This is a genomic window from Paenibacillus pedocola, from assembly GCF_031599675.1.
In the GTDB taxonomy this organism is placed as follows: Bacteria; Bacillota; Bacilli; order Paenibacillales; family Paenibacillaceae; genus Paenibacillus_AQ; species Paenibacillus_AQ pedocola.
Map to the genome: position 1 here is coordinate 2,190,578 of NZ_CP134223.1, position 115,343 is coordinate 2,305,920.

Annotated in this window: 95 protein-coding genes (2 of these 95 running past the window's edge); 62 read left to right on the plus strand and 33 right to left on the minus strand. The window is 50.4% G+C overall.

Going from position 1 to position 115,343, the window contains the following annotated elements; genetic code table 11:
- Positions 1-510, minus strand: the 5' portion of a protein-coding gene (locus QU597_RS09310; RefSeq protein WP_236333646.1) for a LacI family DNA-binding transcriptional regulator. It extends 528 nt beyond the left edge of the window; the window shows 510 of its 1,038 coding nt (coding positions 1-510); it begins with the start codon at positions 508-510; the stop codon falls past the left edge of the window.
- Positions 511-1,182: 672 nt separating this feature from the next.
- Here QU597_RS09310 and QU597_RS09315 point away from each other — a divergent pair.
- Positions 1,183-8,868, plus strand: a complete 7,686-nt coding sequence (locus QU597_RS09315; protein WP_310832385.1) for a pullulanase — start codon at positions 1,183-1,185, stop codon at positions 8,866-8,868.
- 77 nt (positions 8,869-8,945) lie between these two features.
- Here the strand turns inward: QU597_RS09315 and QU597_RS09320 are convergent, their stop codons facing one another.
- The gene (locus QU597_RS09320) at positions 8,946-10,691 is read right to left on the minus strand and encodes an alpha-glycosidase (RefSeq protein ID WP_310832386.1); all 1,746 of its coding nucleotides are present in this window, start codon (positions 10,689-10,691) and stop codon (positions 8,946-8,948) included.
- 866 nt (positions 10,692-11,557) lie between these two features.
- Between QU597_RS09320 and QU597_RS09325 the strand changes: the two genes are divergently transcribed.
- From QU597_RS09325 to QU597_RS09350, 6 genes are all read left to right on the plus strand, one after another.
- A complete protein-coding gene (locus QU597_RS09325) occupies positions 11,558-12,892 on the plus strand; it encodes a sugar ABC transporter substrate-binding protein (protein ID WP_310832387.1) in 1,335 nt (444 codons plus the stop codon).
- Between the two features lie 106 nt (positions 12,893-12,998).
- Positions 12,999-14,315, plus strand: coding sequence for a carbohydrate ABC transporter permease (locus QU597_RS09330; RefSeq protein ID WP_310832388.1), 1,317 nt, complete (start codon positions 12,999-13,001; stop codon positions 14,313-14,315).
- Positions 14,312-15,157 carry a sugar ABC transporter permease gene (locus tag QU597_RS09335; protein WP_310832389.1) on the plus strand — a complete coding sequence of 282 codons (846 nt, stop codon included), beginning with the start codon at positions 14,312-14,314 and terminating at the stop codon, positions 15,155-15,157. The genes QU597_RS09330 and QU597_RS09335 overlap by 4 nt, the downstream gene beginning before the upstream one ends.
- Before the next feature lie 178 nt (positions 15,158-15,335).
- Complete coding sequence (locus QU597_RS09340; RefSeq protein ID WP_310832390.1) at positions 15,336-17,390, plus strand: methyl-accepting chemotaxis protein; 2,055 nt, start codon at positions 15,336-15,338, stop codon at positions 17,388-17,390.
- Between the two features lie 198 nt (positions 17,391-17,588).
- A complete protein-coding gene (locus QU597_RS09345; protein ID WP_310832391.1) occupies positions 17,589-18,515 on the plus strand; it encodes an AraC family transcriptional regulator in 927 nt (308 codons plus the stop codon).
- A gap of 110 nt (positions 18,516-18,625) precedes the next feature.
- Positions 18,626-20,131 carry an alpha-glucosidase/alpha-galactosidase gene (locus QU597_RS09350; protein ID WP_310832392.1) on the plus strand — a complete coding sequence of 502 codons (1,506 nt, stop codon included), beginning with the start codon at positions 18,626-18,628 and terminating at the stop codon, positions 20,129-20,131.
- Between the two features lie 79 nt (positions 20,132-20,210).
- Here QU597_RS09350 and QU597_RS09355 read toward each other — a convergent pair whose 3' ends face one another.
- A complete protein-coding gene (locus tag QU597_RS09355) occupies positions 20,211-20,777 on the minus strand; it encodes a DUF2812 domain-containing protein (protein ID WP_310832394.1) in 567 nt (188 codons plus the stop codon).
- Complete coding sequence (locus tag QU597_RS09360; protein WP_310832395.1) at positions 20,774-21,103, minus strand: PadR family transcriptional regulator; 330 nt, start codon at positions 21,101-21,103, stop codon at positions 20,774-20,776. The genes QU597_RS09355 and QU597_RS09360 overlap by 4 nt, the downstream gene beginning before the upstream one ends.
- 182 nt (positions 21,104-21,285) lie before the next feature.
- On the opposite strand from QU597_RS09360, the gene QU597_RS09365 reads away from it, so the two are divergent.
- The gene (locus QU597_RS09365) at positions 21,286-22,434 is read left to right on the plus strand and encodes a stalk domain-containing protein (protein ID WP_310832396.1); all 1,149 of its coding nucleotides are present in this window, start codon (positions 21,286-21,288) and stop codon (positions 22,432-22,434) included.
- Positions 22,435-22,524: 90 nt separating this feature from the next.
- On the opposite strand, the gene yhbH is transcribed toward QU597_RS09365, so the two are convergent.
- The 4 genes from yhbH to QU597_RS09385 form a co-directional block, all read right to left on the minus strand.
- On the minus strand, positions 22,525-23,685 hold the full coding sequence (gene yhbH, locus QU597_RS09370) for a sporulation protein YhbH (protein WP_310833267.1): 1,161 nt from the start codon (positions 23,683-23,685) through the stop codon (positions 22,525-22,527).
- A gap of 111 nt (positions 23,686-23,796) precedes the next feature.
- Positions 23,797-25,482, minus strand: a complete 1,686-nt coding sequence (locus QU597_RS09375; RefSeq protein ID WP_310832397.1) for a DUF11 domain-containing protein — start codon at positions 25,480-25,482, stop codon at positions 23,797-23,799.
- On the minus strand, positions 25,479-32,057 hold the full coding sequence (locus tag QU597_RS09380; protein ID WP_310832398.1) for a CLIPPER-2 domain-containing protein: 6,579 nt from the start codon (positions 32,055-32,057) through the stop codon (positions 25,479-25,481). The genes QU597_RS09375 and QU597_RS09380 overlap by 4 nt, the downstream gene beginning before the upstream one ends.
- 314 nt (positions 32,058-32,371) lie before the next feature.
- Positions 32,372-33,016: a methyltransferase domain-containing protein gene (locus QU597_RS09385; protein ID WP_310832399.1), complete on the minus strand. Its 645-nt coding sequence runs from the start codon at positions 33,014-33,016 to the stop codon at positions 32,372-32,374.
- Positions 33,017-33,188: 172 nt separating this feature from the next.
- Here QU597_RS09385 and QU597_RS09390 point away from each other — a divergent pair, with 172 nt between their 5' ends.
- Positions 33,189-34,781, plus strand: coding sequence for an amidohydrolase (locus tag QU597_RS09390; protein WP_310832400.1), 1,593 nt, complete (start codon positions 33,189-33,191; stop codon positions 34,779-34,781).
- 127 nt (positions 34,782-34,908) lie between these two features.
- Positions 34,909-35,802, plus strand: a complete 894-nt coding sequence (locus QU597_RS09395; protein ID WP_310832402.1) for a DUF8580 domain-containing lipoprotein — start codon at positions 34,909-34,911, stop codon at positions 35,800-35,802.
- An 81-nt stretch (positions 35,803-35,883) separates the two neighbouring features.
- Here QU597_RS09395 and QU597_RS09400 read toward each other — a convergent pair whose 3' ends face one another.
- The gene (locus QU597_RS09400) at positions 35,884-36,345 is read right to left on the minus strand and encodes a hypothetical protein (protein ID WP_310832403.1); all 462 of its coding nucleotides are present in this window, start codon (positions 36,343-36,345) and stop codon (positions 35,884-35,886) included.
- Between the two features lie 169 nt (positions 36,346-36,514).
- On the opposite strand from QU597_RS09400, the gene QU597_RS09405 reads away from it, so the two are divergent.
- Entirely contained in the window at positions 36,515-36,892 is a 378-nt protein-coding gene (locus QU597_RS09405; protein WP_310832404.1) for a DUF423 domain-containing protein, read from the plus strand.
- An 85-nt stretch (positions 36,893-36,977) separates the two neighbouring features.
- On the opposite strand, the gene QU597_RS09410 is transcribed toward QU597_RS09405, so the two are convergent.
- Positions 36,978-37,484 carry a hypothetical protein gene (locus QU597_RS09410; protein ID WP_310832405.1) on the minus strand — a complete coding sequence of 169 codons (507 nt, stop codon included), beginning with the start codon at positions 37,482-37,484 and terminating at the stop codon, positions 36,978-36,980.
- 202 nt (positions 37,485-37,686) lie between these two features.
- Here QU597_RS09410 and QU597_RS09415 point away from each other — a divergent pair, with 202 nt between their 5' ends.
- From QU597_RS09415 to QU597_RS09465, 11 genes are all read left to right on the plus strand, one after another.
- Entirely contained in the window at positions 37,687-37,989 is a 303-nt protein-coding gene (locus tag QU597_RS09415) for a YunC family protein (RefSeq protein ID WP_236333614.1), read from the plus strand.
- A gap of 262 nt (positions 37,990-38,251) precedes the next feature.
- On the plus strand, positions 38,252-38,713 hold the full coding sequence (locus tag QU597_RS09420; protein ID WP_310832406.1) for a Dps family protein: 462 nt from the start codon (positions 38,252-38,254) through the stop codon (positions 38,711-38,713).
- Between the two features lie 201 nt (positions 38,714-38,914).
- Positions 38,915-39,487 carry a DUF1802 family protein gene (locus QU597_RS09425; protein ID WP_310832407.1) on the plus strand — a complete coding sequence of 191 codons (573 nt, stop codon included), beginning with the start codon at positions 38,915-38,917 and terminating at the stop codon, positions 39,485-39,487.
- A gap of 232 nt (positions 39,488-39,719) precedes the next feature.
- Positions 39,720-40,502, plus strand: a complete 783-nt coding sequence (sufC, locus tag QU597_RS09430; RefSeq protein ID WP_054939760.1) for a Fe-S cluster assembly ATPase SufC — start codon at positions 39,720-39,722, stop codon at positions 40,500-40,502.
- 29 nt (positions 40,503-40,531) lie between these two features.
- A complete protein-coding gene (gene sufD / locus QU597_RS09435; protein ID WP_310832408.1) occupies positions 40,532-41,833 on the plus strand; it encodes a Fe-S cluster assembly protein SufD in 1,302 nt (433 codons plus the stop codon).
- Positions 41,830-43,056, plus strand: coding sequence for a cysteine desulfurase (locus tag QU597_RS09440; RefSeq protein WP_310832409.1), 1,227 nt, complete (start codon positions 41,830-41,832; stop codon positions 43,054-43,056). The genes sufD and QU597_RS09440 overlap by 4 nt, the downstream gene beginning before the upstream one ends.
- Positions 43,043-43,480, plus strand: coding sequence for a Fe-S cluster assembly sulfur transfer protein SufU (sufU, locus tag QU597_RS09445; RefSeq protein WP_310832410.1), 438 nt, complete (start codon positions 43,043-43,045; stop codon positions 43,478-43,480). Before QU597_RS09440 ends, sufU begins: the two co-directional genes overlap by 14 nt.
- 19 nt (positions 43,481-43,499) lie before the next feature.
- Positions 43,500-44,897 carry a Fe-S cluster assembly protein SufB gene (gene sufB, locus QU597_RS09450; protein WP_236333605.1) on the plus strand — a complete coding sequence of 466 codons (1,398 nt, stop codon included), beginning with the start codon at positions 43,500-43,502 and terminating at the stop codon, positions 44,895-44,897.
- A gap of 240 nt (positions 44,898-45,137) precedes the next feature.
- Positions 45,138-45,953 (plus strand): DUF2935 domain-containing protein, encoded by an 816-nt coding sequence (locus QU597_RS09455; protein WP_310832411.1) that lies wholly within the window; start codon positions 45,138-45,140, stop codon positions 45,951-45,953.
- Positions 45,954-46,674: 721 nt separating this feature from the next.
- Positions 46,675-48,450, plus strand: a complete 1,776-nt coding sequence (locus tag QU597_RS09460) for an ABC transporter ATP-binding protein (protein WP_310832412.1) — start codon at positions 46,675-46,677, stop codon at positions 48,448-48,450.
- Complete coding sequence (locus QU597_RS09465; RefSeq protein ID WP_310832413.1) at positions 48,440-50,308, plus strand: ABC transporter ATP-binding protein; 1,869 nt, start codon at positions 48,440-48,442, stop codon at positions 50,306-50,308. The genes QU597_RS09460 and QU597_RS09465 overlap by 11 nt, the downstream gene beginning before the upstream one ends.
- 75 nt (positions 50,309-50,383) lie before the next feature.
- On the opposite strand, the gene QU597_RS09470 is transcribed toward QU597_RS09465, so the two are convergent.
- The 3 genes from QU597_RS09470 to QU597_RS09480 all read right to left on the minus strand — a co-directional run bounded on the left by QU597_RS09470 (position 50,384) and on the right by QU597_RS09480 (position 52,650).
- Positions 50,384-50,632, minus strand: a complete 249-nt coding sequence (locus QU597_RS09470) for a DUF7667 family protein (protein ID WP_310832414.1) — start codon at positions 50,630-50,632, stop codon at positions 50,384-50,386.
- Between the two features lie 175 nt (positions 50,633-50,807).
- Positions 50,808-51,851 carry an HD-GYP domain-containing protein gene (locus tag QU597_RS09475; RefSeq protein ID WP_310832415.1) on the minus strand — a complete coding sequence of 348 codons (1,044 nt, stop codon included), beginning with the start codon at positions 51,849-51,851 and terminating at the stop codon, positions 50,808-50,810.
- An 85-nt stretch (positions 51,852-51,936) separates the two neighbouring features.
- Positions 51,937-52,650 carry a molybdenum cofactor biosynthesis protein gene (locus QU597_RS09480; RefSeq protein ID WP_310832416.1) on the minus strand — a complete coding sequence of 238 codons (714 nt, stop codon included), beginning with the start codon at positions 52,648-52,650 and terminating at the stop codon, positions 51,937-51,939.
- A 138-nt stretch (positions 52,651-52,788) separates the two neighbouring features.
- Between QU597_RS09480 and QU597_RS09485 the strand changes: the two genes are divergently transcribed.
- From QU597_RS09485 to QU597_RS09525, 9 genes are all read left to right on the plus strand, one after another.
- The gene (locus QU597_RS09485; RefSeq protein ID WP_310832417.1) at positions 52,789-54,228 is read left to right on the plus strand and encodes a bifunctional metallophosphatase/5'-nucleotidase; all 1,440 of its coding nucleotides are present in this window, start codon (positions 52,789-52,791) and stop codon (positions 54,226-54,228) included.
- 76 nt (positions 54,229-54,304) lie between these two features.
- A complete protein-coding gene (locus QU597_RS09490; RefSeq protein WP_310832418.1) occupies positions 54,305-55,132 on the plus strand; it encodes an undecaprenyl-diphosphate phosphatase in 828 nt (275 codons plus the stop codon).
- A gap of 155 nt (positions 55,133-55,287) precedes the next feature.
- Positions 55,288-56,388 carry an HD-GYP domain-containing protein gene (locus QU597_RS09495; RefSeq protein WP_310832419.1) on the plus strand — a complete coding sequence of 367 codons (1,101 nt, stop codon included), beginning with the start codon at positions 55,288-55,290 and terminating at the stop codon, positions 56,386-56,388.
- Between the two features lie 263 nt (positions 56,389-56,651).
- The gene (gene yfkAB, locus QU597_RS09500) at positions 56,652-57,788 is read left to right on the plus strand and encodes a radical SAM/CxCxxxxC motif protein YfkAB (protein ID WP_310832420.1); all 1,137 of its coding nucleotides are present in this window, start codon (positions 56,652-56,654) and stop codon (positions 57,786-57,788) included.
- Between the two features lie 18 nt (positions 57,789-57,806).
- Entirely contained in the window at positions 57,807-59,165 is a 1,359-nt protein-coding gene (locus QU597_RS09505) for a hemolysin family protein (protein ID WP_310832421.1), read from the plus strand.
- Between the two features lie 184 nt (positions 59,166-59,349).
- Positions 59,350-59,568: a spore coat associated protein CotJA gene (locus QU597_RS09510; protein WP_054939773.1), complete on the plus strand. Its 219-nt coding sequence runs from the start codon at positions 59,350-59,352 to the stop codon at positions 59,566-59,568.
- 3 nt (positions 59,569-59,571) lie between these two features.
- Positions 59,572-59,841 carry a spore coat protein CotJB gene (locus tag QU597_RS09515; RefSeq protein WP_310832422.1) on the plus strand — a complete coding sequence of 90 codons (270 nt, stop codon included), beginning with the start codon at positions 59,572-59,574 and terminating at the stop codon, positions 59,839-59,841.
- A gap of 27 nt (positions 59,842-59,868) precedes the next feature.
- Positions 59,869-60,438, plus strand: a complete 570-nt coding sequence (locus QU597_RS09520) for a manganese catalase family protein (RefSeq protein WP_310832423.1) — start codon at positions 59,869-59,871, stop codon at positions 60,436-60,438.
- Between the two features lie 213 nt (positions 60,439-60,651).
- The gene (locus QU597_RS09525; protein WP_310832424.1) at positions 60,652-61,467 is read left to right on the plus strand and encodes a serine/threonine protein kinase; all 816 of its coding nucleotides are present in this window, start codon (positions 60,652-60,654) and stop codon (positions 61,465-61,467) included.
- Positions 61,468-61,548: 81 nt separating this feature from the next.
- Here QU597_RS09525 and QU597_RS09530 read toward each other — a convergent pair whose 3' ends face one another.
- Positions 61,549-61,764: a hypothetical protein gene (locus QU597_RS09530; RefSeq protein WP_232381078.1), complete on the minus strand. Its 216-nt coding sequence runs from the start codon at positions 61,762-61,764 to the stop codon at positions 61,549-61,551.
- A gap of 188 nt (positions 61,765-61,952) precedes the next feature.
- Here QU597_RS09530 and QU597_RS09535 point away from each other — a divergent pair, with 188 nt between their 5' ends.
- Entirely contained in the window at positions 61,953-62,534 is a 582-nt protein-coding gene (locus QU597_RS09535; protein WP_310832425.1) for a TetR/AcrR family transcriptional regulator, read from the plus strand.
- Between the two features lie 20 nt (positions 62,535-62,554).
- Positions 62,555-62,980: a GNAT family N-acetyltransferase gene (locus tag QU597_RS09540; protein WP_310832426.1), complete on the plus strand. Its 426-nt coding sequence runs from the start codon at positions 62,555-62,557 to the stop codon at positions 62,978-62,980.
- Positions 62,981-63,045: 65 nt separating this feature from the next.
- Here the strand turns inward: QU597_RS09540 and QU597_RS09545 are convergent, their stop codons facing one another.
- Positions 63,046-63,588 carry an NADPH-dependent FMN reductase gene (locus tag QU597_RS09545; RefSeq protein WP_310832427.1) on the minus strand — a complete coding sequence of 181 codons (543 nt, stop codon included), beginning with the start codon at positions 63,586-63,588 and terminating at the stop codon, positions 63,046-63,048.
- 307 nt (positions 63,589-63,895) lie between these two features.
- Here QU597_RS09545 and QU597_RS09550 point away from each other — a divergent pair, with 307 nt between their 5' ends.
- The 4 genes from QU597_RS09550 to QU597_RS09565 all read left to right on the plus strand — a co-directional run bounded on the left by QU597_RS09550 (position 63,896) and on the right by QU597_RS09565 (position 67,872).
- Positions 63,896-64,834: an aldo/keto reductase family protein gene (locus QU597_RS09550; protein WP_310832428.1), complete on the plus strand. Its 939-nt coding sequence runs from the start codon at positions 63,896-63,898 to the stop codon at positions 64,832-64,834.
- Between the two features lie 31 nt (positions 64,835-64,865).
- Positions 64,866-65,888 carry an SDR family oxidoreductase gene (locus QU597_RS09555; protein WP_310832429.1) on the plus strand — a complete coding sequence of 341 codons (1,023 nt, stop codon included), beginning with the start codon at positions 64,866-64,868 and terminating at the stop codon, positions 65,886-65,888.
- 212 nt (positions 65,889-66,100) lie between these two features.
- A complete protein-coding gene (locus tag QU597_RS09560; protein WP_310832430.1) occupies positions 66,101-66,760 on the plus strand; it encodes a class I SAM-dependent methyltransferase in 660 nt (219 codons plus the stop codon).
- Positions 66,761-66,837: 77 nt separating this feature from the next.
- Positions 66,838-67,872 carry a CapA family protein gene (locus QU597_RS09565; RefSeq protein WP_310832431.1) on the plus strand — a complete coding sequence of 345 codons (1,035 nt, stop codon included), beginning with the start codon at positions 66,838-66,840 and terminating at the stop codon, positions 67,870-67,872.
- Positions 67,873-68,020: 148 nt separating this feature from the next.
- Here QU597_RS09565 and QU597_RS09570 read toward each other — a convergent pair whose 3' ends face one another.
- Positions 68,021-68,854, minus strand: coding sequence for a carbohydrate ABC transporter permease (locus tag QU597_RS09570; RefSeq protein ID WP_054939787.1), 834 nt, complete (start codon positions 68,852-68,854; stop codon positions 68,021-68,023).
- Positions 68,854-69,744 carry a carbohydrate ABC transporter permease gene (locus QU597_RS09575; RefSeq protein ID WP_054939788.1) on the minus strand — a complete coding sequence of 297 codons (891 nt, stop codon included), beginning with the start codon at positions 69,742-69,744 and terminating at the stop codon, positions 68,854-68,856. Before QU597_RS09575 ends, QU597_RS09570 begins: the two co-directional genes overlap by 1 nt.
- Before the next feature lie 165 nt (positions 69,745-69,909).
- Between QU597_RS09575 and QU597_RS09580 the strand changes: the two genes are divergently transcribed.
- From QU597_RS09580 to QU597_RS09615, 8 genes are all read left to right on the plus strand, one after another.
- Positions 69,910-71,790, plus strand: coding sequence for a cache domain-containing sensor histidine kinase (locus tag QU597_RS09580; protein ID WP_310832432.1), 1,881 nt, complete (start codon positions 69,910-69,912; stop codon positions 71,788-71,790).
- The gene (locus QU597_RS09585) at positions 71,783-73,432 is read left to right on the plus strand and encodes a response regulator transcription factor (RefSeq protein ID WP_310832433.1); all 1,650 of its coding nucleotides are present in this window, start codon (positions 71,783-71,785) and stop codon (positions 73,430-73,432) included. Before QU597_RS09580 ends, QU597_RS09585 begins: the two co-directional genes overlap by 8 nt.
- A gap of 122 nt (positions 73,433-73,554) precedes the next feature.
- Positions 73,555-74,880 carry an ABC transporter substrate-binding protein gene (locus tag QU597_RS09590; RefSeq protein ID WP_236333562.1) on the plus strand — a complete coding sequence of 442 codons (1,326 nt, stop codon included), beginning with the start codon at positions 73,555-73,557 and terminating at the stop codon, positions 74,878-74,880.
- 716 nt (positions 74,881-75,596) lie between these two features.
- Positions 75,597-77,693, plus strand: a complete 2,097-nt coding sequence (locus QU597_RS09595) for a glycoside hydrolase family 36 protein (RefSeq protein ID WP_310832434.1) — start codon at positions 75,597-75,599, stop codon at positions 77,691-77,693.
- A 375-nt stretch (positions 77,694-78,068) separates the two neighbouring features.
- Entirely contained in the window at positions 78,069-78,326 is a 258-nt protein-coding gene (locus QU597_RS09600) for an AbrB/MazE/SpoVT family DNA-binding domain-containing protein (RefSeq protein ID WP_054939792.1), read from the plus strand.
- Positions 78,327-78,655: 329 nt separating this feature from the next.
- The gene (locus QU597_RS09605) at positions 78,656-79,351 is read left to right on the plus strand and encodes an HAD family hydrolase (protein ID WP_310832435.1); all 696 of its coding nucleotides are present in this window, start codon (positions 78,656-78,658) and stop codon (positions 79,349-79,351) included.
- 240 nt (positions 79,352-79,591) lie between these two features.
- Positions 79,592-80,311: a glycosyltransferase family 2 protein gene (locus QU597_RS09610; protein ID WP_310832436.1), complete on the plus strand. Its 720-nt coding sequence runs from the start codon at positions 79,592-79,594 to the stop codon at positions 80,309-80,311.
- A gap of 154 nt (positions 80,312-80,465) precedes the next feature.
- Complete coding sequence (locus tag QU597_RS09615) at positions 80,466-82,340, plus strand: LTA synthase family protein (RefSeq protein ID WP_310832437.1); 1,875 nt, start codon at positions 80,466-80,468, stop codon at positions 82,338-82,340.
- 68 nt (positions 82,341-82,408) lie between these two features.
- On the opposite strand, the gene QU597_RS09620 is transcribed toward QU597_RS09615, so the two are convergent.
- Entirely contained in the window at positions 82,409-82,876 is a 468-nt protein-coding gene (locus tag QU597_RS09620) for a MarR family winged helix-turn-helix transcriptional regulator (RefSeq protein WP_310832438.1), read from the minus strand.
- A 140-nt stretch (positions 82,877-83,016) separates the two neighbouring features.
- Here QU597_RS09620 and QU597_RS09625 point away from each other — a divergent pair, with 140 nt between their 5' ends.
- The 4 genes from QU597_RS09625 to QU597_RS09640 all read left to right on the plus strand — a co-directional run bounded on the left by QU597_RS09625 (position 83,017) and on the right by QU597_RS09640 (position 86,849).
- Complete coding sequence (locus QU597_RS09625) at positions 83,017-84,207, plus strand: cell wall-binding repeat-containing protein (protein ID WP_310832439.1); 1,191 nt, start codon at positions 83,017-83,019, stop codon at positions 84,205-84,207.
- Positions 84,208-84,245: 38 nt separating this feature from the next.
- Complete coding sequence (locus QU597_RS09630) at positions 84,246-84,959, plus strand: response regulator transcription factor (protein ID WP_310832440.1); 714 nt, start codon at positions 84,246-84,248, stop codon at positions 84,957-84,959.
- Positions 84,949-86,358: a sensor histidine kinase gene (locus QU597_RS09635; protein ID WP_310832441.1), complete on the plus strand. Its 1,410-nt coding sequence runs from the start codon at positions 84,949-84,951 to the stop codon at positions 86,356-86,358. Before QU597_RS09630 ends, QU597_RS09635 begins: the two co-directional genes overlap by 11 nt.
- Positions 86,359-86,648: 290 nt before the next feature.
- Positions 86,649-86,849: a DUF2933 domain-containing protein gene (locus tag QU597_RS09640; RefSeq protein ID WP_310832442.1), complete on the plus strand. Its 201-nt coding sequence runs from the start codon at positions 86,649-86,651 to the stop codon at positions 86,847-86,849.
- 73 nt (positions 86,850-86,922) lie between these two features.
- Here the strand turns inward: QU597_RS09640 and QU597_RS09645 are convergent, their stop codons facing one another.
- The 10 genes from QU597_RS09645 to QU597_RS09690 form a co-directional block, all read right to left on the minus strand.
- Positions 86,923-87,417 (minus strand): DUF6803 family protein, encoded by a 495-nt coding sequence (locus QU597_RS09645; RefSeq protein ID WP_310832443.1) that lies wholly within the window; start codon positions 87,415-87,417, stop codon positions 86,923-86,925.
- 95 nt (positions 87,418-87,512) lie between these two features.
- On the minus strand, positions 87,513-88,604 hold the full coding sequence (locus QU597_RS09650) for a GerAB/ArcD/ProY family transporter (RefSeq protein WP_310832444.1): 1,092 nt from the start codon (positions 88,602-88,604) through the stop codon (positions 87,513-87,515).
- Positions 88,605-88,640: 36 nt separating this feature from the next.
- Positions 88,641-89,852 (minus strand): Ger(x)C family spore germination protein, encoded by a 1,212-nt coding sequence (locus QU597_RS09655; RefSeq protein WP_310832445.1) that lies wholly within the window; start codon positions 89,850-89,852, stop codon positions 88,641-88,643.
- A gap of 12 nt (positions 89,853-89,864) precedes the next feature.
- Positions 89,865-91,481: a spore germination protein gene (locus QU597_RS09660; RefSeq protein ID WP_310832446.1), complete on the minus strand. Its 1,617-nt coding sequence runs from the start codon at positions 91,479-91,481 to the stop codon at positions 89,865-89,867.
- A 154-nt stretch (positions 91,482-91,635) separates the two neighbouring features.
- Positions 91,636-92,766, minus strand: a complete 1,131-nt coding sequence (locus QU597_RS09665) for a YheC/YheD family endospore coat-associated protein (RefSeq protein ID WP_310832447.1) — start codon at positions 92,764-92,766, stop codon at positions 91,636-91,638.
- Entirely contained in the window at positions 92,748-93,266 is a 519-nt protein-coding gene (locus QU597_RS09670; protein WP_310832448.1) for a GNAT family N-acetyltransferase, read from the minus strand. Before QU597_RS09670 ends, QU597_RS09665 begins: the two co-directional genes overlap by 19 nt.
- A 24-nt stretch (positions 93,267-93,290) precedes the next feature.
- The gene (locus QU597_RS09675; protein ID WP_310832449.1) at positions 93,291-94,403 is read right to left on the minus strand and encodes a YheC/YheD family endospore coat-associated protein; all 1,113 of its coding nucleotides are present in this window, start codon (positions 94,401-94,403) and stop codon (positions 93,291-93,293) included.
- Positions 94,400-95,773: a YheC/YheD family endospore coat-associated protein gene (locus tag QU597_RS09680; protein WP_310832450.1), complete on the minus strand. Its 1,374-nt coding sequence runs from the start codon at positions 95,771-95,773 to the stop codon at positions 94,400-94,402. Before QU597_RS09680 ends, QU597_RS09675 begins: the two co-directional genes overlap by 4 nt.
- A gap of 29 nt (positions 95,774-95,802) precedes the next feature.
- On the minus strand, positions 95,803-96,954 hold the full coding sequence (locus QU597_RS09685) for a YheC/YheD family endospore coat-associated protein (RefSeq protein ID WP_310832451.1): 1,152 nt from the start codon (positions 96,952-96,954) through the stop codon (positions 95,803-95,805).
- Between the two features lie 10 nt (positions 96,955-96,964).
- On the minus strand, positions 96,965-98,329 hold the full coding sequence (locus QU597_RS09690; protein ID WP_310832452.1) for a YheC/YheD family endospore coat-associated protein: 1,365 nt from the start codon (positions 98,327-98,329) through the stop codon (positions 96,965-96,967).
- A gap of 310 nt (positions 98,330-98,639) precedes the next feature.
- On the opposite strand from QU597_RS09690, the gene QU597_RS09695 reads away from it, so the two are divergent.
- Together QU597_RS09695 and QU597_RS09700 are read left to right on the plus strand one after the other, a co-directional pair.
- Positions 98,640-98,981 carry a YlbF/YmcA family competence regulator gene (locus tag QU597_RS09695; protein ID WP_054939854.1) on the plus strand — a complete coding sequence of 114 codons (342 nt, stop codon included), beginning with the start codon at positions 98,640-98,642 and terminating at the stop codon, positions 98,979-98,981.
- A gap of 206 nt (positions 98,982-99,187) precedes the next feature.
- Positions 99,188-99,781, plus strand: a complete 594-nt coding sequence (locus QU597_RS09700) for a DUF2441 domain-containing protein (protein WP_310832453.1) — start codon at positions 99,188-99,190, stop codon at positions 99,779-99,781.
- A 125-nt stretch (positions 99,782-99,906) separates the two neighbouring features.
- On the opposite strand, the gene QU597_RS09705 is transcribed toward QU597_RS09700, so the two are convergent.
- Positions 99,907-100,482, minus strand: coding sequence for an LURP-one-related family protein (locus QU597_RS09705; RefSeq protein WP_310832454.1), 576 nt, complete (start codon positions 100,480-100,482; stop codon positions 99,907-99,909).
- A gap of 181 nt (positions 100,483-100,663) precedes the next feature.
- Here QU597_RS09705 and QU597_RS09710 point away from each other — a divergent pair, with 181 nt between their 5' ends.
- Together QU597_RS09710 and QU597_RS09715 are read left to right on the plus strand one after the other, a co-directional pair.
- The gene (locus QU597_RS09710) at positions 100,664-100,948 is read left to right on the plus strand and encodes a hypothetical protein (protein WP_310832455.1); all 285 of its coding nucleotides are present in this window, start codon (positions 100,664-100,666) and stop codon (positions 100,946-100,948) included.
- A 202-nt stretch (positions 100,949-101,150) separates the two neighbouring features.
- Positions 101,151-102,485 (plus strand): DRTGG domain-containing protein, encoded by a 1,335-nt coding sequence (locus QU597_RS09715; RefSeq protein WP_310832456.1) that lies wholly within the window; start codon positions 101,151-101,153, stop codon positions 102,483-102,485.
- Between the two features lie 123 nt (positions 102,486-102,608).
- On the opposite strand, the gene QU597_RS09720 is transcribed toward QU597_RS09715, so the two are convergent.
- The 3 genes from QU597_RS09720 to QU597_RS09730 form a co-directional block, all read right to left on the minus strand.
- Complete coding sequence (locus QU597_RS09720) at positions 102,609-102,917, minus strand: YtpI family protein (RefSeq protein ID WP_310832457.1); 309 nt, start codon at positions 102,915-102,917, stop codon at positions 102,609-102,611.
- A gap of 120 nt (positions 102,918-103,037) precedes the next feature.
- Positions 103,038-103,541 (minus strand): sporulation membrane protein YtrI, encoded by a 504-nt coding sequence (locus QU597_RS09725; protein WP_310832458.1) that lies wholly within the window; start codon positions 103,539-103,541, stop codon positions 103,038-103,040.
- Positions 103,542-103,548: 7 nt separating this feature from the next.
- Positions 103,549-103,872, minus strand: coding sequence for a YtrH family sporulation protein (locus QU597_RS09730; protein WP_054939859.1), 324 nt, complete (start codon positions 103,870-103,872; stop codon positions 103,549-103,551).
- A 145-nt stretch (positions 103,873-104,017) separates the two neighbouring features.
- On the opposite strand from QU597_RS09730, the gene QU597_RS09735 reads away from it, so the two are divergent.
- From QU597_RS09735 to pyk, 6 genes are all read left to right on the plus strand, one after another.
- On the plus strand, positions 104,018-107,680 hold the full coding sequence (locus QU597_RS09735; RefSeq protein ID WP_310833268.1) for a DNA polymerase III subunit alpha: 3,663 nt from the start codon (positions 104,018-104,020) through the stop codon (positions 107,678-107,680).
- Positions 107,681-107,754: 74 nt separating this feature from the next.
- The gene (locus QU597_RS09740; RefSeq protein WP_236333507.1) at positions 107,755-108,255 is read left to right on the plus strand and encodes a phosphatidylglycerophosphatase A family protein; all 501 of its coding nucleotides are present in this window, start codon (positions 107,755-107,757) and stop codon (positions 108,253-108,255) included.
- A 148-nt stretch (positions 108,256-108,403) separates the two neighbouring features.
- Positions 108,404-108,592 (plus strand): hypothetical protein, encoded by a 189-nt coding sequence (locus QU597_RS09745; protein WP_054939860.1) that lies wholly within the window; start codon positions 108,404-108,406, stop codon positions 108,590-108,592.
- Between the two features lie 76 nt (positions 108,593-108,668).
- Positions 108,669-109,562: an acetyl-CoA carboxylase, carboxyltransferase subunit beta gene (accD, locus tag QU597_RS09750; protein ID WP_236333505.1), complete on the plus strand. Its 894-nt coding sequence runs from the start codon at positions 108,669-108,671 to the stop codon at positions 109,560-109,562.
- A 1-nt stretch (position 109,563) separates the two neighbouring features.
- Positions 109,564-110,565, plus strand: a complete 1,002-nt coding sequence (locus QU597_RS09755; RefSeq protein ID WP_310832459.1) for an acetyl-CoA carboxylase carboxyltransferase subunit alpha — start codon at positions 109,564-109,566, stop codon at positions 110,563-110,565.
- Positions 110,566-110,895: 330 nt separating this feature from the next.
- Positions 110,896-112,320, plus strand: coding sequence for a pyruvate kinase (pyk, locus tag QU597_RS09760; RefSeq protein WP_236333501.1), 1,425 nt, complete (start codon positions 110,896-110,898; stop codon positions 112,318-112,320).
- A 104-nt stretch (positions 112,321-112,424) separates the two neighbouring features.
- Here pyk and QU597_RS09765 read toward each other — a convergent pair whose 3' ends face one another.
- A complete protein-coding gene (locus QU597_RS09765) occupies positions 112,425-113,168 on the minus strand; it encodes a G1 family glutamic endopeptidase (RefSeq protein ID WP_310832460.1) in 744 nt (247 codons plus the stop codon).
- Between the two features lie 102 nt (positions 113,169-113,270).
- Here QU597_RS09765 and QU597_RS09770 point away from each other — a divergent pair, with 102 nt between their 5' ends.
- The 3 genes in view from QU597_RS09770 to QU597_RS09780 are tightly spaced (at most 44 nt apart) and all read left to right on the plus strand, a layout consistent with a single transcriptional unit that may run on beyond the window.
- Positions 113,271-114,452, plus strand: coding sequence for an MFS transporter (locus QU597_RS09770; RefSeq protein ID WP_310832461.1), 1,182 nt, complete (start codon positions 113,271-113,273; stop codon positions 114,450-114,452).
- A gap of 44 nt (positions 114,453-114,496) precedes the next feature.
- Entirely contained in the window at positions 114,497-115,030 is a 534-nt protein-coding gene (locus tag QU597_RS09775; RefSeq protein WP_310832462.1) for an acyl-CoA thioesterase, read from the plus strand.
- On the plus strand, positions 115,027-115,343 hold the 5' portion of the coding sequence (locus QU597_RS09780; RefSeq protein WP_054939866.1) for an FxsA family protein. Its footprint extends 82 nt past the window's final position; 317 of the gene's 399 nt are visible here — the first part of the coding sequence; its start codon is at positions 115,027-115,029; its stop codon lies off the right edge, out of view. The genes QU597_RS09775 and QU597_RS09780 overlap by 4 nt, the downstream gene beginning before the upstream one ends.

The window sequence follows — 115,343 nt, forward strand, 5'->3', positions numbered from 1 at the left end:
GGCTGCCATGACATTATCGTTATCCACGGATAATATATCCTCATAGCGGTCGCTTCGTCCAACAAGGACAAAGGGATAACCGCCGGATTCGAGAAAATCAATAACCGCATCATCTTTACGTGAGTACAGCAGAATAACGCCGTCTACCCGGCGCCCTTTGAGCAGGCGGGAGACCGCCTCCAGCTCTTCCTTCTCGTTTGCTCCGGAACTAATCAGCACATCATAGCCGGATCGGCTGGACTGGGTAACAATCCCGCGGATCAATTCCATGAAGAACAGATTGGAGAAAAGCTCTTCAGCAGGCTTCGGCAAGATAATACAAATGCTGTTGGTTGTTTTCGAAACCAGGCTCTTAGCCATCATATTCGGAGTGTAGCCCATTTCCTCCATGATTACTTTAACTTTACGGGAAGTTTCTAGGCTGATTCTGGGATGGCCTGACAACACCCGGGATACAGTGGAGGGAGAAACTCCCGCTTTCTTAGCCACATCCTTAATGGTAACTGTCATAGAAACCTCCTTCATGGAACCGTTTGCTTTACAAAGTAATATTAATCGAAGTGCTGTTAATTGTAAATAGAGAAAGTCCCGCTTCAGGCTGTTTACAGGCGATTTTGGAGGAATTGCAAGGAAAAGCGGCCTATTATTGCATGTTTCTACAGAGAATTCGGCGGAACCGGAGAAAAGCGGTCAAATAGGGGCAAAACCATGGCCAGAGAAGGAAAATCAGCCGAAAAGAAGTGTGCAAACGGTTTTTGTTGAAAAATCATTTCAATAACTGGTGTATGGGCCTTATGCTCTGTGCAATTATGTGCAACGTAATGAAATTATTTTCAACCATAACTATGCCTTTTTGCCATACAATTAATAAAAATGCCTGTTGACAACGCTTTAATTTCCGGAATAATATGGTTAACAGAACTTAGAAGCGCTTACATGTGTTTATTTCGGGCAATTTTTGCTGTGCGCACAAAGGTTTGTCTGCTTTAGGCCATTGACCCTTTTTTTGCAAACGTTTGCGCTAATGTTCACTGGTTTCAATGAGCCATTCAGCGATTTTGAGAAGGAGGGTGTGGGCTTGTTCAGGCTTAAGCAGCCGGACGACCGGAAGAGACGGTCAATTTAACATGAACGCAGTACCCGCGCAACTGAAGGAAAACATCATTAGGGGGGCTTAAAGGAATGAAATTAGCTTTATGGAGCAAAAAGGCTTTTGCCGTCAGTATGATTGTTGTTCTAGTGTGCTCCTATTTTTCTTTTCCGGCATCACAGGTACAGGCTGCTGCAACCAAGGCATTTCTGGTCGGCACACTTCAGTCGGAATTGTCTACAGAGGCGAATCCTACGAATGACTGGAATCCAGCAGCCACAGTAACGGAAATGACGTATACAGACAACGGCACTTATAAGTTTACTGGCTTATTGCCTGCCGGAACCTATGAGTACAAGGTTGCGCTTAACGGCACATGGGATGAGAGCTATGGCTTCAGCAGCTATACCAATCCCGGCGGGAAAGATAATGGCGGCAATATTGTGCTTACACTTGCTGCCGAGACAACCGTAACCTTTTATTACAACGACATCACTAAGAAAATCGCAGATTCCACGTATTACACACCGCTTGCGCAGGATAAGCTGCCAAGGCTGGTTGGCTCTCTGCAGACAGAGCTGGGGGATGCCAATGATAATTCTGCGGCTGATGCCGGGACCCTGTTGACAGATACCAACTATGATGACAGATACGAGAATTCAGTGAATCTGCCGAAGGGCGATTATTCATTCAGAGTGCTGGTTCCGGGAACTGCTCCAGCCGAAGATCGGTTCTACCCTGATGGGGATGTACCTTTGAGCCTGCCCGTGGATTTGACGGTAAAGTTTATGTACAATGAGCCGGATCACGGGGTCAGTACAGCATTGTTGGCTCCGGTAGATCCGGGGACAGCGGAGACGCCTGTGCCGGAAGGCAGTATCCGGATTCACTACAACCGTACCGCAGGTGATTACACCGACCAGGGCCTGTGGCTGTGGGATGATGTAGCTGCTGGTTCTGCGGGCTGGCCATCCGGTGCGACTGCATTTCCCGAAGGACAGACCGATTCCTATGGTGCCTATGTGGATATCCCGCTCAAAACCGGTGCCAAAAAAATCTCCTTCCTCGTCGTTAACCGCTCGAATGAAGCTAAAGACGGAGGAGATAAAACTTTTCTGATCAATACCCCGCAAACCAATGAAATCTGGATCAAACAAGGTTCGGATACGGTAACGCCTTATGAGCCGGTATCCCTGCCTGCGAATACTGTCCGGATTCACTATATCAGAGCAGATAATAAGCAGAGCGACTACGGCTTATGGCTGTGGGATGATGTAGCATCGGCGCCAAGCACCTGGCCGTCTGACGCAGTTCCTTTTCTGGCGGAGCATGCGGATCACTTTGGTGCATATGCCGATATCACGCTGAAAGACAATGCGAAGAAGCTTGGTTTCCTCGTGGTGAAGCCTTCAAACGGAGATAAAGACGGCGGCGACAAAGCTTTTAGCCTGCTGGACCGCTACAATCAGCTGTGGATCAAAGAAGGCGATAATAATGTTTATGTCTCTCCGTTCGGCGAACAGCCGGTGGGACTGGTATCGGCAGAAGTGCTGTCTGCCAGTAAAATCCTGCTCGGGTTTACTTTAACCGACGGTCTGGATGCTGCGGCACTCAAGAGTGCAATCACGGTGAAGGACAAAGAGGGTGCAACTGTCCCTGTGTCTGCCGTGAAGATTACAAGTACTACATCCATTGAACTCGATACCGCAGTCTTTAATCTGGATAAAACACCGCTTAGCATTACTTATTCCGGCAAAACCGTATCCGCTTCCAGCGGCTGGAGAATGCTGGATGAGATGTACAATTACACAGGTGATGACCTTGGAGCGACCTATCATGCGGCTGACAAATCGGCCACGCTGAAGCTATGGGCACCTATGGCCAGCACGGTTGTTGCGAATGTGTACAATAAGTCCAACGCAGCCGAAGTTGTCGGCCGGGTAAGCCTGACCAAGGGTGAGCAAGGAGTCTGGTCGGCAGAGCTGACGCCATCCGACATCACAGGAGTAAGTGGTGAACAGGATGTCCGCGGCTACTACTACCAGTATGAGGTAACGAATAACGGGGTCATGAAGCAGGTGCTAGATCCTTATGCCAAATCAATGGCCGTATTCACCGTTGATACTACAGGCGCAGCAGGTGCGGACGGAGATACAGTCGGCAAAGCGGCGATCGTTGATCTGAGCCGGACCAATCCGGCGACTTCCCATGCAGCGGATATTGAGGGCTATGAGAACCGGGAAGATGCCGTTATCTACGAAGTCCATCTCCGGGACTTTACCTCGGATGTCTCCATTGAGAGCAGTCTGGACGGCGAACGCTGGGGATCCTATGCCGCTTTTGCCAAGAAACTTGATTATATCAAATCTCTGGGTGTTACCCACATTCAGCTGCTCCCGGTAATGGCTTGGTATTACGGGGATGAGACGGCAATGAATGAAAGAGAAACGGCCTATTCGGCCCAAAACAATGAGTACAACTGGGGATATGATCCGCAGAGCTATTTCTCCCCGGATGGTGCCTATTCACAGAATCCTGCAGATCCCGAAGAGCGGATCAAGGAGCTGAAAGGTCTCATTGATGCTGTACACGAAGCCGGAATGGGTGTCATTCTGGACGTTGTGTATACCCATATGGCCAAAAAGGAATTCCTGAACGATATCGTGCCGAATTATTATGCGTTCCAGGATGCAAACGGCAACTTTATCGGCGGGTTCGGCAATAACCTGGCTACCAATCATAAAATGGCGGAAAAGCTGATGGTCGATTCCGTCAAATACTGGTTCAGTGAATACAAGATAGACGGTATGCGCTGGGATATGATGGGTGATGCGTCACAGGATGCGGTGCAGGCGGCTTATGATGCTGCTGCGGCGATCAATCCTAAGGCACTCTTTATCGGAGAAGGCTGGGTAACCTTTGGTGGTGCGGCTTCCGATCCGTCGCTTGCAGGCAAGGGTGCCGATCAGCAGTGGATGGACCAAACGGATAGCGTCGGCGTGTTCTCCGATGAATTCCGCAATGAATTGAAATCTGGCTTTGGTTCGGAAGGGGAGCCGAGATTCATCACAGGCGGTGCGCGTTCCATTACCACCATCCTGAATAATATCAAGGCACAGCCGTCCAACATCCCTGCCGATGATCCGGGTGATGTAGTGCCCTATATCGAAGCCCATGATAATCTGACGCTGCATGATGTTATTGCGCAGTCGATTAAGAAGGACCCGGCGATTCCCGCGAATGAGCTGGAAATCCAGCAGCGGATCAGGCTCGGCAACACGCTGGAGCTGACGTCGCAGGGAACGGCTTTCCTGCAGGCGGGGCAAGAATATGGCCGTACTAAGCAATGGCTGGGTACTGGCGTACCTGAGCAGAAATATACCGAGATGAAGGATGCAGCCGGCAAGTCTTTTGGCTATTTTATCCACGATTCTTATGATTCCTCAGATGCTATCAACAAGTTTGACTGGGCGAAAGTAACGGATGAAGTGAACTTCCCGGTACAAAACACGACCAAAGATTATACTGCTGGGCTTATCAAGCTCAGAAAGTCTACGGATGCTTTCCGTCTGGGCGACAAGAGCATGGTGAATTCCAATGTCACCCTGATCCAGGCGCCGGAAATGAAGGCAAACGATCTGGTGATCGGTTACAAGAACAAAGCGACAGATGGAACAGGCATTTATTACGTCTTTGTTAACGGAGACGATGAAGCAAGAACCCTTTCGCTGTCTGAGGATTTGACCGGGGGTACAGTGCTTGCCGATAACGATGAAGCGGGAATTACTGCTATCCCGGCCGCGGATCAGAGCGGGTTTACGCTGACCTCTACTTCTATTCAGCTGCAGCCCTTGACGGCCGTAATTATCCGGATAGATGCAGCGGCAGCAGCCTTTACTTCTGTGGAAGCAGACAGCACGGATTACATGCTTCAGCTCGGTACCACGCACCAGTCGGCTGTCTATGCCAAATATGATGACGGCAGCAAACGTAATATTACAAACACCGCAGTCTATACATCCGATAAACCGGATGTGGCTGCCGTAAGCAGCAAAGGTGTAGTAACAGGATTAAAAGCCGGAACGGCAACGATCACGATTTCTTACGGCGGGCTTTCCACTGCTGTAACAGTTAAAGTTGTCAAAGAAGCTGTAGACAACAAGCGTTATATTGAATTCACTTATGTCCGTGACGACAAGGATTATAAGGACTGGAACATCTGGGTCTGGAACACAGGTGCCAAGAACGACCAGATTGATTTCACCACCTTCAAGGACGGCAAGGCCAGTGTACTGATTGAAGTTGCACAGAACGCTACAAGTGTAGGTTTCGTGCTCCGCAAAGGCACAGACTGGAATACAGGGAAACAGGATTACCCGGATGACCGCGTCATTCCGCTTACTGCTGGCGAGCCATTCACCAAGGTTATTGTAACTAGCCAGGTGAAGGAGCTGGATATCAAGCCATTTATCAGCGGTCCTGTGATGAAGGACGGAACGATTACCTTCAAGTACCGTGATGATGCGCTGTTCCGCAGCGGAAGCCAGGAGGGTATTGAGAAAGCCGCCGTCAAGGTAAACGGCACCGAATATCCGATGCTTTATGATGCTCAAAACGAATGGTTTACTTATGTAATGACAGGTGTGGAAGAAGGGACCTACAAGTATACCTTCCTGATTACCAAGGAGGGGGTTACCGAAGAGCTGACGGATCCGAAAAATACGGTGAACGGCGAATCAGCTGTGGTCTACCATAACCCTGATGTCACCATAACAGCAACCGTACAGCCGCAAGCAGTGACCTCCAATGAAAATGCTGTAGTGACGGTCAAGGCGGCTTCTGCGGAAGAAGTGGCATATCAGGCAGGCTACATGGATTTGACCGCCCTGGGAGGACCGGCGAAGGTTCAGCTTGATATGGGGCTGATGAAGCACACCATTGCCGTAAAAGATACGGTAGCGGCAGGAACCAAAACGGTTCCAATTACACTTATTGATGAGTACGGCAACAGCCATACCGGTGCAGTAACGGTTGAAGTTAAGGCCAGAACGTATACCGGTGCTAAGCTCGACTTCGACTGGGATGAGGCGCGGATTTATTTTGCGCTGACGGACCGGTTTGCAGACGGCGATACGGCCAACAACGAGAATGTAGACAAAACCCATCTGGAAGCCTATCACGGCGGAGATTTCCAGGGGATGATCGACCATTTGGATTATCTTCAGGAGCTTGGTATCAATACGCTCTGGATTACGCCGGTTGTCGACAACATAGACTTCAACAAAGGCATTGATTTCGGCGGAACACAGTACGCTTACCATGGCTACTGGGCCAAGGATTTCACCCAGCTGGATGAGCATCTTGGCGATATGGCAACCTTCAAGGAACTGATTGAGAAGGCGCATGACAAGGGGATCAAAATTATGGTTGACGTTGTGCTGAATCATGCAGGCTACGGCCTTGAAGCAGGCGACAGCTATGAAGGTGTTACTGCAGAGGATAAAGCACGCTTTGACGGAATGCTCCGCACAGACAACGTTTCGGCGGATACCGATCCGGTCAAGGGCGAACTGGCGGGCTTGCCGGATTTCAAGACAGAAGATCCTGCGGTGCGCCAGAAGATTATCGACTGGCAGACAGGCTGGCTGGACAATGCGCGGACTGACCGCGGAGATACGATTGACTATTTCCGGGTAGACACCGTTAAGCATGTGGAGAGCACGACCTGGAAAGCTTTCAAAAATGCACTGACTGCTATTGACCCAAGCTTCAAGCTTGTCGGTGAATACTATGGCGGTACGATTGACGGTGACGGTGGCAATCTGCAGTCCGGCCAAATGGACGGCTTGCTTGATTTTGGATTCAAGAATGCGGCCAAAAATTTCACGGACGGCAAAATCACAGATGTAGATGCATACCTGCAAGACCGTGAATCTAAGCTGGACAATACTAAGACTATGGCTCAATTCCTGAGCAGCCATGATGAGAACGGCTTCCTCTCTGATTACGTCGACGGAGATCAAGGCAAGCTGATGATTGCGGCAGCACTGCAGATTACAGCTAAAGGCCAGCCGGTCATTTATTACGGGGAAGAGCTGGGCCGTTCCGGCAGCAATGCCGGGGATATGTCCAAGGGAGAGTTCAGCGAGAACCGCGGAGATATGCCATGGGAACAGTTTACAGCGGAGCAGGGGCTTCATGACCATTATCAGAAGCTGCTGAACATCCGGGCGCAGTATTCCAAAGTGTTCTCCAAAGGCACACGCACGAAGCTGGCCGGTTCGGATGACCTGGGATACCTTGCCTTCAACAAGCAGTACGGAACCGAAAATGTGGTTACGGTCATTAATACGAAGACAGAGGCTGTTACTGCCAGTATCCCTGTACCATTTACAGCAGCTACAGTTGTAAAAGATGAATACAGCGGCAAAACGTATACGGTATCTGGTGATCAGAAGGTGACTATCGAGCTTCCGGGCAGAGATGAAGGCGGAACGGTTATTCTGGCTGTAGTGCCTAATGTGCATCCGACGCCAACACCGACGCCAACACCGACACCGACAGCAACAGCAACAGCAACACCAACTGCAACGCCAACGCCAACACCGACGCCAGCACCAGTAACGCTTCCGGGATCTATCCCCGGTTCTGTACCTGCGGCAACACCTGCTGCCGGCACGCAAACTATTAGTGCAGACAGTCTAAAAGGCGGTAAGGACGGCAAGGTTACCATTGATGTTGCTGCATCCGCATCGTCGGTATTGCTGCCGATTCAGGCTGCAGCAGCACTCGGTACGAATGATCTCGTTCTGCACCAGGGTGAGCTCTCCGTGACCCTGCCTAAAGAAGTGTTGCACGGGCTTCAGTCATCACTGACCGGATCGGATGCGGAAGGTGCGCAGATTCTATTCGGCATAGCCCCTCTTCAGGACGTAGCAGTGAATAGCCTGCTGAGCGGGCTGAACGGGAACAATACCCGTGTAACAGCGGCCTCAAAAGTTTATGAGTTTTCACTGTTCGTCGTTAAAAAGGACGGCACACGTATTCCGGTTACTACATTTACAGCTCCGGTAGAGCTTACTCTTAAGTTCAGCGGCAATATAAACAAAGAGCTGCTTGGAGTCTACTTTGTAGGCGAAAACAACAGCCTGCAGTATGTAGGCGGAACTGTGAACGGGGATCAAATTACAGCTGAGGTAACGCATTTCAGCAAATACGCGGCACTTGAGCTGAATAAATCCTTTAAGGACGTTCCTGCTCTGCATTGGGCAGCTCAAGCGGTTAAATCGCTCAGTGCGAAACAGATTGTAACAGGTGTGACAGCATCGGAATTCAAACCGGATGCAAGTGTCACCCGTGCGGAATTTACCGCCCTGCTGATTCGTGCACTGGGAATCAAAGCAGAAGGGCAAGCTTCATTCAGCGATGTCAGTGGAGATGCCTGGTATGCTTCTTATGTGGCGGCAGCTGTCAGCCAAGGCATTGTTTCCGGACGCAGTGCTGATATCTTTGCTCCGAATGCTGCGATCAGCCGCGAGGAGATGGCGGTTATGCTGATCCGTGCGCTGGAAGTGAAGCAGGGTAAGAAAACAAGCCCGGGCTCCTCATCTGCAGCGTTCACGGATGCCGGCACCATCAGTTCATGGGCAGCAGACTATGTAAACACTGCGGCTGAGCTTGGGCTGGTACAGGGCAGAGAGAACAAGCAATTTGCGCCTAAGGCAATGATGACCCGCGCGGAAAGCGCACAGGTTATTTACAAATTGCTGGCTGAATAAGTTCCCGGTTAACGTCAAACGGCACTCTTCATATGGATGAAGAGTGCCGTTTTTGTGTTTGTATTTGCGAAGAAAGATTACAGAACTGCTTTAACGGCAGTATAACCATACGCCGGAAGCTTGAGGGTGAGTTTGCCCCGCTCAGCCCGCAAGGAATCGCCAGTGAACAGATCCGTCCAATTCCGCTCTTCTACATCGAGCCGGAAGGTCTGGGCGGCTTCTTCTGTATTCATAAGAACGATAATTACTTCATCGCCAAGGCTGCGTTCAAAGGCGAGCTTGCTGCCATCCCGGCCGGCTTCAAGGAATGTGAAGGAGCCGCTGCGCAGCGCTGGATGTTTGCCGCGGATTTCGATCAGCTTGCGGTAGAAGCTGAACAGGTCGTGGTCCTGCTTCTCGGGATCCCATTCCATACATTTGCGGCAGCCCGGATCATTCTCCCCGTCCATACCGATTTCGTCTCCGTAGTAGATGCAAGGCGTGCCCATAAAGGTGAACTGGAACAGTACAGCCAGCTTGAATTTCTTTTTGTCGCCGCCGGCAAGGGTTAAGAGGCGTGCCGTATCGTGGCTGTCCAGCAGGTTGAAGGCCACCTCGCTGGCTTGCAGCGGATAGCGTGACAGCTGTTTACCAATTGCATTGGCGAAGCCTTCCGCATCAAGCGAGCTGTTGATGAAGAAATCCAGGACGGCATCCGTGAACGGGTAGTTCATCACGGCGTCGAATTTGTCGCCTTCCAGCCAAGGAGCAGATTCATGCCAGATTTCGCCGAGAATATAGGCTTCCGGATTGGCATTCTTCACGACCTTGCGGAATTCGCGCCAGAAGCCGTGATCTACTTCGTTGGCTACATCCAGGCGCCAGCCGTCGATACCGACCTCTTTGATCCAATATTCTGCCACCTTCAGGAGGTATTCTTTTACTTCAGGGTTCTCTGTGTTGAGTTTCGGCATATGCGGCTCGAACGAAAAAGCATCATAATTCGGGATGTTGTCCACTACCTGAAGCGGGAACTCGCGGACATGGAACCAGTCTTTGTAACGGGAGTTCTCCCCATGTTCCAGCACATCCAGGAACGGGGCGAAGGTTCTGCCGGAATGGTTGAATACGGCGTCCAGCAGCACGCGGATACCGCGTTCATGGCAGGCGTCGACGAGTTTTTTGAGGGTCTCCACATCACCGAAATGAGGGTCAACCTTCATATAGTCCTCGGTATCGTATTTATGATTAGTGGTGCCGGCAAAAATAGGCGTGAAATAGATTCCGGTAATCCCGAGCTCTGTCAGATGGTCCAAGTGATCCATAACACCCTGCAGGTCTCCGCCGAAGAAATTCTCAGGTGTGGGGGTTCCTCCCCACGGCTGTACATTGTCCGGGTTCAGGCTGGCGTCCCCGTTGGCAAACCGCTCGGGAAAGATTTGATAAAAGACTGCATCCTTGACCCAAGCCGGAGGGGTGAAGACATCCCCGCGGTTGATGTAAGGGAATTCGAAGAGGCGGTTTGGATTTATTGGGCGTTCAGTTTGGAAGTCGCTTTCGGTCATCCAGATCCGCTCGTGGCCCTTTTGCAGCAGGAAGCCGTATTTAAGCCGGCGGTAGAGGGGAACGGATTCACACTCCCAGTAATCGAACATCGCATCGCTGGTAAATAGCTTCATCGGGATCAGTTCTTTAGTAGTGTCCCATGCATATTTGTCCCCGGCCCAGGCAAATACTTCTGTTAAATCACCCTTTTTGGCGCGCAGACGAAGATGGATGGTTTCGTGATCGTAGGCATAAGACCAATTTAAGCGCGGGCGGTGATATACTGCTTCTAGTAACATGATAATTCCTCCTAAAAGTTTTGTTAGCACATGCTTCCTCGACTAGTCATCAGGCAAAACTCGCATCGGAAGCAAGGGCTAAAAGTTTTGTTAGCGTTTACTTCCTTGCCGGACATCGGACAAAACTGCTACGGAAGCATACACTTAAGTTTTGTGAGCATTTTCATCAAATAGAGATATAAGGATGAAATGGCGCTGAAATGGATGCCTTGCCAGACAAGGCACTGGCTTTGTGCCACATTTGCACACATTGAACCTGGAATCCGCCCATAGCAAAAAGGCACAACCCTAGCGAAAAGCGTGTCCGAGGTTGTCCCTGATCAGTAACATTGCCTTTTAATTGTAGAAGAACAAGGGGCTATGCTTGGATTGTTTGCTGCCGGCAGGACTTGCTGCTCATAATGGTTTGGATTATAGCACGGAATATTAGGTCATTCAATACTATTGTACAAACCATTGCACAAATCTTCACAAGCGATAAGTTCGTTTGAAAAAAGGGAAACCGGTACCTTTACCCTCAGTTTTAAGGAAAAGAACAAGGTTAGGGGCAAATGAGTGTTCATTTTTACACGGATTTCTGAGTAAATAAGAGTAATTATGTGAAAAATGAAGTGATGCATTGATTATATTCATATTTTAGCGGAATATAGTCAAATACACTATGTGCAAACGTTTTAACAATTAACCTGACTGTTGTATTATGAATTTAGGAATGAAGCGCTTTCTAGAACTTGTTGAAGCGTATTCAGAAGGATGGTTAGTAGATGGGCACATTTTTTTTGGATCCTCTGAAATCGTTTGCGCATGTTCTGCAGCATCATCTTAAGCACAATAGTGATATACAAAATCGGGAGGGGTTATCTGTAATGAAAATGAGAAAATGGATGATGGTCACGGCTGTTGCCGCAATGGCTACATCGCTGGCAGCATGCGGGGGTAACAACAACAACACAAATGGCGGTAACGCTGCAGCGACGAATGCTCCGTCAGAAAGCACAGCACCGGCTGAAAACAACGGTGGAGAAAACACTGGCGCTGATACCGCACAAATCACCCCAGAGGATGGCGCATCTCTGGTTGTTTGGGAGAGTAAAGAAGAAAGAGCTTTTGCTGATGCAATCGCGAAAGAGTTCACTGAAAAATACAATGTACCGGTAAAAATTGAAGAGCTGTCTCCGACCGATCAGGTTACAAAGCTCTCCCAGGACGGTCCTTCCGGTTTGGCTGCCGACGTTATTCTGATTCCTCATGATAACCTGGGCAGAGCCGCAAGTGCACAACTCTTGCTTCCAAACGACGTGTTTGAACAAGAAACCGTAAAGAACAATACGGAAGCTTCGATTACAGGTGCTAGTTATGACGGTATGTTGTATGGCTACCCGCGTGCAGCAGAAACTTATGCTCTGTATTACAATAAATCAATTGTTACTGATGTGCCAAAAACCTTTGACGATGTTCTGGCCTTCAGCAAAACTTTCACCGACAAATCAAAAAATAGATACGGAATCATGTGGGAAGTCGGCAACATGTATTTCAACTATCCTTTCATCGCTTCAAACGGCGGATATATCTTCGGGGATAACGGTACAAATAAAGATGATATCGGGATCAACTCCGATGGTGCAATTCAAGGCTTGAAAGAGTATGTTAAGCTGAAAGAAATTCTGCCAATCAACAGCGGCGATATTAACGCCGACATTAAGCGCAGCCTGTTCAACTCCGGCGATGTGGCTATGGATATCAACGGACCTTGGGAACTGGCTGGTTACAAAACAGCACTGGGTGACAACCTGGGACTGGCGCCACTGCCGACTATCGGCGGAAAGACTGCAATCTCCTTTGCAGGCTTCAAGATCTTCGGGGTTAATGCATATACACAATATCCAAATGCCGCTAAGCTGTATGCTGAGTTTGCATCCGGCAAGGATGCCCAGCTTAAGCTGAACGAACTGGTAGGATCGATTCCAACCAACCTGGAAGCTCTGGAAGATCCACAAATCAAGGATGATGCTTATATCTCCGCATTTGCTGAACAGGCTAAGAACTCCCAGCCAATGCCATCGATTCCTGAAATGGGCAACGTGTGGTCTCCTGTCAACGCAGCCCTGCCGGAAATCTGGGATAAAGGCGCAGACCCTAAGACAGCAATGGACAAAGCAGCCCAACAGATCAAAGATCTGAATAACGGCGCTTCGCAATAAGCATCTGTAGGTCTGATCCAACAGTATATTTATGAAATCAAATCGCCCGCCGCCTGGTAGCGGCGGGCGATTCTCTGATTTCCCAGGAGAGGAGAACGGAAGGGAAATGCAGCGACACCATACTAGAGCAGCAACGATACTGTCTACATTGTTTATGGGATTGGGACAAATATATAACCGCCAATTTATCAAGGGTTTTATTTTTTTGATTGTAGAGGCATTAAGCTTAACTTATTTTATTGAGAAGCTGGGACGGGCGTTCTGGGGTATCGTTACCTTGGGTACAACCTCCCAACATTTTGAGAAGGTTAAAGGAATTGCCAAGCTGGTCAAAGGTGATCATTCTATATTTATTCTAATTCAGAGTTTGATTACAATCATATTCTTCGTTCTTTTTCTGATTGCATGGTATATGAACATTAGAGATGCTTACAAGAATGGGGCTGCCAGAGATGCAGGCCAAACCCCAGGCACTTTTAAACAGAGCATCCGTTATATTCTCGATTATAAGTTTGCGCAGACCTTTCTTATCCTGCCGTCTGTAGGCATTCTGTTATTTACAGTGATGCCGATCATCTTCATGGTCATGCTGGCGTTTACGAACTATTCTGCGCCTAACCATATGCCTCCGGCCAAGCTGGTTGACTGGGTTGGCTTTGAAACATTCCATAATCTGGTAGCTCTTAAATCCTGGAGTCATACCTTCTACGGGGTGCTTACTTGGACTATTATTTGGGCAATCCTGTCGACGGTTACCACCTATTTCGGCGGCATGCTGGTCGCGATGCTGATCAGCCAGCAAGGTGTTCGTTTCAAGGGCATCTGGAGAGCTATTCTGATTGTTCCCTATGCTATTCCGCAAATGATCTCACTTCTGCTCATGCGCAACTTGTTCAACGGCCAGTTTGGTCCGATTAACCAATATCTAAAGTTTTTCGGGCTTGGCGGCCTTCCTTGGCTAACGGATCCATTCTGGGCCAAAGTAACGGTTATCGTGGTTAACATGTGGGTCGGTATTCCTGTATCTATGCTGCTGATTATGGGGGTTCTGACAACCATTCCGCGCGATATGTATGAAGCGGCCGAAGTGGATGGGGCGACCAACTACCAGAAATTCCGCATCATAACATTGCCTATGGTGCTGTTCTCGACGGCACCTACACTGATTGCCCAGTTTGCAGGCAACATCAATAACTTTAATGCGATCTTCTTGTTAACAGGCGGTAGTCCTGTCAACGGGGATTATCAGTATGCCGGTTCCACCGACTTGCTTGTGACGTGGCTTTACAAGCTCACGCTTGACCAAAATAAATATAACATGGCATCTGCGATCGGTATCATTATCTTCTTAATTGTGGCTACATTCTCAATTTACAATTACCGGCGTACGAAATCATTCCAGGAGGAGGATATGATCCAATGAGCGGAGTTAAATTTAAAACAAGAATACGGCTTACTTTCAGCTATTTGATGCTGGTAATTCTGTCTGTTGCAGCATTGTATCCGGCCATATGGATTCTGTTTTCATCGCTGCGGCCGGGCAAATCCCTATATAGTAAAACATTTATTCCCGAAACGTTTACAATGGAACATTACCGGGCACTTTTCTATGATAACACCCTGCTGTTCCCTACCTGGTGGCTTAATACGTTCAAGATTGCCTTATTCTCAATGATCCTGGGCGTTTTCCTGACATTGCTTACAAGCTATGCAGTTTCCCGGTTCAGATTCAAGGCGCGCAAGACCACCATGTCCGGACTGCTGGTCCTTGGAATGTTTCCAGGCTTCATGAGTATGATTGCCATTTATTTGCTGCTCAAAGAGTTTGATTTGCTGGATACACATATGGCACTGATTATGGTTTATGCAGCCGGAGCTCCGCTAGGTGGAACACTGATCGCGAAAGGGTTCCTCGATACGATACCGCGCTCGCTGGACGAAGCTGCCCGCATTGACGGAGCCAGCAATTTCGGAATCTTTTGGAGAATCATCCTGCCTTTGTCGAGACCGATGATTACCTACATGGCACTAACACAATTTGTCGGACCATGGGTTGACTTTATCTTTGCCAGACTCATTCTCCGAACCAAGGAGAAATGGACCGTTGCAGTGGGTATGTGGGACATGGTGAATTCGAATCAGAACACCAATTTCACGACTTTTGCTGCAGGCGCTGTACTGATCTCTATTCCGATCATGATTCTCTTCTTCTTCCTGCAAAAGTTGCTGGTCGAAGGCTTGACCGCAGGCGCTAGCAAAGGCTAAAGCAGCTTATCTCATATTGCATATTTATGGTTTAAGAAAAACAAGGTACAGCCTTTATGTCGACTACGATAGGCTGTACCTTGTGTATTTTCAGATACTCATGCTAAGGTGCCTGTTTAGGCTTTAAGGATATAACCCACCATATGTGGGGTTATTTTATTTTGTGGGGAGAGAAATTATGAAACGGCAGCGAAGCTTGCACTTGCAATCGGTTGGCGTCAAATTGTTCATTATCCTGTTCAGCACCATTCTGTTGTTGTCGTCCGTGCTTGGATTGACCTCCTATTACGCTGCAAAAGGCATCATCACTGATGAGGTTGCGGCCGCCTCATCCCAAGCGATCGTCCAGGCTGCCGATAAGTTAGACTTCCTCTTCGATGAATATGAGGCGCTCTCAAGACAATTCGCCGTAGATGCTGTATTGAAGGCCGACCTGGAGGCTGTAAATAATCCCGCTACCGGAACAGTGGCCAAGGTTGGGGCAGAAGACCGGATCCGCCGCAAGCTTGATGGAGTCAAAGGCTCCGATGAGCGACTGATGGCCATCCGGCTCGTATCCCGCAGTCTTGTTGATGTCGAATCTTACAAATCATCGGGCATTTCGGCGATCCGCAGCGATGAGGGGGTAGTTGCAAGACTCAAGGAGCTGGACGATGCCAAAGGAAATCCCGTATGGTTCCCGGTTCGGGCCAAAGGGTTCTTCGATTCTTACAGCGAGTCTTCGATGACGATGGGCCGGCTGCTGCGCAATATCCAGAACCCTGATGCAGAATATTATATGCTGATTGAGATTAAGGGCAGCGCCTTAACAGATGTTTTGTCCAACCTGCATATCGGGGAGAAGGGAGAAATCCGTATTCTTGACCCGGCGGGGAACATTGTCTACGGTACGGATAATGAATTGCTTGGGAAATCATCATACATAAAAGTCGGTGCCGGACAGGCAGCGGGTGAGGAGCATTCCTTCACAGCAGGTAATGAGCAGGGCGCATCCCAACTGGTTGTATACCAGCCGCTGGCAACGGCGGACTGGACGATTCTTGGTTATGCGCCGGTCAGTGATTTCACCAAATCAGCAGACAGGCTGCTCTACATTACATTATCCGTTGTGCTGGCGGCAGCCTTAATTGCACTGCTGATTGGTTATATACTGGTTCGCCTGATCGGCCGTCCGCTTGGCAAACTTGCCAGTCTGATGGAAGAAGGCGAACGGGGCAATCTGCAGGTGCGGACGAATTTTAAAGGCCAGGATGAAATCGGCCGGGTCGGGCACAGCTTCAATAGAATGATGGAGCAGATTTCTCTGCTCGCTGGTCAAAGCGGATTGTCGGCGACGGAAGTGCTGGCAACTTCGGAGCAGCTGGTCAAAGCTTCCGGTGCTACCTCAACCCATGCCAGAGAGGTGGCCGCAGCAACGGGTGAGATTGCTGATGGGGCAGCGAGTCTGGCGGCTGAAGCGGAGAGCAGCAACCGCAATGTGGAGCTGATGGGCGGCAAAATGAACGAGGTGGCTAAGATTAACTCGATCATGGATAACTCGGCGGAGCGGGTGATAGCGGTAAGTGACCAGGGTACGGAACTGATGAAAAAACTTGTCACGCAAAGTGAATCTACAATGCGGATGATGGAGCTGATTCAGGAGAACTCTGCGATGCTCCAGGAGAGCACGCATTTGATCCGCAGCATTCTCAGCCCGATGATAGCAGTCAACAAGCAGACCAATATTCTTGCGCTGAATGCTTCTATTGAAGCCGTCCGTGCCGGGGCGGCCGGGAGAGGGTTCATCGTTATTGCCGATGAGATCAGGGGACTGGCTAACCAGTCCAACGAGTCTATTCAATCCGTTTCCAGGATTACAGAAGAAATCAGCCGCCATATCGATAATACAGTCAAGGTTGTGAGTGAGGCAGGCCCGCTGTTCCGCGAGCAGATTACGTCCGTACGGGAATCTTCAGTAATTTTTGAAAGTGTACGTGGTGAGATGGAAGAGTTCCTTGGGCTGATCAGCCAATCCTCCGTTTCTGTCTCTGAGCTGAACGAGTTCCAGCGCCAGCTTGGTGAATCCATGGCCAGTGTGATTTCGGTGGTGCAGCAGACAAGCGCGTCCACACAGGAGGTGGCTTCGATGTCTTCGCAGCAGTTCATTGTCAGCGAGGAGCTCGTGGCCCTCTCGGCAAAGCTGGAAGAGCTGTCTGAGAATTTGCAGCAATCGCTTGTTTCTTTTCAGGGATAAACTGCTAGCGTAGTGATGGCGGTATCCGCTCATTACAAATGACAGTTAATTAAGCCTCTGCGTACCGTAATTCATTTTACGGAAGCGCAGAGGTTTTGTTTGTCTGCCGGAACGCTTCTTGTCGGGAAACACATCACAGGATACACTAGTCCTATTCAAGCTGGAACGGTGTATTACCAAGTGAAGGGAGTGAAGGGAGTGCCGGAGCTTAATGGAAGCCTCTTTCAGCAGCAACTGCTGGAGGGAGAGTACAGTCCGCATTTTTTTGCCTACTATTATAAACAATGGAATCACTACACCATGCCGTATCATCAGCATAACTCAACGGAAATCATGTATGTCATCTCAGGAAGCTGTTCGGTGGATGTGCGCAGCTGCTCCGGAAGTGAGGAGCGGTTCATCCTGAAACGCAGTGAGCTGATTATGCTCGATGCCAATGTTCCGCATAGGCTGATTGTTGATGAGGACAATGCCTGCCGGATGCTGAATGTGGAATTCGGCTTCGCGGACTATGCAGGTGTGGCACCCTCGCTAAGCAGGCTCGCCAAGGAGGAAGAGTCTCTTGCAGAACTGCTCCGGAACCCCTTCACAAGCCTTGTTCTGGCTGATCCGGAGGAAGTCTTTCATGTGCTCAAAGCACTGGTGCTGGAGTTGGATCAGCACGGCAAGGACGGGGGCAGTATGGTCCGGCTGTTGTTTGCTGAGCTGTTGCTGCGCCTCTCCAGGCTGCGCCGGGAACGGCTGCTTGCCAGCCAGCAGCCTTCACAGCTCTATGTGCGGAGAGCCATTGAATTCCTGCATCAGAACTATGACCGCAGCATCCAGGTCAAGGAGGTCGCGGCAGCCGTAAATGTGCATCCCGGATATCTGCACCGGATTTTCAAGAAACAGACAGGCCGTACCCTGACCGATTACTTGAATTTGCTGAGGATGGAGAAGGCCAAGATGCTGCTAGCACAAAGTGAAATACCGGTTGCGGAAATTGCCGATTATGTCGGCATTAGCAGCAGGCAGTATTTTCATCTTCTGTTCAAAAAGTACAGCAGCATGACTCCAGTCGAATACCGTAATTCCATCGAGCGCTACTCCTGGAGCGACATCACCCGCTTTTCAGATGAAAAGTGAGGATTGTTGACAGCCAGTCCGGAAATTGGTCATGATATTGGTTACGCTTCCCTCCGCCTCCTTGCTACAATGGACAGGAATAACCAATCCACTTACGGAGGCTGATAGCCATGTCTTTTAAAGTCACATTCATCGGGGCGGGGAGCATCGGGTTTACCCGCGGACTCCTGCGCGACCTGCTGACAGTACCGGAATTCCGCGATATTGAAGTATCCTTCATGGATATTAACAGCCATAATCTGCAGATGGTCACCGAGCTGTGCCAGCGGGATATCAGAGAGAATGGACTGTCTATACAGATCAAAACAACCACGGACCGCAAAGAAGCGCTGAGGGATGCCAAGTACGTATTTTGCACAATCCGTATGGGCGGGCTGGAGGCTTTTGCAACGGATGTGGATATTCCGCTGAAGTATGGGGTGGATCAATGCGTAGGGGATACGCTGTGTGCGGGCGGCATTATGTACGGGCAGCGGGGGATCGCCGAGATGCTGGGAATTTGCCGGGATATCCGGGAGGTCGCTCTTCCAGATGTCCTCCTGCTGAATTACTCGAACCCGATGGCGATGCTGACCTGGGCCTGCAATAAATACGGCGGGGTCCGGACGATCGGCTTATGCCATGGTGTGCAGCACGGTCATCATCAGATTGCTGAAGTCTACGGGCTGGAGAAGTCTGAGGTGGATATTATCTGCGCCGGGATCAATCACCAGACCTGGTACATCTCTGCGAAGCATCAGGGTAAGGACCTGACGGCAGGTCTGCTTGCGGCATTTGAGCAGCATCCGGAATTCAGCCGTACCGAAAAAGTGCGGATTGATATGCTGCGCCGGTTCGGGTACTACAGTACGGAATCGAACGGACATTTAAGCGAATATGTACCCTGGTACCGCAAGCGCAGTGCTGAAATTATGGATTGGATTGACCTGGGAAGCTGGATTAACGGAGAAACAGGCGGCTACCTGCGGGTGTGTACGGAAGGGCGGAACTGGTTCGAGACTGATTTTCCAAACTGGATGAAAGAGCCGGCACTGGAGTACACAGCAGAGAACCGCGGGGAAGAGCATGGCTCATATATTATTGAAGGACTTGAGACAGGCCGCGTCTACCGGGGGCATTTCAACGTCGTGAATCATGGCGTGATTTCCAATCTGCCGGAGGATGCGGTGATCGAAGCACCGGGCTATGTGGACCATAACGGCATCTCCATGCCGCTGGTCGGTGAACTTCCGCTCGGACCGGCTGCAGTATGCAATGTCAGCATATCTGTACAGCGGCTCGCAGTCGAAGCCGCCGTGCATGGTGATGATCAGCTGCTGCGGCAGGCATTCATGATGGATCCGCTGGTCGGCGCGGTCTGTAGTCCGCCGGAAATCTGGCAGATGGTGGATGAGATGCTTGTCGCTGGAGAGCAGTGGCTGCCGCAGTATACAGATGCTATTACCGAAGCCAAAGAGCGGCTGGCATCAGGCAACCTGATTCCTACCCGGACAGATAACGAAGGGGCGGCCAGGCTAAAGGTGAAGTCCGTGGAAGAAATGCAGCTCGACCGCGATGCCGCGAATAAAAACGCGAGTGAATCCGATAAGGGCAAGGACCGGGAAAAGGTACATTAGTATATAGAATGGGACAGGACGGAGAATCTGCTTCCGGCCTGCCAGGCAACAATGTATGAGCGGCGGCTAATCCGGAAGCTTACTCCCGGATTAGCTTGTCGCTCTGCAATTTGTTGATTTTTTGGCGCACTGGCAGACTGCAGAGAAGGAAGACCGCACCCAGAACGATAAGCAGAAGACCCGTGACAAGATTAATATTGGAGATAATGCTAATGTTGTTCAGAGCCACCAGCCCTACATTCATGAAGCCGAGGATAAATTCCATCAAAGCGAGGGAGATCCACAGGCGGTGGATACGTCTATAATGCTTTATTTTGGATTCAGTATCCGAATAAATTATAAAGGGACCTTCGGATGCTCTTCTTCTAAAAATGACCCACTTGTTGTAAGAAACTTGTCCTTTGTTCATTGGCACGCGCTCTACTCCGGCTTCCTCCATAAACTGTAGGTATTCTACAGATTTAGCCCCTTTTATCCCATCCTCAAGCAGCTCGATCCGATAAATATATTCACCTTTGCCGCTTTCTTCGAATACATAACGGGCCCATGAATATTCGGTAAGCGCGAGTCCTTTAGCCGCCATGTCATTCAGCCATTGTTCTTCCTTCTCAAAGTTAAAGAATAATTTGCGCACCGTATGACTCATTCCGATTCGCCTCCCAGTAGCTTTCTTCCGTTGGACAGCAGTTCATCCAGCCTCGTTATTTCACTCTGCACGGCGAGGATGCCTTCAGGCGTAATTTTGTATTCTTTCTTGCGGGAATCCTGAATGCCCTGAAGAGGCTCAATCCAGCCACGCTCTACCAGTGTGCCTAGTGCACCGTAAAGTGTTCCTGCCCCAAGATCAACGCGCTGATTGCTCAGAAGCTTGACGTTCTGCATAATTCCATAACCGTGCATCGGGGTGAACAGGGACAACAGAATGTAGTAGACCCCTTCGGTCAATGCTCCGTAATCTTTGTTTTCCGGCAACCTGTTTCACCACTTTCTATTTGTATCGATTGGCGGTATATCGTCTGTCGATATAAATACTATATCGTTAACCGATATAAATTGTCAATGGGCTCACGTAACAAAGACAGACTAAGGAAATGTATGGAACTTGTCGAAATATAGATTAAGGAAAAATCATTATTTACTGGGGGGAATAATTTTTGAGTATCAGAGTTAATGTGAAAAGTATTACAATCCTTCTGCTAGTCAGCTTAATCGCAATCATGGCCTGGAATCCGGCAGGTGTATCAGCGAAGGCTGCTGCCGCGAAGACGATCCGTGTATACGTGCAGGACAAGGAAATCCACCCGCGGACAGCTCCTGTAATTCAGGGAGGCAAGCTGTATGTTGAGTTCCGGAGCGTCGTGCAGGCCCTGGGCTTCAGCTTTAAATATGACGCTGTCAAAAAGGTCATAACAGCAGGCTCGGAGGATGCTTCGTTCAGAATTGATCTGAAAGCTAAAAAGGCCTATGTAAATGAATTTCCTTACAGCGAGACAGGGACCCCGGTGTTCATCGGCTCCGGTGCGGACATCATGGTCCTTGCATCAATATTTCAAAGTACCTGGTATATCATTACCGACTATGACCAGAAACAAAAAACGTTGCGGATTTATGAAGATTTGCAGGGAAAGCCCAAAAAATCGGACCTGAAAACAATCCGGGCGCTGCTGGAAGCCCATTATCAAACCTCCGGCGGTCTGGCGACAATCCAAAGTCTCAACCTGGAAGCCTGGGGTACGTATACAACATTCTCTGCAGATATTTTGGTCCGGAAAAGCGGTGGACAGCTGTTGGACCGGATCGAGCATGCAAGCATCAAGATGGAGCATCAAGCGGATAAAAGCTGGACTATTCACAATATAACTTCGGATACGGAATATCTGGATTATACTTCGCTGGCTCAAAAAGAAATCAGTGTGCCTGATGCCGACAAAACGGCGATCAATTCCCTGCTTGCTGCTGATTTTAAAGCGAGAAATGAAGAGAACATAGATGCCCTGCTGGCGCTACAAAACCCTGCCGGGCAGATGTTCACCGACTATCCCGATTTGGAATTGGTGCGGGAGTATCTGAAATTCGAGTATAAGAAGCAGCAAATGGAGTATACGAAAGAAACAGCGGTCATTGTCGCTTATAACCAAAATAGAGCCACGGTCTATTCTGTCTACAACTTAAGTGATAAAGCCCAGCCAGAACTGCCTAAACTCAGACTCTACGTTCTTGTATCCGTGGTGAAATCTGCGGACGGTGTCTGGTATATGAATCCTGATGAGGATATCACTCTGGATTCCGAAATTGTAAAGTAAAAGGGCAGAATTTACGCTGAATTCAAAGATCCCCCTTATCCGTTTTACCGGAAAGGGGGATCTTTGGTATGCATGAAATCTATCAGATTCTTACTTCACTGCTTCTCTTTTACCGAAAAAGCTCTTGAGCGCCTGGTAGACTTCTTTTTTGTCCTTGATGACGTAATGCATGAACTGCTCCTGCTTCAGATGGCGGTAGGCGGACATCAGTGTACTGCTGCGGTTGTACTGGTTTACTTCACCGTAGCCGAACATGTTACTCCGCTTCAGCAGCTCTCCGATCAGCTTGACGCAGCGTTCATTATCCGAGGTGAGGTTATCGCCATCAGAGAAATGGAACGGATAGATGTTGTATTTGGCCGGCGGGTAACGGCTGTCGATAATCTCAAGCGCCTTCTGATAGGCTGATGAGCAGATGGTGCCGCCGCTTTCGCCGCGGGTGAAGAAATCATGCTCGCTGACTTCCTTGGCTTCCGTATGATGGGCCAGAAAGACAATTTCAACCTTCTCGTACTGGCGGCGCAGGAAACGTGTCATCCAGAAGAAGAAGCTGCGGGCGCAGTATTTTTCAAAAGTCCCCATACTGCCTGACGTATCCATCATTGCAATAATAACTGCATTAGAATGTGGGACCGTAATATCATCCCACGTTTTGTAGCGCAAATCGTCGGGGCTGATGCTGTGAATGCCGGGCTTACCGTTACTGGCATTGCGCCGCAGATTCTCCAGCAGAGTGCGTTTCTTGTCGATGTTCGACATCATGCCCTTCTTGCGGATATCGTTGAAGACGATCGATTTGACCTCAATCTCTTCCTTATCCTTCGGTGCCAGATGCGGCAGCTCCAGGTCCTGAAACAGAATGTCCTCGAGATCTTCCAGATTGACTTCCGCTTCGATAGTATCCTGTCCGGGCTGATCACCGGCTTTATCCCCTTTGCCCGGCTGGGCGGACTGCGAATCGCGGCCGAGCACATCACCGACCTGGCTGTCTCCGTCCCCTTGCCCCACATGCTTCTGCTTGCGGAAATTATAGATGATCCGGTATTCGTCCAGGCTGCGGATGGGCACCTTTACGATTTGTTTGCCGTCCGACATAATTATGTTCTCTTCGGTCACAAGGTCAGGCAGATTATCCTTAATGGCTTCCCTGACCTTCTGCTGATGACGCTCCTGATCCTGATGGCCTTTGCGGTGAAGGGACCAGTCTTCTTTTGACACGACAAATGCATATGGACCGGGTGACTCTGGCAGGATGACCACCTCCCATGGAATATAAATCGGTAGGGCATTGGCTTGAAGCTAAAGGATGTGCTGTAACTAAAGTATATTCATGGGGATGGGGGATATGTGAACGTACTGTCTTTATTCACTGATCTCTTCAATAATCAGGCGATAGCTGTTGGACCTTGCTTCTCCTGAATATCTGCGGCCCTCAATAGTATAAACATATAGTGCTGCCGAATTGCCGGCGAGCACATTGCCCATGTAATCGATATTGATTTTGACTCTATAGATCAGATGGACCGTCTGTCCCGGCTCCAGAACACCCAGTGGAACGGTTCCACTAAATGGGGTGTCAGGCATAGGAATCGCGCTGATTGTTACGATATCGGGATCTATTATGGTGCCTAACGGCACGATCCGGATAACGGTTACGTCTGCCGGATAATTGCCGCTGTTGGTAACATGTATTTTGAACTCGGCAATACTGCCGGGTTCCACAATCGGCGGCTCGCCTGTCATGTGGATGGAGATGATAGGCGCGAAGAGCAGGGTAGTGACGGTATTCGATCGGGCATTCTGCCGGACGTTCCGCCCGTCAGGCAGGGTAAACGTGTACTGCACGCTCCCCTGATTCTGTACTGCGGGCAGCTGGCGGATGTCGGTGGCTGCAGGGACGGACACGAGAAACTCCACCACGATTGTAACCCCGGCCCGTAAGGTGCCCAGCGGAATGCCTTCACCCGGCCGGACACCCTTCTGAAGCACTCCGTCCAGCTGTATGGTATCCCAGATATACAGTGTACCGGCCGGAAGCGCATCTGCAAGCACAGCATCAACCGCCAGATTTCCGCTGTTATGGATAGTGTATTTATACCGGAGAATGTCACCCGGAGTAGCGCTGTTCAAATCGACCTTTAGACTGGCAGTGATGCCCGCCTGCACGATAGTGACGGATACAGCGTTGCTCTCCGTATTCTCGGAATGGTCATTGACAGTGTAGGAGACAAGAGCGCGGGTAATTAGCGCTGAACCCGGAGATACGCTGGTGATCCGCACCCGGAAAGAGATTTCTGCAGCAGCCCCAGCCCGTAAACTGCCCGGCCGGATTCCGGCAGCAGGATCTGCTTCGGGAGAGTATACACCGCCTGCGATGATACTTCCGGGAATAAATGCTGTCCCTTCCGGAACAGGAATGACTGCAGAAATGCCTCCCAGTGCCTGTGTCCCCCCGTTCCTCAGCAGCAGAGTATAGGTAACGGCATCCCCGATGAAGGAAGTCGGAGTGCTTGCTGTCAGCAGTGTAGAGAGCTGGAAGGATAGCAGGGAAACCCTCACTGTGTTGGAGCGGATTTCACCCTGTACGGACCGGCCGCGCGGTGTGGAGAATGAATATCTTCCCGTCGCGGCATTCCGGAGCTCCATAGCTTCAGGCAGCGAAACAACGATGACCTGAAAGGCGACCGTGACCTGGCTTTGAGGTGAAACTGTGCCAAACGGAATCCCGTCAGCAGGTGTTACACCAGGTAAGGGTACTCCGTCTCTTAATACACTGTTGGCAATAAACGACACACCTTCGGGAAGGGCGTCCACAGCCGTAAGCAGTGCCGGGATATTGCCGTTGTTTCTGGCCGCGATCGTATAAACCAGTGTTTCACCGAGTGAGACACTGGTTTTATCTGCGATTTTGGACAGGGAGAGAATAGGACCTACAACCTGGGTATTAACGGTATTGGAGAACGTAATTCCGTCAACGCCCGCCGCTGAACTGAACAGCACCATCGATTGATTCGTCACGACAGGTTGCAGATTCGGGCCGGGTGTCATATGGCAGTTACCTGTACCTGGAAGGTTACAGTTGTGGATGCACCGGCAGCAATTGTGCCGATCACGATGCCTGATCCAGGGTTAGCAGCAGGACGGGTAACACCGTCGACGGTTACACTGCCGGTAACGAACTGGCTGCCAGCAGGAATCGGGTCAACCAGAACAACATTATTAACAGCAACAATTCCGTTATTGGTTACCACTATTGTATAAGTAATTATATCGCCGACTACGGCATCAATGGCCGGTGTGCTCTTAACCGCTGTAACATCCGGCGAAGATACCGGGATAATCAGCACATTCGAGCGCGAGGAACCGGTGAGCAGGCGTCCGTCCGGCGGACTGAAGGTGAAGCTGGCCTCTGCCTGGTTAACAAGCTGCTGCGGCGAAGGCAGGGAAGCTACAGTTACTTGCAGTGTAACGGTTACCGTGACGGTTGCTCCTGCTGCAACGGTTCCTGCGTTGATTCCGGCTGTCGGATCGGCACCCGGCTGAGGTACACCATTTACAAGTACACTGTTCGGAATAAATACGGCACCCGGCGGAATAGCATCAGTTAGTATTACGTCCGCCGGTAAATTGCCCGTATTGGTCACGTTCAAGAAATAGGTAACGGTATCGCCAACGGTTGCATTGGCTGTATCAGCACTCTTTACCACACTGATAATCGGCTGATAGACAGGTATGATCAGATTGTTGGAATAGGAAGCGCCGGTGAATGCACCGGAGGTGAAGCCGACCGAAGCCTGATTATTGAGGTTTGCCGGACTAGGCAGTGCATTGACTACCGTGTTAAAGGTGACCGTAACCGAAGCTCCAGGTGCAATTGTACCAAGGGAGATACCATTAGCCGGATTCGCCCCTGGTACCGGAGTGCCGTCAACGACTACGCTTCCTGGGACGAAGGAAGAGCCGGCAGGAATCGGATCACTGAGCACAACATTATTAACTGGTGCAATCCCGCTGTTGGCAACGACAATAGTGTAGCCGACGGTGTCGCCGACAACGGCATCGGTTACAGCAGAGCTCTTGACAATCAGTACGTTAGGTGATGACACAGAGATCTGGTTAATATTCGACACGGCTGACTGGTTGAACGTCCGGCCATCAGGCAGAATATAGGCCAGGGAGACCGTTGCCTGATTGCTTAACTGCTGGCTTAACGGCAGCGTAGCAATCAGGACGGAGAATGTGACCTGCAGGGTTGAACCAGCAGCAATCGTTCCAAGCGGAACGCCGGTAGACGGGTCGCTTCCCGGAACCGGCAGGCCACCCACGAGCACACTGTTGGCTATAAGTGAAGTGCCGGCAGGAATCGTATCGGTTAAGGTACCTGTTGCCGGGTAATTGCCCGTGTTGCTGACAGTTACTGTATAGGTAATCGTATCTCCGACCGTCGCATTTGTGGAGCTGGAGGTTTTGACTGCTGCAACAATGGGCTGATAGACAGGGGTGGAGACTATATTGGAGAAGGCTACATTCGAAACGGACCCGGATGTAAAGCTGACTGAGGACTGGTTGTTCAGAAGTCCGGAGGCCGGCAGTGACGTTACAGTGACTGTAAATGAGACTGTGACAGACGCTCCAGGAGCGATGCTGCCAATGTTTACACCCGTGGCAGGTGAAGTACCCGTACGCGGTACACCATCGACCAGCACACTGCCGGCAACAAATGTGGTTCCTGCTGGCAGCGCATCGGTGAAGACGACATTTCCCACGGCGGCGATCCCGTTATTTGTCAGAACTACCGTATAGGTGATGGAGTCCCCGACAGTTGTAGCTGTGGTAGTTGTGCTTTTCACAACTCCAAGATTCGGGTTGGAAACCGGAATAGTGTACGTGTTCGACAGCACAGAACCGCTTAGAGTCCGTCCGTCCGGCAGGGTGAAGGAGGAGGTCACAGTTCCTTGATTGACCAGGAGCTGCGGCGAAGGCAGTGAAGTAATGTCTACCGAAAACTGCACCAGTACGGTGCCGCCGGCAGGAATGGAGCCTGCGGCGATACCGGTGGACGGGTCAGCCTGCGGCAGAGGCAGACCGCCTACCAGTACGCTGTTCGGCACAAAGGTAGTGCCTGCCGGAATATTATCCGTAACTGTCAGATTAGCCGCATAATTGCCTGTGTTGGTAACATTGAGGGAGTAGGTAACCGTATCGCCGACTGTTGCATTGGAAGTGTTAGCACTCTTGCCCACAGCAATGCTCGGCTGGAAGACCGGGACGGATACAGGATTGGAGAAGGTGGATCCCGAAAAAACACCAGATGTATACGTAACAGTCGCCTGATTATTAATCAAGGCATTGGCTGGAACCGCAGTAACCGAAACGCTGTAAGTAACCAAGGATGAAGCACCGGGGGCCAGAGTCCCGACGGAAACCCCCGAGGCCGGATTAGCATTCGGAAAAGACACGCCATTAACAGACACACTGCCCGGGACAAATACCGTTCCGGCAGGTATAGGGTCGGTAAGCTGCACATTATTAACCGGATCGATCCCGTTGTTGGTGATGCTGACAGAATAGGAAATCGTGTCTCCTAGTGCGACGGAAGTAGAAGCAGTACTTTTCACTACCTCAAGATTAGGGGCTGAAACTGCAATCGTAACCGTATTGGAAGCTGCGGTGCCGGTGAGCAGGCGGCCGTCTGGCGGTGTAAAGGTGTAGGTGGAATTCGCCTGGTTGACAAGCTGCTGCGGAGACGGCAGGGAGACGATAAACAGGGTAAAGCTGACGGAAACGCTCACGCCGGGAGCAACGGTGCCTACAGCAATTCCGGTATCCGGGGCTGATCCCGGCTGCGGGAAGCCGCCGACGATAACGCTGTTGGGGTCAAAGGTAGTCCCTGCCGGAATGTTGTCGGTTAAGGTTACATTTGCTGCCAGATTGCCGGTATTGCTGACAACGATCGTGTAAATGATCGTATCCCCGACCGTAGCGTTAAGGTCGTTGGCGCTTTTCACCAATGAAATCTGCGGCTCGATTACCGGTGTTGTGGTGACATTGGAAGTCGATGAACCGGAAAATACACCGGAGGTAAAGCTTACGGTTGACTGGTTATTAATTTGAGAAGGAATCGGCATTGTTACCCTCACCTCGAATGTTACGGCAACTGTTGCCCCTGGGGCCAGACTGCCGATTGGAATGCCGGCGGACGGAACTGATAGCGGCTGGGAGACACCGCCCACAATTACGGTTCCGGGAATGAAAGCCACATTCTCAGGCAGAGGATCGCTGAGAATGATGTTGCGGACCACAGCAATACTGTTGTTCGTCAGCAGTGAGGTGAACGTTAGAATGTCGCCGGTTACGGCATCGCTGGCGTTCACACTCTTCACGACAGTGACATTCGGTGCAGACACGGGAACAGATAATGTATTCGATACAGCGTTTCCTCCGAGCTGCCGCCCGTCCGGCAAGGTGAAGCTGTAGGAGGCTGCCGCGGAATTCAGCAGCAGCTGGTTCGGGGGCAGTGCAGTAACAGTGACCAGAAAGCTTACCGTGACGCTGTCGCCCGGGGCAAGCGGGCCTACAGGCACTCCTGTTACAAGGTCGTAACCCGGCAGGGGAGTTCCTCCGATAATTACACTGTTCGTTTCAAATGTTGCCTGCGGCGGCAGGCTGTCGGTCAGATTCAGTGTGGCGGCAATATTGCCGGTATTTCTGGCCAGAATCGAAAAAGACAGAGAGCTGCCTGCTGAGACCTGTGCGGCATTTGCACTTTTGACTAGGCTGATCACCGGGGTAAAGACCGGTGTGTTTATGGTGTTGGACAGTGCTGTACCACTGAACGCGCCGGCGGTAAAAGAGGCGTTTGCCCGATTACTCAGACGTGCAGAATTCGGCACTGAAATAGCATTGACCTGGAACCTCACGACAACAGTTGCGCCGGCTGCAATAGTGCCCAGGGCAATACCGGCGCCAGGATTAGCTGAAGGAACAGCAGTGCCGTTAACTGTAACGGTGCCGGCTACGAACGCGCCTCCTTCCGGAATCGGATCGGATACAACCACATTATTAACTGGCACGCCGCTGGGGTTAGAGACGGATACGGTGTAGGTAATGTATTCTCCGACAGCGATGGCTGCAAGGTTTGCACTTTTCAGCAGAGTAATGTTAGGTGCGGATACTGGAAGGCTGACGGTGTTGGATACACTGGATCCAGCCAGTGAGCGTCCGCTTGGAAGCTGATAAGTATAACTGCTGCTGCCCTGATCGGTTAATACCGCAGGTGAAGGCAGGGACTCTACAGACGTCAAGAATGTCACTGTAAAGGTTGTGCCTGGAGCTATCGATCCCAGCGCGATGCCGCTAAGCGGCGATTCCCCCGGCCGGACGACTCCGTTCACTGTTACACTGCCGGAGATAAACGCTGAGCCGGACGGAATATTATCGCTCAAAGTGACGACAGCTGCTATATTGCCGGAATTCTGTACCTGCAGCGTGTACAGCACATTGCCGCTGACGGTGGCGCTGGCAGGACTTGCGCTTTTGAGTATTCCGATCACGGGCTGAAACACAGGGGTTGCTACAATATTAGACTGTGTTATGGCCGTGAAAGCCCCTGAACTGTAGGATGCCGACGACCGGTTGGAGAGCTGGGAACCCGCCGGTACCGAGCTAACGGTCACCTGAAATGTGACGGTTACACTGGCTCCTGCAGCAATCGTTCCAATAGAAATTCCGGTCGCCGGATCAGCGGTTGGCCGGGATGTACCCGCTACGATGACACTCCCGGCTACAAAAGTGCTGCCGGAGGGAATGGGATCGGACAAGATAACATTTGTGACTGCAGCTACACCGTTGTTGCTGATGACGGAGGTGTACAGCAGTGTATCGCCTACAGCAACGTCTGGGAAGCTGGCGGTTTTGAGTACAGTTACGTTAGGAAGTGTAACGGGAATGGTCAGCGTATTCGAAGCCGCTGAACCGGAGACGGTACGGCCGTCAGGAACCAGAAAGGTATATGCGGCGGTTGCCTGATCTACGAGCTGCGGCGGAGACGGCAAACTGTTGACCACCACCCGGAATTGCACTGTGGAGCTTCCTCCGGCGGGTATCATGCCAATCGCGATTCCGGTGGCGGGGTTGCCGGCAACAGGTGTACCATTTACGGTAAAGCTGCCCGGGACATAAGAGCTGCCTGCCGGGATGTTGTCCGTCAGCGTAGTTGCTGCTCCGATATTGCCGGTGTTGGCAATCTGCAGCGTATAAGTTATTTGATCGCCGACGGTAGCATTGCTGGTATTGGCGCTTTTAACAATGCCCAGGACCGGGGAGTATACCGGCAATGAATTCGTATTGGAAGGGATAACCCCGGAGACAATGGGCCCGCCGGCCACGCTTTGAAACGTAAAAGCGGCATTGGCTGTATTGGGAATAAACTGCGGGTTAGGCAGTGAAGTGACCCTTGCTTGGTATGTAACGGTCACAGAGGTACCAAAAGCCAAAGAGCCTAGAGGGATGCCTGCTGAAATATCGTAAGTAGGTCTGGATACTCCGGCGACGAAGACCCTTCCGGCCACAAAGGTTAAGCCTGCCGGAAGGGTGTCCGACAAAACGACACTCGCGGCGCTGGCAGTACCTGTATTGCTTACAGTTACAGTGTAAGTTACCGTATCGCCGATGATGGTGCCTGACAAATTAGAACTTTTGGTGAGATTGATTTTAGGTGCATTGATATCAATCTGCAGTGCATTCCCGTTAACTACATAGGCATCTCCTGACGTAGTTAAGGTGAGCAGAGCTGAAGACTGATTGTTAACCAGTCTGGCCGAAACGTCGATATTCGTAATGTCCCAGCCCTGACGTCCGCCGCTAATGTTGCTGCCCGGGCTGCCGTTGGTCTGATTGCGGGTGCCGAACGTTCCGGTAGTATTCAGCGAACCGGTATCATTATTGATCTGTGAAGCAAAAAAATTGTTGGCAAAGTTGTTTGGCCCGGACAGAGCTGCCTGCGTGGCCGAGGTAGGACCAAACAGCGCCTGGTCGCCTGAACGGTTGGCATCTCCTTCCTGTGCGCTGAACAAAATCCGGCCGCCGAGCGCCCCGGTGACAGGTGTGGCAAACCCTGTAATGGTGGTGACGACAGGCGCAGACGATGACTGTACGAGCACCGCCCCTGCACGCAGTGACATATTGCGGAAGGGCAGCGAGGGATTCTGATAAATGACGCCAAGCGTCCAACCGGCATGGTTGGCTGTCGAATCATTATTAATAACAATAGTGCCGACTACACCGCCGGTGATGTAAGTCCCGGCTCCGCCGGTCTGGATGATGCTGGTTACATTGGCTGAACGGACATAAGCAGAGGCACCGTTTCCGAGATCAACCGTGTTGCTGGTGGCTGCATCCGGCGAGATACTGACAGTTGCTCCTGCCGGTGTAGTCAGCGAAACCGGATTGTTGATGAAACCGGTTAAATTAACATTGCCGTTGATATAGGAACCGCCCCAGATCAATTCTGCATAAAGCACAGTGCTTCCGGCAGGAATCGTTAGGATGGCAGCTGAGCTGTTACTTTGGTAGAGATTTGTGGTGCCTGCGGGATAAGAACCGAAAGTAGAGGCTGTATTCACAGTACTGAAGGCTCCTATACTGTCCTGTGTGCCGGGGACCCCCGCTGAATCGGAACGGCTTAGGCCAAGCGTATTGCCTGTAAAAGTAATAGCACCTGTTGCATTAATCGTAGCCCGGACGACTAGAGGAATAATTTTCACCTCCTTTTTTTCAATACTGTTTATAACGAAAAAAGCAGACCGTCACCTGCTGGGACGATGTGCCATCATTCATGTGATATATTAGCCTATGAAGGGCTGCGGCCTAATTTGTTTGTCCAGTTGCAGATTTTAATAAATAATAGCAAGTTTTTCCGGTAAAGGGGCGCTTACCTCTAGTAATAATCCTGCCTGAACTTGGCGAGTCGTCTGCGTTCCAGCAGCTGGTGCGGCTCAGGATATTGAATCCTGCTCATCGCTTCCAGCTCTGCCTGGGAAATATCTTTCTTAATTACAGTGAAATGATACATAATTTCATGCACTACATTCGCTTGAAGGGTCTTAAGCACGTCGAGCTCTTCTGTTTCGTATAGTGACTGGTCAAACGGATACTGATAGAATAGCTCCATCCGGAGCAGTCTGTAATCAAACGGCGGGGGCGGCACCGGATAGTCGGGAACCACCGGAGAGAGCGGGCTGCACGAAGGCTGAAAAAAGCTCGCAGTAAGATAGCGGGGCGTATATTCGTCGAACTTCTGCTTAAAAAAAGGATTAGAGCTATGGGAATAACTGTGCGCATAAGGAGCGAGGATACAGACTACAGCTTTATGAGTGCTGATCCGGTAAATTTCCGCCATTACTGCTATTAAATCATTCACATACGGCAGCACACGGCTGGCCATGACGAATTCGGCGGTGTTGTCCGGCAGCGGTATTTCTTCATTAATATCACAGACAATATCCACTCCGGGGTAAGCAACCCGGTCGATTCCCAGGTAACCTGATTCTTTGCTGGAACCGCAGCCGATATCGATTCTCAAGGAAACCACTCCTTCGGAGGATAAAATAAGGCTTATCACCATTGTATTAGTTTAGCGGGTACCTGCTTCCGGTAGATGCCTATATAGATTGAACTTGTGAGTTTTCTATTTTAGCTGTGCAGCATTCATATCAACCATTAAGGACACTTCAATATAAAGGAGCAGAGTACTTATGACGTTAACCTTGTTCAAAAATGGAAATCTGTCAGCCATCGGACGCCCGGAAGAGGATGCTGTACTTGTGGAGAATGGCATTATTACAGCGATAGGAAAAAGCAAGGAGCTGTCCTTGCAGCTGTCCGGGCGTGAATATGCGGTCACCGATTGGGACGGGGGGCATGTTCTGCCTGGTCTGGTTGATGCCCATGTGCATTTGGGGATGCACGGCATGAAGCTGGACATGCTGGACTTTACCGGCATGACCTCCAAAGAAGAGATGCTGCAGGCCATCGCGAAGCGGGCGAAGCTTACGCCTCCAGGCGAGTGGATTCTCGGCCTGAACTGGAACGAGAATGAGTTCCAGCCTGCTGCTGCACCGCATATGTCCGAACTCGACGCGGTAACAGAGCAGCATCCAGTGTTCCTGACCCGGACCTGCTTCCACGCCTTTCTCGGCAATAGTGAGGCTTTCCGGCGGGCCGGAGTTACCGCCTCAACTCCGGACTTTGCCTCCGGAGCTTATGGCCGTGACAGTGAAGGGAAGCTGACCGGCTGGATATACGAGGATGCCGTTCAGCCGTTTAATGCCGTGCAGCCCGCTCCGGATTATGCCGCCTTGAAAAAGGCAGTCCGCAGTGGAATTAATGATGCGCTCTCTCTGGGTCTGACCGCTGTGCATACCGAGGATTTACGGCTGCTGGGCAGCGTGGAAACAATGCTGCGGATCCACCGCGAGCTGAGGGAAGAAGGGCTGTTCTTCCGCACGCATCAGCTGCTGTACTACCCCTTCCTGCAGGAGGTAGAGAAGCTGGGGCTTGCTGCCGGCAGCGGAGACAAATGGCTGCGGCTCGGAGCAGTTAAGCTGTTCGCCGACGGAGCCATCGGAGGGCGGACTGCCCTGCTGGAGCAGCCTTACAGCGATGCACCTGAGACCTCCGGCATCGCAATCCATACTCAGGAGGGTCTGAATGAAATCGTCAGAGCAGCCCGCAGGCTTTCCTATCCTGTAGCTGTTCATGCCATCGGGGACGCCGCGGCCCGGATGACACTTGAGGCGATGGAGCATGTCCGTCTGCCGCTGGATGCGGCCCTTCCGGACCGGTTCATTCACGCGCAGGTGTTGAATCACAGTCTGGTGGAGCAGATGCGCAGCCTGCGGCTGATCGCCGATATCCAGCCGCGTTTTGTGGCTAGCGACTTCCCCTGGGTGCTGGACCGGGTAGGCCCGGCCAGAACAGAATATCTCTATGCCTGGGCGAAGCTATTGCAGGCCGGAATTACCTGCGCCGGGGGAAGTGATGCGCCGATCGAGCCGCTGAGCCCGTTTTTGGGCATGCATGCCGCAGTCACGCGCAGTAAGCCGGGAGAGCGGCATGCGGGCTATCTGCCGGAGGAAAAGCTGAGTCTTGGGCAGGCGCTCCGACTGTTCACGGAAGGCAGTGCTGCTGCTGCCGGAGAAGAACGGGAACGGGGCCGGATAACAACCGGCTATCATGCGGATTTTACGGTACTAGACCGGGGGATCATGACGGATGCCGATGAGCTGCTGCGTGCGAAGGTGCGGATGACGGTTGTCAACGGTATAGCAGCTTACAGTGCGGATTAACAGCGGTAACCAGGTTCTGCGGACGTGTTAGGTGAAGAGGGCCCAAGTTTATGCAACCCTGACAACGGGTTAAACGTTAATAAGGGTAGAGATTACGATATCCTGCAAATCTGAGGAGGCCGTCAACATGAGATCACAACGTTCCTTACCGGCAGTCGCGGCAGTGGCTGTACTAATGCTGGCGATAACGGCATGCGGAGGCAAAAGTCCTGTTGAAGCACCCGGAGAACCCACGGCTACCGCTTCTCCGCCTGTGGCGGAGAGTACCACTGCACCGTCAACCAGCCCGGCCGCTACTGCAGAAGCACAGACGGTTCAGAGCACGGGCACTTATGTCGGTCAGATTGACAATCATTCTGTAGAAATAGAGACCGAAGAAGGCCCTACTGCTTTTGAGCTGGGGGTAGGCACCGAGAATGCGCCTAAGAAGCTTGAGATGAATGATCCTGTCATTATCGAATATGTGGAAAAAGCAGTGGAAGGTGACCCTTCTGTTGTACAGCGGGTACTTTCCAAGCTGGATAAGGCGCCTGACTCCGAAGAAGAAGCCCTATCTGGATCCTTGCCCGAAACCAAAGTGATCAAGCTTACGCTTGAAGGGATGGAGGAAGAGAAAACGGCCCGCCTTGCCGAAGGTGAAGGGTATTCACTATATATATTTGATATATTCACCTTCGACAAATCCAGTAATAAGCTGGCGATGAAAGTAGACCCCGGCTACTATGCTGAAATTACCAGGCTGCCTGCCGATTTTAATCTGGATGCTTTGGCTGAGGAAGGCCGTGAAGAGCTTTCGGCTACCGGAGAAGTCACCGCACTCAGCCAAGATGAGCGGGATCAGCGGATGTCCGGGCTAAGACTATACCTGACTGCAATGGGCTCCGGTCTCACCCGCCAATATATTGTGAAGGAGATTGACGGGCAGGGCTACATCATCAAGCTGAATATTCCCCAGCGGGAAGCCTCTGAAGGCTTCGGTCCGCATGTCTATGCATCGCTGGAATCGATCGTCAACCGCTAATGTAGCAGCAAAAAGGCCGTTCCCAACAATCCGGGAACGGCCCTTTTACTGTAAGTCCAAATGCTGATGACATCAGAAATATTATGCGCCGGCATTTACCAGTATGGTAGCGATCAGTAGCATGAACAGCAGGAGGATCGCTCCATTAATGATCGTACCGATAATAGCAAATACCTTCCGGCGCCGGCGGAGCGTCAGCCCGATAATGCCGATGACAGCACCGATTACATTCACGGCCGCGAGAATCAGTACGGTTAGCCCCAGGAACATAATGGTTTCGGAAGAATCAGCGATCACATCGTTGCTGTTGCTAAGGATGTCAGAGGCTTGCATGCCTACGAATACGAAGGAAACCGCATAGCCGACCAATGTAACCAAGGCGATGACAAAAGAGGCGATACCTGGTCCCGAATGCCTGAAATCACGTTTGTTTTCCTGAAATACATATTCTGGTTCAATATTCGCCGGCGCTCTATGTCCGGATAAAGATGGGTCCGCCGGATCTTCCGGCAGCTCTGATCTTGGTGGTGGATTATAATCCATGCATTGCACTCCTCGTGAATGGGGTTGAATGATTACTCCTTCCACTTTTTCACAAGACAGCAGTAAATGCAAGAGTAATGATGAAAATTATGAAAGGGTCTGAGCTGGAATTCAACGCTGCTGATAAGTTAAGATAAGGAGAGCTTAAGGATAAGGAGTTGTAACTGCGATGCAACGAAGATTTATGGCTTGGGGGGCATTGCTGGCGATGCTGTCAGTGATGATCGGCGCCTTCGGGGCGCATATGCTGAAGTCAGTGATCAGTGAGGACCATTTGCAGGTGTATGAGACCGGAGTTCATTATCACATGGTGCATGCGCTTGGCCTGATTCTGATCGCTCTGGTTGCAGGACAATGGGGTGAAAGTGCCCGTCTGCGCTGGGCAGGCCGGCTGCTGATTGCAGGAATAGTGTTGTTCTCTGGCAGCCTGTATGTATTAAGTATTACTGGCATCAGTATCCTGGGAGCCATTACCCCTTTGGGTGGTGTATGCTTTATTGCCGGCTGGATTTGTTTGGCCTGGGAAGCTTTTTCCCGCAAAAGCTGATTCTGGTATCATAATTAAAAAACAAGCACCTGCCCGCTGTATGATTCCCGGGAGGTGCTTGTTTGCATTACTGAGAAGAAGGCCCTTACACAAATTCATCAATTTCATTAAGGTTGAAGGTATAGACTTGCTTCTCATCCACATGATAGACACTTATTGTGTAGGCGGCATCATCAAAATTCAGAATCCGGCAGGGCATAGACATCTGCTTGCCTGGACTGTTCGTCCGGAGGCGGACTAATTGGTTGTTCTTAATATATTGCCGGATTTTTGCAAAGGCATCGGCTGGAATTTCAGGTGCCGACTTGGAGGCGCTGCGCTTATCTGTTTGCTCGTTCGCCGGCTTTACTGGCAATTTAATGGGGATTGGCTGTGCAGACTCTTGTTTAAGGGCCATTTTTGCCGAACGGAGAAGTGTATCTATCGTTCTCCCCAGTTCAAGACCCGAGTTAATGTTGAAATCTGTAACTTTGTCGCTATTATTCAACACTTCCAGTAAAAATTGCAGTGCAAGCGGGTTGGTACGGGCATTAATCAAGATGTCGACGTTAAACAAATAATTACCGTCCGTGTTTTGTAGTTTCTTGTCCATATATCCCCCAGCTTTGTCGTTAAATCGATTGATAAATCAAATAAACTATACCACTAAACAGGCAATAATCATATACCCGATTGCCGGAAATAAGGACTAACGGCTCCGGTATTTGTAAGCGGATAGGCTCATTCGTCCACACGCGTATCAGGTTAGACGCATACACATACAACGTGCATATGAAAAAAGGAGGAGCTGCAAATTGGTTACGATAGAGCCTGTTCAGGTAGGCGGTCATACTCTGGTGGGTGTCGAGGTAAAACTGCCTAAAACAACTCTGCTTACTGTCAGCACAAGCCGGGGATATATCATGTGCGGAGCACTCGACGTGGGCCTGCTTAATGAAACACTAAGCGACCGGAAGATCATTGCAGCAAGGGCAGTAGGCGTGCGTACCTTAGCGCAATTGCTTGCCGCTCCGCTGGAATCTGTTACTATAGAAGCGGAGAATCTGGGTATTGTGCCAGGGATGACTGGTGCGGAAGCACTGCTTCTCATGCTCTGAGTAACACTCAAAGAGCTGTAACAGTCATGAGGGGCCGCCATGGCCCCTCATGTTCAACAGGCTACAAAAAAAGAGCATAAGGCCGCGATACATGGTCATCCTACGAGTAGGTGAAGCCTGCAGTTGTGCCGCAGCCTGCTGAGGAAGGACAGCTTATCTTTGTTTCGTCCTTCATCCGGAAGGGTAAAATGAATATAGACAACTGCAGCCGGAAGATGGACATGCTTGCCGGCAAAAATTATGGATAAGGATGGGATCACTAATGGCTAAAGCATCTAACAAGGTCAATACCGCTTCACTGGAACAAGTACTTAACCGACAAGTAGCGAACTTGAACATACTGTACGTCAAAATTCATAATTATCACTGGTATGTAAAAGGAGAGCAATTTTTCTCCCTGCACGTGAAGTTTGAAGAGCTGTATGATGATGTTACCCTCAAAATGGACGAGGTGGCTGAACGCCTGCTTAGCATCAAGGGCAGTCCGGCAGCGACGATGAAAGAATATCTGGAAATCGCTACAATTCAGGAGGCAACCGGTAAGGAAGATACCCGGGGCATGGTACAGACCCTGATTGAGGATTTTGCGACGGTAGCTGAGGAATTGACGGAGGGCATTGAGCTTGCCGAACAGGTCAGCGATCAGCCGACCGCCGATTTATTCATCAAGATCCGCACCGATCTCGAAAAAAATCAATGGATGCTGCGTTCTTTCCTGGGCTGAGAAGCGTAAAGTACTTTTAAGGACAAATGGAATAGAGCCTCCCGTGTGGAGGCTTTATTTTTTTGCAGCTACGGGGCACAATTGAATAAATGTTTCGTGTACATATGTGACTCATGCAATTTGTAGACAGCTGCAGCAAGTTATATAATTCTTAATAAACTTCCTGTTTGTCATCCCGAGGATTGAAAGGAGAGGTCGCCGTTGAATATTAACCCGGTAGCTCTGAAGGAGTGGGCTTCTGCCGTACAAGCTTTAACCGAAGGACAGCAAATCATGCTGCTGCGCAAGGGGGGCATTGAAGAAGAAACGAGGCGTTTTGAGCTGAAAAGCCCTTCGTTCTACCTTTATCCCACCTATGAGCATCAGCGTACCGAAATGCTCAAGGAGCAGTTTCGCCATCTGGTTGGCCAGACTTTGGCCGATGAAGCGGCAAGCACCGAGACCGTTCCATTACGCGCATATGCTGAAGCTGCAGCGGATTTGGAAGTCCATGATCTGGAACAGCTGAAGCGGCTGTATCCTTTCCATATCTGGAGTGAAGATCTGGCCGCTGAAAGACTGCGCTGGAAAGCCAAGGAGCCGCTGCATGTCCTGCTGCTTCGCGTGTACGTCCCGGATACACCGGTTACGATTCAAGTGCTCCCGGAATATTCAGGCTGCCGGTCCTGGATTGAGCTTACGAATGCTTCAGGTTCGCGGCAATGGCGGCCAGTCCTAAGTGATGATGCATTTGACAGCAGGAGAGCTGAGATCGTATCCGCTTTGAAGGAATAACTTCCTTATAATAAGTGTTAAAAGATGGATGAAGGGTTTGAAAATTGAAAAGCAACAATTGTAAAAACAAATGCTTTGTAATAAAATTAGTGAGAATCATTGATAATCACTCGGATTCTGTTTATAATTATTACAATGTGATATAAAATCTAATTGTGCTGGCAATCAGGGACATCCTGTGACAATACAACTTTCTGATTTCGCAAATTGATGAGTGGAGGGAATATTAATTATGGCAGCAGATTTTGTCATTGAGGGACTGAAAGCGACGATTGAAGGAAAAGAGATTCTGAAAGGGATCAATCTTCAGATGAAGGGTGGAGAAATCCATGCCATCATGGGACCGAACGGTACCGGTAAAAGTACACTGGCTTCGGCATTGATGGGTCATCCGAAGTATGAGGTTACAGCTGGTACGGCTGTCCTTGAAGGAGAAGACCTGCTGGAGATGGCGGTGGATGAACGTGCGCGTGCCGGTCTGTTCCTGGCGATGCAGTATCCAAGCGAAATCTCCGGGGTAACTAACTCTGACTTCCTGCGCAGTGCAATTAATTCCCGCCGCGAAGAGGGCAGTGAAATTTCCCTGATCCGCTTCATCCGTCAGATGGAAGCAAAAATGAAAGAACTGGAAATGAATCCTGAATTCCTGCACCGCTATCTGAATGAAGGTTTCTCCGGCGGTGAGAAGAAACGTAATGAAATTCTCCAAATGATGATGCTGGACCCTAAAATCGTCATCCTTGACGAAATTGACTCCGGCCTTGATATCGATGCGCTCAAAATCGTTGCCGAAGGCGTGAACTCCATGAGAAGCCCGGAACGCGGCTTCCTGGTTATTACCCACTATCAGCGTCTGCTGAACTATATCAAACCCGATTTCGTACATGTCATGATGCAGGGACGTATTGTGAAATCCGGCGGACCGGAACTGGCTGAACGACTGGAAGCCGAAGGTTACGAGTGGGTTAAGGAAGAGCTTGGCATTGAAGATGAAACTGTAGGACAGGAAGCATAAATAAGACGCCAGGAAGGAGGAAACCACTTATGACGACGCAAACCATTCTTCCGGTGGATGCCCAGCGGCTTAGCGAATTATCGCAGAGCAGCGGCGAGCCGGGCTGGCTGAAGGACAGCCGCCTGCAGGCGCTGGAGCTGGCAGCTGAGCTGGAATTGCCGAAGCTGGAGAAGACACGGATTGACCGCTGGAATGTGAATAATTACGGGAGCTACAAAGCAAGCAAGCCGCTGGCACTGCTTAGCGAAGCTCCTGCTTCCATTACGGCCCTAATCAAGGACCAGGAAGAAGGCAGCCTGATTATTCAGCAGAATTCAGGTGTTATCTATACCCGTCTGGCACCTGAGCTTGCTGCTCAGGGAGTGATCTTTACCGATTTGCAGACAGCGGTCAAAGAACATGGCGATCTTGTGCAGCGTTATCTGCATAAGGCTGTATTGCCTAATGAGCATTCGATTGCGGCGCTGCATGCGGCACTTTGGAACGGAGGAGTCTTCCTCTATGTTCCTAAGAATGTTGTAATTGAAACTCCGATGCAGGCTGTATTGCTCACTGATGATGCAGAAGCTGCTTTTGTTCCGCATATTCTCGTAGTTGCCGACACCAACAGTTCTGTAACTTATGTAGACAACTATGTGTCGGACAAAGCTGAAGCAGGTCTGCACAACGGAGCCGTTGAAGTTTTCGTGGGTGCGGGCGCCAAAGTCCGTTACGCTACAGTGCATCAGCTGGGCGTAGACACAACGGATGTCACTTACCGCCGTGCGGTTGTAGAGAATGACGGTACCATTGAATGGATTGTCGGCGAGATGAACTATGGCGATACAGCAAGTGATACCAAGTCAGTGCTCAAAGGCAACGGTTCAAGCTCTGATGCCAAGGTTATTGCTGTCGGTTCGGGCTCACAGAAACTGAACTATACAACACAAGCCCAGCATTTTGGCAAAAATACACCTAGTGACATGATCACCCGTGCAGTAATGCGGGATGCCGCCACTTCGATCATTAACGGAATTACGAAGATTGAGAAAGGCGCAACGAGAGCCGATGGACAGCAGACGGAAAAAGTACTGATGCTGAGCCCGAAAGCCCGCGGGGACGCCAATCCGATCCTGCTTATAGACGAAGACGATGTAACAGCAGGCCATGCCGCTTCCGTAGGACAGGTCAATTACGAGCAGGTGTATTACCTGATGTCCCGCGGAATTTCACGGCATGACGCAGAAACACTGATCATATACGGCTTCCTGGCACCTGTAGTGTCGCAAATTCCACTGGAGGGACTGCGCAATCAGCTCCAATCTCTTGTGGAAAGGAAGTTAGGCCAATGATCAGCAGCAATATCCGGGAACAATTTCCCATTCTGAATCAGAATATCAACGGACATCCGCTCGTTTATCTGGACAGTGCAGCTACTTCACAGAAGCCGCTCCAGGTCATCGAGGCGGTGAAATCCTATTATGAATGGGATAATGCCAACGTCCATCGCGGTGTCCATACACTAGGCAGCCGGGCGACAGATGCTTATGAAGGTGCACGCGAGAAGGTGGCAAAGTTCATTCATGCCCGCAGTACCAAAGAGATTATCTTCACACGCGGGACTACTACGGCGTTGAATATTGTAGCTTCCTCCTACGGCCCTGCCGCAGTGGGTGAAGGCGACGAAATCGTCATTACCCAGATGGAGCATCACAGCAACTTTATTCCATGGCAGCAGCTGGCTAAGAAGACAGGGGCAACCCTGAAATTTATACCGCTGCAGAAGGACGGAACCGTTACGCTGGAAGATGCCGAGAACACAATCACGGATAAGACCAAGATTGTGGCGATCGCTTATGTATCCAATGTAATGGGAGTTACTAATCCGGTAAAAGAGCTTGCCGCGATTGCCCACCGCCATGGCGCGGTAATCGTTGTTGACGGGGCGCAGAGCACTCCGCATATGAAGGTGGATGTGCAGGAGCTGGATTGTGACTTCTATGCTTTCTCCGGCCATAAGATGCTGGCTCCTACCGGTATTGGTGCTTTGTACGGCAAAAAAGCTTTGCTTGAAGCGATGGAGCCGGTGGAGTTTGGCGGGGAAATGATCGATGATGTCGGCCTGTATGAATCTACCTGGAAAGAGCTCCCTTGGAAGTTTGAAGGCGGCACACCGATTATTGCCGGGGCTGTCGGACTCGGGGCAGCTATTGATTTCCTGCAGGACATCGGCCTGGATAACATTCACCGTCATGAAATGCAGCTTGCGGCATATGCGGAGCAGCGGCTATCGGAGATCAGCGATCTGACGATCTATGGTCCCCGGAACCGTCAAGTGGGTGTAGTGACATTCAACCTGGGTGATGTTCATCCGCATGATGTGGCTACGGTACTAGATGCCGAAGGTATCGCTGTCCGTGCCGGACACCACTGCTGCCAGCCGCTGATGCGCTGGCTTCAGGTCAGCTCAACCGCCCGGGCCAGCTTTTACCTCTACAATACCGAACAGGATGTAGATGCACTGGTTCAAGCTTTAATCAAGGCAAAGGAGTATTTCGCCTATGAACTTGGATGACTTGTATAGACGCGTAATTATGGATCATTATAAAAATCCCCGGAACCGCGGTTCATTTGAGGATGACGCACTAAAAATCGAACTGAACAACCCTACCTGCGGCGACCGTATTACGCTGCAGCTCAAAGTGGAGGACGGTATCGTCAAGGATGCCCGCTATAGCGGAGAAGGCTGTTCCATCAGCATGTCGTCCGCTTCCATGATGACCGAAGCGGTCAAAGGGCAGACTATAGACCATGCGCTTGAACTTGCCGACCGTTTCTCTTCTCTGATGAAGGGTGAAGAAGCAGATTTCGGAGATTATGAAGATATAGAAGCCCTTTCCGGTGTTAATAAATTTCCGGCGCGGATCAAATGTGCCACCCTGGCATGGAACGCGCTACGCAAAGGCATAGAAGTCGAAGAAGATCACCAACACCATTAGAAATAAGGAGGCTGATACCATGGCTAAGAAAGCGCCTGATATGGAGGAATACCAGTACGGATTCCGTGATGAGCACAAGTCGATATTTCAGTCTGGTAAAGGACTCACGGAAGAAATTGTACGGGAAATCTCCGCAATTAAAAATGAGCCGGAATGGATGCTGAATTTTCGTCTGAAATCTTTGGAGCAGTTCCGCAAGATGCCGATGCCTCAATGGGGCGGCGACTTGAATGATCTCGATTTCGAAGACATCCAATACTATGTAAGACCTTCCGAGAAGCAAGGAAAGACCTGGGAGGAAGTTCCTTCCGAAATCAAGGAAACCTTCGATAAGCTCGGAATTCCCGAAGCGGAGCAGAAGTTCCTCGCGGGTGTCTCTGCTCAGTATGAATCAGAGGTTGTATATCACAGCATGCAGAAGAACCTTGAGGATCAAGGAGTAATCTTCACGGATACCGACACTGCACTGCGTGAGCATCCTGAACTGTTCAAGAAATTCTTCGGAACGATTATTCCTCCGGCCGATAATAAATTTGCCGCACTGAACAGCGCCGTATGGTCAGGCGGAAGCTTCATCTATGTTCCAAAAGGCGTGAAATGTGAAGTGCCTCTGCAGGCCTACTTCCGCATCAACTCCGAGAACATGGGACAGTTCGAGCGTACGCTGATTCTTGCAGACGAAGACAGCTTCGTGCATTATGTAGAGGGCTGTACGGCTCCAATCTACAGCACGAACTCCCTGCACAGCGCGGTCGTTGAAATTCTCTGTATGAAGAACGCACGTGTTCGTTATACGACCATACAGAACTGGGCTCCGAACATCTACAACCTGGTAACCAAACGCGCTGTTGCCGAAGAGAATGCCACCATGGAATGGGTGGACGGCAACATCGGATCCAAGCTGACCATGAAGTATCCTGCGGTTGTCCTTAAAGGCCGCGGAGCCAAAGGTTCGGTCTTGTCGATCGCGGTTGCAGGCAAAGGCCAGCACCAGGATGCAGGCGCCAAGATGATTCACCTGGCACCGGACACAACATCAACCATCGTATCCAAATCGATCAGTAAACACGGCGGCAAGGTAACTTACCGCGGTCTGGCCTCCTTCGGCCGTCAGGCGGAAGGTGCGAAATCGAACATTAAGTGCGATACGCTCATTCTGGATAACCAGTCCACTTCGGATACCATTCCGTACAACGAAATCATGAACGACAACATTGTGCTTGAGCATGAGGCTACGGTGTCGAAGGTTTCCGAGGAACAGCTCTTCTACCTGATGAGCCGCGGCCTTACAGAAGCTGAAGCCACTCAAATGATCGTTATGGGCTTCATCGAACCGTTCACCAAAGAGCTGCCGATGGAATATGCGGTGGAAATGAACCGTCTCATCAAGTTCGAGATGGAAGGCAGTATCGGTTAACCTTTTCTGAGGAATCTTGCAAATACGTATCCGTTAGTGTCTTGAGACTCTTATGTCTAAGACAAACGGATACGTATTTTTTATTTGCGCAGGCATTTGATGGACGTCAGATATGCTGGAAAAGCAGAGCTTTTCCAGGCCCCATTTCGCATATAAATTGAAATCAGCCAGTGTTCTAATCGACAAAGAACTCCCATATGCCTAAAAGTAGTTGGTTTTTTCTACGAGGGAGGGATAAGATTGGATGCTTTTGTTACCCGGTCGTTAGATGAAATACGGTTTTGGTCCAGGATCATGAAGGAGCATTCGCTTTTTCTTGGGTTAGGGTTCAGAGCTGAGGATACGCAATTAAAAAAAGAGGCAAACCAGTTCTATGCTATTTTTGAGGATATTGAGCGAAGAGCTCACGAATTTCAAAGCGATGCAGACCCTTTTACAATTCAAGCTTTTAATACAGAAGTTCGGGTGGCGGCGACTAATATCTGGGCGTTTAAGAGAATGGTGCTGGGTCTAATATTGCAGTGTAAACTTCCCGGTCAAACAAACTTCCCCTTATTGGTAGATCATGTAAGCCGGGAAGCTAATTATTTCAGAAACCGTTTGGAAGAACTCAATGCAGGAAAACTCGAGCCATTGCCCGATGCTATTATCGACGAAAACGTATTTTTCTTAAAGATCATGGCCGATCATGCGAAATTTATTGGTCATTTGCTTGATCCGTCAGAACGGAAATTGGTTGAACAGGCACGGGAATTTAGTAATGATTTTGATACACTGGTGTTTCAGGCGGTTGATTTAAGTCATATGCGTCCACAATCTCAAACCGTCCCGCTTCTAAGTCAATTTGTTGATGAGAACCGGGTCTCTGTAAAATCATTGCGTGACTTCAAGAAAACTGCACGAGACTTAATCGAGGAATGCCGGATAAAAAGTATTATTCATCCTTTGTTGGCTGATCACGTATTTCGTGAAGCTGAACGGTTCCTCTTTATTCTCGATATGTTTGACCAGTCTTTATCGGGCGTGAAGGTGAATAAGCGCGAAATCATCCATTAAATTCTCAGTGGAGCATAGGAAGGGTGAAGAACGGGCTGAAAAGGCTCGTTTTTTTATGTTGTTGTTATTGGATAACCACCTGGAAGCTTACACTCCAAACTTTAAGCCTTTTAAGGTTTTGCCCTCGCCTGGCCCCCAGGATGCAAACGGGCAGTTAGCCAAACCTGTGGTATCCACGACGTTAACTGACGTTGCTGAAGCCATTCTACTCGGATCCAAACGAATATTGCCGAGGAAATAACGGGGTGCAACCATTGAGGGATAAGAATATTCTTGGAGTTAGCTTCAGTAATGGAATTATTATACATATAATCCTGTTTAACTGTGGGTTGCAGACGGTAAAATCGTGTTGAATCTTGTCTTTACTTAATTGAACAGTATTTGAGAGGAAATGGGAGCAATTAAAGATACGGCCGTCATTTTGCAGCAGGTTAAGCCTCATTTAATCGGAAAAAAGACGGAAAACGGCCATTTCTCCCCTTTGCCGCATTAAAACATGGGTGATAAACTGCTTAAAGTCCCTAAATTGGAAGCGCTAAAAAACATGGCTTGCGATGTGAGATTTACATCGCAAGCCAAATGTATCTTACGGAGCAGGCGCCGCTTCGCAGGAACAAGTCGTAAAGCCAAGTTTATGCTTACGAAGCAAGCTTTACTTCGTAAAGCCAAGTTTATGCTTACGAAGCAAGCTTTACTTCGTAAAGCTTTAAGGAGGAGAGATATGGATGTTCTCAGGCAACTGCGGGGCTTTTATCGGGAGAAGCTGCACTATTTAATTCTTTCGATTCTATGCTTGGCTGCCGCAACTGCAGTGGGGCTTATAACCCCCAATTTGTTAAGAAGGTTGATCGACGATGTAATAGTTCCCCTAAAGTTTACTGAGGTACCCGTATTGGCCCTCACTGTAGTCGCTGTAGTAATCGTGAAAGCCTGCCTGCAGTTTGCACACGGTTTTTTTGGAGGCCGGCTTGGTAATTTTCTGGCTTACAGGCTGCGTAATGCCTGCTATGAGAAGCTGCAATTCCTGTCTTTCCGTTATTATGATACTGCTAAGACAGGTGACCTTATGTCCCGGCTGACCGGGGATCTGGAAGCGATCCGTAACTTTATCGGCTTCGGCTTCGCCCAATTGCTGAACGTATTTTTCATGGTGCTGTTCGGCTCGATTATGATGTTCACGATCAATTGGCAGCTCACGCTTGTCACTCTGATCACTATGCCGTTTCTGGCTGCGGTAGCACTCAGATTCGAATCGAAGATTCACCCGGCCTTTCAGGAGATGCGGCTCGCCCTAAGCTCTTTGACCACGGCTGTTCAGGAGAATATTACCGGTGTAAGGACCGTCAAATCATTTGCCAGAGAGGCTTATGAAGTTGAAAAATTCTCGCACCGTAATGAACGTTATAAGGATAACCAGATTTTTGCCGCCGGGCTGTGGAGCAAGTTTTTCCCGGTTATGGAGCTGCTGGCCTCGGTCAGTATCGCCATTTTGCTCGGAGTCGGCGGGACACTAGTCATCAACAATCATATGTCGCTGGGGGAGCTGGTAGCCTTCTTCAGTCTGATCTGGTACATCATTGGACCGGTCTGGGGGCTTGGCTTCCATATCAATAACTATACGCAATCCAAAGCCTCGGGAGAACGGGTTCTTGAAGTGCTTAACCAGCGGATTGATGTGCAGGATAAAGAGAATGCCCGGACGCTCGAATCCTCGGAGGTCAAGGGAGAAGTCGTATTCGATCATGTAACCTTCGCGTATGGCAACAAGATGCCTGCGGTCAAGGATATTCATTTTGAAGCGAAACCCGGTGCGGTGATCGGTTTCCTCGGGGGAACCGGCTCCGGCAAATCGACGATTATCCAGCTGATGATGCGTGCTTATGATGTGAATGAAGGAAGTATAACCCTGGATGGTGTAGATATCCGGGAGTACAACGTGCGCAGTCTTCGTTCACAGATCTCCACGGTGTTCCAGGAGACATTCCTGTTCTCCTCGTCAATCCGCAATAATATTTCCTATGGCCTCAAAAATGTGAGCATGGAAGAAATTATCCGCGCCGCTGAGCTTGCTAAAGCTCATGATTTCATTATGGAGATGCCGGACGGGTACGATACGGTAGTCGGTGAACGGGGGATGGGGCTCTCAGGAGGCCAGAAGCAGCGGATTGCTATCGCCAGAGCACTGCTTAAGAATCCGCGGATTCTTATTCTGGATGATGCGACGAGTGCCGTTGATATGGAAACAGAGCATGAGATTCAGGCCGGCTTCCAGGAGGTTATGCGCGGGCGTACAACGCTGATAATTGCCCACCGGATTTCCTCGCTGCGCCATGCCGACCAGATTATTGTAATGGATCAAGGCCGGATGGTTCAGAAGGGGACGCATTCCGAGCTGATCGAAATTCCCGGCCCTTATCAGGATGTCTACCGGATTCAATATGCCGATTATCTGGCCAGAACCGCCGAAAGAGGGGAGGGGACCCAGCATGGAGCTTGAAAAGCTTGAAGCCAAACAGGCAATAGCTGCCGCCGCAAAGGGAAATAAGAATGCTGAGCAGACGCTTGGAGAACGTTTTGTGTACAAAGATGATGATCAGATTGATAAGTCGTTTGACTGGAAACAGTTCACCCGGCTGTTCGGGTACATGAAGCCTTATGCGAAGCAGATGCTTCCCCTTGTCGCCGTACTGATGATTCTGGGCACCGTGACGAAGCTGACGGTTCCTTTTCTAACGAGTATGGCCATTGATAAGGCAATCGCTCCGAAGGACGGAAATCCCAGCCTTACCCTTCTGTATACACTGACGGCAAGCGTCATTGTGCTGTACTTGATCCAGTGGATCGCCGGGGTTTACCGGATTAAGTATACGAATGTAATTGGACAACGGGTGATTTACGATTTGCGCTCCGATCTCTTCCGGCATATCCAGAAGCTCTCGTTTAACTTTTTTGATAAACGGCCGGCTGGATCAGTGCTGGTGCGGGTGACGAATGACATCAACTCCCTGCAGGATCTGTTTACGAACGGGGTCGTCAATCTGATGATTGACTGCGTCCAGCTTGTCGGCATCATGGTAATTCTTCTGCTGATCAACTGGAAGCTGGGGCTGGCTGTAATGATTACAGTGCCGGTTATGTTCTTTGTCTCCACGAAGCTCCGGCAGAAGATCCGGATTGCCTGGCAGGATGTGCGGATGAAGAACTCGCGGATCAACTCTCATCTGAACGAATCGATTCAGGGCATCAGAGTTACACAGGCATATACGCAGGAGCGGGAAAACATGCAGTATTTTGACGCCATGAATATGGACAGCCGCAAATCCTGGAACAAGGCCTCAGCGATGAACCAGGCGTTTGGCCCGATTATTGAGGTCACAGGCGGGTTCGGTACGATGATCCTGTTCTGGTATGGTGCCTATCTCATTCAGTCCGGAGAACTTACTGTCGGGTTCCTGGTTGCGTTCAGTACGTATGTGAGCAATTTCTGGGACCCGATCAACCGGCTGGGCCAGATGTATAACCAGCTGCTTGTAGCAATGGCTTCCTCAGAGCGGATATTTGAGTACCTTGATGAGCAGCCAGCGGTTCAGGACAAGCCGGATGCGAAGCCATTGCCGAAGATTCAGGGCGACATTAACTTCAACAAAGTCGTGTTTGAATATGAAAAAGGCCGGGCCGCACTAAAAGGCATCTCCCTTGACGTTAAGGCTGGCCAGTCGATTGCCCTAGTAGGACATACCGGCTCGGGTAAAAGTACAATCATTAACCTCATCGGGCGCTTCTACGATATTAAGAGCGGCAGTCTTACGATTGACGGCAGAGATGTCCGTGATGTCACGCTGCAAAGTCTGCGTGAGCAGATTGGTATCGTGCTCCAGGATACATTTATTTTCTCAGGAACGATCCGTGATAATATCCGCTTTGGCCGGCTGGACGCAACAGATGCGGAAGTCGAAGAGGTCGCCAAAGCAGTCGATGCGCATGACTTTATCATGAAGCTGCCCGGCGGCTACGAAACCGAGGTAGAGGAACGGGGAAGCGCCTTATCTATGGGACAACGCCAGCTGCTTTCCTTTGCCCGGGCGCTCTTGGCCGATCCGCGGATTCTGATCCTGGATGAAGCAACGGCAAGTATTGATACAGAGACAGAGATCAAGATCCAGGAGGCGCTAAAAATCCTTTTGCAGGGTCGGACCTCCTTCATTGTAGCCCACAGGCTATCGACCATCCGCCATGCCGACAAAATTGTTGTGCTGGATCATGGGGAAATCAAGGAAGAAGGTAATCACGCCGAGCTTACCGCGCGTGACGGGATTTACAACGGACTGATAGAGGCGCAGTTCCGCTTCTTGTAAGAGCCAAAGCAGCAGCCGTTCCCCTGGAGCCAGGGAATAAGCTGCTGCTTTTCAATGTGGGAATTCAGCTGTACGCTATTTGTGTCCTTTACCGGCTTTGCCGTTCATTCTCACTTCAAACAGCTGCGCACTGATCACCTGCTGCCACTCGGTATCCTCCGTCTGGGCAGCCAGCAGTGCTTCGTTGTTCAGCCGCCCCATTTCCCAGCAGTAAACCGCGTTAGCATGCAGGCAATGCTGCTGCTCTGTAAGTTCGGCTGCTGACAGCGGACGTCTGCGGCTTATCGTATATAGCTCTGCCAAGCGCTGATGAACCGGTAGCATCGCTCTGCCCCCTCTTTGTGTGATGAATGATTCCCTTATCAGCCTCGCCAGAGATTTCGGCATTCAAACGCTGCATTTTAAAAGATTACAGGCAAAAAACTAAACGGCCTCAGTCCCTTTGAATTCAGGACTAAGGCCGCTTATAAATGACTTATTTTAAAGGAACTGCTTTATATTATTCCATATAAATCTCAACCACGGCAATTTGGCGTTCACGGGACAGATCGAGGAATTTGCCTTCGCTTTGCACCAGCGGACGGAAAACATCCAGCGGATTGTTCATGACAATAACACCCATGTCACCGGTACTGAGCAGCACTTTTTTGCCGATGAAGTTGGGCATCAGGTGCTGGATAAAAGCTTGTACAGGTCTGCCGTTCAGCTTGCCGAAGCTAAGGGAATTAATTTCCCGCATGACAGATATGAGTTCCTGCTTCGATTGATAGACACGGTGAGAGGTCATTGCGCTGTATATGTCGGCAACGGCAGCAATTTGGGCATACGGATGAATATCGGATTTAGTCAGATTATGCGGATATCCGCTGCCGTCTTCACGTTCATGATGCTGCAGGGCAACCAGAGCCGTGTAAGGATCATTCATGGAATTATTAATAATTTCGTGACCGTAAATCGTATGTAATTTCACTTCTTCATATTCTTCCGGTGTGAGTTTGCCCGGCTTATTAAGTATAGTAGGATTAATCCGGCATTTCCCGATATCGATCAGATATCCGGCACGTCCTATTTCATAGCACTCTCTCTTGGAATATCCAAGCCATGATGATATATAATAAGAAAGCATGCCTACCTGCAGGGAATGGTTATAGGTGTAATTGTCATCACGGTCCAGCAGAAGCAGCAGTGATACTACATCTTTATGCTTGTCCAGCGTGAGCAGGGTAGGCTGAAGAATATCATCTACTACAGTCTGGTTAAAGCTTCCTTTAGTCAACGCTTCCATATATACGGATTCGAAACCTTCGATACTGTTGTCAAAATTGGCGGCGACAGCCTGGATGATAGAGGACCTGCTTGTTGGTGCAGCTTCTGCTTCCCGTACATCTTCGATGTCGACATAATCTACTCCATGCTGTATTAGCTTGGCAATTTCCTCTGATTGAAGACGTGACCCTTTAGGCAATACATGTAGCCCTGTAGAACTAAAGGTATCCATCCTCAGGAAATCACCTGCTTTTAGATCCATGACGTGTACTCTCAATGACTATGCCACCTTACCTTACTTAAGTGATTTTTTTCCAGCATAGCAACAAAGTCTGAATTATTCAATGGTTATGAAGTAATGATTATACAGGCTTATAATCCTTAGCTTTGGGGTCAGAACCCAACCATTTTTCGCCGGTTTCACTGATATCTTTTTTCCAGACAGGAACCGAGGCTTTTAGTTTCTCAATCGCATAACGGCTGGCTTCATAGCAGGTGTCACGGTGCGGGGCGGATACTGCAATGATCACACTGGCCTCCTTAAGTCCTACAAGTCCAATCCGATGTGCAATCGCGCATCTTGCATTCCAGCGCTCCTGTACATCGCTGCCGATTTCCTGAAGTTTGCCAAGCGCCATCGGGATGTATGCCTCATAATGAAGTGCTGTTGTCCGTTCTTCTCCAGTCATTTCACGAGTTGTTCCCACGAAAATAAGTGAAGCCCCGTGATTGCTGTCCAGCACTTTGTCTAACATCATTTCTGCATTCAAAGGCTGGTCCGTAATCAGATAAAGGCCGTCAGCTGTTTCACCGCTTGATTCAGCGGGTTCACCTCCGGAAACAGGAGGAATCAGTGCAATCTCGGATTCTGCTGAGATTACAGTGTTGTCCGGTGCATACTCGCGGTCGATGGCTACCAGCGAAACATTGATTTGCGGTGCAGCATCAGGATAGCAGGCAGCAAGCAGCTCCTTGAGCTTTCCTGCGGTCAGCGGGGTTTCATGGGCGTGAAAATCCAGGGAAGAAGTGCCGATCATTTCGGCCAGGCCGGCGAATAGACGGATGGTTAATTGCATGGTTGATATCACCTCGGGGTTCTAATAATGATTACAATATACCATATTGCCCCTGAAAATGTTATGCTAGGCTTTATAAGATTACATGCCTGCCGCTTCTGTCAGAACGGCTTTACAGGTGGAAGGGAACTATAGCTCATGGAGTCCGTGCCGCAAAAACTGACCATACTTCACACAAATGATATACATAGCCATTTTGAGATGATGAGTTCCATTGCTGCTGAAATTGCCGGCCAGAAAGCTGCAGCCGGTGAGGAACCCGTGCTTCTCGTGGATATCGGGGATCATATGGACCGGGCTGCTGTGGAAACGGAAGGTACGATGGGCCAGGCGAACATTGATATACTCAATTTAACCGGGTACGACGCTGTTACCATCGGTAATAATGAAGGGCTGACCTTTTCTCCGGAGACACTGTCCGCTATATTCTCCGGGCTGCAGTGCCCGGTGGTATGCTGCAATTTCCTGGATGCCTCCACAGGGCAGCCTCCGCACTGGATGAAGCAGCAGGCTATTGTCGAAAAGAATGGTGTGAAGATCGGCATTACCGGAGCCACTGCTGCTTTTACATCCTTCTATTCACTGCTGGGCTGGGATGTCTCGGATCCGGAGGATGCTCTTCGGGAGCAGTGCCGCCTGCTCGCCCCGCAGGTCGATCTTGTCATTATCCTCTCCCACCTCGGCTTACCGGCAGATAAGCTGCTGGCAGAGAGGCTGGAAGGCGTCCATGCCATTCTCGGCGGACATACGCATCACCTGCTGGAGCAGCCGATGCTGATTAACGGGACGGCTGTGTGCGGCGCCGGGAAGTTCGGCCGTTATGTGGGACGGCTGCAGTTTGAACGGACGGAACCGGGGGAGGCGTTCAAGCTGGTAAGCGGTGAGTGCATTGAGCTTGACCCGCAGCATACGGAGACTTTAATCGCGCCTGCAGCAGCACTGCATCTGCTTCACGGGCGTGAGGCACTGGAAGAAACCGTAGCGATCACGGATCATGAGCTTCCGCTGAATCTGCTGGGAGAATCTCCTTTCGGCAATCTGCTGGCCCAGGCAGTGAGACGGTTTACAGGCAGTCCGCTGTCTCTGGTCAATACAGGTCAGCTGCTGGGGGCGCTGCCACAAGGCAATATTACAGCAGGCCTGCTGCATGCACTTTGTCCGTCACCGATTAATCCCTGTACCATTAAGCTAATGGGAAAAGATATCAGGACCGCTCTCATGCAGAGCCTAACGGAGGAATTCTGTAATAAGGCGATCTTCGGGTATGGATTCCGGGGGAAGGTGCTCGGCAGTCTGGCTGTCGACGGATTAAAAATCTTGTACGATCCTGCAGTAATGCCTTATGATAACAGTATTGCAGTTTTTGTCGACGGGGAGCCGCTGGAGGACAGCCGGGAATATAACGTTGGAACCCTGGACATGTTCACCTTCCGCATAGGGTATGAGAGCCTTGCGAACGGGCGTGATCCGGTGTATCTGGTGCCCCACTTCCTGCGCGATCTGCTGCGGATGGAATTGCAGCGCCCGGGAAGTCTCGAAGAAAGTGCAAATGTCCGCTGGAAGAACACATCCATATAAAAAGCCTCAACTACATAAGTTTAGACTAAAGCAGAAACTGGAGAGGTTTTCATTTTTCTAAGATCAGGAGGAAGTTATGGATACAATTACAGCAATAATTCTGGCTATCGTAGAAGGGATTACCGAGTTTATCCCGGTTTCTTCCACAGGCCACATGATTTTGACCACGAAGCTGCTTGGCTACGATGAGCAGGAGCCCATCATGAAGACTTATGAAATTGTGATTCAGCTCGGCGCGATTCTGGCAATTGCGTTAGTGTACCGCAAACGAATTCTTGATTTGCTTGGCATCGGACGCAGAGACAGGGGCAGAGGCGGTGTGATGCCGGCCTCCCGGCTTAATCTGATCCACGTGATCCTCGGAATTGCTCCGGCATTGGCTGTAGCCTTTTTTGCCCGGGACTTTATCAAAGGCCTCTTCGGAGCTTCTACTGTGCTCTGGGCGCTTGTTGCCGGGGGGGTTCTGATGATTGTCGCAGAATGGTGGAACCGGTCTAAATCGCGGGTCACGGCGCATGAGCTTGATGATTTATCGTATGGCCAGGCGCTTGCAATTGGGTTATATCAGATAATATCTGTACTCTGGCCCGGCTTTTCCCGTTCCGGTTCAACGATTTCAGGCGGTATGCTGAGCGGAGTCAGCTACAAGGCATCAGCCGATTTCTCCTTTCTGATCGCTATTCCGATTATGTGCGCGGCATCCGGTTATGAACTACTGGACTCATACAAATATTTTACCAGCGATACTATTATGGACTTTGCCATCGGTTTCGTGATTTCATTTGTGGTTGCTTATGTAGTGGTCATTCTGTTTATGAAACTGATTCAAAAGATCAGACCGACCCATTTTGCAATCTACCGCTTTATTCTGGCAGCTGTGTTCTGGCTGTTCATTATGCGTTAGATCAAGGACTTGGCTACCGGAAGAACAAAGGAACAGATTGGATTCTGGACTGATGTTCATGCCGGTTCGCTCAAGGTAACGGTATAGACACAGCGTGTAACTAAAGGCATTGCAACAGAATAGTAATTTACCGTTAAAGGCAGGAGTGAGCCAAGGTGCGTTTAGTATCCGTGAATCGGCTTCAGGCGGGGATGAAGCTGGGGAAAAAAATATATAATGATGAAGGACTGGTTCTGCTCGCTGACGGGATTGAACTAACGGATGCGTTAATTAAGCGGCTGTCTAAAATCGATATCGGCTACATTTACATAGAGGATGCCAACACAGACGATGTTGTTATTACTACAATGCTGCATGATGAAACGCGCAACCAGGCGCTCAAAGTAATCAGGAACCAGTTTCAGCAGATGTCCGGCGCTTCAGGCATTACTAAAGGCTTCTATCATCTGGATAAAAAATTCTCGAGTGTTATGGATTCTATCCTGGATGATATGTCGTCACAGGATGATCCGATGATCATGCTGGCGGATATGCACACAGCTGACAATTATCTGTATGTGCACTCACTGAATGTCTGCCTCTATACACTTGTGCTGGGAATTGCCCACGGATACAGCAAAGAGGAGCTGCGTGTGATCGGTCTGGGATCCCTGCTGCATGATATCGGTAAAACCCAGATTCCGGTCAAAATTGTCCAAAAGCCCGGTATGCTGAGCGATGAGGAGTTTCGCCATATGCAGGCCCATACGGAGATCGGGTACCGGATTCTTAAGGATGAGCCCAATATACCTCTTCTGGCGGCTCACTGCGCATTGCAGCATCATGAACGCATTGACGGGTCCGGTTATCCGCGCGGGCTGACGGGTCCGCAAATTCATGAATATGCAAAATGGCTGGGGGTAGCCGACTCCTATGATGCAATGACCTCGAACCGGATCTATAAAAAAGCGATGCTGCCCCATCAGGCCGTTGAAGCACTGTATGTAGGCTCGGGGACGTTGTATGAGCAGAAACAGCTTGAGCTCTTCAGAGACCGTGTTGCAATCTATCCGCTTGGTCTTACGGTGAAGCTCAGCACTGGCGAGAGCGGTGTTGTTGTGAAGATTGATCCCAGTACGCCGCACAGGCCGGTGGTACGTGTATTTACAGGCCCTGAGGATGAGCCTGTAACCCCCTACGAGCTTGACCTGGGTTCCGCGCTCTCCGTAGTCATTGCGGATGTTTCAGATAATGATGAGGCAGTGAAGTCTACCTAATTGAATTGTTGCGGCAGGGACTTTACATGACACTCCCTGCCTCTTAGCAGCGAGGAGAGAAAACGAGCGACCGCCGGGCAGCGGATGCTTGCTTTTCATCCCGCTGTTTTTAGTTTAGATGCGGCACTCGTACCGCTTTACAGCCTACAGCTTTAGAAAATGCAGTTTTTTTGCCGGTCATGGTATGATAGAGGGTAAGTTACCGTTCTTTTTAATTTATTTTGGGTTAATAATAAGGAATACGCATTAAAGGAGCAAGAATAATGAGTATATTAGAGCCATCATCAAGAACAATAAGGGAGCTGTCGCCAAGCTTCGATCCATGGGATCCGATTACTTCACTCCGCAAGCATGGACGGCATGTACTGACCAGTGTGGAGATGACGGTTACCAATTTATGCAATATGCGCTGTGAGCATTGTGCGGTTGGCGACAGCCTAACGATGAAAGAAGGGGAGATGCTGCCGCTGAAGAATATGCTGGACCGCCTGGATGAAGTGGAGCATCTTCAGACGATCAGCATTACCGGCGGAGAGCCGATGTTCAGAGCTTCGACGGTGGATAATATGATCGTACCGCTGCTGAAATATGCCCGTGAGCGGGGGATCCGTTCGCAGATCAACTCCAATCTGACCATGCCTTATGCCCGGTATGAGAAGCTGCTTCCTTACCTGGATGTAATGCATATCTCATTCAATTATGTGAACGGCGATGATTTCCATGAGGTCGGCTTTGCGAACAGCGGCCATCCGGTCGCCAAGGAAGCGGCTTACCGGCTCTACGACACGATGCTGGAGAATTCACGCCGGCTTAGTGAAGATGGTATGCTGATCTCAGCGGAGTCGATGATTAACTACCGTACACACGCCAAGCTTCCGCAAATCCATAAGCTGATCGGCGATATGGGGGCCAGGCGGCATGAAGTGCATCCGATGTATGCCTCCAGCTTCGCTTCCTCGCTTCCCGTGCTGTCCCTGAAGGAGATGAGCGATGCCATTCATTCCTTGCTGGACGCCCGCGATCCGGAGATGTGGATGCTGTTTGGCACACTTCCATTTTTCGCCTGCAGCGCACTTGAAGAAGATCAGAAGCTGCTGCGCAGACTACGTAAGGAGAAGAATGTGACGCTGCGCAATGATCCGGACGGACGAAACCGGGTGAACGTCAATATGTTTACCGGCGATGTGTTTGTAACGGATTTTGCCGATATTTCAGCCTTTGGCAACATTGGTGTAAGCAAGCTGGATGACATCTTCGCCGAGTGGCAGGAGAGCCATCCGCTTAATCAGAAGGTGAACTGCTTCTGTGAGGCAGCCAGCTGCTGCGGACCTAATCTTCTGGTGGCCGATATGTATTATCCAAAGGTAGATTTCAAATCAAGAAAAGCGATCACTCTGTAGAAATGAGGCGTTGTTATAGTGCATACGGAATTTGACATAGGAAGATTGCTGCTTAATCTTTTGCTGGTTCTGGTGCTGGTATTATTGAACGGTATATTTGTCGCAGCAGAGTTTTCGCTGGTCAAAGTGAGACAGTCCCGTCTGACCCAGCTGGTCAGTGAAGGCAACAAGATGGCCGGATACGCTTTGAAGGTCAACAAGAAGCTGGATGCCTATCTGTCCGCCACCCAGTTCGGAATTACACTTGCTTCGCTTGGACTCGGCTGGGTCGGGGAGCCGGCGATTTCAGAACTGCTTGTAGAACCGCTTATGTACCAGCTGGGGGTTACCGATCATACTCTGATTTCCACCGTATCAGTTATTGTGGGCTTTTCTATCATTACCTTCTTACATATTGTGCTGGGTGAACTTGCACCGAAATCCCTGGCAATTCAAAAAACTGAAGGCTCCGCGCTGCTGCTGTCAGCACCGCTGATGTTCTTCTATAACTTGTTCCTGCCGTTTATTTGGGTGCTGAACGCTTCGGCTAATGCCCTTCTGAGGCTGGTAGGGGTAGAACCTGCAAGTGAAGCCGAAGCGGCACACTCGGAAGAGGAAATCCGCATTCTGATGAATCAAAGCGCCAAAAGTGGTGTCATCGACAAAGATGAGATGAAGCTTATGGACAATATTTTTGAGTTCTCAGATTTGCTGGCCCGGGAGGTTATGCTGCCGCGTACCGATATGGATGTGTTGTACAGCAATCTTTCGCTGGAAGAAAATATGCGGATTATTACCGAAACAAAACATTCCCGTTATCCGGTTGCCAACGAGGATAAGGACCGGATTATCGGGTTCATCCATATCACCGATCTGCTGTTTGCGCCGCCGGAGCAGCAGAATGACCTGGCATCGCTCGTCCGTCCGATACTGAATGTGCCCGAATCGATGGAGATCAGCCATACGCTGCGCCTGATGCAGAAGAACAAGGCTCAGCTGACACTGGTAGTCGATGAATACGGCGGTACCGCCGGATTGTTGACCGCTGAAGAAATCCTCGAAGAAATTGTAGGTGATCTGCATGATGAGTTCGAGGATGAGCGTCCAAGCGTTGAGCGCAACGGCGAATATATCTCTGTCGAAGGCCGCATGCTGATCGAAGATGTCAACGATCTGACTGGCGTTATTATCGAAGACGATGAGGTGGATTCTATCGGCGGCTGGCTGTTTAAGGAGCTGGAGGGCAATCCGTCCAAGGGTAAAAAAGTCGTTGTCGGCGATGTTACCTTTGAGGTGGAAGAATCGACCCGGCTGCGGATCACCAGAATCAACATCCACCGCGAGAAGGCCCCGGAATCTGAGGAACCCGGCTCTGATAGTGATGAGGATCAGGAGTAAGCGCCTATTGAATGGACACCGGACAATATAATAAACCGCACTGCTGTATATGGCTGCCTGCCTGATACAGCGGTGCGGTTTTTTTTTTGCATAGCCGTTCTGTTTCCTTCAGGGAGCGTCATAAATTAGTTACGAAGTGATAAACGTCCATAATAAGTAAATTTCATTGAGGAGGGTGTACCTATTGAACTCCCAGGAGCGTGTATGGGCAACGTATAGGGGGCCGTTTGATCCTTGCCCGCCGGTGCCGTTTAAGACGTATGTTGTGCCGCCCAACCAATTTATTAATTTTCAGCCTCCGGGACTGCCGCAGTTTCCGCTATCTGAGGCGCTCAAGGCAGGGACTTTATGGCCTGCACTGTTCAGCCCGTATGAATCCAAAGCCGGAAAAGGAAGGGTGTAGGTCATGGAAGAGGCAAAAGCTTGCGAACCCCGTTACTATGAAATGCTGGAGCAGCTGCAGGTGCTGGATTTTGCACTGGTCGAGCTCAATCTGTATCTGGACACCCATCCGGAGGATTTGAAGGCGATTGAACAGTTTAACCAGCTGACCCAGGAGCGCACCCGGCTGGCTAACCAGTTTCAGGAGCTGTATGGCCCTTTGCAGAACTTTGGACGCGCGTATTCCAAATGCCCGTGGGAATGGAACCAAACTCCTTGGCCTTGGCAGGTGTAAATAACCGTTAGGAGGGATGAATTCAGAATGTGGATATATGAGAAAAAGCTGCAGTATCCGGTACGGGTGGGCAAATGCGATGTGAGAATGGCGCGCTATCTGTCAGAGCAGTACGGCGGTGCAGACGGGGAACTGGCGGCGGCGCTGCGCTATATGAACCAGAGATATGCGATTCCTGATAAAGTAATCGGCGTACTGACAGATATTTCGACTGAGGAATTTGCCCACCTTGAAATGATTGCCACCATGATCTATAAGCTGACGAAAGATGCCTCCGTCCAGGAGCTGGAGGCTGCTGGTCTCGGTCCGAATTATGCACAGCGGGACCATGCACTGTTCTATCAGAACTCGGCAGGCGTTCCCTGGACCGCATCTTACATCCAGGCCAAGGGTGATCCGATCGCCGATCTCTATGAAGATATTGCGGCTGAAGAAAAAGCCCGGGCTACATACCAGTGGCTGATCGACATGACCGATGATGTGGATCTGCAGGACAGCCTGAAGTTCCTGCGGGAGCGGGAGATTATTCATGCGATCCGCTTTAAGGAGTCGGTGCAGATTCTGATCGAGGAACAAGGGAAGAAGCGGGTGTTCTGAGTATAACCTCCCGTGCCGTTACAGGAGGAAGCTTCACACACAAAAACCGTGGTTTTATTCGCGGTTTTTTTTGGTTTGGTTCCTTTGAAGGCTTACCAGTTGTTGTGCGGAAATAAGCCGGTTGCCCTCTCTCTGCTGCTGAAAAACACCATCTATGAGATAATAGCGATACTGGCATTTTATCAGCACAGAGGACGGAGGATGGAGAAGGCTATGATGTTTGAACGGTGGCGCGGCTTCGTGCGGGCCTGGCAGGATTATCCGCTCAGGGAAGGGGCATGGATCGGTAAGCGGTACCAGATTGAGTCCCTGCTGGGTGAAGGGAGTTACGGGCTTACCTACCGGTGCTTCGACGCTAAGGAGGAAACTCTTGTGGCAGTCAAACAGTCCAGACCGAGTAAGAAAGCGGCAGGGCGGGCTTTACTGGGCAAAGAGAGCACTATTCTGCGGGCACTGAATCATCCCAATATTCCAGTGTGCCGTGATTACTTCGAGTACAAGGGCTTGAACTGGCTAGTAAGCGATTATATTGAAGGGAAAACGCTCGAAGATAAAATTTTTACTGAGCATATGGTATACGGGGAGCGGGAGTGCCTGGCTACAACGCTGAAACTGATGGAGCTGGTATCCTATGTTCATTCGTGCGGCTTTGTACACCTTGATCTGCGGATTCCAAATGTAATCCTCCGGGATAAGGAGCTGTACTTAATTGATTTCGGACTGGCACGGCCGATCGGTGAAGTTGAAAGCGCAAACGAAGAGTACCAGCCGAAGTCGGAAGAGATGCCGGAACGAATGCCCCCGGTTATCGCCTCAGATTTGTATTATGTTGGACAATTAATGCTGTTTATGCTGTATTCCGCTTACCAGCCTGAACCTGGAGGAGCGGAACGGAGCTGGCGGGAAGAGCTGGATTTGTCACCTGAAATGCTGCATATCCTAACCCGGTTGCATGGAGAGCAGGAAGCTTATGAGGATACAGCTTCTTTTGTCCGCGAGGCCGAACAATTCTATAAGAGTCTGCAGTAATACCTTGCCCCCAAAAAAAAGGCACCTTCAACCCACAGGGTAGAGGTGCCTTATGTTTTATACAGAATGGTTAAACCGGGGTCAGCTTGAGCTGCCGTAGCGGTTCTTATAGTATTTATGTCCGGTTCCTCCATGGCGTGAGTCCGAAGACGAGTGTCTCTTATATCCGTGGCTGCTGCTGGAATGTCTGCTGTATACAGGCCTCCCTTTGTGACTGCTTGAATATCTGCGGTGTCCTCCTGATTTGGAGTGCTCCATGGAGTGCAGCACTTTGCCGAGAATTTTTTTAAGCATCATGTTTCCTCCTCTTGGGTGGTTTAAGCCGAATTAGCATGGCTTTAATCTATAATTACCCTTTAATACGATATTGTTACCTGCAGGTTTCGGGATTTACCCTCAGCTTGACCGGCAGGCGGTGCCTAAATTGACAACACCCGCTAAATCATGTCATAATTGCCTGACGATCGTCAGGGAGGTGTCAAAAAGTGACTGCACACGCGATTGAGCAGGCAGCCTTAGTGCATTTTGCAGAAAACGGGTTTGAGGGTGCCTCGCTTGCGGGGATTGCTCAGGCTGTAGGAATCAAAAAACAGTCCATTGCCACCTATTTTCCGAAGAAAGAGGATTTATTTATGGCTGTTTTTCACGGAATGGCCAAGCATTATATCGGATTCCTGGAGCAGCTGTATCAGGACCTCGCGGATGCACCGGTGGAGACCAGGCTGAGGGAAATTGTATATAAGAACTATCAGTACAGGGCAGGTCATCCGGCATTGACCGCTTTTTACAAACGGGCTGTGCAATTTCCGCCTCCGTTCTTCAAAGAAGTTCTTCTGGAGCAGATTAGTATGATGGAGCAGCGGTCAGCGGTGTTTTACCGGTCGATTTTTGAAGAAGGAATGATGAAAGGCGAGATTAGGCGCCAGCAGGCTGATAGTCTGCTCTCGGCTTATTATTGCTTGCTGGACGGGATCGCGATGCAGATGTTTTTTTATGAAGAGGAAGAATTCGAACGGCGCCTGAAGGATATCTGGAATATATTCTGGGCAGGGATTAGACAATCATAGCAAGGAAAGGGAGGATTGGCATGCGGGCAGAACGGGTTACAACCGGTAATCAGCTTGAGGAAGCTTTTCGGATTAGGCGGGAAGTATTTGTAGAGGAGCAGGGTGTGCCGCTGGAAGATGAATTTGACCAGTATGAACAGAACTCAGAGCATATATTGATTTATCATGAGGAGGATGCTCCTGTCGGCACGGCGCGGCTGAGAGTTGTGGACGGATGGGCGAAACTCGAGCGGATCTGTCTGCTTGCACCTTATCGTAAATCCGGGCTCGGGTCGTTGATCATTGCTACACTTGAGCAAATGGCGGCTGAACAAGGGCTTACGCGAATGAAGCTGCATGGCCAGAAGCAGGCGGAGGGCTTTTATCAGAAGTTGGGCTATGAGACAGGCTCTCCGGTGTTTATGGAGGATGGAATTCCTCATGTGTTAATGGTCAAAAGCATATAATAACAAACAGCCGCCTCCAGTTGGAGGCGGCTGTTCCCGTAAACGGGATACGGAAAGGTATGAAATTACTGGCGGAGTGTCTTGAGGGCCCCGCTCCAAGCCAGTACCTGATCAAGCATTGCATTTACATTGGCCGTATGCAGGTCAGCCGGTTTGAAGACACTGCCGTTCTCAAAATCGGTGAACAGCGATAACAGAGGGTGTACCCGGACATCAGCCACCTGCAATTCACCCAGGATTCCCCGCAGATGCTCAGCTGCACGCGCACCGCCTGCGGAACCATAGCTGACGATACCGGCGGCTTTGTTATTCCATTCTTCACGGGCGGAATCAAGGGCGTTCTTGAGTGCTCCTGTTACACTGTGGTTATATTCCTGGGCGATAAATACAAATCCGTCCAATGTCGCAAGCTTAGCTGCCCAGGCCTGAGCAGGTGCATAATCGTCGCTTTCACCGAGCAGCGGCAATTTGAAGTCAGCAATATCTACGATTTCATAGTTGGCATCCCCGCGGGCATCTGCAATCCCTTTAACCCATTCACCGACCTGTGGACTTACGCGGCCTTGACGTGTGCTTCCCAAAATAATTCCGATGTTTAAAGTTGTCATTTGAATTTCCTCCTAGGTAATTGTAATTTAGATCGCGTTAACCTTTATGGATTTTATTATAGCACATTACTTTTATTAAGCAAGTTTATTTTAGAAACTACTAATCTCTGAATGTTTATGTCAGCTCATAGGCAGTTTTTATTCTTCTCCTAATGGAAAATATAGGTGAGTTAAACATATCATATCCAATCTATTTTATCCAAACGGATAGAAATTAACGGCAAACTGTTCTAGAATATACATTGCATGGAGCCGCCGGCTCTAAGAAGGGCCGCATATAGAGGATACCTGAGAGGAGAAGTGTGGAATGAAGTATCGCAGATTGGGCGGAACAGGGCTGAAGGTCAGTGAGATCAGTCTGGGAAGCTGGTTAACGTATGGCGGATATGTCGAAAGAGAGAATGCTGTTAAAGCCATTGAAACCGCTTACGGATTAGGTGTTAATTTTTTTGATACAGCGAATGTATACGAAAAAGGCGCGGCCGAGAAGGTCCTGGGCGAGACGCTGCGCGGATTTCCCCGCGAATCTTATGTTCTGGCCACCAAGGTGTATGGTGTTATGGGAGACGGGCCGAATGACCGCGGTCTGTCACGCAAGCATATCACGGAGCAGTGTCATGCCAGCCTGAAGCGGCTTGGCGCAGAGTATGTGGATATTATGTACTGTCACCGCTATGACCCGGAGACACCGATCGAGGAGACACTGCGGACACTGGATGATCTGGTCCGTCAGGGCAAGGTGCTCTACGTGGGGGTAAGTGAATGGACGGCTGCACAAATGACTGAAGCGCTGGCGGTTGCCGATCGTTATCTGCTGGATCATATTGTGGTCAACCAGCCGATTTATAATATGTTTGAGCGGTACATTGAGAAGGAGATTATCCCGCTCGGCGAACGCAAAGGGATTGGACAAGTCGTATTCTCTCCGCTGGCCCAGGGGCTCCTGACCGGCAAATACAGCTCTGCAGCGGATATCCCTGCGGACAGCCGTGCTGCGAAGCTGGACTGGATGCGCAAAGGGGTTACGGAAGAGAAAATAGCCAAGGTGCATGAGCTGGGCAAAATAGCTGCAGAGCTGGACATTTCCGTGGGCAATCTGGCCCTGGCCTGGATTCTGCGACAGCCTAACGTAGCAAGTGCGCTGGTCGGGGCCAGCCGGCCGGAGCAGGTGGAGGAGAACGTTAAGGCTTCAGGCGTGGAACTGACGGAAGAAGTATTGTCGCGTATTGCCGAAATTATCGGCTAACAGATTTATTTAGAGAGAGGAGCAGATACAGATGAAGGTACTTTTTATCGGAGGCACAGGATTAATTAGTGAGGCCGTATCTAAGCTGGCAGTCGAACGAGGAATTGAGCTGTATCTGTTCAACCGTGGGGAACGGAATGAATTCGTACCAGAAGGGGCGGAAGTGATTCAGGGTGATATCCGCGATGCGGCGGGGGCTGCTGGGGCACTAAAGGGTTATGAATTTGACGTCGTGGTGGACTGGATCGCCTTTACGCCGGAGCATGTGCAGTCGGATATCGAGCTGTTCGCCGGAAAAACGAAACAGTATATCTTTATCAGCTCGGCTTCTGCATATCAAAAGCCGCAGAAGAATTATCTGATCACCGAAGAGACCCCGCTGGTTAATCCGTACTGGCAGTATTCGCGTGATAAAATCGCCTGTGAGGAGCTGCTGCTGGAAGTGCACCGTACCAGCGGTTTCCCGGTTACGATTGTCCGTCCTTCGCATACCTATGGAGTTACGGCGATTCCGGCTGCATTGACCAGCTGGGCGCATCCATGGTCGCTGGTGGAACGCATCCGCAAAGGGCAGCCTATTGTGATTCATGGTGATGGCACATCACTCTGGACCCTAACCCATAATACGGATTTTGCCAAGGGCTTTGTCGGCCTTCTGGGGAATCCTGAAACGATCGGTGAAGCGGTCCACATCACTTCCGATGAGTCGCTGAACTGGAATCAGATTTATGCGGCCATTGGAGTGGCCGCAGATAGAGAACCCAAGGTGGTGCATATCTCCACGGACTTCATTGCAGCGTATACCCCCGCGGGAACAGCTGATGGACTGATTGGTGACCAGGCGGTGAGCAGTGTGTTCGACAACAGCAAGATCAAACGGCTTGTGCCGGAGTTCTCGGCTGCCGTACCGTTCGCGGAAGGAGTCAGACGGTCGGTTGAATGGTTTGAAGACCATCCGCAGCGTTGCACCGTGGATACGGATTGGAACAAAATGCTGGATACTCTGATCAGCAGACACGGCGTTGATGCCAAATTGCTCAGTTATTACGTGTAAGAGAGATGCAGTAACTCTTACTACGAATCCTATCAGAATTTAGCAGCGGGCTCCCAACTGGGAGTCCGTTTTTATATGCAAATAAATTGGCTGCAACCCTTAATAAATCACCGCCTTTGTTAAAAAGGCCCGGCTGTGTAAGGTAATGGCATGATTCGGGGATTTCTGAATATACTCTCACTACCGAATTTCCTCTAAAAGGAGTCCTGGCCATGCCGACACATCCGTATGTCTCCCGTTTCTTTGTGAATGCCGATGCCCGCCGAGAAAAGCTGATTTATGATTTGCCGGAATCCTGGTGGAGCCGGCCTTATGAATACGAATGGTGTACAAACTTTATCTCGCCCCATGATGTGGTGCTTGATGCCGGCTGCGGTATTTCCCATCCGCTAAAATTTTATCTGGCAGAATATAGCTCCGAGGTCTACGCCTGCGATATCGATGCCCGGATTTTGTCGCAGGAGGCGGTTATTCAGGATATCGCTGACGATATCGGCATCGAATCAGCCAGGCAGGTCTTGGCCAGAAGCACTGCGAATCTGCACCTGACGCAAGCGGATCTCACGAACCTGCCCTACGCGGATGAAAGCTTCGATACTATTTTTTGCATCTCCGTAATTGAGCATTTATCGGTGGAGGATACTGCCCTGGCCGTGCGGGAGTTTCACAGAACGCTGAACGGAGAAGGGCTCCTGGTGCTGACGTTTGACTATCCGACGGTTAATCTGGCAGTTATGAACGATTTGCTGCTTCAGGCGGGATTTCAGTATTGGGGGGAGACGGACTTCAATCTGCCGGAAGACGCGCTGCGTACGGATATCGGGGGCGGACTAAACTGTTTCCGGGCCGTATTGAAAAAAGCGCAAATCTAGCAGGACTTTATACTCTTTAGACAACCATCCTTTTCCAGTATAGTAGATAACATATCAAATAAAAGGGGTCTAAAGAATTGCGCAGATTTGCTATGCTTACCATTCTGTTATTACTGCTTATTCCTGCGCCCGGCGTATATGGCGGGACGTCACAGGCGCAGGAGGCTGACAACATTACGCTCACCTTTGCCGGCGATATTCTGCTGGACGGATTCGTGGGCGAACAGATCACCAGATATGGAGTCAACTTTCCTTTTGCCAAAGTCGCTCCTGCCCTGCAGAAGGCAGATATTGCTTTTGCCAATCTGGAAACCCCTGTCTCAGTAAGGGGAAAGGCGGTGGAGAAGACCTTTACCTTCCGCTCTAAGCCTGCAGCGCTCGGCGGACTTAAGTTTGCCGGAATTGACGGTGTTTCGCTTGCGAACAATCACATCCTTGATTATGGGCAGCTAGCGATGCTCGATACGCTGACCCATCTGGACAGATACAAGATAGGCCATACAGGTGCGGGCAGCAATATTGACCAGGCATTCAAGCCGTATGTCAAGACGGTCAAAGGTAAGCGGGTCGCCATTCTGGGGGCAAGCCGTGTACTGTCTGGACCTTCGTGGTATGCCGGGAAGACCAGTCCGGGAGCTGCTTCAGCCTATACGGCAGAGCCGCTGCTGGGAGCCATCAGGAAGTCCGCCAAGGATAATGATTATACGATTGTGTATCTTCATTGGAATGAGGAGTTTAAGGATTATCCGGAGCCATACGCCCGGACGCTTGCGAAGCAGATGATCGACAGCGGTGCGGATATTATCCTGGGCGCGCATAGCCACTGCCTGATGGGGATCGAGTATTACAAGCACAAACCGATCTACTATTCACTGGGTAACTTTGTGTTCAACCGTTCCACACGCGGCGGAGAGAAGACTCTGCTGTCAATGCTGGCTGACTTCACCATCAGCAAGTCCGGCATTTCGAGCCGGATTAGACCGGTGAAGATCATCGGCGGACAGCCGAATTTCATGGGTGCAGCCTACAATAAAGAAACGATCAGGCTGATGAACCAGCTGTCGTTCAATGCGAAGATTGCGGCAGACGGCGCGGTCAGCGAGAAGCTGTGATGCTTACGCGCTGTGCGATTCTTGAAAACTGTAACAAACTCCCAATTGTTGCTGGCTATAAAAACTACATTTATCAATAAAAAAGTGCCTCAACAGCTTTTTTAAGCTGTAAGGCACTTTTTTGTTTTCGTTGTCCTACATGAATTAATCAGCCCTTGACCGCACCGGCGACAACGCCTTTGACGATATATTTTTGCAGGAAGATGAACACGACGATAGATGGCAGTACCGCCATAACCATGGCCGTCATCGCATATTGCCAGTCCGAGGTGTATTGGCCTACGAACGTATAGGCAGCGAGTGTCAGCGTCTTCGTGTCCGGTGAGCCATTGACCATGAGCAGCGGGAGCAGGAAGTCATTCCAGATCCACATCACGTCAATGATAATGATGGTGGTCGTCACCGATTTCAGCAGCGGGAAGATCACGCTGAAGAACAGGCGGAAGCCGGAAGCCCCGTCGATCGTGGCGCTTTCATCGATTTCCAGCGGAATCCCTTTGACAAAGCCGTGGTAGATAAACACCGCGAGCGGAGCGCCGAAGCCCCAGTAGAGCAGTCCCAGACCCCATGTGCTCTCAGACAGGTTCAGGTTCTTGGCTGTCTGCAGTACAGTAAGCATGATGGACTGGAACGGAATCAGCATCGGCATAATACAGAGGAAATAGATAACCCCGCTCCATCTGGTCTTGGTCCGCGCCAGTTTGTAAGCTGCGATAGAGGAGACGAATACGATCCCCAGCAGACCCAGTGCCGTGATGATGAAGTTGTTCAGGAACAGCCGCGGATAGTTAATAAATTCCCATACATAAGAGTAGTTGGCAAAGGTAATATGCTTAGGCAGAGCAATAACATCGGTCATCACCTCGCTGAAGCTTTTGAACGAGTTGATGATGGTCAGAAACAGCGGATACAGGAACAGAAGGGAGAGGAGGACGAGAACGACCTCTAGAATTATTTTTCCTGATTTATTGTTTGTTTTCATTATGCCTCAACCTCTCTTCGTTTGAAGAACGTAAGCTGAATGACCGTCACGATCAGCACTGCGATGAACAGAATGAGCGCTTTTGCCGTACCGTAGCCGTACAGATTGTTCTGGAATGTGTCACGGTAAATATCGTAGGCGATACTGTAGGTAGTTCCTCCGGGACCGCCGCCGGTCAGTGACAGAATTACGTCGAATACCTTGATGGAGTTGGTCAGCGCCATGAATACTGAAATGGTGATTGACGGTGCAAGCAGCGGCAGGGTAATGCTGAAGAAACGTCTGAGCGGTCCGGCTCCGTCCACCGTAGCGGCTTCCTTGAGGTCTTCCGGCACCGACTGCAGTCCTGCAATATAGATAACGAGATAGAACCCGATGGATTGCCAGATGGATACACCTAATATAGAGATGAAGGCCAGTCCCGGCGTTCCCAGCCAGCTTAGTCCGAAGATGGACCAGCCGGTGCTGTCACCAAGTGAGTTGAAGCCTTGCATGAAGATGAATTTCCAGATGAAGCCGACAATAACCAAGCTGAGAATATAAGGAATGAAGAATGCCGCTCTTAGCCAGGAGGTGGATTTCAGCTTCATATCAAGCAGCACGGCGAGCAGAATAGCCAGCACATTGACGATAATGATATAGAGTACCGCATATTTAATTGTGAACCAGGCGGAATCAGAGAAATTGGTATCCCCGGTAAAAATCTGCTTGAAATTGTCCAAGCCCACAAACTTAGGATGTTTGGAAATTCCGTTCCATTTGGTCATCGAATAGCGGATGGTCATGATAAACGGGACGTAGAAGGCTACAGCGATACAGATGAGAACGGGGAGGGTGAAGAGCCCGAATTCCGTTTTCTCGCGCCATTTTCTGCCGAGTGATTTTAACATGGTTGCACCTCTTCTGGATTTATAGGGTGGGAGTATTGACCCCGCTTGCCACACTTAACCATTCCGGTTAGTCTATATTGTGTATTATAGAGCAGCACCGTATACTCAGAAATGGATTTAAGAGTACAGTTAGGGGTAAAAAGGTGAACTGTAAGCGGACACAAAATGCAAGCGGAGGAGGCTGCGATTATCATAAAAACAACCCTGCAAAAGCTGTTCGAGCCGCTGATAGAGCGGGTTTCGCGCCGTCTGGCCAACAAACTGATCCTGCTGTTCTCCATTATTATTATCCTCGTGGTAACCTCACTGACGTTCATTTCCTATGGCATGCTGCGTAAGGAATCCGTGAACAGCAGCATAGCGAGCACGAGCAACAACCTGCTGCTGGTGGGCCGGAACCTGGAAAGCTACCTTGATGGCATAGAGCAGTTATCCCTGCCGCAAATTTCCTATGACGAAATCGCCTATGCTATTCTCCACGAATCGGAGGACTATGCCTCCAAGATGTATGTGGAGAATTATCTGAAGAACCTGTATTTTTCACGGGGCGACCTGGAGGCGATTTACCTCTATGTCATCAAGGAGCACAAATATTATTATGTCACCAAAGAGAACTATAATATTACCGTCCGGGTCGCTGAACATCCGCCGATCGAGAATCTGACCTGGTACAAGCGTGCGCTGCAAAGCCCGAATAACCGCTCGTACCAGTCGTTTGTAACAGATAACGTGGAGAAAGGCGATTATCCGGTCAATACGGATACCAGCTTCATGGGCTATCACCGGCTGCTGCGCTCCATAGCTTCCCGTGAGCCGCAGGCAGTATTGTCTCTATACTTCAATTCAAGCGTGACGGATGAGATTATGAAGGACGTTCCCTTTTCGGAAGGGGAGCATCTGATGTATGTCAGCCCGGATGATGAGCCGTTTGTGGTCGATGACGAGGATTTCTTTGCGAAAAGCGCCGCAAGCGGGCTGCTGCAGCAGCTGAGCCCGGCAAAGGGCGGACAGCTCACCTGGTCTGATGAAGAGGAGAAGTACCTCGTCATTTATGACATCAACAAAAAAGAGGGCTGGAAGCTGATCAAGCCGATTCCCTATAAAGAGATTTACGAAGCGGCGACAACAACCCGCAAGCTCAATTATTTGATCGGGCTGCTCTTTCTGATTGCCTCGGTCATTCTGGTAAGCTTCATCTCCAACCGGATCACAAGCCCGCTGAAAAATCTGTCTCTGCAGATGAAAAGGTTCAGTACAGGCAGCTTCGATGCCGAAGCCAGGGTAGAAGGCAATGATGAAATAGCCTACCTGTCCCGGCATTTTAATAAAATGGTTGAGAAGACGAATGAGCTGATCAATGAACGCTATAAAATGAAAATCGTTGAAAAAAACGCAGTGCTCAAAGCACTTGAGGCGGAAATTAACCCGCATTTCTTATATAATGCCCTGCAAGCGATTTCCACCAAGGCGCTGAAAAACAATAATGATGACATTGTCGAGATGGTCGACAACCTGGCTCTCACACTCAGGTACTGCATCAGCGGCCGGGATGTGGTCCAGGCAAGTGAGGAGCTACGGCATATTGAGCGTTATCTGGCGCTGCAGAAAGCCCGTTTCGGCACCCGGATGCAAGTGGTGTATGACTGGGAGGAGAGCCTGAAGGAGCTGCGGATTCCTAAGCTGTCGATTCAGACGCTGGTAGAGAACTGCATTAAGCATGCGCTTGAGAAAGTATCCAGCACAATTACGATCCGGATTGAGGCGCATATTACACCGGCTTACAGTGTTATTTCGGTTGTGGACAACGGGCCGGGAATCAGCGCGGAGCGTCTGGAAGAGGTGCTGAGCTCGCTGCAGATCCAGTGGGAGGAGCTTGGCGGAGATACTGCTGAGGATGGCGGGCATGAAAGCATCGGGCTGAAAAATTTAAACACACGCCTGAAACTTCTGTATGGAGAAGAAGCGGGCCTGGTGATTACAAGTGACGGGAATGGTACAACAATGGATATGCGATTACCGCGGGGAGGCCTTGGACAACATGTATAAAGTACTGATTATTGATGATGAAGAACCGCTGCGCGAAGCGATCAATATTCTGGGGGACTGGACGGGCTTAGGGGTCAGCGAGGTGCTGGAAGCCACGGACGGGAATGTCGGACTGGCAATGCTTCGTGAGCATAAAATAGATCTGGCACTTGTGGATATGAAGATGCCTGAGCTGAACGGCAGCCAGCTGCTGCAAATCGCTGAACGCGAATTTCCCGATCTGCTGCTGATTGTAATCAGCGGTTACAATGATTTCGAATACACCAGGCAGGCTATCCGCTCCAAAGTGGTGGATTATTTGCTGAAGCCGGTAAACCGCACAGATCTCAACACTGCGCTGCGAAAAGCAATCGATGTGCTTGAAGCAAAACGCCAGAAGCAGAGCGAGTTCATTACTAAGAACATCACGCTCAACATGTCGCTGCCGAAGCTGAAAGAGAAAATGTATCTGTCGATCATTGAGCGCAGCTTCAAGAACCAGTCGAACGAAGCCTTTCTGCCGCTTATCGGCGCAGATGCTTCCGGCAACCATTTTACCGCAGGGGTTCTGCGGCTGCTTAATCTGGAGCAGGTGCGCCGCGAGCGGTTCCATGAGGACCGCGATCTGATGCATTTTGCCGTAACTAATGTCATTAACGAGAACAGCGGCGGCCAGTTTGAGGCGTTTAGCTTTGCCAGCCCGAAGAATGAGCGTGAATTTATCGCCATTTTTACGATGAAGGGCAGCTATGAGGGAGATGCGGCATTCCAATCCATGCATCATCTGAAGAAGGCTGCTTCGACCCTGAAGGAGCTGTTCGGCATTGCCTGTGCCGGCGGGATCGGTGCTACGTACAGCGATTGCCTGGATCTGGCGCAATCCTATGAGACCGCGAAAACCGCACTCGATGACATTGATCTGCTGCAGCTGAAAGGAAATATCGTCGTCACGGGAAGCGCAGCATCCGCACTGGAGGCCAAGGACGGTCCTTCACTGACAGGCCGGATGCCGCAGATCCGCAACATTCTGGAGAGCGGCAACAGTGCACACGCGAAGAGCATCCTGAATGAGTTCACCCAAAAGTGGCAGTCCTCGGCTCATTTCAGCCTGGGGGATGCCGACCGCACGATCCGCGAGTTCCTTATTCTGCTTGGCGATATCGCCGGGGAGATGGACGTGGTTCCACCGCTGCTCCGCAGCGGCAAGGATAAGGGGCTGGGCGGACTTGGCATCAGCGGCGACTTTGTATCTTTTGCACAGTTTGAAGGTGTTATGAATGAGGTTCTGGATGTCTACACCGGAGAAATCAGCAGATCGCTGGCCGGAAACCGCGGCGGGGTGCTGGAAAATATTAAAGCATACATCGATAATCATTATTTTGAGAATATTAAAATATCGATGTTCACGGATAAATATTTCCTGAGCAGAGAATACTTGATGAAGCTGTTTAAGGGTAAATACGGAGTCGGCATTCATGAGTATGTGCAAAAGGTGAGAATGGACAAAGCCAAGGATCTGCTGTCCGACCCTGCGCTCAAAATTCAGGATATTTCAGAAATGCTGGGCTATAAGGACAAGAACTATTTCAGCAAGGCATTCCGCAATTATTACGATTGTTCGCCTTCTGAATTCCGGACTCAATCCTCGGAGGTAGAAAAGTGAAACGGTTACATTAGCCCACTTTTTTACCCTCAGAAGTTCACTTATGTACATTCTTATCCTTTTTCTTTTTATTTAGAATATGGGCAAGACCACAAGATGTATGAGGAAAAGGGGGCAACACCATGTTAAAAAGATTTATGGCTGTATCTGCTAGTCTGCTGCTCGCCGGAGGATTGCTGGCCGGCTGCGGAGGGGGCAACAATAATGCCGCTAATAATACGGCCGGAACAAACGGCGGGGATAACGCTGCTGCTACAGATTCGTCCAAGCCTGTAACGATTAATATGTTTACCGCATCTCCTGAGTACACGGATGCTTTCAATGCTTACATCGCTGAATACAAAAAAGTGAAGCCGAATGTAACCATTAACCTGGAAATTATGCAGGCTGACTATAATACGGTACTGAAATCAAAAATTGCCGCAGGCAGCACACCTGATGTATTCCAGACTACAGCCGGCGGAGATATCGATACTTTTGCTGAATATAGTGCTGATCTGACTAACGAACCGCTTGCAGCAGCAATGACCGATGCAGTCCGCTCCAATATGAGCTCCTCTGACGGTAAAGTGCTGGGTCTGCCGGTTAAAGGCAATCTGTTCGTGCTGATGTACAACAAAAAGCTGCTGGCCGATGCGGGTATCACTGAAGTTCCGAAGACAACGGCTGAACTGGATGATGCAATCACCAAGCTGGAAGCTAAAGGCATCACACCATTCGCCAATGCCTACAAAGAGTGGTGGGTATGGAAGCATATCTTCCAGCACTTCGTGGATGCAGCAGCGACAGATGCCGGAACGGATGCAAAATCACTTGTAGCTAAATTCATTGCCGGAGATACCACCTTCAAGGATCATCCGGTGTTGTACGATAACTTCTTCAACTTCATCGACACAACGGTTAAACACGGAACAGACAAACCTCTGGAACGTGACAGCAACGCCGAAGTCAGCGACTTTGCCCTGGGCAAAGCAGCTTTCATGACCGGTAAAGGCGCATGGGATGAAGAAGCCATCAAGAAAATCACCCCTGACTTCGACCTTGGTATCGCCGGCTACCCTGTCAGCGACAAGGCTGAGCAGTCACAAATCATTACCGGTGCTGACCAGGCGCTGCGCATCAACAAAGATTCCGCAGTAGCTGCTGAAACGATTGAATTCTTCAACTGGCTGTACACCTCCGACTACGGTAAGAGCTGGTTCTCCACTGTAGCCAAAGTAATTCCGCCAATCAAAGATGCGCCAATGCCTGACCTGCAAATGCCTAAGGAAATGGAAGAAATCCTGAAAACAGAGAAATCCGGCGACCTCTCGGTCAACTACTCTCTGGATACCTTCCACCAGAAATTCGGTGAATTGATGCAGGCCTATATCGGCGGCAGCAAAACTAAGGACCAGGCGATCGACGAAATTCAAAAAGCCTGGATCCAATTCGGCTCCGCAGAATAAAACATAGCTCATTTGATCCGGACGGTCCCGAAGGTAAGATTCTTTTACCGGCGGGGCCGTCTTTTGTGTATGGGAAATAGTATGAACTGTATGATATTAAGTATGGGTAATAGTCGTAACTGCGGAGAGCGTTTGGATTTCCGGCCGCTGTTAGGTTTGGATTTCCTGATTATAACTGCTGGTCGCAGTAGAAATCTAAACCTAAAGGCGGACGCATTCGCTCCTCCAATTCCAAACCTCCCCTTCGTTACTTGTACCTTTTTTAGGTTGATAGTTCATTATATTTTCAAGTCCAAAAGCCAGAATTGAATGCGCCCCCGTAAGCGGGCATTCTCATGGTAAGTGTAGAACGCTCTCATAAGTTACGGCAATTTCCGGATTTTACACTGTTTTTCTACGTCTCCCTTTACTGAGGATGCAAAATGTTTCAGAGAGCATACCATTTTGAGTTACTAAATTTACTTTGATAGAATGAACTTTAGACAACTATTAGGAAGAAGTGGCGGAAGGGGATTTTAGAACTGTAGGAGCGAAGCGCCCGCCTTTGTCTGCGGATTTCCACCGCGAACAGCGGTACAATATCAAGAAATCTGCAGGCGGGCAGCGGCAGGAAGTTCAAACATTCTCTGTAGTCTGCGCACAATGCCGGTTAGGTAAATCTAAGGTTAAACTTATATAAGAGTGACACCAACTTTTGTCAGGAGGCTATACGGGATATGACTAGCAGGCTGATTGAGATTACTGAAAACGGACTTTATCTTACGATTGAGATTACGAAGGAACTGGATGTCCGGCTGCTGCATTTCGGGGCGACACCGCTTGAGGCAGGAGTGATCGCGGAAAAGAATAAACCGGGGTTCCGGCTGCTGGAGCTGCAGCTGTCCGGTGAGGACCGCGCCGAATATCACGGCCGGACGCACCGCGCGTCGTATCCCGGACTGCGGATGATCTATAACGGGCACAGTGACACGGTGAATGCGCTGGGGCGCAAGCTGGAGTTAACGCTGCTTGATCCGCTGACTGCAATTAAGGCAGTACAGCATTTTCAGTTCTATCAGGGTGTACAGATCGTGCGTTCCTGGACGGAACTGAAGAATGAGGGAAAGGAAGAGATTGCAGTGGAATATGTCTCTTCCTTTGCCCTTACCGGGGTAGACAAAGAAGGAAGCGCTGACCGGGGGGATAAAATTGAAGTGACGCTGGCGCACAGCGGGTGGCAAAGTGAGCTGCAATGGCGGACCTACCGGCTGCCGGAGCTGGGGATGTCGCATTTGGCCGACCGCGGTTCCAAGCGGATTGCTGCCAGCAACACAGGCTCCTGGTCGGCGGCCGAACTGCTGCCGATGGCTGTGCTTCATAACAAGGAGAGCGGAAGCAGTCTGTTCTGGCAAATCGAGCATAACGGCTCCTGGCACTGGGAACTGACCGACCAGTATGATCAGCTGACGCTGCTGGTCAGCGGACCGACGGAGCATGACAACCACTGGTGGCTGAAGCTTGCACCCGGCGGAGAATTCACTTCGGTACCGGTAGCCGCCGGTTCTGTTCAAGGCGGGATTGAGGCTGCTGCCGCACAGCTGACCGCTTACCGCCGGATCATCCGCAGACCTAATGAAGACAATGAGCTGCTGCGGATTATTTTCAATGACTATATGAACTGTCTGTGGGGAAGTCCGACGACAGAGAAGCTGCTGCCGCTAATCGATGCCGCCGCAGATGTCGGCTGCGAATATTTCTGCATTGATGCCGGCTGGTATGCACCCGGCGAATGGTGGGATGGCGTAGGCGAGTGGGAGCCTTCCCGAGAGCGTTTCCCGGAGGGCATCAAATATGTGCTGGATTACATCCGGAGCAAAGGAATGATCCCCGGCCTGTGGCTGGAGCTGGAAGTCATGGGGATCAACAGTCCGAAGCTGGCGGAAACCGATGACAGCTGGTTCTTCATGCGCCATGGCAAGCGGGTCAAGGACCGCAGCCGTTATCAGCTGGATTACCGCAGTCCGAAGGTGATTGAGCATGCCGACGGGGTAATTGCACGCCTGGTGGAACAGTATGGTGTCGGATACATCAAGATGGATTATAACATCAATGCGGGCATCGGTACGGAAACGGACGCAGACAGCTTCGGCGACGGGCTGCTGCAGCATAACCGGGCGTATCTGGCCTGGCTGGACCGTATTTTTGTACGTTACCCGAACCTCGTGATCGAGAACTGCTCCAGCGGCGGGATGCGCATGGACTATGCAATGCTCAGCCGGCACAGCATCCAGTCCACGAGTGACCAGGAGGACTATGTGCAGTATGCGGCCATTGCCGCCGGTTCACCGCTGGCGCTGACACCGGAGCAATCCGCGGTGTGGTCCTATCCGCTGCGCGAAGGCGATGACGAAGAGGTCATCTTCAATATGGTTAATGCGCTGCTGCTTCGCGTACATCAGAGCGGGCATCTGGCCGGGCTTGAGCCGCGGCGCAGGCAGCTCGTGAAGGAAGCGCTGGATTATTACAAATCCATCCGCGCCCATATTCCGCAGGCTGTGCCGTTCTGGCCGCTGGGCCTGCCCGACAGCAGTGGCCAGTGGGTCAGCTTCGGCCTGCGGCACGGCAATACCCGTTACCTGGCCGTATGGAGGATTGGCGGTGAAGTGAGCGGAATCACCCTTCCGCTTCCCGAGCTGGCAGGGCTGGATGCCGAAGTAAGCTGTGCATACCCTAAGCAGCATAGCTCGGAGTGGAGCTGGGACAAGAGCGGGGGCAGTCTGACAGTGTCCATTCCTGCCGGGAAGACAGCCAGATTATTTGAGATCCATGCATAATTATTGCGTCAGGGTCTAAAGAACCGGATGTATAGCGTCACCCTTCGTGAACTGGAGCAGTTATCCAGTGCAGCGGAGGGTGTTTTTTGCTGTGCAGAACTTTTTAAGCCCACAAAGGTATATACAAAAGGAAACACAGCCAATAAAAATAGAAATTGCCTAAAAAAGTTTAGTACATGATTATTTTGTCGAAATAACTCTAAACTTTGTCGAATAATTTGTCGATATACATCAAAAGATGTAGAAATAAATTTGACAGGGAAGAAATAGCACTTTAAAATGCAGATATAGCGTAATCATTACTACTATTTAGAAGCATTGAAAGCTTTTAACACAAATGATTATATAAAGTGTTTATTCAAGGGAGGATGCATAATGATGAAAGCAACAGGTATTGTAAGAAAAGTGGATGAACTGGGACGGATCGTAATTCCGATTGAGCTGCGCAGAACAATGGGAATTGACATAAAAGACCCGCTTGAAATTTTCGTCGACGGAGAAAAGATTATCCTGAGAAAATATGAGCCTACTTGCATTTTCTCCGGCAGCGCTGAGAACCTGATTAACTTCAAGGGTAAAATGGTCAGCAAAGATGTGTTGGACGAACTGATCGCAAGCTTTGACCAGGTATAATTCTTGTTCTAAACTTCATAGTTAATTTAGTACAGCAGGGACCAGGAACGCAGCACTTTTACAGTGTGTGCACCCGGTCCTTTTTCATTGCCACAGCATAAAACAAAGACGGCAGATCCCCGAAGCATAGGGCTTAGCGACTGCCGTTTTTCCTGTTTGCGAATATGGGCCTGAGAATCTGACATCGTACCGGACCAGCCTCAGCTCCATACACGGCTTTGGGGGTGAAGCAATGCCCAACTTGGGTTCATAGACAATGTATGCTGTTTTCTATATCATTAAGGCGTGGAACGAAGAAGCGGAACAACTTAGAAGGGATGATTCACCATATGAGCTATGAAGAACAGCAGCTGAAACTTAAGAAACCGGAAGCGATTGTATTTGATATGGATGGAACCCTGTTCCAGACGGAAAGCCTGTTATTACCTGCATACCATAAAATGTTTGATATTCTGCGGGAGGAAGGGCTGTATTCCGGCCCTACGCCGCCGGAGGAACGTATTCTGGGCAGCCTCGGCATGCTGCTTGCGCAAATCTGGAAGAATGTTATGCCGGAAGCTGATGAAGCTGTGCACCGGCGGGCGGATGAGCTGTTGCTGCAGCTGGAGATCGAAGGGCTGGAAGCCGGGGGCACCCTGCTTTATCCTCATGTAGTTGAGACCCTCCGTGCTCTTCATGAACGGGGAGTCCGGCTGTTCGTTGCCAGTAACGGACTGGCGGATTACATCCACAGCATTGTGGTAGTTCATGAGCTGAAAGAGCTGTTCGACGGACTGTACAGCGCTGGCGGCCAAGGGACGGCAACCAAGACGGAGCTGCTGGGACTTTTACTGAAAGAGAATGGTGTCGGCAGTGCCTGGATGGTCGGCGACCGTTCATCCGATGTAGAAGCCGGCAAGGGCAACGGGCAGACGGTGATCGGCTGCGCTTATGCCGGCTTCGGCCGGCAGGACGAACTGAAAGGCTCTGACGTTATTATCAATGCCTTCGATGAATTGATCGGGCTGTACGATAACGCGGAGTAGGCTTTCCCCTAAAAGAATAGGGCTGGTGCAGGAATCCCTGCGGCAGCCTTTTTTTGCATGATAAGATTAGGTTGATTACCTATCTATTTTGTGATTTAATGCAGTAGTACAGTTAAATGTCCGGCAGAGGTCAGAAACGGAACCCGTCTTCGGTACAGGACGGCTAAGCCGTTTTTTCTTGCTGCCTGTAACCTTTAGAGGGCAGCTTGAATATAAATACTTGGTACAGAGGTGAAGCCGTTGATTAAATTGTCTGTCGTCGTTCCCGTTTATAATGAAGAAGACAATCTATTAGAGCTCCATCGGAGCATAACGGATGCGGTTAAGGACAAGGTGGACAGCTACGAAATTGTACTTGTGGATGATGGCAGCAGGGACCGGAGTGCCGGGATCCTTGATGAGCTGGCCAGAACTGACAGGGCGGTAAAGGTGATCCATTTTGAGAAGCATTGCGGGCAGACAGCAGCTGTCTCCGCGGGGCTTAAGCAATCCGGCGGGGAATTGATTGCCCTGATGGATGCGGACCTGAGAAGTGACCCTCGTGATATTTTCAGGCTGATGCCGTTTATCGGCAGGGTGGATTTCGTGAACGGGAAGCGGATGAACGCCGGGAAATCTTTACTTTACAAGCTCCCCGCACAGGTCCGGAGCATGATCCGCAACTGGCTTACCGGAGAGCATATCCGTGATTTTATATCACCGCTGAAGCTGATGAGGCGGGAGGTGGCAGACAGCTTCCATCTGTACAACGGCATGCACAGGTATTTGCCGACGCTGGCCATTATGAATGGATTCTCCGTGATTGAAGTGTCCGTCACACACCGTAAGAGAAAACACGGCAGCTCCAAAAATGCTTTTATTAAGCGGACCTTTGCCGGTTTCCTTGACGTAGTAGTCATCTGCATGCTGAAAAAAAGAGTGATCCGCTACCGGATCAGATCTTCTCCAAATCCAGAATAGAGCGTATAATATGGGATTGTGCCGGTACAACATGAAGCTGCATATTCTTGAAAAGAGATGACGGCCTTTCTGAAATTAGCGAATTTTGGCGAAGGAGAAGTACCGGGAGCTTATTCAATGCATATAAGAATGGAAGTAAAGGGTGGGGTCAGTAATGAACAAAAAATCCGCGTTTACAACTCTGTTAAATAGACCGATTATTCTATTCAGCCTTGTGCTGCTTATCAAAAGCGCAGTGGCCTGGTTTGTCGTATTCAGTGATGGTCCTAACTGGAGTATGGTGTTTACGGAAATTCCATTCTTCATTATCGTGTTCAGCCTGATCGAATGGCTGGCATCGAAACGAAAGATATTGTATTACATGATTGCGAATCTACTGATTACAGTTATTTATTTTGCCGTGCTGATGTATTACAAGTATTACGGCGTTATTGCTACCTATCATGCGCTGCAGCAGGCAGATAAAGTCACCAAGGTGGGGGAAAGCACGTATTCACTGATTACGCCTTATTATTTGTTCATTTTTGTCGATATTGTATTCTTCCTGTTCTTTATGTTCCGCCCGAAATACATTGCTAAATGGAAGGAGAGAGGTGCGATCCGCATGAGCCGGCCGGCGCTTCTCGTCATTACCGCCGTTTCGATCGGACTCTGCCTCTTTAATATCTGGCCCAATCATGCAAGCATGAACGAGATTAAAAAAGCGGAAAGCATGGGGATTCTCAATTACGAGCTGTATACTCTTTTTGCCGATACCACAGAGGACGAGGCACTGATCGACAGCAAAGAGATTACCCAGCAGGCCGTTAATGAGACCAAAGGAATCACGGAACCTGCTGCGCCGCTTTATTTCGGAGCCGACAAGGGCAAGAATCTGATTGTGGTGCAGATGGAATCCTTCCAGAACTTCCTGATCGGGCTGACCATTGACGGGCAGGAAATTACACCGAATCTGAATAAGCTGGTCAAAGAAAATACGTACTTCAACAATTTCTATACGAATGCGGGGCAGGGTACGACCTCGGATGCCGAGTTTGTGGTGAATACATCTTTTTATGTGCCTAAGAATGAACCGGCGACCTCTTCGGACTATATGAAAAAAGCGGTCCCGAGTCTGCCGAAGCTTATGAGCGCGAATGGTTATGATACGGCTACGTTCCATACCAACAGTGTGGAGTTCTGGAACCGCAGAGACTTATATAAAGCTATCGGTTTTGACAAGTATTATGATCAGGCATTCTATGGGGATGATGACCATATTGCTTTCGGTTCTTCGGATGAGGTATTGTTCGCGAAGACCGTTCCACAGCTTGCCAAAATGGATGCCGGGGAGAAGCCGTTTTATGCGATGGTCATTTCGATGAGCGCCCACCATCCTTACCGGATTCCAGAGGAAAAATACAAAATGACGCTTCCTGAAAGTTACGAAGGCACACTGCTTGGTGATTATATCCTTGCCCAGAATTATGCGGATTATGCCATGGGGCAATTTCTGGAGGAGCTGAAGACAAGCGGATTATGGGATGACAGTCTTGTCGTATTCTACGGTGACCACCAGGGCGTGCCCATGTATACCCTGGGCAGCAGTGAAAAGGACCTGATCAATGAACTGGTCGGCCATGACTATGGCTACACGGATATGTTCAACATTCCGTTTATCGTCCATTCGCCGGGTGCCGCACTGCCTGCCGTAATGGGCCAGACGGGCGGACAGGTAGACATCCTGCCGACCGTTGCCAATCTGCTTGGCGTGCCGGTACAGAATCAGCTGCATTTTGGGCAAGATCTGTTCAATCAGCAGAGTAACCTGCTGCCAGTCAGACATTTCCTGCCGACCGGCTCCTTCATTAACGATAAGAGCATATACGTAACCGGTGATGCTTATGCTGACGGGACTAACTACAATCTGCTGGATAATACGAGTCTGCCAGGCGGCTCTACAGAAGCACAGTTTACGGCTGTTCAGCGTCTGCTGAATCTGTCTAACAGCTATCTGCTGCAGCTGCCGGACCGGCCGGATCAGCAATAGAAGAATGTGCAAAAAAGCACCAAAACCCAGGCTTGCAAGCCTGGGTTTTGGTGCTTTTTTTATGCAGATTATAAGGAATCAGGCTGATCGTTAAGCTGCTCAAAGTAGGCATGGACGCCGTTCAGCAGTTCAATCAGCAGTTCACTTTTTTCCTCACCTAAATAATCAATCATCCCTTTGAACGTGTCACGGATCTTTGCGACCGCTTTATCGGCGAACAGTTCGCCCTTCTCCGTCAGCTGGATGACACTGATTCTCCGGTCTTGAGTGTGGCTGGTACGCACTACAAACCCTTGGCTGAGCAGGCTGTTGACCATTTGCGTAATGGTCGGAGAGGTCACCCGCAGCAGCTGGCTGATCTCCGAGACGGTCAGCGTATCCTTCCCGGTTCTTTTTTTGCTCATGCGGATCGTGATCAGTACCCGGATCTCACTTGGCTTCAGACCGAACATTGTCGTTTTTTGCCAATTGAGCCGGGAGAATTGCTGGAAAGCACCCATCAATCCATCCACATTGTCATACCTGTCTTCGTTCATCTGTACACCCCATAAGCTTATTTAACTATAATTATAGCCCAATGGGGGCATAAAAAGAACTCGCTTGTCTTCATCGTTTCCACACACTTTTCAAGTAAAGTATGGTTAAAAAAGAGACAATCCAAATTGGAGGTAAGAGGATGAAAAAGGTATTAATGATTGGTACAATAGCGTTGATATTAAGTGCGGCTTTATCCGGATGTCAGGCTGGCAATAAAGACACTGATGCTGCAGTCAATGAAACCAAGGGGACTCCGGTTACAGAACCATGGGTTGGCACTAAAAATACTACTCGGATTAATACGTCTGATCCCGTTCAGGCAGCTGTTCTGGTCTCCCGCACCCTGTGGACAGCAGAGACAGATAATAATAGGCCCTCAAGTGTGGTTCTGACCGATGTGAACAACTGGCAGATTGCTGCGGCAAGCACGGATTTGATTCATCATCCCAGCAACGGGCCAGTCCTCTTTTTTGATAAAGAGAGTGTTCCTTCTGTGACATTAGAGGAGCTTAAGCGGCTTAAACCGCTGGGTGCTGAAGGGAATGATAACATTCAGATTGTTATTGTTGGGCCGGTAACGTCAAGCGTTGAAGAGCAATTGAACACCTTGGATATGAAGACCGATAAGATAGAAGGGGACGAGCCGGCGGCTATAGCACAGGCCATTGATGCCTATTATGCAAAAGCTGCGGGTGGGCTTCCACAGGCCGTCATTGTTGGGTCCATGGATAGTCCTGAATATACATTACCTGCTGTAAATTGGATCGCCCACATGCCGGAGCCTCTACTATACGTGAAGAAGGACGAGATTCCTGCTGCTACAGTGGAAGCCCTGAATAAGCGCGAAGGCAAGGCGGTCATCTATGTCCTTGGTCCAGATTCGGTGATCTCCAGTAAAGTTGAAGAAGGATTAACAGCTTATGGTTCGGTAACCCGGATAGCTGGCGACAATCCATATGAGAATGCGATCGCTTTTGCCCATTATAAAGACACTACCAACGATTTTGGCTGGGGAATCACTACGCCTGGACATAACTTTTCATTCCTGACGACAGATTCAACGATGCTCGCTATCGCTGCTGCTCCTTTTAGTCATCTGGGCAAACACGCTCCGCTGATTTTCACAGAAAAGGATGGGCTGCCGAATTCCGTGATGGACTATCTGATGAACGTTCAACCGAAGTTTCAGAAGTCACCTGCTGAAGGGCCCTATAATCATGCCTGGATAACCGGCGGGAACGGCGCAGTTTCTGCTGCTGCACAGAGTGAAATTGATGATATGCTTGAGATTTCCCCTGCGTCAGGCGGGAACCCGCATGCCGGCCATTAATTGGTCATTAGTTCATAATAAAATGGAGTAGGTGCATAATGTCTAAACTACAAGTATTAATTGTAGATGATGAGTGGAATATGAGGAATCTGCTTCGCATTTATCTGATGAAAGAAGGATTTCGGATTCAGGAAGCTGCAACAGGTCATGAAGCACTGTCTATGATTAAGAAACACTCCTTTGATATCATATTGCTGGATGTAATGATGCCTGATATGGATGGCTGGCAAGTCTGTAAGGCCGTAAGAGAAACCGAAACCATACCTATTTTGATGCTAACGGCGCGCACGGAAACGAAGGATAAAATCCATGGACTTGGAGTAGGGGCAGATGATTATTTAACAAAGCCCTTTGAACCTGAAGAGCTGTTGGCCAGAATCTATTCATTAATCCGCAGGTCTACGATCACACAGGTTATGCAGCCTCCCCAAAGGGTGCTGGATTTTCCGGAGCTGAACATTTTTCCCGATGCCCGGGAGGTCCGCATTCAGGAAGGTTCTGTAGATTTTACCCAAAAGGAATTTGATCTTCTCATGATGTTAGCCCAGAGCAAGCAGCGTGCATTTACCCGGGAAGAACTGGTGGAACGGGTCTGGGGATATGATTATGAGGGGGAAATTCGGGTAGTGGATACGCATATTAAGAATATCCGTGAGAAACTGCAAAGAGCAGGAATGAGTTATAACCCGATTCAAACAGTATGGGGAGTAGGCTATAAATTTCAAGCGGCAGAGCATCAGGATGAAAAATAACCGGATTGGGATCAAACTTGGGTCAGTGATCATCACTGCATTCCTGATCGTGTTGTTATTCCTGGGTTTTGCCATCGATAAAATGTTCACGAATTTTTATACCGCCGAAATGCGAAAAGAAACCGAAGAGATTGCCTCCCACTTTACGGTGATGGCGAATGCAACCGATGTCACCTCCGAGCAGACCATGATGACCTTTGCAGAGTTTTCGAATGTCAGTATCTTTAATATTTTGAATAATGGAACCGTCAATCTGCACTCCGGTGTTCATGATTCGGCCGACCGGTCGTTTATACGGGGTTCTGACCTCGACAAGATATTTGGCGGTGAAATTGTTAACTTGCTGTATGAAGACCCGGAAGGGCATCGTTACTTTGTATCCGGCCAGCCGATCACCAGCGATGGAGTGATTACCTCAGCTCTTTATGTGATGGCCTCTACGGAACAAATGGAACAGTCGCTGTCCGGCGTAAGGAATTTATTGATCCTTTCCGGGATGGGCGCCTTCCTGCTTGCCCTGGGAATCACGTGGATTATCGCGCAGGTCTTGTCCCGTCCGCTGCTGCAAATGCAAAAAGCAACACGTAAAATTGCCGTAGGCGAGCTGGAAACCCGGCTTGAGATTACAAGCAGGGATGAACTGGGCAGCTTGGCTGAGGCCATTAATGATTTAGCGGCCGATCTTCAGCGTTACCGGGATAGCCGGCAAGAGCTGTTCTCTAACATATCGCATGATCTGCGGACACCCATTACCTATCTGGAAGGGTACTCTAGAGTGGTTAAAGATCATCTCTATGAGACTGAGGAAGAGAAGGACCGATATCTGGATATCATTTATCAAGAGGCGGTCAGGCTGCAGCATTTGGTCGATGATGTGTTCGATTTGGCCAAAATGGAAGAAGGGAAGATATCCCTTCTAGTAGAAGAGCTCAACCTCTCTGACCTGACTGAACAGGCTGTTCAAAAAGTTAAATTGAAGGCAAAAGAAAAAGGTTTAAACCTGTCGTTCGAATCTTCCGGCCCTGTTACTCTGGTCCGAGGGGATGGTAAACGGATGGAGCAGATCGTCTTGAACTTGCTGGAGAATGCGATCCGCTATACAGAGAAGGGGAGCATTCGAGCAGGTCTGCAGTATACCGGAACCTCCGTTATTCTAAGCGTTGAAGATACGGGAATAGGGATTCCTGAGGAAGACCTGCCTTATATTTTCGAGCGATTCTATCGAGTGGAGAAATCCCGTGCCCGGCAATTTGGGGGAACCGGATTAGGTCTGTCTATCGTGAAAAAGCTGGCCGAGCTGCAGGGCGGTAAGATAAAGGTTACCAGTCAGCTAGGCGAAGGAACCCGGTTTGAAGTTCATTTTTCAAGGCAACCGGACCCTAGAGGGCATAGCATATGAAGAAAATAGAATGGCTTATTGCCTTCCTCTTTATGGGAATAGGGATGATGTGTATGATCCTGTCAGCTGTTTCTTTTCAAAGCGATTCCCTGCTTCAATTCGGCAATTTCATCAAAAAATTTCTAATATGTGCAGTATTCATCGTGATAAGTCTGTTCCTGCTGTTTAGAGTATTGAAGCTGAATCGAAGATCAAAAAAATAAGCTCCTATTAAATAAATCAACACATTTTCTACACAGTCATTTCCTACAATGAAGATAGAACACATCTTATTTTCTGGAGGTAACGATATGGATTGGTCCTGGTTAGCTGTGCTGATTTGTCCGTTAATGATGATATTTATGATGTTTGGTATGCGCGGTGGACACGGCCATGGCCCGCATAAGAAACAGCTATCCGCCGGCGTGGTAGAGCAAGAATTATTACATTTAAAAGCACAAAATGAATTATTGCAAAAAGAAGTGCAAGAATTAAAGGATAGAGCTGTCTAAAGGCAGGAGATAGGCGGAAATGCTCAAAAAAAGACTCCGAAGATTGTCTCCGGAGTCTTTTTACATTTCTATATTAATGAGTCATTCCACTCATGCCGCCCATGCTGCTTACAATCTCAGGATTAACCATTCCGAAGATCATTGCGATGTGTGCAACCACCAGGAAGCCGCTGACGAGAATAAAGTGAAGTTTCAGCTTTTCTTCTTCCGAACGTTTACGTCCAATAAGCCCAAGATCCAGCAGAGCCAGAGGAAGCAGGAAGATGACACCGCTCAAATAAAAACCTACAGCAACCACATCTACCCAGGTGTGCCACTCCCCGTTTACGGTCAGAGGGACAAAAGCGGTCGGGAACAGATATAGGAACACTCCTGTAAAGTACAGACCGGCCAAAATGCTGCAGATCCGGTTAAAAGCTCTTAGGCTGCCTTTGACATTTTTGTTGAAAAGAATAAAAAACTCGGTTACCGTAATGGTCTCAGCAAAAATGACCGGGATTGCCATAAAAATAATCAGATTCCATGGCTGGTTGTCCATCAAAAGGGACATATAATGTGTCATGTTCATTTGGTTCATTTCCCCCATCAAATATATTTACTACAAAGTTAGTATAAGGGGAAAGTGTGTGGAAAGTATGGAGAAGAGAAATCGCTCTTTATCTGTCAGGAGGCTGGTTTAATTTTTTTTATTTTCATTATTACAAAAAGAATTAAAGGCAGCACTACTTGAAAAAAAGGCGAGGACGTTTTCAGGCTTACATCACGTCCTATGATAATGTGGTGGGTGTAATTGGGTGACAAAAAAGAAATTCCATAAATAAGGGCAGCCAAGGGGAGAGTCCATTTTTTAAAGGATATCCCGGTAATTCTTTCGAGTCCGATTACTGCCCCATTAAAAAACGCCGCCATTTTAATGCCTAAACCGAGGAAAAACAGCAGGATAAAAAGAGCATCCGTACGTTCAAAGACCTCAGTTAGTCTAACCAATTGTACCGATTGAAGCAATGGAAGGGTACTGAATGCGGCTAATTTATGACCCATTACCAGAACGATTAATTGATTTAGGAATGTCAGTGATAATGCAGTAAGAATATAAGCCGTTATAACAGCTTTACGGAGTTTTTTTACTTTCCGCACATGCGGATAGAAGACAAGAAATAAAACAACTTGTCCAAAGGGAAAAGATACAATATCCGGAATAGCGGCTTTAAAGACCGGCATCCAGCCGTTTTCCAGAATCGGGTAGAAAAACTCCAAGTGAAGGATACCCGTAGCAGGAATTAAAATGCTGATAATCATATATCCAAGCACCATACCTGGAAACAGAATCACACACATTAAGAAGAACACCTTATACCCGTAACGAACCGTGTTAGAGACCACCAAAATGGCAATTAAGGAAACTACCCAGAGTGGCGTCCGGTTTAGCAGGGTCAATAAAGTGATTTCTGCTAAATCACGCAGATTTCTTGAGGTTTCATAAGCAAAGTAACCCACAAACAGAAGATTCAGAACCGAACCCGCGTATTTCCCCGTATATCTCCGAAAAAGCTGGAACAAATCCAGATTCGGCTCTTGTCTGTAAATGGACAGATGAAGCATTAGTAGGATCAGACCGGCAAAGGCGCCTATAAGCATAGCCAGCCAGGCATCCTGTTTAGCTTCACTGCCAATAAAAAACAAAGTCGTGCTGCCTACCTCGAATAGGGAAAAACATATCATCAATTCTGAAACACGTATGGTATGCTTCCCCATAATTTGAACTCATCCCCTTTTATTGGATTACATTGATTATTCAGACTTTAGTAAATCTACGAAGGAGTTTTGCAGAAGACCTACCCGTTTTATATTGACATCCACATCAATCTCTAAATTCATATTAGCTAACTCCCCGGGCCAGGAGTTTTTTATCTTTGCCCATTCTTTCGGGTATTTCCGGTGTATTTTGTCAGCGATACCTATAAGATCAATATTCATACGTTGAACAGTTTTCCAGCCTTCTCTCATTTGCGACTCAATAAGCTCTTCCGCTTGGGTTTGTAATTTCTCCAGACCGTACAGGGAAGTTACGTCTTCCTTGGAGATGGTTTCCAGCAGTTCGCCGCTGACTTTAGCATTTACCATTAAAGTGAAATTATTATTTTTATTTAGTACAGGGGATACCTTGACTTTGGCTTTCCGGATAAAAATTGCTGATTGCCTGGACTGGCTGTCCAGGGTGCTTAATGTTGTTGATTTGATCTGATCGGTTAGCCAGGCAATCCCTAAGCTTTCCTGCTGATGGATTTCGCCTATTTTTTTGGATTTTCGGAAGACTGATAAGCTGGATATTTTCAGTTTACCTTTCGTTGAGGTTTGATTAAAAATATCTGTAGAATTCATTTTTATATCATCCTCCCCCTTTATTGCCAAGGTCGGAACCCCGGCAGCGGCGCTGTCTGACGTGATTTTTAGTGCCAGCTCGTGAATCGTAATGGAAGGGTAATAAGACCCGAATTGTGTGTTTTTTTGCAAGATCTGGGTTAGTGATTGTCCGGGGATTTTTTCCGGCGGAGTTAGCTTTTTCAAAAAATCCCGTGCTTCCCCGTCAACGATAACCACCCTTACCGTTTCCCGGGCATCCGGATTCCGGTAGTATGTATCCAAAATTTCTTCAATCCCCTGTTCAGCAGTTTTTTTTCCAATCAGCACAATATTGTTGTGAGCGAAATAAAGTCTTCTTGGATTCTCCAGGTTACCTACAGACACGGCTCCTCTTATCGTTGTGCCGTGTGTGCTGAAGGTATGAACCGGAGATTGTGAACCCCCGGCGCCAGACGCTCCGCTGCTATTGGAGAGTGCCGATGGATTAATAATTTGGAAGGTAACGGTCCAATCTCCAGTTCCACCGTCAAAACCTGTGGCTGCTGTAATGCCTAATTCATTCAACTCGGTACGGTTTCCGCATCCAGTGCCCAGTAAAACAAGAATAGATAGTAGAAGAACACATCTTAAACAACGCATATGGTTCACCTCTTATTGTTCTGACTCTTTCATATCGTCCAGTCTATTGCTTGTCCCTTTTGGATACTGGTAAGGGGCTTGTCTCATTCTGTTTTTGCCGGATTTTTCATGAGGTCTGGTTTTCATTGCCCACCATGGAGCCCGCAAGACTAAATCCTTCATATTTGATTTGAAAAAGGGTCCAAAGGGCATAAAATAATCAACACCAAAGGATTTCAGTGAGAGCAAATGTGCTAAAAGAGGGATCAATCCGGCCAAGATACCGAATAATCCAAGAAAACCAGCCAGAAACATAAGGACAAAGCGAAGAAGCCGAATAGCAGAGGACATACTGAAATAAGGAATTGCAAAATTTGAGATCGCAGTAAAAGAGACCACTATAACAATCGCGCCAGAGACAAGTCCTGCCTCGACGGCTGCTTGTCCGATAACCAGGGCACCTACAATCGATATAGCCGGGCCAATGACCCGAGGCATTCTTACCCCGGCTTCACGAATCACTTCAAAGGTGATTTCCATTAGGAGTGCTTCTACCAACGCGGGAAAAGGAGTTCCTTCTCTTTGTGCTGTAAGTGAGATCAGGAGCGTAGTAGGAATCATTTCTTGCTGGAATGTAGTCAGGGCAATATATAAAGAGGGAAGGAGCAAAGAAACGAGGAAAGCCACTAACCGCAGACAACGCAGAAAGGTTGAAATATCGTACCGCTGATAGTAGTCCTCGGGCGTTTGGAAAAAGTTAAAAAAGGTGACTGGCGCAATCAGAGCAAAAGGTGTACCATCCACGAGCACTGCAACCTGGCCATCCAAGAGACTTCCGGCGACGGTGTCAGGCCGTTCGGTGTCAATGATCATAGGAAAGGGAGACAAGGGGGTATCTTGGATAAATTCTTCAATATAGCCGCTTTCAAGAATGCTGTCGGTATCAATAGACTGCAGTCTTAAATTAATTTCCTTCACTACATCAGTGTTAGCAACATCCTCAATATAGGCTAAAACTACTGTGGTATGAGTTAGCTGGCCGATATCATGAGTTTCAAATTTAAGCTTAGGTGATCTGATTTTTCTCCGGACTAATGCAATGTTAGTTGTAATATCTTCGGTGAATCCTTCTTTTGGGCCCCTGACTACAGTTTGGGATGAGGGTTCTTCCACGCTGCGTCTGGCCCCCCCAGAGATCATAACGGCTAGTGCAAACGGACAGTTATTAATAATAATCACTGCGCTGCCGGAAAGGATTTCGGTAAAAAGCTGATCTTCATTACGGATTATCTGCATATGCCCGGATGGCAGCTTTTCGAGTAAACGGGAAGCCATCTGACTAGGGTTAGTTTGGTTTTGATTGTTGTCAGAATCTTCATGGATTAAACCTTCGATCAAGTTTGTCAATAATTTCCGATCAATTAATCCTGCGAAATAACAGACCGCCATTCCGGAAGGCTCCGCCGGATGCCCGGACAGGGAACGGACGGTAAAGTCAGGACTTTGGCCGAATTGATCCTTAAGTAAGAGAAGGGTGCGAGGTAAAGAGGGATTAATAGACTGAGCATCCTGCTGTTTCTTGGATTTTTCGATGTCCTGACTCTGCTGTTTTGGCTGTGAAAAAACCTTTTTGAACCACCGGCCAAGCATCTGCTAATCACTCCATTCAAAGGTAAAGGATGTGGATAATTTGTTCCAAATGATCAAATTTATACCTCTATACCTAATTCTTCGCTATCTGCCAGACCTAACAGCCCCTTCCGGTTACTAGCGGAGGGGCTGTTGTTGTGTTGAGGAACATGCTCTATTCCTCAACTGTTTTGACTGAGCTTGGCGTGTTCTTGTTCTTATACACCCACATCGCATACTCAAGCGGCCGCACCAGCGCTTTGCGGTAAGTACCGCTGTCGCCTGTACGTGCAAACACCTCTCGGGCCGGCTTGGGGTTGACCTCCAGCACAAAGATCCGGCCCTGGCGGTCAATGGCGAGATCGAGTGCCAGCTCGCAGAGTGCCCCGAAGCTTTCTTCCAGGAATGAAGCGGCTTCGATGCCAAGCTTTTCGGCGGTTTTCATTGCTTTGGTAGCTTTCTCTTCGCTGCCCAGCCATTCCTTCAGCAGAATTTCCGCACGAACCGCGTGGCCGCCGCCGTGCAGGTTGGAAGTGACACTGCGGGCAGCGCCTACCCGGCCGGCCATGCCGGTCAGCTCCCATTCGCCCTGGCCGTTCTTTTGCACGAGCATGCGGTAGTCATGGAAACGTCCGCCGGGCAGACGCAGCGGAATGCCCTGCTGGACGAGGAAACGTCCGCCAAGGCACCACTGGCGGACGATGGATTCCAGCCGCGGGAGCGTAACCTTGCGCGGGGAAATAATCTGCCGGTTCTGGCGGCGGCCTTGAATGTCGTACAGGCTTTTCCCCTCTTTGAGCCGTTCGATCCGCAAAATGCCGCGTCCGCCCGTACCATTAATGGGCTTCACATAGACCACCGGGCTTATCTTGAGCATCCGCTGCAGATCTGCCGAGGACTGGTAGAAGAGGGTCTCGGGCATATGCTGGCGGAAGCGGCTCTTCTGCGAAAAGGTCTGGTGGATCGTCCATTTGTTGCGCAGCGGACGGTTCAGAAAGGTCAGGTGATTATAGCGGGAGCGGAAGCGCAGGAGCTGCTCGAAGCGGGAGCTGCGCTGAATCCGGCAGCGGTCATAGATCATATTGGGGAAGGAGCGCCATTTGCGCGACCATTTACCGCTTGCCGGATCGTAGACCATGGCGTGAATCTGTTCTTTGCCGGCATTGACATCGGCAGGGGTAAACACAAACACATCCAGGCCGATCTTTTTGCCTTCAATAATCATCCTCCGGTATACACTCCGCTCTTCAAGCTGTTTGGCTTCGTTCAGATACAGGGTGAGGATGCCTAAGACGGGTTCTGGCACAGGAAATCACCTTCTTGTGGGAGAGTTGCCGCGCTGCTGCTGTCTATCTGCGACCGCAGCAGCAGCGTGGGCTTGCCGGTAGGGCCGCTGGTCAGGCCTACCGCGGCAAGCCCGCTGTTGAAGCACATTTTCAGGCTTGCCGGATTGTCACAGGCCACCTGGCATTCCAGGCGGCCCAGGCGCTGCAGCTGTGCGGACAGCAGCGCCGTTCCGGTATGACGGTTACGGTATAAGGGATGAACGGCGACCAGGCAGGCTTCCTTGCCGTAGCCGGACACAAAGCTGACGCCTGCCAGCTGACGGCCGCTTTGGCCACGGACGGTGGCAACCAGCAGCGAGACACCGGGTTCAGCCAGCTGGTCCGGCGTCAGCCTGCAGAGCTGGCGGCAACCGCGAAGAGTTAGCCGCTGTTCCCCGTATTCCCGCAGGAATTCCAGCAGCCCGGCGAGCTTCGAATTCCATTGTCCCGGACTGGTATCATAGATAGAGGAGATCTGCATGGGTGCACTTCCTTATAAAGGATTCTATTTGCTCTGCCGGGCCAGATGCTGGCTGTATTGGAAGATCCGTTCGAGTGAAAGCTTACGGATGGCCGGCTCATCGAATTTCATCGGCCGGGAGTTGGCCTCAAAGAACCAGAGGCCGCCTTCCTCGTCAACGCCGAGATCCATAGACATCTCGCCGAGCATAGCTCCCGAAGCCCGCTCGATCTGGCGGGCAATCAGGAGGGCAGTGGTAGGAACATTCTTCAGTATGGATGCTGCCCGCTCCGGGCCGAAGGTTCCCTCCAGCATGCTTGCGGGCTCCTCAATACTGCCGCCGCGCGGCACATGCGTTGTAATGCTGCGTGCACCGGCCAGCCTTGCACCGATGCCGGTTACGGCCCAGGCACCTCTGCCGTTCTTCTGCAGCAGCACCCGCAGATCAAAGGGGCGTCCGCCGTGGGTGGCCAGCCCGATCGCCTGCTGCACGATATATTGCGAGATGCCTTTCTCTCTGCTGATCCGCGCCCACAGGCGGTCCATGGAAGCAGCCTTATAGGTTACGTTCTTTTTGCCGCTCTGGATCTGCAGCCTGTAAGGCAAGCTGATATCTGCGCGGTATTTTAACCGCATAATTCCTTTGCCGGCCTTGCCGTTCTCCGGCTTGAGGTAGAGGCTGTCATGAATTTTCAGCATGGCGCTCAGTGTATTCGCACCCCGCAGCCGTCTCGTTTTGGGCACATGCCTTGCGGTCACCTTGGATTCCTTCAGCCATTCGAACAGACTCCATTTATTGAAGAAGTTCGGATTATACATCTGAATTTCTTCATGCTGCAGGCATTCGGCAATTTTACGGGCGACCGGAGCTTTTTCTTCCTCATCACGGTTCGGAATCCGGTTGTAGATTACCTGCGGCAGAGGCATAGGGACGCTGTACCATATTTTCCCGCTGGCGGAAGGGACGAAGCCGTTCACCATCCGCTCCTCAAACTTCAGGTCGCGGACGGTGACGACATAGACGAGATAGCCCATTTCTTTGCCAGTACGGATGATATCGCGGAAGTTACTGCGGTTACCGCGAAACTGCTTCAGCCTGTCACTGGTTGTCAATATGGCAATTACCGGTTTGCTGGGGTCAGGAGAGCGGGTATTCACAGGTCATCCCTCCTGCGGAATTTGCTGAGGTACAGGCAGTGCTCCAGAATATGCTCGATGGAAGCTTTGCCCTCAGCGCGCAGGGAAGGATGGCGGAAGATGGAACGTCCCGGTTTGGCGTTAGCCTCGAACATCCAGATATCTTCGTCCTGGTCAATGCCAAGGTCAAAGCCGATTTCACCGAGCAGATGCCGGTGCTGAATTTCCAGTGATTCTGCAAGCTTGACGGCGGTAGCTTTGGCCCTCTGCAGCACTTCATCGGCTCTGGCTCCGAATACGCGGCCCAGCGCCTGCTGGGGAGTAAGCAGAGCTCCGCCGTTCTTAAGATGGGTGGTGACACTGCCCCGGCCGGCCTTTTTGGCTCCGATGCCGACAACGACCCACTGGTTGTTGCCGTTCTTATGCATATGGAAACGGAAATCAATCGGGCAGGCGTCGATCTCGATCAGGCGGATACCCTGCTGGACGATATAATTTTGCAGGCTTTGGCCATGTCTGGCGCGGAGCATGCGCATCAGGCTGTCAAAGCTGGTAAAGCGCAGCAGCACATTTTTACCGTTCTTACGGTAACGGGCGAAATACCCCTTCTTCGGCAGGTAAGTAAGCCGGTATATTCCGTGCCCGAGACTGCCGGCGGAAGGTTTGTAATAGACGAAATGATGGCGGTCAAGCATATCGCGCATTTTCTCTGAACTGGGGTTGCTCACGGTTTCAGGGACATAACGGTTCGCTGCGCCGTCGTTCTCCAGCAGCCTGTAAATATCCGATTTATTGAAGAAGCTCCAGTTAAAATAAGGAATTTTCTTCCGTCCGAACCGTTCTCGGAGCTGGTTGATATATGGTGAGGTTTCGGCCCGGCGGCTGGGCAGACGGTTATACACAACATCCGGGAGAGGGACCACTTTACGTTCAAACTTGCCGCTGTCGGTCAGGAAGAAACCGTTGACCTGTTCCTGTCCCCAGTCGATGTCGCGCGGTGTGAACGCGAATATATAGCATTTATTGCTGCCTTCCCGCAGCAGCTGCTTGATGAAGCCGGTACGCGAACCGAAGGGATTCGCCGATGTAGTTGGCCCGTCAGACAAAATGCCGACGAGTGGACCCAGCTGCACCTCATCATTCTGCAGGTTGCGTAAGTAGACGCCGCCCGTTTTGGGCACCTTGATCGCGCTCTTCACTCCGGAGGCCAGGAACAGATGCTTCCCTGCCCGTTTGATCGGCTTAATCATGGCCGGGATGGCATCCTTGCCGAGACGCAGCCGGATATTTTTCTTGCCGGATAATTTTAGGCTTTTCATCAATTCACCCGAGACATAGACAACTCGTTGGGGCTGCTTGGTGAAATGCACATTGCAAAAAGTGAGACCCATTGATGAATCCTCCTTAGGAACCATTGATATCATTCTCCTGTCTGTAACGGAGCTGTCCGAGTAGCAAGCATGCGGCTTGCCGCTGAATGGAGCAGCAGATGACGCGCATAGCGCAGCGGGTTCTCGGTTGCGAGTCTAGCAGCCCGGCGGTCACCCGTCAGCCGGAACACCGTGCGCCCTGGCTTGGAATTAGCTTCCAGCAGATAGATTCTGCCTCCGGCATCAATGCCGAAGTCTAGGCCCAGTTCCCCGAGTCTGCCGCAGGATTCCTCCAGCAGGGGAGGCAGGAGAGCAGCTGCAGCGGCAAGCTCTTCGAGGAGCTCTGCTCCGCTCTTTCCGTACTCTGCAAGCAGAAAGGGCAGTGGAGGAACCGCTGTTCCACCGCCGTGAAGGTTAGAAGTAAGTGTCCCTTGCCGGCCGAGCCGCACGGCCATGCCGGTTAATGTCCAGGCACCCCGTCCGTTCTTCTGCATCAGAACACGTACATCAAAGGGCTGGCCATCACTGCTGGTCAAGTCCAGGTAAGGCTGTATAATATAGCGGCGCTTGCCGATGAAGCCGTGAACCCAATCCAGTCCTTCACCTGGCGTTCTGAAATCATGCCGGAAGGATTCATTCGCTTCGCCGCGGCCGCGGATGCTGATTCCGCCGCCTGCTTTGCTGCTGAGGAGCAGAACATGCAGCGTGCGTTTGCCGTGCGACCCTGCCATAGGCTTTAGAAATACGCCATATTCTCTTTCGGCAAGCATAGTACTGAGAGCCCCTGAACCGCTATAAGGCCTGGTCTCAGGAAGCAGTGCTGCAGCTTTGCGGCTGCGGTGCAGGATACCGTAGACTCCCCACTTATCAGGCAGGGGGCGGGACCAGGGAAGTGAGCGGTGGAGTGCAGCCATGGCAGCGGAAGCCGCCTTTTTTTCCTGCAGGCTGGAATATAGACAACGGTTATACAGGATATCGGGTGCAGATGCCAGCGTCTGCTGCCACCGGCCCTCCTTCCAGACATAGCCGTTGATAGTTTGGCCGTCGGTAGAGACACCTTCCGGGTGGAAGACAAGCACTTTCAGATCAAACAGCGGGGCTGCGGTGCATAACTGACTGCAGAACTCCGGTTCTGCGATGGGAGGATACCCCTGGCGGCGGCCTGTCATAATGCCAAGGAACCCCGTAGCTGTGTCTGTCATGATGTCCTCCTTATAACCCGGCCAGATATCGGCAATATAGAATCATTTGTTTCACGGACGGTCTGATCTTCTGGTCATTAAGCGGTGTATTATCGTTTTTGGACGGCTTGGAGTTAACCTCCAGCAGCCAAATGCGGCCTGACTGATCCAGTGCGAGATCAATCCCCAGCTCCCCGAAGTGAGCGGGAATGTAAGTTTCGACACCTCTGGCAATCGCCAGTGCCGCCCGCGGCAGCTGCACCTGTGAGCTTTCCTTCATTCCTGCCGGCAGATTGCTTTTGCCGACCGCCTCACGGACAGTACTGAGCGTGCCGCCCCGCGCCAGATTCGAAACAAAATGGTTGCTGCCGGCGGTTCGGGCGACAATGGAGGTGACTCCCCATTTGCCGGTTCCGTTCTTTTGCACCAGTGCCCGGAAATCTACCGGCCGCTTTCCAAGCTCCATCAGGTGAAGGCCCTGCTGAATCTGGTACCGGGTGGTTTTCATCTTAGGGGAAATCGACTGAAACAGCTTCGCCAGACTGGGATAGCTTTGTTTACGGGTGCCAAGAGGTGTGGTCGACAGCAGCCGGTAGCCTCCTTCTTCCTTGGAAATACGCAGAATGCCTTTTCCGAGACTGCCGCGTACAGGTTTCAGAAATACGCTGGAGTAGCTGTTGCACATTCTCTTTAAGACAGCGAAGCCGTTAAAGGCATGGGATTCCGGCAAATAGCGCTGCAGGGCGGCATCTTGTGCCAGTGCTTCGAATACCTCTGTCTTGTCTAGGAACTTTTCATTGAAGAAATGCGTTCCGTAGCGGGATTTTACATCCGCCAAAAAATGCTGTACGCTAGGTTTGTTCTCTACCTTTCGCGTGGTAAGCCGATTGTTGATCACATCGGCGACAGGAAGACTCAGCTTCCGCCAGCCCTCATCGTATACCCAGCCCTGAATGGAAGAGCTGCGTGTCTCCAGCGCCTCCGGGGTAAAGAAATATACATAGGCACCCTGTGTATGGCAGGCATTGGTTAGCTCACGGCAGAACATCGTGATCTGTCCGAACACTCTGTCCGGCTGGTCTGGATGGTCCCGGCTTACCAGCACTCCAATCAGCGGACCGAGCCGCAGGGTGCGGCTGCCGGAACTGTAGGAGGCATTCAGCATAGGCCGCCCTCTCCAGCCAAGCCGCCGGGCTAACCCTTCGTTTACGCGCAGGCTGTCGGCTTTGGGGACCGGAATGACAGTGACCTCCTGCCTGAATGAGCCGAAGGTAAGCTGAATGGTTCCGTGTGCCGGTATTTTGAGCCTTTTCATGGATTTGTCGCCAAGCATTACAGCGTTTTCCTGCAGGATGCCCGAGTGGACCGTTTGGACCGGGATCTTGTACTTAGACATCGTGGATCTCCTTCCGGTAGGCAGCATGATGCCGGCAATATGAATCTTAAGGGTTACACATCATTCATCATATGGAGACATCTGACCCTTGGTGATTGACCTATTCTGTAAAAAGCCGTACCCGGCGGAATTCAAAGAAGCTCGAAGCTTAGCTCACAAAACTTAAGCAATTGCTTTCGAAGCCAGTTTTGCCCGAAGCCTGATCGAGGAAGTCTATGCTCACAAAACTTAAGCGAATGCTTCCGAAGCCAGTTTTGTACGAAGTAAATTCAAGGAAGCCCAGCTCACAAAACTTTTAGGAGGAATCATCATGAACGTAATCGACAAAGCACACGAACTGGCAAGGGCCATCAAAGATAGCACTGAGTTTTCGGATATCAGCAGTGCTATGAAGGTGATCGAAGCCGATCCCGAGAGCAAACGGATGCTGGATAATTTCCGCCAGAGCCAGATTGAGCTGCAGCAGCGGATGATGAGCGGGGAGATGCCGCCGCAAGAGGAAATGGAAAAAATGGAGAAGCTATTCGAGGTGCTGAACCTGAATCTCGGCATCCGCCGGCTGTTTGACGCAGAGCGCCGTCTTAGTGTCGTTATTGAAGATGTGAACAAAATTATTACCGACAGCCTGTCACAGATGTACGGCGGCCAGTAATCGATTCCGCCCACATAGGCGGCATAAGAAGGAGAGTGTTCCCCAGCTCATTAGGCTGAAGGAACACCCTCCTTTTTATTTTCTACAGATATGGAGTTAGTAGTGATTAGGCTTCAAAATGCCGGATGCTAAGCGGAAGGGCAGGATAATACTGGTAAATGTCGAAATTATATATATATTAATAATGGTTAATATGGGGGTAGCCTATGAAAGAAAGCGAACGTATTGTTTATCATATTACTACCAGGAATAAAATGGATATTGGGCAAGTGATCAGCTTTGACAACAATCAAAAAAATACCTTATATCACTTCTTTTTTGAGATGGAACAGAGGAATTCCAAAGGTGAAGACTTTATTCAAATTTTGCACGGACAGTATACAAATAACGGTTTTATGATGGATAAAGAGAATGCAGAGGTAGCTATGAGATATATGGGGCAAACAATCAGAGCTATAAGAGAAGTAATCGTTGAAATGGTTAGATTACAAGAATGTCCTGAACATCCCTCACGGTTGTCGTGCTTATACGCTGCGAAGAGCTATGAAGACGCGTTGAAATGGAAAGAACTTTTTGATTCTAGTCATCGAAAAGTATTGCAGATCGTTAAACTTCGGGTTATGGGGAATATCTTTGAAGGTGACGCAAATCTTTTGCCAAAAGAAGATGGCATTCCTTTTTCCCGAAAAATTGAGCAAGCCAAAGACTATTGGAAAGGCAATATACATAACGAGCTTCCTGAGTTGCTGATAAACGGAAACATCGAGGTAGTAGAAATCATTGATGAATTCTCCATGTAACTTTAGCTCAATAGAACAGCGGAAGCCAGGACTTTATCGTCTAAGGCTTTCCGCTGTTTTTGTACTTGGATCTGGTTAATGCCTTATTTTATTGTGGCACCGGAACACTGAACACACTAATAACACTAGTCCTGCTTACCCTCTACGGCACATAGGAGAATGCCTGCAGCCAGGCCGAGACGGCGGTCAAGCTGACCGGTCCGGTCTTCGGAGAAATCCGCGGTGATTTTGGTGACGAAGGGATTGAAGTTCTGCCTGTAGGCAGGGATGGCATTACCGTCAAACTCGATATTATATTTTTGCGGAATCAGGGTGATGAACCGGCGCAGCAGCGCCATAAGTGTACTGTCTTCCTTAATCAGAGCCATTTCCTGGTCATGACGGTCCAGAATTATCCACTCATCCTTCAGGATGGATTTAAGGCCCTTGCGGCGGAGCGCACCCACATGCTCACCGGTCTCCGAGTCATGCACATCATAGGTTGCACTGAAATCGATCACACTGCGGGCCTTAATACGTAAAAGCTCCTTCTGCATGCTCTCATCGGTATAGAGCGCGATATCCTCTTTTAGCTTAAACGCTTTCATTTGGGAGAAAAGGACAAGCTCCTCCGAACCGTTGTAAATGTGCAGCTTGGCACCCATAATCGAAAAAACCTTTTTACGGATCGTGTATTCCTTGTAGCTAAATGCATGATTCAACGTCAATCGCCTCCTAAAAATTGTCTATATCATCTCATATGACAGCAGCACGTGCTATAGCATTTGCCTCAGGCCATAATTTTTTTGTTGCGACTTGTCTCATAATCCGGGCACTCTGTTCATAGAGTAGAGATATAGATTTAAGTAGAACAACCTTTTGGGAGCGAAGGAGCTGTCTTGCATGAGAAAAAGAAACAAGTTTAAGCATGGCATGTATATGCTGATTGCGCTGGCTATGCTGCTCTATGCACTGCCGAAGCTGTCTTTTCAGGACGGGCCCAGCTGGGTGCTGGGATTCGGCGTCGTCTGGTGTATCTTTGCCTTTCTGGTCATTGCCGCCCATCTCCATTTCATTATCGGGGTGGATGAGGAGAAGCAGAAGCAGCTGGAGGCGGTTCGCAAGCATAAGCTGGAGCAGTGGCAGGGCAAGTGGAATGAAGAGTCCCGGGTGTCACAGCGGCTATAGAAAATCATAAGAATCCCTGACTGCCGGTAAGGGCGGTTCAGGGATTTTTTAACATAAAATAAAGATTGTTAATGCTTGAAATAGTCTTCATAGAATCTCAGAATCAACTCTGAATCACCTGCAACGGGCTGTTGTACTCTGCTGTTCCCAGCGTGTATAATGAGTACAGAGTAGTACAGATCGGGGTATGGGGGTGTAACAGTTGGAAGGACAAGGCGATAACATTACGAAGCATGAACAATTGCTGCAGCATATCGAAGGTCTCAAGGTTGGCACCAAAATCTCTGTCCGCAAGCTGGCGAAGGAAATGATCGTCAGTGAAGGGACCGCTTACCGCGCGGTGAAGGAGGCCGAGAATCTCGGCATCGTCATTACCAAGGAGCGGATCGGCACGGTCCGTGTGGAGAAGAAACCGCGGAATATCTCTGACCAGCTTACCTTCGGGGATGTGGTCGACATTGTCGAAGGGCATGTACTCGGCGGAGCGGACGGACTTAACAAGCATCTTCATAAATATATTATCGGCGCGATGAAGGTCGACGCCATGATCCGTTATATTGATGCCGACAGCCTGCTGATCGTGGGTAACCGCGATGATGTGCACTCGCTTGCCCTGGAGCAGGGAGCGGGGGTGCTTGTGACGGGCGGATTCGGCACCAGCCGCGAGGTTAAAGCGCTGGCGGACGAGCTGGACCTTCCGGTAATCTCCTCCAGACATGACACGTTTACAGTGGCTTCGATGATCAACCGGGCGATCTTCGACAGGCTGATTAAGAAAAAGATTATGCTCGTAGAAGACATTCTCGATGGCAAACCCCGCCTCAACACGCTGAAAATTTCCAATACCGTCGGTGAACTCCTGCAGCTGTCACAGTCCAGCGGAGAGCAGCGTTTTCCGGTAACGGATGAATGGAACCGGGTCATCGGGATTGTAGGCCGGCGTGACGTAGAGGAGCTGAGTGAGGGGCAGAGCATTGAAAAGGCAATGATCCGCAACCCGATTACGGCAGTCCTGCAGACCTCGCTGGCTTCTGCGGCGCAGATCATGATGTGGGAGGGGATCGACTTCCTGCCGATCGTGGACCGCAACCGTAAACTGGTAGGTTCGCTGACCCGGCGGGAGGTGCTGCAGAGCCTGCGCGATGTCAGCAATCAGCCGCAAATGGGGGAAACCTTTGACCATCTGATCTGGAACGGTTTTGCCGAGGAGCGGGATGAGGAAGGGCAGCTGTTTTTTCACGGCTTCATCACTCCTCAGATGGCGACGGATCTGGGAACCATTTCCGAAGGCGTGCTGTCGACGCTGATGACCCTTTCCGCCTTCAAGGCGGCCAAAGACATCACCGGGAACGACTATGTGCTGGACAACATGTCCACCTATTTCATCCGCCCGGTACAGATTGAGCATTCGATCATCGTCATGCCGAAGCTGCTGGAAATCAGCCGCCGTACCTGTAAGCTGGAAATCGAAATCAGCCACAATGATACGATGGTCGCCAAGGCAGTACTGATGCTGCAGTCGATTGATCACGGCTGACGTTACATGACACGGCGAATAGACTAGCCCGGCAGATGCCAGGGTTAGTCTATTTTTTACCATATTGCCTCTGGTAGGATCTTTTAGAGATAGAGAATGTTATCAAAGAATCGTTCTGAAGGATCAGGCTCTTCTCCCGCGCTGGCTCCGGGTGTAATATCCGTAACTGCGCAGCCCCGAGAAAATATTGAAGGCACCGATGACCAGAAAGAGTGCTTCTACAATAATGCTGATCGTGGAGCCGCGGAACAGGAACATGGACATCAGCGATAACGTGACCAGCATGGCACCCAGCAGAATATTCATGATGGAACGCCGGCGGCCCCTTTCCAGCGGGTCAGCCGCTCTGCGGGAAGAGAGGCTGTATACGGCGGCGCCGGTCATAAACAGCACGAGAAGGATAAACAGCAGATACTTGATTAGCATAATCATGGACAGGCAGCTCCCTTACCAAAGGATAAAAAACATTAGTGTTGCCCCATACTGGATATCGGTATACCTGTCCATTATTGTAGCATGATTGTTCCCTGTACGTCCGCAAGCTTTGGCTGCTCAAGTGCGCCTGTAAGGATGAATCTCAACCCAGATTTGCAGCACACCTTCCATCACCAGCATGGTGCGGATTTTAACGGCGTATTCCTTTTCGCGCACGATATATATTTTGCCGTCCAGCAGCAGCCGCGCCAGCTTGCCGTCTGTATCGATGTCGAACATGCTGCGGCCGCGCATCGGCTCAAGATCAGAGCTCATCTGGCTGATAATTTCCTTCAGGGATACCGGGTCCAGGGAGGCTGCGCCTTCCTCGCTTTTGCTGTTCTCGGTGCGGAGTTTAATCTCGCGGATAACCGTCGAGGTGTTGTTGTATTTCTTAAGGGTTTTAATATCTTTACGGTATTGCTCAATTTGCAGCCGCAGTTCCTGATTGGTAAGCCAGAGAACATTATACCCCGCATGGAAAATGGCATTGTATATGACGGCTCCCACCACCATGCCCAGCACAAACACGGCGGAAATTTGCGAAAAGCGGCGGTAGCGCTGAAACGGGGGGACTCTCATCTGCGCTTCACCCCTTGCCGCACACCCATTTGACCAGCTCGCTGCCCATATGAGCGCCCAGAAAGGCGAAGACCAGGTAGAGGATTTGTTTGATCGCAGGAGAAAGATTGCCCTCCACCATGTTGCTCTCAATGACCCGCATAGGGTCGATGGTGCCGCCGACAGCCGCAGCGAGCGCCCAGATTTTAATCCGGTCGGCGATATCCAGCATCGTCTGTGTTGGCGGCTGAAGGGATACGACCGCCCCGATTCCGCCCAGCATGGCGCCGCCCAGCACAATACCGCAGGCGATGAAGAAATCGAGGACGGCTTTGCTTAAGAAAACGTTCATAAAAGGCCCCTTTCCGGACAAGGTCCATTTGCCAGCTCGGCCTGTCCTTATGCGCTTAATCCATTCTATGGGCGGTTCCCCTTGTAATATGATAAAATAGTTTCATCTTATGTTTTGATTTTGGAACCGAAGGGAAGTGGGGATGATGAGCCCTTTCGTGCATTTGCATGTGCACAGCGAATACAGTTTACTGGACGGGGCGGCGCGCATTACGGATCTCGTGCGCCGGGCCGGCGAATACGGCATGAAGTCGCTGGCGCTGACGGATCATGGAGTGATGTATGGGGCAATCCCCTTTTATAAAGCCTGCGTAGCGAACGGCATTAAACCGATCATCGGCTGCGAAGCTTATCTGACTGCAGGCTCACGCCGTGAGCGCGGCAGCCGCAAAGATCAGCCGATTTACCATCTGATCCTGCTCGCGAAGAATGAAACCGGCTACAAAAACCTGATGCGGCTGGTTTCGATCGGCCATCTCGAGGGCCAGCACTATAAGCCGCGCATTGACATGGAAGCTTTGGCGGCTCACGCCGAGGGTATTATCTGCCTCAGTGCCTGTCTGGGCGGTGAGGTACCGCAGCATCTGCTGCACGGGCGTGATGATGAGGCATATAAAGCAGCGAAGCGGTATCAGGAGATTTTTGGCGAGGACTTCTATCTGGAGCTGCAGGATCACGGCATTCCTGAACAGAAGCGGGTCAATCCGAAGCTGATCGCCCTGGCGGAGGAATGCGATATTCAGCTGGTGGTTACGAATGACGTTCACTATCTGGCCAAGGAGGATGCCGAGGTTCAGGATGTGTTGATCTGCATCGGCACCGGCAAGACGGTGGATGATGAGCAGCGGCTGAAGATCGGAACAGACCAGCTGTTCCTCAAGAGCGGCGAGCAGATGGCGGCGCTGTTTCCGCATGTGCCACAGGCTATTCGTAACACGCTGGATATCGCAGAGAAATGCAATCTGGAGCTGACGTTCGGCCAGCATATTCTCCCGGAGTATTCTCCGCTGCCGGAAGGGCTGGATGCAGCCGCTTACCTGCGGGAGCTCTGCCGCACCGGGCTTGAAGCGCGGTATGCAGATACGCCGCTCTGGGCTTCGCCCGAGCGGAAGGCGGCAGCCGAGGACCGGCTGGCCTATGAGCTGGGTGTTATCGAGAGCATGGGCTTCAGCGATTACTTTCTGATCGTCTGGGACTTCATTGCGTATTGCCACCGCAAGGGCATTGCTACCGGTCCAGGCCGCGGTTCCTCTGCAGGCAGTCTCACTGCGTATACCCTGCGGATCACGGATGTGGACCCGCTGAAGTACAATCTGCTCTTTGAGCGTTTCCTTAATCCTGAACGGATAACGATGCCGGATATTGATATCGACTTCAGTGACGAGCGCCGCGATGAGGTGATTGCTTACGTTGTTGACAAATACGGCAAGGAGCATGTGGCACAGATCATCACCTTCGGGACGATGGCTGCACGGGCGGCTGTCCGCGATGTCGGCCGGGCGCTGAATCTGCCTTACAATGAGGTGGACAAGGCAGCGAAGCTGATCCCGGGACAGCTGGGAATAAGCATTGCCCGGGCACTGGAGAGCAGTCCTGATCTGAAGGCGCTGTACGAGACCCACCCGAAGACCAGGGGCCTGCTGGATATGGCGATGAAGGTTGAGGGTATGCCGCGTCATGCATCCACGCATGCCGCCGGAGTCGTCATTTCCAAAGGTCCCCTGACCGATGCCGTGCCGCTTCAGGCCGGGAATGAGAGCACGGCGCTGACCCAGTATTCCATGGAGCATCTGGAGAGTGTCGGCCTGCTCAAAATGGACTTTCTGGGGCTGCGCACCCTGTCCATTATCGAACGCTGTATGAACTGGATCAGGGAGATGGACGGCAGTATTCCCGATTTCCGCATTGTGCCCGATAATGACCCGCTGACCTACGAAATGCTCGGGGCCGGCGAGACTACCGGCGTCTTCCAGCTGGAGTCGGCCGGGGTACGGCGGGTTCTGAAGGACCTGAGGCCCTCGGGCTTCGAGGACATCGTATCCGTACTAGCACTTTATCGTCCGGGTCCGATGGAATTCATTCCGAAGTTTATCGCCGGCAAGCACGGTGAAATCGCTGTAGAATATCCGCATGCCGATCTGACGCCGATCCTGGCGGATACCTACGGGATCATCGTGTATCAGGAGCAGATCATGCAGATCGCTTCCCTGATGGCCGGCTTCTCGCTCGGTGAGTCGGATCTGTTGCGCCGGGCAGTGTCGAAGAAGAAACGCGAGACGCTGGACAAGGAGCGCAGCCACTTCGTACAGGGCAGCCTGCAGCAGGGCTACCAGGAGACGGATGCGAACGCCGTTTATGATATGATTGTCAGATTCGCCGATTACGGCTTCCCGCGGGCCCATGCCGCCGCCTATGGTGTGCTGGCCTTCCAGACGGCTTATCTGAAGGCACATTATCCAGTGCAGTTTATGGCTGCGATGCTGACGGCTGTAATGGGCACCCACCGCAAGGTGGCGGAATATGTGCTGGACTGCCGCCGCACAGGCATCGGTGTATTGCCGCCTGATGTCAACGAGAGCGGCGTGCTGTTCACCCCGGTTCCCGGTGAAGGGGGCGGGCACATCCGCTTTGGACTGGCAGCGGTGAAGAATGTCGGCACACTGGCGGTGGAGAACATTATGGCCGTCCGCAAGGAGCGGCCGTTCGACAGTCTGCTTGATTTCTGCCGGCGTGTCGATTTGCGCGTCTGCAACAAACGTGTGATTGAATCGCTGCTTCAAGCGGGTGCATTCGATTGTCTGCCTGGACATCGGGCGCAGCTGCTCGCAATGCTTGACGAGACAGTGGATGCTGCAGCCAAATGGCGCAAGGAGCGCGATGAGCTGCAGATTCAGCTGTTCGACGACCTGATTGAAACGCCGAACTGGGAGATCCGTTATCCGGATATCCCGAGATTCTCTGTGACCCAGCAGCTGGAGCTGGAGCGTGAGCTGCTCGGGCTGTACCTGTCCGGCCATCCGCTGGACGACAGCGCTGCACTGTTAGAGGAGCCGGGCATGCAGCGGCTGATGGATCTTGGCGAAGCTCCTGATGAGAGCCAGACGGTTACGGCCGGAATGGTCGTCTCCGTTAAGGAGATTACGACAAAAGCCGGCAAGGCGATGGCATTTGTCGAATGGGAGGACCAGATCGAGCGCTGCGAGGTCGTGCTGTTCCCTGAGGTGTGGAAACGCAGCCGCAGCCTGATTGAGAAGGGTGCGCTGCTGGCCCTGCGCGCCAAGGTGCAGCAGGAGGATGAGGGCTTCAAGCTGCTGGCCGAAGAGGTCGCGCCGCTCGGCGCGGACGCGCTCCGCGGCCTGCTGCAGCGCCGCAGCGCAGCTGCCGCCCGGCCGGCCGGCGGCGGCCGGGGCGCCCCTGCAGGAGCGCAGCGCAGCGCTCCTGCTTCCCGGAGCGGCGCCGGAGGTACCGGCGCCGCGCAAGGCAGTGCAGGCGGCACAGCTGCGCCTGCAGCCCCGCCGGCCGCGCCTGCGGATGCGGCCCGGCCAGCGGCCCCGCGCCCGGCGGCTGCCGCGGGGGAGAACGGCCCGCGTGTCTTTATCAAGATCACGCCGGCCTCGGAGAACCCCGCGCTGCTCTCACGCCTGCAGGCACTGCTGCAGACCCATCCCGGGCCTGCAGCCACCCTGCTGTTCTATGAGCGGGAGCAGCGGCTGCTGGCATTAAGCGACAGTTACCGCATTGAACCGGCGCCGGAGCTGATTGCGGCGGTTGAAGAGATGCTGGGAGCCGGTACAGTGAGAATAAAATAAGCACATTTCCGCCCTTTTCCGCATACATTAGGAAACCACTGGGAACTGTCCCGTGCGGAAAGGGGAATGGCATCATGTCCTATCAAATGGCAACAGAGCTGCTGGAGCGCAGGGGAGTTACGTTAACAGCCATCGCTGAGATCGTATATATTCTGCAGTCGGCGTATTATCCGGACTTAACGCAGGAAGAGTGTATGTCCAGCGTCAAGTCGGTTCTTGGCAAAAGAGAGGTGCAGTATACGCTCATGACGGGCGTTGCCCTCGATGAACTGGCGGAACAAGGGCTTCTTCCCCAGCCGTTGCAGGCGGTGATGGAAGCGGATGAATCGCTTTACGGGGCGGACGAGACTCTGGCACTCGGCATCACGGGAGTCTATGGCATGATCGGACTGACAGGCTTTGGTTATCTGGACAAAATAAAGCTCGGCATTATCGGCACGCTGAACGATGATCCGGGGAAAATCCACGTCTTTCTGGATGATCTGGTGGCCGGAATTGCCGCCGCTGCTTCAGCCAGAATAGCCCATCGTCATGAAGGGGCGAAGGTGTATCCCCATGTCACCGGTACGCCATAATTGATCCGCTGTTAGCTGACGAATGCGGCCTCCTGGTCTGGCTTCCTCTGCTTTACTCCTGTTGCGGGAAAAAAGAAAACTGTGTTATCATGATTCCATTATACGCGGGATACGGCTGGGAATTGAGATTAGGGAGGCTTTGCAGGGCATGTGGACGGTAATCTATATAGCGCCAACCGCCAAAGTGGCAGATATGATTCAGAGTAAGCTTACAGAAGAAGGTTTCATGGTCAAGTGCCGTCCGATTAATATGTCCAAGCAGCAATTTGAAATTCTGGTTCCTTCAGGCGAGCTTGAGGAAGTTCAGGAAGCCCTTAATCTGATTTTACATCCCTAATTTAAAGATCTATAGTGCAGTAATAACAGCGGCAAGCTGCTGAATGCGCAAATAAACGGCTGAAGAGGTGCGACCCTTGTTCAAAGATTTATTTCAGAAAAAACGGAAGTACGCGACTATTCCTTCAGAACGTCTGGAGCGGAGCGGCGGACCGGCGGAAGGCGAACGCCCGAAGCGGGAGATTCCCGAAGGGCTCATGAGCAAGTGCAGTAAATGCGGTACGATCCAGTACAGTAAGGAACTGGAGAAGAATTTTAAGGTATGCCCGTCCTGCGGTTATCATATGCGGCTGAACGCGATGGAGCGGATCGCCATGACACTTGATCCCGAAGGGTTTATTGAGTTTGACAGCGAGATGGCCTCCGTTGACCCGCTGCAGTTTCCGGGCTATGCCTCGAAGCTGGAACAGCAGCAGTCCAAAACCGGACAAGTTGAAGCTGTGATCACCGGCCAGGGAACGATCGGCGGCCACCCGGTTATTGTAGCTGTAATGAATTTTGAATTCTTCAGCGGCAGTATGGGTTCAGTTGTCGGCGAGAAGATCACCCGCGCCGTGGAAGAAGCTACGGAGAAGAAGCTTCCGATGCTGATTTTCTCCACTTCGGGCGGTGCCCGGATGCAGGAGAGTATTCTCAGTCTGATGCAGATGGCTAAGACCAGTGCAGCCCTGGCCCGGTTTGGCGAGGCCGGAGGATTATATATTTCGATCATTACCGACCCTACGACAGGTGGCGTGTCCGCGAGCTTTGCGAGCCTTGGCGACATTATTATTGCCGAGCCCGGAGCGGTATTTGGATTCGCCGGAAGAATCGTAATTGAGCAGACGATCCGGCAGAAGCTGCCGGATGATTTCCAGACAGCTGAATTTAATCTTCAGCACGGACAGCTTGATCTGGTTGTGCACCGTAAGGAAATGCGGTCTACGCTGACCAAGCTTTTGGAATTGCATGATGTGAAAGGGGGATTTTAGGTTGGCGGGAGAGTTGCCTTTTGAAATGCCTCTGGTAGAAATGCGCAAGAAGATCGCTGAGCTGAAGCAGTTTGGCGAAGAGAAGGGCATCGATTTCACGGACGAAGTTGCCCGGCTTGAAGAACGTTACCGTGTACTCGCGGAAGAAATATATTCTAACATCTCGGCTCCCCAGAAAATGCATCTCGCCCGGCATCACGGGCGTCCGACGTCGCTTGATCTGATCGGGCTGATCTTTACGGATTTCATGGAGCTTCACGGCGACCGCTTGTTCGGAGACGACCTTGCGGTAGTCGGCGGGATTGCCAGGCTGAACGGCATGCCGGTTACCGTCATCGGCCAGCAGCGGGGCAAGGATACGAAGGAGAACATTCTGCGCTTCTTTGGCAGTGCGCATCCCGAGGGCTTCCGCAAAGCGATGCGACTGATGAAGCAGGCGGAGAAGTTCCGCCGTCCCATCATCACTTTTATTGACACCAAGGGGGCTTACCCCGGAAATACGGCAGAGGAACGCGGACAGTCTGAGGCAATTGCGCGCAGTCTCTACGAGATGTCCCAGCTTGCTGTGCCTGTTGTCTGCGTCGTCATTGGTGAAGGCGGCAGCGGCGGAGCTTTGGCGCTGGCGGTGGGCAACCGTGTGCTGATGCTGGAACATGCCATCTATTCAGCGATCTCCCCGAACGGTGCAGCCTCTATCCTGTGGAAGGATGCAGGTAAGGCAGAGCAGGCGGCCGAAGCGATGAAGATTACGGCAGCCGATCTTTTGGCGATGGAGGTCATTGAAGAAATTGTCCCTGAGCCAAGAGGCGGAGCACACCATGATTACGAAGCAACCGGGGCAGCAATCAAGGATGCTGTATGGCGCCATTTGCAGGAACTGTCCGGTCTGGACCCCGCAGAGCTCAAAGAGGACCGCTACCGTAAATTCCGCAAAATTGGCGAGTTTGCCGAAGGCGCGCAGGAGTCAGCGATTCTTGAAGAAGAAGTGCAGAACGTGGAGTAGCAGGACAGCTTTATTTGCACTTTCACACATATGTAAAATCCTTCCGGTCATGAGTTTGGAAAGACTGGAGTATACATTTATTTCCACAGCAATCATTCCGTGAACCTTGCGGGATGATTTTTATTTTCCGGACAAGCTTCGTAAATTCGACTTATATTTACACGGAAAAGACGCTAGAACATTGATTTTGTTTCCAGTTTGCAGTAATATTCATTAGGGCGCGGTAAAAGGTACATGTGACAAAGTTCCTATACAAACAGCAAGCCTTATAGTAGATTTTGTAGTTGGAAAAAGTGAGACAGAGAGAACGAAAAAACGGAGGAAAACCTAATGCGGAAAAGTAAAATTGTATGTACGATCGGACCTGCTAGTGAATCGTTGGAGAATATCAAAAAATTGATTTTGGCTGGTATGAATGTAGCCCGTCTGAACTTCTCCCACGGCGACTTTGAAGAGCACGGCAACCGGATTAAAACCATTCGTCAGGCATCTAAAGAACTGGGTAAAACCGTTGCTATCCTGCTCGACACCAAAGGACCGGAGATTCGCACCGGCAAGCTGGAAGTAGAACCGATTGAACTGGTTCAGGACGAGTACCTGACATTGACTACGGAAGAAATCCTTGGTGATCAGAACCGTATCTCGATTACTTACAGCGATCTTCCTAACGATGTTCAAGTAGGATCGACTATCCTGATCGACGACGGTCTTATCGGACTTACAGTAGTTGACATTCAAGGCACAGAAATCAAGACCCGTATTGTTAACGGCGGTACGATCAAGAGCAAAAAAGGTGTTAACGTACCTGGAGTTTCTATCTCCCTGCCGGGCATTACAGAAAAAGATACCAACGATATCGTTTTTGGGATCGGACAGGACATCGATTTTATCGCAGCTTCCTTCGTTCGCAAAGCCAGCGACGTTCAGGAAATCCGTGCACTGCTTGAGAAGCACAACGCTTCCCATATCCAAATCATCTCCAAGATCGAAAACCAAGAAGGTGTCGATAATCTTGATGAAATTTTGGCGGTTTCCGACGGCCTTATGGTTGCCCGTGGTGACCTCGGCGTAGAAATTCCTGCTGAAGATGTGCCTCTGGCTCAGAAGCTGATGATTCAAAAATGTAACATTGCCGGCAAGCCGGTAATCACAGCTACCCAAATGCTGGATTCCATGCAGCGCAACCCGCGTCCTACCCGCGCTGAAGCGAGTGACGTAGCGAACGCTATCTTCGACGGTACTGATGCAATCATGCTGTCCGGTGAAACTGCTGCCGGGAAATATCCGGTAGAATCCGTGCTCACAATGTCCCGCATTGCTGAGAAAGCGGAATCCGCGCTGAACCACCGTGAAATCTTCATGAAGCAACAGATCGCCCAAGAAACAACGGTTACTGAAGCTATCAGCCAATCCGTAGCGATCTCCGCTTTGGACCTGAATGCTAAAGCTATCATTTCTTCGACAGTAACTGGCCACACTGCACGCGTGGTTTCTAAATACCGTCCTAAATCCCAAATCATTGCCGTAACCACTCAAGAAAGAACTATGCGTCAATTGGCACTGGTATGGGGCGTAACTCCAGTATTCGGTAACGAAGCTACTTCGACCGACGAACTGCTGGAAACTGCACTCAAAGGCGGTAAAGCTTCCGGCCTGGTAAAAGCAGGCGATCTCGTTGTGATCACTGCCGGTATTCCACTGGGACGTTCCGGTTCCACTAACCTCGTGAAAGTGGACACGATTCCTGCCGACTAAGATACGCGTCTATACGCTGATCTATTGAATGTTATATAAAAAGCAATGGTGTAATCCGCCATTGCTTTTTTGCTTGATATCAGGGCTTCAAATGTTTATATTGGCTAAGAGCGAACAGAAATGGGGCTTTTCAAGTAAGCTTGAGATAGTCCTTTACGATATATACGTTTCACTGTAAAAGCATCGCCCCTGGCGTTGGGGCTTGAAGGCACGGCAACCGTAATTTTGTTTTGGATCATGATCCCCCCGTTACTGGCAGTGAGCTTAGGGCTTTTTCCGTTGACCCGGCAGCAGCTGAAGCGTGTCGGCGTCAAATGGGCTAAGGGAGCCACGGTGTTACCGATCTGCGGAGCTTCCATAATCCATTCGGCGGAGCTCTGCGGACCGTTATAGCGCTGGAGGGTACGAAAGGTCCATTGCTTGCTCAAATTACACAGTATGATACACCATTTACCGATGCTGACTTTCATGATTGTGGCCCGGATCCGGTCACCCGGTGAGACCGGGAGCTGGATAACCGTCTCTGCTGCAGGCAGGATCTCCCACCAGGCGTAATAGTGGACCGTTCCGTTCACGGATTCATGTCCGGTGCCGGTCTGAATCAGGCTGCTGTTCTTGAAGCCGTCGATCCCGATCCATGCCGAAGAATAAGTGGGTTTAGATGTGGGTTTTACGAAGGGTACGATCCACTCGGCGGAAATCCGCCGGAAGGCGCCTTTTTTGCCTCTGATCGCATATCCGCTCCAGTTGCTTGACGTCCAGCCGAAACCGGTGATCCGGGTTCTGCTCTGGTTGGTTTTATCCGTAAAACAGGGCTGACTGCGCTTTAATCTATGAACTGTGCTCACTTGTCCACCGCCTTAAATTAGGTTCTGCTCTATCTAATGCGGTGAAGTCTCGTAAAGGTTGGGTTATCTGTTAAAAAGGATTGGAGAGGACTTATAGTATCTATGGATAAATTACTGAAGCTGCGCGGCTTCTATCTCTTTTTAGGCCTGGCCGGAGGCTCTTTCGGCTCCTATCTGACACTGCTCCTGAAGTATAACGGTATGGATGTCAGCCAGATCGGCATGATGATGGCCACTGGTACATTAATCGCCATCTGCATTCAACCGGTGTGGGGTCTAATCGCTGACAGATACAATCAGGCACGCCTTGTACTGATCCTTAGTGTGGCTGTGCCGGCGGTGCTGGCTGTTTTTTACCGCTTCGAATATTTCATGGTATTGCTGCTGATTTACACAGTGTCCACCATCTTCTCGTCTACACAGGCCCCTATCGCCGATTCTTACGCCATTGCAGCCGCGAACAAGGCCGGGTCCTCTTACGGCAGCATCCGGCTGATGATGAGCATAGGAGCGGCTGTAGGGGCCTATGCGGGCGGGCAATATATTGAGAATTTCTCGGTATCCACAATCTGGCTGCCTTTTCTGGTCCTGAATTCGGCTGCGGTAATCATTGCCCTGACACTGCCGAAGCAGGCAGAGGAGAATCACATGATGAGCCAGTCATTCTCCCAGGGTATCAAGAAGCTGATTGGCAACCGCGTCTTTCTGGCCTTTCTGGGCGGATGTTTTCTGGTTAACCAGACGATGGCGGCGTTTGGCACCTACTTTGTGGTAGCTTTTCAATCGGTCGGCGGCTCTGCGAGCCATGCCGGTATTGCCTTGTTTATTGCTTCCTTTACCAATGTGCCATCCATGCTGTATGCCTCGAAGGTTATCCGTAAGCTTGGACGTGAACGCACACTGCTGCTTGGTGCGCTTATCTATGTACTGCGCTGGGGAATTCAAGTGGCCTTCCCTTATCCTTCGGTAATGATCGGAGTACAAGTGCTGCACGGCCTGTCCTTTGGCCTCTTTTATATCGCTGCCGTGGAGTATGTATCCCAGATCACTTCACCGGAAATGCAGGCAACGGGCCAAAGCGTCTTTAATATCGTCTTCTCCGGATTTGCCGGTATTCTGGGCAATCTGCTGAATGGCTTTCTGCTGAGCGAAGGAGGCGTGGAGCTGATGAATCTGTCCTGCATGCTTAGTGCCGCAGTTGGAGCAGTTCTGCTGCTCTACGTAGCCAGAAGCTCCCGCAGCAAAGTTCCGCGGCCGGTGCCTTCGAACGGGCTGGGACTCTAGCAGCTCCACAACAGGACTGACATTACAGAAAGGGGCATTTTTACATGGAATCACGTAATCGGGTTCATGCCAGCCGCTGGTATCGTACCGCTTTCCGCGTAAGATATCAGGAGACGGATCAGATGGGGGTGGTATATCATGCCAACTATCTGAGCTGGTTTGAGAGCGGGCGTACCGAGATGTTCCGCGGGCTTGGCTTTGCCTACCGTTCACTGGAGGATTTGGGTGTGCTTCTTCCGGTGACTGCCGCAGATTTGCAATTCAAAAGCCCGGCGCGCTATGATGATCTTATTGCTGTGTATGCCCGGCTTAGTGTCTTTTCGGCATTGAGAGTGGTATATGAATACGAAATCCGCCGGTTAACGGAGCAGGAAGACGTTGGCCCCGGGAATTATTCCGGGTCAGGTATGAAGTCAGAGCCGCTGGATCAGCCGTTGCCTGGCGAGCTGCTGGTTAGCGGATCAACCTCTCATGTCTGGTTAAACAAGGAATGGAAGCCGGTTAGGCTGGACCGGGCGCTGCCCGAGCTGTACCGCGCCATAACCGGGGCGCTGAGGGAAGAAGGAGGGGCAGTATGATTAGAAGTAAATGGCTGTGGGCTGCTATGTTTATTATCCCGGCCGTGGAATTATTCGGGTTCATCTTTGTTGCAGAACATCTCGGAGCACCCAAAGCGCTGCTGCTCATGCTGGTTACTTCGGTTATCGGTTTTCTCATGATGCGTTTTGAAGGCAAGAAGGTGCTGCAGGACAGCAGAGTGCAAATGCAGGAGGGCAAGGTGCCGGGACGGACCATGCTGGACGGCTTATGTATTTTTTTCGGCGGCCTGCTGCTGATTCTGCCGGGCTTCGTAACGGATATAATCGGATTTTCACTGGTGTTTCCGCTGAC

Excerpts from the sequence above, each read along its gene's own strand:
- QU597_RS09315 (WP_310832385.1), top strand. The coding sequence starts at position 1,183 with ATGAAATTAGCTTTATGGAGCAAAAAGGCTTTTGCCGTCAGTATGATT.
- QU597_RS09320 (WP_310832386.1), bottom strand. The coding sequence starts at position 10,691 with ATGTTACTAGAAGCAGTATATCACCGCCCGCGCTTAAATTGGTCTTAT.
- QU597_RS09325 (WP_310832387.1), top strand. The coding sequence starts at position 11,558 with ATGAAAATGAGAAAATGGATGATGGTCACGGCTGTTGCCGCAATGGCT.
- QU597_RS09330 (WP_310832388.1), top strand. The coding sequence starts at position 12,999 with ATGCAGCGACACCATACTAGAGCAGCAACGATACTGTCTACATTGTTT.
- QU597_RS09335 (WP_310832389.1), top strand. The coding sequence starts at position 14,312 with ATGAGCGGAGTTAAATTTAAAACAAGAATACGGCTTACTTTCAGCTAT.
- QU597_RS09340 (WP_310832390.1), top strand. The coding sequence starts at position 15,336 with ATGAAACGGCAGCGAAGCTTGCACTTGCAATCGGTTGGCGTCAAATTG.
- QU597_RS09350 (WP_310832392.1), top strand. The coding sequence starts at position 18,626 with ATGTCTTTTAAAGTCACATTCATCGGGGCGGGGAGCATCGGGTTTACC.
- QU597_RS09355 (WP_310832394.1), bottom strand. The coding sequence starts at position 20,777 with ATGAGTCATACGGTGCGCAAATTATTCTTTAACTTTGAGAAGGAAGAA.
- QU597_RS09375 (WP_310832397.1), bottom strand. The coding sequence starts at position 25,482 with ATGACACCCGGCCCGAATCTGCAACCTGTCGTGACGAATCAATCGATG.
- QU597_RS09390 (WP_310832400.1), top strand. The coding sequence starts at position 33,189 with ATGACGTTAACCTTGTTCAAAAATGGAAATCTGTCAGCCATCGGACGC.
- QU597_RS09395 (WP_310832402.1), top strand. The coding sequence starts at position 34,909 with ATGAGATCACAACGTTCCTTACCGGCAGTCGCGGCAGTGGCTGTACTA.
- QU597_RS09400 (WP_310832403.1), bottom strand. The coding sequence starts at position 36,345 with ATGGATTATAATCCACCACCAAGATCAGAGCTGCCGGAAGATCCGGCG.
- QU597_RS09405 (WP_310832404.1), top strand. The coding sequence starts at position 36,515 with ATGCAACGAAGATTTATGGCTTGGGGGGCATTGCTGGCGATGCTGTCA.
- QU597_RS09410 (WP_310832405.1), bottom strand. The coding sequence starts at position 37,484 with ATGGACAAGAAACTACAAAACACGGACGGTAATTATTTGTTTAACGTC.
- QU597_RS09420 (WP_310832406.1), top strand. The coding sequence starts at position 38,252 with ATGGCTAAAGCATCTAACAAGGTCAATACCGCTTCACTGGAACAAGTA.
- sufC (WP_054939760.1), top strand. The coding sequence starts at position 39,720 with ATGGCAGCAGATTTTGTCATTGAGGGACTGAAAGCGACGATTGAAGGA.
- sufD (WP_310832408.1), top strand. The coding sequence starts at position 40,532 with ATGACGACGCAAACCATTCTTCCGGTGGATGCCCAGCGGCTTAGCGAA.
- QU597_RS09440 (WP_310832409.1), top strand. The coding sequence starts at position 41,830 with ATGATCAGCAGCAATATCCGGGAACAATTTCCCATTCTGAATCAGAAT.
- sufU (WP_310832410.1), top strand. The coding sequence starts at position 43,043 with ATGAACTTGGATGACTTGTATAGACGCGTAATTATGGATCATTATAAA.
- sufB (WP_236333605.1), top strand. The coding sequence starts at position 43,500 with ATGGCTAAGAAAGCGCCTGATATGGAGGAATACCAGTACGGATTCCGT.
- QU597_RS09460 (WP_310832412.1), top strand. The coding sequence starts at position 46,675 with ATGGATGTTCTCAGGCAACTGCGGGGCTTTTATCGGGAGAAGCTGCAC.
- QU597_RS09465 (WP_310832413.1), top strand. The coding sequence starts at position 48,440 with ATGGAGCTTGAAAAGCTTGAAGCCAAACAGGCAATAGCTGCCGCCGCA.
- QU597_RS09470 (WP_310832414.1), bottom strand. The coding sequence starts at position 50,632 with ATGCTACCGGTTCATCAGCGCTTGGCAGAGCTATATACGATAAGCCGC.
- QU597_RS09480 (WP_310832416.1), bottom strand. The coding sequence starts at position 52,650 with ATGCAATTAACCATCCGTCTATTCGCCGGCCTGGCCGAAATGATCGGC.
- QU597_RS09485 (WP_310832417.1), top strand. The coding sequence starts at position 52,789 with ATGGAGTCCGTGCCGCAAAAACTGACCATACTTCACACAAATGATATA.
- QU597_RS09490 (WP_310832418.1), top strand. The coding sequence starts at position 54,305 with ATGGATACAATTACAGCAATAATTCTGGCTATCGTAGAAGGGATTACC.
- yfkAB (WP_310832420.1), top strand. The coding sequence starts at position 56,652 with ATGAGTATATTAGAGCCATCATCAAGAACAATAAGGGAGCTGTCGCCA.
- QU597_RS09515 (WP_310832422.1), top strand. The coding sequence starts at position 59,572 with ATGGAAGAGGCAAAAGCTTGCGAACCCCGTTACTATGAAATGCTGGAG.
- QU597_RS09520 (WP_310832423.1), top strand. The coding sequence starts at position 59,869 with ATGTGGATATATGAGAAAAAGCTGCAGTATCCGGTACGGGTGGGCAAA.
- QU597_RS09525 (WP_310832424.1), top strand. The coding sequence starts at position 60,652 with ATGATGTTTGAACGGTGGCGCGGCTTCGTGCGGGCCTGGCAGGATTAT.
- QU597_RS09530 (WP_232381078.1), bottom strand. The coding sequence starts at position 61,764 with ATGATGCTTAAAAAAATTCTCGGCAAAGTGCTGCACTCCATGGAGCAC.
- QU597_RS09540 (WP_310832426.1), top strand. The coding sequence starts at position 62,555 with ATGCGGGCAGAACGGGTTACAACCGGTAATCAGCTTGAGGAAGCTTTT.
- QU597_RS09545 (WP_310832427.1), bottom strand. The coding sequence starts at position 63,588 with ATGACAACTTTAAACATCGGAATTATTTTGGGAAGCACACGTCAAGGC.
- QU597_RS09550 (WP_310832428.1), top strand. The coding sequence starts at position 63,896 with ATGAAGTATCGCAGATTGGGCGGAACAGGGCTGAAGGTCAGTGAGATC.
- QU597_RS09555 (WP_310832429.1), top strand. The coding sequence starts at position 64,866 with ATGAAGGTACTTTTTATCGGAGGCACAGGATTAATTAGTGAGGCCGTA.
- QU597_RS09560 (WP_310832430.1), top strand. The coding sequence starts at position 66,101 with ATGCCGACACATCCGTATGTCTCCCGTTTCTTTGTGAATGCCGATGCC.
- QU597_RS09570 (WP_054939787.1), bottom strand. The coding sequence starts at position 68,854 with ATGAAAACAAACAATAAATCAGGAAAAATAATTCTAGAGGTCGTTCTC.
- QU597_RS09575 (WP_054939788.1), bottom strand. The coding sequence starts at position 69,744 with ATGTTAAAATCACTCGGCAGAAAATGGCGCGAGAAAACGGAATTCGGG.
- QU597_RS09580 (WP_310832432.1), top strand. The coding sequence starts at position 69,910 with ATGCAAGCGGAGGAGGCTGCGATTATCATAAAAACAACCCTGCAAAAG.
- QU597_RS09585 (WP_310832433.1), top strand. The coding sequence starts at position 71,783 with ATGTATAAAGTACTGATTATTGATGATGAAGAACCGCTGCGCGAAGCG.
- QU597_RS09590 (WP_236333562.1), top strand. The coding sequence starts at position 73,555 with ATGTTAAAAAGATTTATGGCTGTATCTGCTAGTCTGCTGCTCGCCGGA.
- QU597_RS09595 (WP_310832434.1), top strand. The coding sequence starts at position 75,597 with ATGACTAGCAGGCTGATTGAGATTACTGAAAACGGACTTTATCTTACG.
- QU597_RS09600 (WP_054939792.1), top strand. The coding sequence starts at position 78,069 with ATGATGAAAGCAACAGGTATTGTAAGAAAAGTGGATGAACTGGGACGG.
- QU597_RS09605 (WP_310832435.1), top strand. The coding sequence starts at position 78,656 with ATGAGCTATGAAGAACAGCAGCTGAAACTTAAGAAACCGGAAGCGATT.
- QU597_RS09615 (WP_310832437.1), top strand. The coding sequence starts at position 80,466 with ATGAACAAAAAATCCGCGTTTACAACTCTGTTAAATAGACCGATTATT.
- QU597_RS09620 (WP_310832438.1), bottom strand. The coding sequence starts at position 82,876 with ATGAACGAAGACAGGTATGACAATGTGGATGGATTGATGGGTGCTTTC.
- QU597_RS09625 (WP_310832439.1), top strand. The coding sequence starts at position 83,017 with ATGAAAAAGGTATTAATGATTGGTACAATAGCGTTGATATTAAGTGCG.
- QU597_RS09630 (WP_310832440.1), top strand. The coding sequence starts at position 84,246 with ATGTCTAAACTACAAGTATTAATTGTAGATGATGAGTGGAATATGAGG.
- QU597_RS09635 (WP_310832441.1), top strand. The coding sequence starts at position 84,949 with ATGAAAAATAACCGGATTGGGATCAAACTTGGGTCAGTGATCATCACT.
- QU597_RS09640 (WP_310832442.1), top strand. The coding sequence starts at position 86,649 with ATGGATTGGTCCTGGTTAGCTGTGCTGATTTGTCCGTTAATGATGATA.
- QU597_RS09645 (WP_310832443.1), bottom strand. The coding sequence starts at position 87,417 with ATGAACATGACACATTATATGTCCCTTTTGATGGACAACCAGCCATGG.
- QU597_RS09650 (WP_310832444.1), bottom strand. The coding sequence starts at position 88,604 with ATGGGGAAGCATACCATACGTGTTTCAGAATTGATGATATGTTTTTCC.
- QU597_RS09655 (WP_310832445.1), bottom strand. The coding sequence starts at position 89,852 with ATGCGTTGTTTAAGATGTGTTCTTCTACTATCTATTCTTGTTTTACTG.
- QU597_RS09660 (WP_310832446.1), bottom strand. The coding sequence starts at position 91,481 with ATGCTTGGCCGGTGGTTCAAAAAGGTTTTTTCACAGCCAAAACAGCAG.
- QU597_RS09670 (WP_310832448.1), bottom strand. The coding sequence starts at position 93,266 with ATGCAGATCTCCTCTATCTATGATACCAGTCCGGGACAATGGAATTCG.
- QU597_RS09680 (WP_310832450.1), bottom strand. The coding sequence starts at position 95,773 with ATGGGTCTCACTTTTTGCAATGTGCATTTCACCAAGCAGCCCCAACGA.
- QU597_RS09685 (WP_310832451.1), bottom strand. The coding sequence starts at position 96,954 with ATGACAGACACAGCTACGGGGTTCCTTGGCATTATGACAGGCCGCCGC.
- QU597_RS09690 (WP_310832452.1), bottom strand. The coding sequence starts at position 98,329 with ATGTCTAAGTACAAGATCCCGGTCCAAACGGTCCACTCGGGCATCCTG.
- QU597_RS09695 (WP_054939854.1), top strand. The coding sequence starts at position 98,640 with ATGAACGTAATCGACAAAGCACACGAACTGGCAAGGGCCATCAAAGAT.
- QU597_RS09700 (WP_310832453.1), top strand. The coding sequence starts at position 99,188 with ATGAAAGAAAGCGAACGTATTGTTTATCATATTACTACCAGGAATAAA.
- QU597_RS09710 (WP_310832455.1), top strand. The coding sequence starts at position 100,664 with ATGAGAAAAAGAAACAAGTTTAAGCATGGCATGTATATGCTGATTGCG.
- QU597_RS09720 (WP_310832457.1), bottom strand. The coding sequence starts at position 102,917 with ATGATTATGCTAATCAAGTATCTGCTGTTTATCCTTCTCGTGCTGTTT.
- QU597_RS09725 (WP_310832458.1), bottom strand. The coding sequence starts at position 103,541 with ATGAGAGTCCCCCCGTTTCAGCGCTACCGCCGCTTTTCGCAAATTTCC.
- QU597_RS09730 (WP_054939859.1), bottom strand. The coding sequence starts at position 103,872 with ATGAACGTTTTCTTAAGCAAAGCCGTCCTCGATTTCTTCATCGCCTGC.
- QU597_RS09735 (WP_310833268.1), top strand. The coding sequence starts at position 104,018 with ATGAGCCCTTTCGTGCATTTGCATGTGCACAGCGAATACAGTTTACTG.
- QU597_RS09740 (WP_236333507.1), top strand. The coding sequence starts at position 107,755 with ATGTCCTATCAAATGGCAACAGAGCTGCTGGAGCGCAGGGGAGTTACG.
- QU597_RS09745 (WP_054939860.1), top strand. The coding sequence starts at position 108,404 with ATGTGGACGGTAATCTATATAGCGCCAACCGCCAAAGTGGCAGATATG.
- pyk (WP_236333501.1), top strand. The coding sequence starts at position 110,896 with ATGCGGAAAAGTAAAATTGTATGTACGATCGGACCTGCTAGTGAATCG.
- QU597_RS09770 (WP_310832461.1), top strand. The coding sequence starts at position 113,271 with ATGGATAAATTACTGAAGCTGCGCGGCTTCTATCTCTTTTTAGGCCTG.
- QU597_RS09775 (WP_310832462.1), top strand. The coding sequence starts at position 114,497 with ATGGAATCACGTAATCGGGTTCATGCCAGCCGCTGGTATCGTACCGCT.